A 103308-nucleotide genomic window follows, 5' to 3' on the forward strand; every position below is an offset into this window, starting at 1 on the left:
GTCTCTCTCCGCGCGCGAGCCTCTCGCAACAGGACTCGCGGATGCAACCCCTCATCCGGCGCTTCGCGCCACCTTCTCCCACAAGGGGAGAAGGGAAGTAAGCGCTAATTCTTCGCGCCCGGGGAATCGTCCATCGCCTTGAACGCCTCCTCCAACTGCAGCGAGATCGGCACGTTCAGGCGCTCGCCTGTGGGCAGTCGCGCGGTGAACCCATTTGTTTGTGGAAGGCGCGCTCGACGCAACACGCCTTGCGTGCGGCCGCGTTGTCGGGATGTTCCCGTTGTGAAATGGAAAGCGGCGATCTAGCCTTCAATCAGCGCACGACGCATGCGGCTTGCACGCTTTCCTTGCGGCGGCTGCATCAATGATCGTCAAGCAAATGAAGAGGGAAACGCCATGAGCGGCAACATCAATCGCCAGATCCTGCTGGTGGAGAAGCCCAGCGGCAAGCTCGGTCCCGAACATTTCAGGATGGTCGAGGGCGCGATGCCGGAGCCGAAGGACGGCGAGGCCTTGCTGCGCGTACGCTACATCTCGCTCGACGCGGCCAACCGCGCCTGGATGCACGGCGCGACCTATCGTTCCGCCGTCGAAGCCAACAGCGTCATGGCCGGCGGCGCCATCGCCGAGGTCGTCAACTCGAAGGCAGCGGGGCTTGCGCCCGGCGATATCGTATTCGGCGACACCGGCTGGCAGGAATTTGCCGCCGTGCCGGCGAAGCATCTGACCAAGATGCCGAAGCTCGAGCCGATGACGCACCTGCTCAGCGTGTTCGGCATCGCGGGCCTCACCGCTTATTTCGGCCTGCTTGAGATCGGCAAGCCGAGAGACGGCGAGACGGTCGTGGTCTCCGCAGCCGCAGGCTCGGTCGGCTCGATCGTCGGACAGATCGCCAAGATCAGGGGATGCCGCGTCGTCGGCATCGCCGGCGGCGCCGACAAGTGCAACTGGCTGACCTCCGAGCTCGGCTTCGATGCCGCCGTGGACTACAAGGACGGCGCGGTGTTCAAGGCGCTGCGCGCAGCGGCCCCGAAAGGCATCGACGTCTATTTCGACAATGTCGGCGGCGACATCCTCGAAGCCTGCCTGCCGCAGATGAACAATTACGGCCGCATCGCCTGTTGTGGCGCGATCTCGCAATATGACGGCGCGCCTGCCGCACATGGCCCGCGCGGCGTGCCCGGCCTGGTCGTGGTGAAGCGGCTGACCATGCAGGGCTTCATCGTGATGGACTACATGAAGGACAGCGAGCGCGCGCTCGCCGATCTCCAGGCTTGGGTGAAATCCGGCAAGCTCAAGGTGCAGGAGGACATTCTCGATGGACTTGAGAACACGCCGAAAGCGCTGATTGGATTGCTTGCAGGCGAGAACCGCGGCAAGCGCATGGTAAGACTGACGACGTAGTCGCGCGCCCCAATTGCGTCGGCATAATTGACTTGCGGTAGAGGCCGAAGCGGCCAAAGATGTCGCTCGCGAGCTGACCCTCGCGACGATTGCGCTTGCATATCTTTTTCAGAATGGTCGGCGTTCCCGATCGGGCAGGAATTCATTCAAATGTTCAAAACGTTGAAGCATGCATCGACGCGCACGGCATTGCTGGCGACAGCACTCTTCGCAACTGCAACAGGAGCGTTCGCGCAGACCGAGGCCCAGAAAAGCGCGATCCGGTCCGCATGCCGCTCGGACTTTATGGCGCATTGCTCGAGCGTGACGCCTGGCGGAGTGGAGGCGTATCAATGCCTCGCCAAGAACATGTCGAGCCTGTCGTCGGGCTGCCAGGCTGCGGTTCGCGCGGTCGAACCGGCCGCCGCGCCGAAGACCGAAGCAGCGCCCGCCAAATCTGAACCGGCCAAATCTGAACCGGCCAAGTCTGAACCGGCAAAAACGGAAGGGGCGCCGGCTGCCGCGCCAGCTTCCAAGCCGGGAGCGGCGGCGGCGCCGAAGGCAGCAGCAGCAAAGCAGCCGAGCCCCGCGCAGGTTTCCGCGATCAAGAGCGCCTGCCGCGGCGATTATTCCAAGGTCTGCGCCAGCGTGCCGCCCGGCGGCGCGCCCGCGCTCGAATGCCTGGAGAAGAACAAGGCGAAGGTGTCGGCCGGTTGCGCCAAGGCGGTGAATGCGGCTTTCGGTGGCGGAGCGGCCGCGCCTGCTTCCGCTGCTGCACCGGCCGCAGAGGCGGCGCCTGCCGCGGCTCCGGCCGCCATCGTGCTGCGGCCATTGCTGCCGCGCGAAGAGCTGTTCATCGTGCGGTCGGCTTGCGGCGCCGACATCCGCACCCTCTGCGCCGGCGTGGCGCCCGGCGGCGGCCGGATCATCCAATGCATTTCCAACCGGGCGGCATCGCTCTCGCCGGCCTGCAAGGAGGTGCTCGCGCCTTTCGCGGCGCGATGACACCGAGCGGGCTTAATTCGTCCGCGGCATGAATTGCGGTGCGTGACGCGAAGGTTTGCGCGTGCTGAGGCGTAAACTAACCGATCCTTGTTTGAAAGGCCGCTACGACCACGACAAGCCCCGGGAGGACAACATGCGTTCATTGCTGCTCGTTGCTTCCGCGCTTCTGGCCTTCGCCGCCACCATGACCTTCGATGCCACCGACGCCAATGCGGTGGTGTGCGCACGCGGCGTCGTTCGCGCCGGCTGCGCCGGCCCGAACGCGGCCGTGGTCGTCCGCAAGCCGGTGCCGGCGGTCCGCTGCACCCGGGTTCTGGTGAACGGGGTCTATGTGAAGCGCTGCGTCTGACCCCCCGGTGGCCAATCCGCCCCGGTTTGGCTATGATTCGCACCTGACAGTTTCGGACGCGCACGAGCGTGTCCGGACACGTGCTTTGGCGTGCCGCGCGCTGGCAATAATTCCGCTGGCGCAGGACACCGGAGCACATTAGTCTACCCCTAGATAGTAAGTATACTGTCAATTAGGGAGGCAGACGTTGCGGATCGCCGTGATTGGCGGGGGGCCCGGTGGGCTCTACTTCGCCTATCTCTGGAAGAAGCGTCACCCCGAGGATCAGGTCGACCTGTTCGAACAGAACCCGGCCGACGCGACCTGGGGCTTTGGCGTCGTGTTCTCCGACCAGGCGCTGGAATTCCTGCGCGCCGACGACCCCGAGACGGTCGATGCGATCGCCCCGCACATGGAGAGCTGGGAGAACATCACGCTGCACCTGCATGGCGACAGCGTCGCCATCGACGGCGTCGGCTTCTCCTCGATCGGCCGGCTGGAGCTGCTCAGATTCCTGCAGCAGCGCGCATTCGCTATCGGCGTCACGCCACGCTTCGACACGCAGATCCAGGCGATCGACCAGCTCAACGGCCACGATCTGATCGTTGCCGCCGACGGGCTGAACTCGCTGGTGCGCCGCGCCTATGAGGGCGATTTCGGCACCTCGCTGTCCTACTCATCCAACAAGTTCGTCTGGTACGGCACCTCGAAACGCTTCGACACGCTGTCGCAGACTTTCGTGAAGACTGAACGCGGCGCCTTCAACGCCCATCACTACCGCTATTCGCCGACCATGAGCACCTTCCTGGTCGAATGCGATTACGCCACCTGGCAGGCCTATGGGTTCGCCTACAAGGACGTCGAGCAGTCCAAGGGCGTCTGCGAGGAGGTGTTCGCCGACACGCTCGGCGGCCATTGCCTCGTCTCCAACAAATCGGTCTGGCGCAATTTTCCCTGGATCTGGAACGAGCACTGGTCGTTCAAGAACATGGTGCTGCTCGGCGACGCCCTGCATTCGGCGCATTTCTCGATCGGCTCGGGCACACGGCTCGCGATCGAGGACGCCATCGCCCTCGTCAAGGCGCTGGAGTCGGATGCGCATCTTGCGACCGCGCTGCATCGCTATCAGGCCGCGCGCAAGCCCATCGTGCAGAAGCTCGTCAACGCGGCGCGCACCAGTGCGTTCTGGTACGAACATTTCGCCGAGCACATGAAGCTTCCCCTGATGGACTTCGCCTACAGCTACATCACCCGCTCGGGCCGCATCGACGATTCCCGGCTGCGTGCGATGTCGCCGGCCTTCATGGCTCGCTACGAGGCGGCCAGGAACGCCGGAGACGGCGCCGAAGACAAGGGCGGAGATGCGGCATGAGCCATGACATCCGTGACCAGGTGCCAGCGGACAGCGATGGCGCGCGCGAGATCGGCTTTGCCGTTCCCGACATCTACAATGCCGGCCGCGTGCTGTTCGACAATCTCGGCAAGGGCCGCGGCGACAAGCTCGCTCTCCTGGGGCCGGCAGGCACGCGCACTTATGCCGAGCTCTGCGCGGAGGCCTGCCGCTGGGGCAACGGTTTCGCCTCGCTTGGCCTTGCGCGCGGCGATCGCGTGCTGTTGTTTCTCGACGACACGCCGGCCTACCCCGCCGCCTTCTTCGGCGCCGTGCGCGCCGGCTTCGTGCCGCTGCTGATCAACACGTTGACGCCGCCGGACTTGTTGCAATTCTACCTCGCCGATTCCGGCGCGACCGTCGCGGTGGCGGATGCGGAATTCGCAGCGCGCTTCAATGCCGAGGCTTGCAGGGAGACCAAGCTGCATACGCTGATCGTCGCCAACGGCGCGGCCGGCGAGCACGCGGCGCCGCGGGCGCTCGCGGCGGCGAGCTGGCTCGCGCAATTTTCTGCTGAGCTGGCGGAAGCGCCGACGCGGCGCGACGAAATGGCGTTCTGGATGTACTCCTCCGGCTCGACCGGACGGCCCAAAGGCATCGTGCACCTGCAGCACGACATGGCCTACACGGATGCCGCCTTTGCGCGGAACGTACTGAAGCTGACGCCTGACGACATCTGCTTCTCGGTGCCGAAGATTTTCTTCGCCTATGGCTTCGGCAATTCCGTCACCTTCCCGTTCTCGGCCGGCGCCGCAACATTGCTGCTGCCGGGCCAGCCGAAGCCGGCAGCGATCTTCGCGGCGATCGAGCAGTACAAGCCGACAATCTTCTTCGGCCTTCCGACGCTGTACACCGCGCTAACCAAGGCCGAGGGCGCGGACAAGACGGACTTCTCGTCGCTGCGCATGGCACTCTCCGCCGCCGAGGTGCTCTCGGCCGAGGTCTTCAACGGCTGGAAGACGCTCACGGGGCTCGAAATCGTCGAAGGCCTCGGCTCGACCGAGGTGCTGCACATCTATCTCTCCAACCGGCCCGAGCAGAAGAAGCTCGGTGCTGCGGGCCTGCGCGTTCCCGGCTACGAGGTCGCGCTGCGCGACAAGGACGGCCGCGACGTCGGCGACAACGAGGAAGGGATTCTGTGGGTCCGCGGTGATTCCAACACGCCGCTGTACTGGAACCGGCCGGACAAATCCGCCGAGACCATCCGCGAGGGCGGCTGGATCTACACCGGTGATCGCTTCGTGCGGGATGCCGACGGTTTCCACTTCTTCCGTGGCCGCGCCGACGATCTCATCAAGATCTCCGGCCAGTGGGTCTACCCGCTCGAGGTCGAGCTGTGCCTCGCCGATCACCCCGACATCCGCGAATGCGCGGTGTTCGCCGCCGAGCTGCCGGACCGTCGCATGACGCTGAAGGCGGTGGTGGTGATGAACAGCCGAGCGGTCGACCAGAGTGAGGCGACGCGCAGGCTGCAGGACTATGTCAAGGCCAGGCTGCTGCCCTACAAATATCCGCGCGAGGTGATCTTCATCGACGAGCTGCCGAAGACCGGCACGGGGAAGATCGATCGGCAGGCGTTGCTGCGGATGTGAGGCGTGCTGTCATCGCCCGGCTTGACCGGGCGATCCAGTACTCCGAGACGGTAGCGGTTGAATCGAGACGCCGCGGGGTACTGGATTCCCCGCCTGCGCGGGGAATGACAGTCGAGATTGAGGGCGACAGTGTCGCTCTACAACTGGAGCCCCTCACCCAGCCTTCCCAAGATGCTCCAGCGCGTCCTCCGCGCGCAGCGGCACGCGGGAGGCCTCGTTGTTGAGATCGACCAGCTGCGCCAGCAGGCCCATCAGCGCCTTGCGGTCGGCGGGCTTGAGCGGCTCCAGCATCCGCCCTTGCGCGCGCTCGACGGCGGGGATGATCTCGCGCAGGATCGCGGCGCCGGACTTCGTCAAGTACAGGAGCTTGATCCGCTTGTCCTCGGGTGCCGGCTTGCGCTCGATATAGGCCTTGGCCTGGAGACGTTCGATCACACTGCCGAGCGTCGAGCGGTCGAAGGCGATCACCGCCGACAGCCGCGTCGCGTCGATGCCGGGATGGGTGTGGATTGCGACCAGCGCGGCATATTGCACCGGCGTGAGGTCGAACGCCTTGCACTCCTCCATGAAGATCGAGACGGCGATCTGCTGCATGCGCCGGAACAGATAGCCCGGCGCGGCATAGACTGCGTCGATCGTGATCGGAGGGGGCGGCTTACTCGGCATCGGGCTGCTTCTCCGGCGCGGCATCGGCAAATGCCGGCAGCGCCTTGGCGGCGGCCTCGGCCTGGAGCAGGCGCGGATAGGCGGAGACGTCGACGCCGAAGCGGCGCGCATTGCCGAGCTGCGGCACGAGGCAGAGATCGGCCAGCGTCGGCGCATTGCCGAAGCAGAATGGGCCCTTCTCGTCCTTGATCAGCGTCTCGCAGGCCGACAGGCCCTCGCGGTTGACCCAGGCGGCCCAATCCTGGACCTTCTCCTCGGGCAGGCCGAGCTCACGCAGCCGCGCCAGCACTTTCAGGTTCTGCACCGGATGGGTGTCGCAGGCGATCGCCAGCGCAAACGCCCGCACCTTGGCGCGGCGCAGCGGATCCTTCGGCAACAGCGGCGGATTGGGATGGGTCTCGTCGAGCCATTCGATGATGGCGACCGATTGCGTCAGCACTCCGCCCGCATCGTCCTCCAGCGCCGGCACCAGGCCCTGCGGGTTGATGGCGAGATAGCTGGGGGCGCATTGCTCGCCCTTCCGCAAATGATGCGGCAGATGCTCGGCGCCGAGCCCCTTGAGGTTCAGCGCGATCCGCACGCGGTAGGCGGCGCTGGAGCGGAAATAGCCGTGCAGCTTCATTGAGACCTCCCTGCTTTTGTCATTCCGGGGCGACGCGCCAGCGTCGAGCCCGGAATCCATACTCCCGATCGTGGTTATGGATTCCGGGCTCGCCGGGCCACGCGTTGCGCGGCCCTTCGCCCCGGAATGACAACCTTGTATGTCATCCGTCACGTTGACGCTACCTAGATCCTCAGTATACTGTCAATCAACAAACGATCGGGAGCAGCAACCATGGAAGCCGTGACCAAGACGCCGGAACGCGAGGCGTTCTACCGGAAGATCGACGGCGAGAATCTCACCGCGCTGTGGACGGTGATGAGCGACCTGATCACGCCGGAGCCGAAGAGCGCCTGCCGGCCACACCTCTGGAAGTTCGACGTCATCCGAGACTACATGACGGAGGCCGGTAAGCTGATCACCGCCAAGGAGGCCGAGCGGCGCGTGCTGGTGCTGGAGAACCCGGGGCTGCGCGGGCAATCCAAGATCACGACCTCGCTCTATGCCGGCGTGCAGATGGTGGTGCCCGGCGACGTCGCGCCTGCGCACCGGCATAGCCAGTCGGCGCTGCGCTTTGTGCTCGAAGGCAGGGGCGCCCACACCACGGTGGACGGCGAGCGCACCGCGATGGAGCCCGGGGACTTCATCATCACGCCGTCGATGACCTGGCACGATCATTCCAACGAGACCGATCAGCCGATGTTCTGGCTCGACGGCCTCGACATTCCACTGGTGCAATTCTTCGACTGCTCCTTTGCCGAAGGCGCGAAGGAAGACCAGCAGAAGATCACCAAGCCCGCGGGCGACAGCTTTGCCCGCTACGGCCACAACCTCTTGCCCGTTGATGTGAAGCGGAGCTCGAAGACTTCGCCGATCTTCAGCTATCCCTATGCCTACACCCGCGAGGCGCTGGAGAAGGCCAGGACGAGCCAGGAATGGGACGCCTGCCACGGCCTCAAGCTGAAGTTCAGCAACCCCGAGACCGGCGATTTCGCGATGCCGACGATTGGCACCTTCATCCAGCTGCTGCCGAAGGGTTTCAACACCGCGCGCTATCGTTCGACCGATGCGACGGTGTTCTGCCCGATTGAGGGTAAGGGTCGGAGCCGCGTCGGCGATACAATGTTCGAATGGGGCCCGCGCGACCTGTTCGTGGTGCCGAGCTGGCATTGGGTGACGCACGAGGCGGATGAGGACGCCGTGCTGTTCAGCTTCTCGGATCGGCCGGTGCAGCAGAAGCTGGATCTGTTCAGGGAAGACCGCGGGAACGCGTGACGGTCGCCGGTCTCGTAGGGTGGGCAAAGGCGCCCTTGCGCCGTGCCCACGTCTTCGCGACTCATGAAGGAATGGTGGGCACGCTTCGCTTTGCCCACCCTACGGCGCCGGTGATCGTATCTAGCGCCAGTGCAACAGCCGCATCTCCAGCCAGCCGATCACCTTCCCGACCGCCAGCCCAAACGCCGACAGGATCACGACGCCGGCGAGCAGCTGATCGGTCTGCATCAGGTTGCCGGCCTGAAGCACGAAGGCGCCGATGCCGTATTGGGCGCCGATCATCTCGGCGCTGACGACCAGCAGCAGCGCGACGGAGGCGGTGATGCGGAAGCCGGCAAGGATCGCCGGCAGCGCGCCCGGCCAGATCACCTTGCGCACGATGGTGGCGAACGGAACGTTGAAGCTCTGCGCCATGCGGATCAGGTTGCGCGGCACGGCATCGACGCCGCTATAGACCGAGATCGCGGTCGAGAAGAATACCCCCAGCGCAATGGTCGCGATCTTCGGCTCTTCGCCGATACCAAGCCAGAGAATGAGCAGCGGCAGCAGCGCGATCTTCGGGATCGGAAACAGCGCCGAGATGAAGGTGATGCCGACGCTGCGCGCGAGACGCGACAGGCCGATGGCGAAACCGACGGCGATGCCGGCCGCCGTTCCCAACAGCCAGCCGACGCCGATCCGCAGCAGCGAGGCCGAAACATGCTGCCAGAGTGCGCCGGAAACGGCCAGCTGATAGATCGCGCGAACAATTGCGGAAGGAGTCGGCAGAAACAGCGCATTGACGAGGCCGGCGCTGCCCGCCGCCTGCCAGATCGCGATCACCAAAGCGAGCGCGATCCAGCCGCCGTACCGGCTCGAGGCAGGCACGAAACCGGCGCCGCGGAAGCGGACGGGCCGCGTAGCTTCGTTCTTGGCCGTGTCCGTTGCTGCGCGGTCAAGCATGCTGGACCTCGCGCTCGGCATCGATCGCCTCGTTGCGGATCAGCGACCAGATCTGGTTCTGCAGCACCAGCAGCTTTTCGCGCGCCGCCGCTTCGCCGCGCGTCGCCCGCGCCATCGGCACGGTGACGACCTCGCGGATGCGGCCGGGACGGCGCGACAGCACCACGATGCGATCGGCGAGCCGCACGGCCTCTTCGAGATTGTGGGTCACATAGACCGCGCCCATGCCGCCATCTGCGAGCAGGCGGATGAAATCCTCCATCAAGAGCTCGCGGGTCTGCGAATCCAGCGCCGAGAGCGGTTCGTCCATCAAGAGGATCGCGGGCCTCACCGCAAGCGCGCGCGAGATGCCGACGCGCTGGCGCATGCCGCCGGAGAGCTGCTTTGGATAGGTCTGGCGAAAATCGGTGAGGCCGGTGCGGCGCAGCGCATCCTCGACCAGCGCGCGGCGCTGCGCGGCCGAGAGCTGGGTGTGCAGCAGCGGGAATTCGACATTCTCCTCCACCGTCGCCCAGGGCAGCAGCGCAAAGTCCTGGAACACGAAGGTCAGCGGATTGAGACTGTCCGCCGGCGGCGCGCCGCGCAGCTCGGGCGCGCCGGAGGTCGGCTGCAGCAACCCGCCGAGGATCGACAGCAGAGTGCTCTTGCCGCAGCCGGAGGGCCCGACGATCGCCACCACCTCCCCGGCACCGACGGTGAAAGAGACATCGTCGAGCACGGCGAGATCGCCGAAGCGATGGGTGATGTGGCTGGCGATCAGGTCCATGAGGCGCACCGTTTCTGCTCGGGCTGGTGTGCGCGCTCTTCACCCTCCCCTGGAGGGGGAGGGCATAGGCCGCCCATGGCGGCCGTCCCTGAGAACGCCGAAGCCAAGCTTCGGCTATGTCGTATTGAACGAAGCGAAATGCGAACCGGGGCGGGGTGACAGTCCATCGGCGATGATACTGATGACAATCGCCGATAAAATGCGCCGCGGATACTAACGTGAACAAGGGACAGACCACCGCCGTGGCTCACCCCGCCCCGCTCGCTCCGGACGATGCTGCGCATCGCCGGTGCGATCGACCCTCCCCCTCCAGGGGAGGGTGGCAGATAGCTCGCGGCGAGAGACTGCATCTTCAACATCAATCCGCCTTCACGAATTCCTTGGCGATGATCGCTTCCGCATCAAAGCCCTTGTCGACGAAGCCCTGCTCCTGCAGCCATTTGATCTGGTTGTCGACGTTCTTCACGTCGAGCTTGCCGTCGGGATCGATGTAGGCGCAGTTGCCGACCACCTGCTCGACCGGCAGGTTGGTGTACTTCGCGATGATCTCCAGCAGCGGCCTAGTCTTGTCGTTGATCGGGGCGACACCGTCTTTCATCGCGGTGAGGATGACGTCGTGATATTCGCGGTCGGCCTTTGCAAGCACGCCGAGGAATTTCGTCACCAGCGCCTTGTTGGCCAGCGTCTTCGGCGCGGCGAATACCGCGCCCAGCTGCCACGGCGTCTCGTCACCGACCCAGCCCAGGAATTTCGCGCCGCCCTCGTCCATCAGCTTTCGCGCAGTCGAGATCGGCAGCAACGCGGCATCGACGGTCTCGCCCTTGAGCGCGGCGGCGGCATTCGACAGCGATTGCAGCGGCACGATCTTTACGTCCGCCAGCTTGAAGCCGTATTTGTCGGCGAGCAGGCCGAGCGAATAATGGAAGCTCGATCCGACCTGCGTCATCGCCACACGCTTGCCGGCGAGGTCCTTCGGCGTCTTCAGGCCGCTCGCATAGGCATTGTTGCTGGCGAAATAGCCGATCAGGGGGTAGCCGGGCTTCTCGCGGCTCATGCCGCCGATCACCTTCAGCGTGCCCTTGCCTCCGAGATTGTAGAGCCCGGCGGTGAAGGCGGTGACGCCGAAATCGACGTCGCCCGAGGTGGTGGCGACCGCAATCGGCTGCGCCGCGTCGAAGAATTTCAGCTCGACCTCCAAGCCGGCCTCACGGAAATAACCCTTGTCCTGCGCGATGAAGACCGGCGCCGACGAAGACAGGCGGAGCACGCCGATCCTGGCTTTCAGCGGATCCTCGGCCCGTGCCGTGCCCATAGCCATGATCGCCATCAGGCCCCCTACCGCGAGCCGCGCAATCCCGATCATCCCGTTTCCTCCGCTTTGTCTTGCAGTGCGTTTACAGGCCTTCGGGCACCGCCTGGTCCCGTCCGATGAAGGCGCCCTGTTGTTTCAACGTTTCCTGCAACTTTTCAATGGGGATTTCGCGTGGAATCCGGTTTCCGGACAGCGCCAGCGCGGCGGCGGAACCGGCGGCCTCACCCATCGCGAAGCAGGCACCGGAGACCCGGGCGGCCGACTGGCCCTCGTGGGTCATCGAGGCGCAGCGGCCGGCGACCAGGAGATTGTCGACGCCCTCAGGGACCAGCATCCGATAAGGCAGCTCGTTATAGCCGCGCGATTCCGGGATCGGCGGGAAGGTGAAGACGACGTCGCCGGGCACATGGGCCTCGATCGGCCAGCCGTTGACGCCGATGGAGTCCGCGAACGAGGCGCAGCCGAGCACGTCCTCGCCGCTGAGCTGGTAGCCACCCTTGATGCGGCGGGTCTCGCGGATGCCGAGCTGTGGCGGCAGGTCGACAATGTAGGACTTCTCAAATCCGGGCACCGCGCTGCGCAGGAATTCGTACGCAGCGAGCGCCTGCTTGCGGCCCTCGATCTCGCCGCGGGTGAGATCGTCGGGCTCGATGCCGTTGATGGCATGGCCGTCCTCGCGCGCCACCTGCGTAAAGTTCACCCGCCATTCGATGCCGGATTTCTGTGGCCGCACGATCGCGCTTCTGCGCGGAAACCTGTGCGTGCCGGCCGCGACGGCCTTTTCCATCAATTGCGGAATGGTGCGCCAGGCCTCGCCGGCCTTTGCGGGATCGATGCCGTTGAGACGGAGCATCATCGAGGGGTAGAGCGGATGGCCATGCTCGTCGCCGATCTCGAACGGCGCGCCGGCCCACACGGCGAGATCGCCGTCGCCGGAGCAGTCGATGAAGATCTCCGCGCGCACCGCCTGCCGGCCGGCCTTGGTTTCAACCAGCATCGCGTCGATGCGGCGCTCATCAGCCATGACGACGCCGGCGCCAAGCGCGTGGAACAGGATATTCACCCCGTGGCTGGCGAGCAGCGCGTCGGCCGCGATCTTGTAGGCGGCGGTGTCATAGGCCTGGGCAAACACCTTGCCGAGGATCAGATGCGGCGCGTTGAGGCCGTTCAAGCGATCGATCCGCGCCAGCAGCTCCGAGGCCAGACCCTGCACCAGCCGCCGGTGCTCGCCATGGACATTGCCGTGCAGGCCGCAGAAATTGGTGACGCCGGCCGCGGTGCCCATGCCGCCGAGAAAGCCGTAGCGCTCGATCAGCAGCGTCTTCCGGCCCGCGCGCGCCGCTGCGGCCGCCGACACGATGCCGGCCGGCCCGCCGCCGAGCACGACGACTTCATATTCGCCATAGAGCGGCACTTTGCGCGCCGGTTCGTCGATCGTCGTGGCCCACATGGCGCGTTCCTTCCCGGAATCTGGTTCGAACTGGATCACGGCTTAGCCGGCGGTCCTCATGCCCGCAAGATCGCGGTTGCTCGCTAACGGTGGACCTGAGACAAGTGCAGGCATGGATTCGATCATCGTCAGGTCCTGCTTCGCCGCTTCTATCGCCCTCGCGATCTCGGCCGTTCCCGCCTCGGCCGTGGAGCAAAACTGCCGCTTCATCCCCGCCAAGCCCGATCGCGAGGCCTGCTACAAGCGGCAGGAGGAAGACCTGTCGGCTAAGCGCAAGCCGGCCACGCCGGCGGCTGAGAGCACGACGCTCGACACGCTGCGCCAGTTGCGGCAGGACGATGACGCGGTCTATCGCAGCATCAACAACATCTGCCGCGGCTGCTGACGCCTAACCTTTGCCACTGCCCCAATTCGCCGCCCGCTTCTCGGCGAAGGAGGCCAGTCCCTCCGCCGCCTCGGCGCTCTGGCGCTTGAGCGAGTGCAATCGCACGAGCCGGGTGTAAGCGGCATCGTTCACGGCCATGCCGCCGAACGAGCTCTCCAGCGCAAGCCGCTTGGTCTCGGCCATGGCCTCCGGTCCGTTGGCGAGCAGCTGCTCGACCACCTTGGCGCCTGCGGCCTCGAGATCGGCGAGCGGCACCACCTCGTGGACGAGGCCGATGCGGCGGGCGTCTTCGGCGCCGAAGCGCTCGCCGGTCAGCGCGTAGCGGCGGACTTGCCGTACACTAATGGCATCGCAGAGCTGCGGGACGATGATCGCGGCGGTCAGGCCCCAGCGCACCTCGGTGATCGAGAACAGGGCGTTGTCGGCGGCAATCACGACATCGCAAGCCGCGATGACGCCGGTACCGCCCCCGAAACAGCCGCCCTGCACCAGCGCGACGGTGGGGATCGGCAACGTGTTGAGCCGCTGCACGGCTTCGAACGTCGCCCGCGAGGCCGCCTCGTTCGCCTCAGCCGATTGCGGACGCACACTGTTGATCCATTTGAGGTCGGCGCCGGCCTGGAAGTGCTTGCCGTTGCCCCGGAGCACGACGACGCGCAAATTGAGCTTGCTGCCGAGGTCGTCCATGGCCGCGAGCACGCCTGAGATCAGCGCGCCGTCATAGGCGTTGTTGACCTCCGGCCGGTTCAACGTGACGGTCGCAACCCCGCGTTCATCGAGGCTCCACAGGACGGGGCTGGTACTCATCGGCGGTCCTCCGGTTGTTTGCCGCACACTATGGCTGAGCGCGCCTGCCCTGATCCATATCTTTCCGGCGTAGGGTGGCCGCGTCCATCGCATGGCGGCTTGTGTCATGCTGGCGCCGGGCGACACCACGGGATGGACACGGGATATCAACATGCGCATCTGCATTTTCGGCGCAGGCGCCGTCGGCAGCCACATTGCGGTACGGCTGGCGCGCGCCGGCCATGAGGTCAGTTGCGTGATGCGGGGGGCGCATCTGGAGGCGGCCCGCGCCAACGGCCTCAAGCTGCGCGTCGGCGATTCCGAGGTCGGCGCCAAGGTGAACGCGTCAGGCGATCCGGCTCAGCTCGGCCCGCAGGACGTCGTGATCTCGACCTTGAAGGCGACGGCGCTTCAGGGGCTGGTTTCCAGCATCAAGCCGCTGCTCCAGGACGACACCGCGATCGTGTTCGCGCAGAACGGCATTCCCTGGTGGTACGGTATCGGCCTGCCGCCGCGGCACCCGACACCGCCCGACATTTCATTCCTCGATCCCGGCGGGCGCCTGCGCGCCTGCATCCCGAAGGAGCGGATCATCGGCGGCGTGATCTTCTCCTCCAACGAGGTGATCGCGCCCGGCGTGGTGCAGAACCTGACGCCGGACCGCAACCGCCTCCTGATCGGCGAATGCGACGACCGCAATTGCGAGCGGATCACGAAACTGCGCGGCGTCTTCAACGATGCGCGGCTGGAATCGCCGCCGGTCGCCGAGATCCGCGAGGCGATCTGGTCAAAGCTGCTGACCAACATGTCGCTGTCGGTGCTGTGCCTGCTCACCGGCCAGACCGCGCGCGGCGTGCGCGACGACCCCGCCTTCACGGAGGTGATTCCGCGCATGCTGAACGAGGCCAACGAGATCGCCCAATACTTCATTCCCGAGGTCAAGCGTGCCAGCCGCAGCGGCCCCGCGCCCAACCACAAGCCGTCGCTGCTGCAGGATTACGAGCTCGGCCGCGCCATGGAAATCGACGTGCTGGTGAAGGCGCCCCAGGCCTTCGCGCGCACCGCCGGCCTGTCCACGCCGACGCTCGACCTGATCGCCGCGCTCGCGATCCAGAAGGCGCGCGACAAGGGGCTTTATTCCGCGTGAGCCTCAGGCGAGCGCATCGATCCAGGCCGCGAGCGTGTCCAGCACCTCGTTGAGCGCCTCGTCATTGCTACGGCCGGATTTCTTGAGCACCGCAAAGGAATGGTCGCCGCCTGCAACCTCATGCAGCGTCGCCTTACGCCCGAGCCGCTCGATGACGGGCTCGAGATGGGCAAGATCGGCAAGCTCATCGCGTGTGCCTTGCAGGAACAGCATGGGAATCGCGATTGCAGCGAGGTGCTCGGCGCGCTCGCTCGACGGCTTCTTGGCAGCATGGAGGGGAAAGCCGAGGAAGGCCAGCCCTTTGACATCGGGGAGCGGCGACTTCGACTGCGCCTGCGAGGTCATGCGGCCGCCGAATGATTTTCCACCGGCAACGAGCTTCAGCCCGAGGCAGAGCCGCCCCGCCTCCGCGACCGCGGCGCGCACGCTCGCGTGTGCGATTGCGGGCGGGTCAGGACGTCCCTTCTTCGCTTCCATGTAGGGAAAATTGAAGCGGAACGTCGCAATGCCGCGTTCGGCAAGGCCGGCTGCAACCTTCTCCATGAAGGAATGCCGCATGTCTGCGCCGGCGCCGTGCGCCAGGACGTAGCAGGCGCGCGCGTGGGTCGGCTGCGTCAGGATCGCCGAGACCGTGCCGATGCGCTCGATGTCGAACTTGAGCTCTGTCGTCTTGCCCGTCATGACCGCCTCGATTTGCATCTAAAGCGCGATGAGATCTGGATGAACGTCATCGCGCTTCAGGTTGTTGTTCGCGCATGATCTTTCCGGAAAACCGCTTCGCACTTTTCCGGATCATGCTCTATTGGCGCGTGCCGCTCGCGGGCCAGAGATAGTTCAGGACCTGATCGAGCGTCATCATGATCTCGCGGCGTCCGGCCTCATTGTTCACAGAGCCAAATTTCTCCTCGAGCGCAAGCTTGGCAAAGCCGTGAACGGTGGACCAGGCCGCCGCAGCCGCCGTCTTCGCCTCCTTCGCGGTGCCGCCGGTCAGCTCGGCGACGACGACCTCGAACGCATGGCCGGCGGCCCTGCTCGCCTGCTTCAGGCGCGCATCGTCGGCAACCAGCCGCTTGTTGGCAAACATCATCTGGAAACGGCCGGGATGCCTCAACGCATAATCGACATAAGCAAGTCCCTGGGCGTGGAGCTTGTCGCGGACGCCCTGCTTGCCGGAGGCCGCCTCGCGCAAGGCGCCGGCAAGCGCGTCGTAGCCGCGGATCGCCACTTCGGTGAGAAGGCCCTGGGCGTTGCCGAAATGATGCGACGGCGCGGCCGGCGAAACGCCGGCGCGGCGTGCGGCTTCGCGCAGCGTGAAGGCTTCCGCACCCTGCTCGGCGAGAATGGCTTCGCTCGCGGCGATCAGCGCCTCCTGCAATTCGCCGTGATGGTATCCGACCTCCGGCTTTGCCTGGGTCGGAGCGGTGCTGCGCTTGGCGGCGGGGGGCCGTTTCTTCATGTAACTTGACACTGTTCAGATTGCAGCATATCTATCTTAACACTGTTCAGATTGAGCGGACCGGAGTTCGAAATGACCGAAATGCAGAATATCACCGCGAGCCATCCCGTAAAGCGGCGTCATCTGGTCGGGGGCGCGGCCCTCGGCATGCTCGCAGGTGCCGTCGGCGGCCTCGCCGGCGGCGTGGCGCTCGGCCAGGGCGCGGCGCTGCCGCAGCAAAAGCCGAGCGGCAAGCAAAGGTTCGCGGGCAAGGTCGTCATCGTCACGGGCGGCACCTCCGGAATCGGGCGGGCCGCAACGCTGATGTTCGCCGCCGAGGGCGGCCGCGTCGCCTTTTGCGGGCGTAACACCGACCGTGGCAAGCAGGTGGAGACCGAGGTGCGCGAGTCCGGCGGCGAGGCCGTCTTCGTTCGCGCCGACCTGCGCCACGAATCCGAGGTGAAGGCGCTGGTCGATACGACGATCGCGCGCTACGGGCGGCTCGACGTCGCCTTCAACAATGCCGGCATCTCAATCGAGAAGCCGCTGCATGAATTTAGCGCGGCCGAATTCGACGACGTGATCGGCACGGATCTGCGCGGCGTGTTCCTGTCGATGAAATATCAAATCCCGCACATGCTGGAGAAAGGCGGATCGATCGTCGTCACCTCCTCGTCCAACGCCATTGCGACGTCGGCCAAGCGCTCGGCCTATTCGGCTGCCAAGCGGGGACTGGTCGGCCTGGTGCAGGCCGCGGCACTCGACTACGCAAAGCATGGCATCCGCATCAACACCTTGATCCCCGGCACCACGGACACCCCGATGATCCGCCGGCTCGCCGGCATGGAGGGCCTGCCCGATGCGGCCTGGCATATCGGCATCGCGCAATGGGCCAAATCCAACGTCCCGGGGTTACAGCGCGTGGCAGCGCCTGAGGAGATCGCGGCTTTTGCGCTGGTGCTGGCCTCCGACGATCATCCCTACACGACCGGCGGCCAGTTCGTGATCGACGGCGGCAAGACGGCTCATGGCTAGATCGGACGCAGCCTGAAAACACAGTTCATGGCGATCCCGGTGGGCGTATCCGCGCGACCACGATCTGGAAAACATCAATCTTCGCGCGTCCTCGGCGCGCAGGCCGTAACGCGCGGGAGCCGTCAGCTGACCCGCCGTTCCCGCCCCTCCCAGAACGGCCTGCGCAGCTCGCGCTTCAGCACCTTGCCGGCACCGGACAACGGCAGCGGCGTCTCGGTGATCTCGATGCTGCGCGGACATTTGTAGCCGGCAATCAACGTCTTCGTGAACTCGATCAGCTCGCCGGTCGAAACCTCTACGCCGCTGCGTTTGACCACGACGGCATGGACCTGCTCTCCCCATTGCTCATTGGGAATTCCGATCACGGCGCATTGCAGCACCGACGGATGCTGCGCCAGCGCGTTCTCGACCTCGACCGAGTACACATTCTCCCCGCCCGAGATGATCATGTCTTTCACCCGGTCGACGACATAGATGAACCCGTCCTCGTCCATGTAGCCGCCATCGCCCGTGTGCATCCAGCCGTCGACGACGGCGCGCGCGGTCTCCTCCGGCCGCTCCCAATAGCCCATCATCACGGTGTCGCCGCGCACCACGATCTCGCCGACGGCGCCCGCCGGCAGCGGCTGGTCGTTCTCGTCGACGATCCGCACCTCGCAACCGAGCGCGGCACGGCCTGCGCCGCGATGGCGCCCCTTCTTGCGTCCCTCCCCGATGTGCTCGTCGGGATGCAGCAGCGTCGCGATCGGCGACAATTCGGTCATGCCATAGGCCTGCGTGAAACGGACATGCGGCAGTGCGCGCGCGGCACGATCGAGCACCGCCTCGCTGATCGGCGAGGCCCCGTAGATGATGTTCTTCAGGGACGACAGGTCGTATTTGCCGATCGCGGGGTGATCGACGAACATCTGGATCATCGTGGGCACCAGCAGCACGTCTGTGACGCGCTCGTTCTGCATCGCAGCCATCACGCCTTCGGGCGTGAAGCCCTGAACGATCACGTTCGAGCCGCCGGAGAGCAGCAGCGAATACATCGCCGCCCCGTTGGCAAGGTGAAACATCGGAGCCGCATGCAGATAGATCGCGCTTGCCGGAAACAGGCCTTCGCCGAGTGCGTTGAGCGCATTGGCCATCAGATTCTGGTGACTGAGCATTACGCCTTTGGAACGGCCGGTGGTGCCGCCGGTGTAAAAGATGCCGGCGAGATCGTCGCTTTTGCGCATGGCATCAGCAACGGGGGCACTTCCCGCGACAAGATTCTCGTAGCTCTCCATCCCCGCCGGCGCCTCGCCATCGTCGGCATAGATCAGCTTCAGCCCCGGAATGGCGCCGGCGAGCTGCGCGCCGACCTGCGCAAAGGCCTTGTCGACCAGCAGAACGGACGCGCGGCAGTCGCGCAGCGCATCCTCGTTTTCCAGCGCGCTCCAGCGGATGTTGAGCGGCACGATCACGCCTCCCGCCCAGCCGGTCGCCAGATAGAGCTCGAGATAGCGGTCCGAGTTGAAGGACAGCACCGCAACACGGTCGCCGTCCCTGACGCCGCGCGTGCGCAGGCCGCCGGCCAGCCTTGTAACGCGCTCGCCGAGCTCGCCCCAGCTGCGCCGCCGCTGGCCATAAACGGTCGCCAGCCCATTCGGATTGATCTGCAGCGCCCTGCGCAGGCCGTGCGTGATGTTCATCCCGTCTCTCCTCCCGTGCGTTTCTTCCCTGTTGCTTTGCGTCCTGAGTTGCGCCCTTGCGGCGCCCTCGGCGTCTTCTTTGTCATTTGCAGCCGAACCTCGGCCGCCAGGCCGTCCGTCAGCCGCACCGTGAACTCGTCGGCGATCGCGGTCGGCGACAGCTTGCCCTCCCGTCGATACCAATGGCCGATCCAATTGAGCGAACCCGCGATCGCGAAGGCTGCAAGCTTGGGATCGCAAGGCCTGATCGAACCGTCAGCAATGCCTGCAGTAATGTATCGCCGGAAGGTGGCGTCGATCCGCCTCTTGGCGGCGCGTGCGACACCGGCGTTCCGCTCGGCCAGATCGCGCAAATCGAAACGCACCAGGCTCGCGCCGAAATCGGTCGCCATCAGTTCGGCATAGGCGTGCACCAGCTTGCGCAGCTTGGCGAGACCCGAACCGCCGCCGGCGTTGATCTCCGTGATCACGCCGTCGACGAGTTCGGCGCCCATCGACCAGCATTCGAACAGGATCTCGTCCTTGCCCCGGAAGTAATTGTACAGCGCGGGCTTGGTGATGTTCAGCCGGTCCGCAACCTCGTTCAGCGTTGCGCGATGATAGCCCTGCTCCAGGAACAGCTGCACGGCGGCGCGCAGCACCGCCTCGCGCTTCTCGTCGCGGGCGCGGCGCCGGCTCTCGAACGGCAGCCAGGGCGAAGGCGATGACGGCGGAGCGGGCGGCGCTGAATCCATGGCCGATCGGTTGACTCTGGTGGAAATCGGACGATATGTTACCCACGGGTAAGAAAAAGTCCAACGGGTAATTTATTGGGAGGAAGCGATGTCTGACGTGGTCGTCGCCGGGGTCGGCATGATTCCGTTCGCCAAGCCGGGCGCCAGCGCCCCCTATCACGAGATGGGAACGGAAGCCGTCAAGCTCGCGCTCGCCGATGCCGGCCTCGGCTACGAGAAGATCGAGCAGGCCTATGTCGGATACGTCTATGGCGATTCCACCTGCGGGCAGCGCGCGCTCTACCCCGTCGGGATGACCGGCATCCCCATCGTCAACGTCAACAACAATTGCTCGACCGGATCGACCGCGCTATTCATGGCGCGGCAAATGATCGCAAGCGGGGCGCTGGATTGCGTGCTGGCGGTCGGCTTCGAGCAGATGAAGCCCGGCGCGCTCGGCAGCGTCTATGCCGATCGCCCGAGCGCGTTCGAGGAGTTCGACGCGGCTGCGGACCAGCTGATCGACGCCCCCGGCATTCCGCTGGCGTTGCGCTATTTCGGCGGCGCCGGGCTCAGCCACATGAAGAAATACGGCACGCCGCTCGACGCCTTCGCCAAGGTGCGCGCCAAGGCGAGCCGACATGCGAAGAACAATCCGCTCGCGCTTTTCCGCAAGGAAGTCACGGCGGACGACGTGATGAACGACCAGGTGATCTGGCCCGGCGTCATGACGCGCCTGATGGCCTGCCCGCCGACCTGCGGCGGCGCCGCCGCCGTGCTGGTCTCCGAGCGGTTTGCGGACAAGCATGGCATCGGCAAAGAAGTACGCATCGCGGCGCAGGCCATGACCACCGATACGCCCTCGACCTTCAAGGCCGGCGACATGATGCAGCTGGTCGGCTACGACATGGCAAAAGAGGCTGCCAGCCGGGTTTATGAGAGCGCCGGCATCGGCCCCGGCGATCTCGACGTGGTGGAGCTGCACGACTGCTTTGCTCATAACGAGCTCATCACCTACGAGGCGCTCGGCCTCTGCGGCGAGGGTGAAGCCGGCAAGTTCATCAATGACGGCGACAATACCTATGGCGGCCGGATCGTGACCAATCCGTCCGGCGGATTGCTGTCCAAGGGACATCCGCTCGGCGCCACCGGGCTTGCGCAGTGCTACGAGCTGACGCGGCAGCTGCGCGGCACCGCCGGCGCCACGCAGGTCGAGGGTGCCAAGGTCGCACTTCAGCACAATCTTGGCCTCGGCGGCGCCTGCGTCGTCACGCTCTACAAGCGGCACTGATATCGGCCATGGTCGACCAGTCCGCCGTAGGGCGCAGCTTCACGCCGGTCACCGCGCGCGTGGAGCCCGGCCGTCTCCGCTACTTCCTCAACACGCTGGGTGAACAGAATCCGGTCTACCGCAATGCGGATGCTGCCCGGGCGGCCGGGTTCACCGGCATGCCGGTGCCGCCGACCTATCTGTTCTGCCTGGAGATGATGGACATCGACGATCCCTTCGAAATGTTCAGCGCGCTCGGCATCAATCTGTCCCGCGTGCTGCATGGTGAGCAAAGCTTCGCCTATCACGCGCCGGTTCTGGTCGGCGACACCCTAACGTTTCGGCCGCGCGTAACCAGCGTAACGGACAAGAAGGGCGGCGCGATGACGCTGATCGGCATCCGATGCGAGGTGACCAATCAGGACGGCGTGCATGTCGCCGATACCGCGCGCACCATCGTCGTGCGCAACGAGGCGGCGTCATGACGGCATCCGGAGACATCAAGGCCGGCGAGCGCATCGTCCACAAGGTCTTTCCGCCGATCACCCGCCACACGCTCGCGCTCTATTGCGGCGCATCGGGCGATCATAATCCGATCCACGTCGACATCGACTTCGCCAAGGCCGCCGGATTTCCCGATGTGTTCGCCCACGGCATGCTGGTGATGGCCTGTCTTGGGCAGGCGCTGACGGATGTAGTGCCGCCGTCGAAGCTCCGCAGCTTTGCGACCCGGTTCGTCTCGATCACTCAGCTCGGCGCCAAGCTCACTTGCGAAGGCACCGTGACCGAGCTCTTCGTCAAGGACGGCGAGCGTCGCGCAAGGCTCGCGCTCACCACCAAGGACGATCGCGGCGAGGTCAAGCTCGAAGGCAGCGCCGTCGTCGCGCTGTGACAGCAAGAGGACTCATTCAAATGACAAAACTGCAGGGAAAGGTCGCGCTCGTCACCGGCTCAGGCCGGGGCATCGGACGCGCGATCGCGCTCAAGCTGGCGCGCGAAGGCGCCAGGGTGGTCGTCAACGACCTCGATGCCGAGCCCGGCAACGCCGTGGTCGCGGAGATCGAGGCACTCGGCGGCAATGCCACTGCCGTGAACGGCAGCGTCGCCGAGGCGGGCTTCGCCGATCGCTTCGTCGGCGCCGCGCTGGACAAGTTCGGCGGGCTCGACATCATCGTCAACAATGCCGGCTATACCTGGGACTCCACCATCCAGAAGATGACCGACGAGCAGTTCCAGGCCATGCTCGACGTCCACCTCGTCGCGCCGTTCCGGATCCTGCGCGCGGCCGCCGAGCCGATCCGCGTCTTCTCCAAGAAGGAGGCCGAAGAGGGACGCGAGGTGTTCCGCAAGGTCGTGAACATCTCCTCCATCGCAGGTCTCTACGGCAATGCCGGGCAGGCCAGCTATTCCTCGGCCAAGGCCTCGCTGATCGGCTTGACCCGAACCATGTGCAAGGAATGGGGCCGCTACAAGGTCAACGTCAATTGCGTCGCCTTCGGCCTCATCAACACCCGCCTGACCCAGCCGATCGAGGCGCAGCAGAAGACCATCGACGTCGCCGGCCGGGACATCAAGGTCGGCGTGCAGCCGCACATGCTGGAAGCCATGTCGCGCATGATCCCGCTCGGCCGCGGCGGTACGCCGGAAGAGGCGGCCGACGCCGTCTATCGGTTCTGCAGTCCGGAATCCAATTATATCAGTGGTCAGGTGGTCGTCGCCGGCGGCGGCCTGATTGTCTGAGAGCGAGGCGCTGATGCATTATCGATCGTCCTGGATGACCGAAGACCTCGACGTCTTCCGCGACCAGTTCCGCAAATATCTCGCCAAGGACCTGGCGCCGCATGCCGAGAAGTGGCGTGAGCAGAAGATGGTCGACCGCTTCGCCTGGCGCGGGCTCGGCGAGATGGGCGCGCTGCTGGCGAGCGTGCCGGAGGAATATGGCGGCCTGGGCGCGACCTTCGCCTATGACGCCGCCGTGCTCGACGATCTCGAAAGCACGGTGCCGGAGCTGACCACCGGCGTCTCCGTGCACAGCGCCATCGTCGCGCATTACATCCTCAACTACGGCTCGGAGGAGCAGAAGAAACGCTGGCTGCCGAAGATGGCGTCCGGCGAGATGGTCGGCGCCATCGCCATGACCGAGCCCGGCACCGGCTCCGATCTGCAAGCCGTGAAAACCACGGCGAAGAAGCAGGGCAATTCCTACGTCATCAACGGCCAGAAGACGTTCATCACCAACGGCCAGGCCGCCGACCTCGTCATCGTGGTCGCGCGCACCGGCGAGCTAGGCGCCAAAGGCATTTCGCTGATCGTGGTCGAGACCGCGGGCGCGGACGGCTACAAGCGCGGGCGCAACCTCGACAAGATCGGCCTGCACGCCTCCGACACCTCGGAGCTGTTTTTCGACAACGTGACCGTGCCGCCGGAAAACCTGCTCGGCAAGGAGGAGGGCCAGGGTTTTGTCCAGTTGATGCAGCAATTGCCGCAGGAACGCCTTGCGCTCGCGGTCGGCGCCGTCGCCTCGATGGAGCGCGCGGTCAAGCTCACCACCGACTACACCAAGGAGCGGAAGGCGTTCGGCAAGCCGCTGATGGATTTCCAAAACACCGCCTTCACGCTGGCCGAGCGCAAGACCGAGGCGATGATCGCACGCGTCTTCGTCGATTGGTGCATCGAGCGCCTGGTCGCCAAGGACCTCGATACCGTGACGGCATCGATGGCGAAATATTGGTGCTCGGAGAAGCAGGTCGAGACCGCCGACGAATGCCTGCAGCTATTCGGCGGCTACGGCTACATGCAGGAATACCCGATCTCGCGCATCTTCATCGATTCCCGCATCCAGAAGATCTATGGCGGCACCAACGAGATCATGAAGCTCCTGATCGCGCGGTCGCTGTGAGGCGCTCCACCTCGCCCCGCTTGCGGGGAGAGGTCGATCGCGTAGCGATCGGGTGAGGGGGACTCTCCACAGGTCCGTCTCTCACCGTATTCGCGGAAGCAGCCCCTCACCCCAACCCTCTCCCCGTAAGAACGGGGAGAGGGGGCTCATCGAGCGAGTCGCCGCGCAGTTTCTCTCACCGCGCGCGCCAGTCGCGCGGCCGGCAGCCGAAGCGCTGCTTGAAGCGGCGGGTGAAGTGGGAGAGGTCCGAAAAACCCCAATCGAACGCGATGGCGCCGATCGCGCGCTCCGCCATCGCGGGAGTCCTGAGATCCCTGGCCGCGCCGTCGAGACGATGGTCGATGACGTAGTCGGTGAAGCTGGAGCCCGATCGCGCCAGCAGCTTGTGCACGTAGCGCTCGCTGATGCCGACGGCGGCGGCGACGTCTGCGACCGCAAGTCCCGGCTGGCGGAGCCGCCGGTGGATGGCACGTTTCACCGCCAGCGTGGTTGCATCGGCGAGACTCTCGGCTTCAGCTGCGTGCAGGCGGCTGCTTCGCGACAGGCTCACGGCAACCAATTCGATCAGCGCCCGGAACAGCCGCACACCTTCGTCCTCGCCCATCTGCAGCGCGCCCTCGCTGAGCGTGCGCGCGGTCTCGACAATGAGGTGGCCGACGACGGGATCGTCCGAGAGGCGTGCCGCAACGACGTCGAACGAAGCCGGCAGCCGTTCACGCAAGGCTTCTGCCGGCACCCAGAACGAGGCGACGCGCAGCTGCGGACCACGATCGTGCAGGAGCGCGAACTGGCGGTCGCTGTCGAAGATGCCGACCTGTCCGGGCGACAGGCTGATCTCGCGACCGTCCTGCTGGATGCGGCAGCGGCCGGCCAGCTTCAGGTTGAGGTAGAAGCAGCTGCGATCGGACGCCGCAATGTCGGCCGCGGAACGGCGCACCAAATGCTCAGGGAAGCTGACGCGGTTGATCGCGGCATCACCGAGACGGACATGCTCGACGCTGGCGGGAAAGGCGGCGGCGGCCGCCGGCTCCGGCGTCAGATTCATGAAAGCCTGGCAGATTGCCTCGCGATAATAGGCGAATTGCTCGTGAGGCCGTACGCCCACCGTATTCCAGGCCGAGTGGCGTGACGGAACGGGACGCTCGATCTGCTGCATCGGTTCACTCCGAGACCAATACGGTTCACTTCCAGCCAAGCGGCAAATCGGTCGCCGGTCCACACTTGCCGTGCGGCGACGCTGCGCCGATCTAACCACACCCTCGGGAGGAGCCACAATATGTCGACCTACGTTCTCGTCCATGGCGCCTGGCATACAGGCGCCGAGCTCGAGCCGGTCGCCGCGCCGATCCGCGCCGCCGGCCATCAGGTCCATACCCCCACCATCAAGGGCAACCGTCCGGGCGATGCCAAGACGACCGGGTTGAAGGAAGCGATCCAATCGATCGCGGACTACCTGGCCGAGAATAATCTGAAGGACGTCATCCTGCTCGGCCATTCCTATGGCGGCATGGTCATCACTGGCGTTGCCGACCTCGCGCCGGAGCGCATCCGCCGCCTGGTCTACTGGAATGCCTTCGTGCCCAATGACGGCGAATGCCTCAACGACATGGTGCCGCCGCATTATGTCGGACTATTCGACGCCATCGCGGCCGAGCGCGGCGACGGCTCGGTGGTGCTGCCCTTCCCGATCTGGCGCGAGGCCTTCATCAACGATGCCGATCTGGAGACGGCGCAGCGCGCTTATGACGTGCTCAATCCGCATCCGCTGGCGACCTTCAGCGACAAGATCGCGCTCAAGAGCAATCCGGCCGAGATGCCGCTGGCCAAATCCTACATCAACTGCACCGAGGATACCGCGATGCCGCACAGCCATGGCTGGCATCCGCGCCTGTCGGAGAAGCTCGGCCTGTTCCGCTTGGTGCAGGTGCCGGGAAGCCACGAGCTGTGCTTCTCGGACCCGGCGCGGCTCGCCAAGGCCATCATGGAGGCGGGACGCGATTGACGATGCGTCTCTCGACGGCGCTCCCGGTCCATGAGCGCCGTCAATTCGGATGCCACCAGCGGCCGCCGATGACGACGCCTTCGGACACGATCTTGCGATCGCCGATCAGGTGCTCGCCGACGACGTCCTCGTAGTCGAACTGGCCTTGCCGCACCGAGATCAACGTGGCGTCGCCGACGCTGCCCGGCTTGAGGCTGCCGAGCTCAGGACGCCGCAGCGCCATCGCCGCATTCACCGTCGATGCCGCGATCACATCCGGCAGCTCCATGCCCATGCACAGGAACTTCGACATGGTCGTCACCTGGTCATAGGCCGGGCCGTCGATGCAGAGCTGATGGATGTCCGAGGAAATCGTGTCCGGATGGAAACCATTGGCCAACATGGCGCGCGCGGTCTTGAACGCGAACGAGCCCTTGCCGTGGCCGATATCGAACAGCACGCCGCGCTCGCGCGCTTCCAGCACCGCCTTCTTCACGGTGCCTTGCGCCGTCGCCGGCGTGTTCGGGAAGGGGCGGAACGCGTGGGTCAGCACGTCGCCGGGACGCAGCCGCGCCAACACGTCCTCATAGCTCGGCGGCGGATGGTCGATATGCGCCATCAGCGGCATGCCGACCTCGTTCGCGACCTCGAGCGCGATGTCGAGCGGCACCGCGGCCGACGTGCCCGACGAATGCAGGCCGACGCGCACCTTGATGCCGACGATGAGATCGCGGTTGGCATCGGCCACCTCGGCCGCCTCGATCGGATTCATCAGGCGCAGCTCCTCGCTCTCTCCGACCATGATCCGGTGCGAGAAGCCGAAGATGCCGGCATGCGAGACGTGCAAATAGGCGAGGATGCGGACCTGGCTCGGCTCGATCACATGCTTGCGGAAGCCGGCGAAATTGCCGGGGCCAGCGCTGCCGGTATCGACCGCCGTGGTGACGCCGGAGAGGCGGCAGAACTCCTCGGCATCGATGCCGAGCGAGGTGCCGCCCCAATAGACATGGGTGTGCAGATCGATCAGCCCAGGCGACACGATGAACTGCGAGACGTCGCGGACATCGGTGCCCGGATCCGCCTTGAGCCCTGTGCCAACAGCGGCAACCTTGCCGTTCGAAAATGCGACATCCGTCACGGCATCAAGCTTCTGCGAGGGGTCAATGACCCTTCCGCCGCGAAGGATCAAGTCAAAAGGCATCATGGTCTCCGGGTATGGCAACGGACAGGCATGGACCGGGCTGGAAGGTGCCCCTTCCGGCCCGGTCGCTTCTGTTAGCAATTTTTGCACCAGCCGAGCAAATCAGCGGGCATCCTGTCCGCCCGGCTTGCGGGCCGCCGGATGCATGACGGCTTACTCCGTGAACGTATGCGCGACTCTACGGGAGCGAAGGACGTAGGTTATCCAAATCGCGGCACTGATCGCACCGACGACCATTCGTGCGACTTGAAGAGGTTCGATAGTGAAAAAATCACCGAACGGACGGTTCAAGCCGATGGAAAAGATCGATGCAACCCAAACCAGATCGATCAACGGGATCAGTACCGCACAGATCATCTGCACAATGAAGAACGCTGGAAATCTACGGGAATGCATGAACAGGAGCACCGCCGTCCAGATTGCGAGACCGATCAGCGCGACGTTCATCGCAATCTCGCCCCAAAATACGATTGAGAATTGCACCCAGGTCTCGCTGGAGATCGACTGCACATATTGCGCGGTATTGACGACTAGGCGCACGATGCCGATCATTTGGCCGAACGCCAGAAGCCCGAGCCAGCCGCTGATGCCGGTCATCTCTGGCTGGACCTCCTTGAATGAAGCGCCGTCTTCTGCGGGAGCGGCCGCCTCGCGAATGACCTCAACCGGCGGCGATGCTGGGCTTGGCGGCGGCGATTGAAGGAGCTGCTGCGTGATCTCGTGCACCTCCCCGGCCGGCTTCCAATTCTCGAAGCCGTGCCGCCAGACCAGCACGCGCCGAGGATCGGCGATACCCGCGAGAAGCGTGAGGAGTTCAGAAATCGAGAACGGGCCGCGCCGCTGCCCGCCCTCAGCGTAGTACCATGAGTCCGCCATGCAAGGCCCCCTGCACCCGCCGTATTTTAGCCGGCTGTCGGCACACGTCACGATGGAATAACGCTTGGGGGGAATACCGGCGTTGCGTGCCCTAGGCGCGGCGTAAACGCGCGGAAAGTGGCGATCCCGGGAAGACTCGAACTTCCGACCTACGGTTTAGGAAACCGCCGCTCTATCCGGCTGAGCTACGGGACCGCGGAACCCGTGGGTGCGGGCTCGGCCCCCTCATAGCAGAGCAAAATGCGGTTCGCCAGCCATCAGGCGGGCGAGATCGATCGTCAGCCTGAACGGGGCGGCTATACTTCCAGGCCCCTCCCAACGGAGCAGCTCACATGATCGAAAGCATCAGCGCCATCACGCTCGGCACGCATGACATGGGGCGCGCCGTGCACTTCTACCGGTCGCTGGGGTTCGAGCTCTTGTATGGTGGCGAAGCCGCCGCATTCACGAGCTTTCGCGTCGGCCCCGGTTATCTCAACCTGACGGCACAGCCGGACGACAAGCGCTGGTCCTGGTGGGGCCGCGTCATCTTCCATGTCGCCGATGTCGACGCAACCTATGAGCAGGCGCGCGCCGCCGGATGGCAGCCGTCAACCACGCCGCGCGACGCCGAATGGGGCGAGCGCTACTTCCATCTCACCGACCCCGATGGCCATGAGCTCAGTTTCGCACGTCCCCTTCGTCGGGCATGACGGGGCCTCACGCCTTGATATTGTTGTCCTTCACGACCTTGCCCCAGGTGGCGACCTGCTTGTCGAAGAAGGTCTTGAAGGCGGCGCCGTCCTGGAGCAGCAGCGTCATGTGTTGCGTCTCCTTCAGCTGGGCGGCGGTCGCGGGCTCGCTCAGGATCTCCTTGGACGCCGCCGCGAAGGCCGCGACGACGTCCGGCGGCGTGCCCGTGGGCGCGAAGATGCCCCACCAGGCCAGCGTCTCGAAGTCCGGGAAGCCGGCCTCGATCGCGGTCTGAGTATCAGGCAGGGCCGGCAGCCGCTCGCGGCCGAGCTGCAGGATCGGTCGCAGCATATTGGTGCCGAGCTGGGCGGCGACCAGCGCCGCCGATCCCGCGATGAGATCGACGTGGCCGCCGAGCACGTCGTTCATGGCCGGCCCGCCGCCGCGATAAGGCACGTGCATGATCTCGACACCGGCCTTGCTGCCGAGCACGGTCATGGCGAGATGGCCGAGCGTGCCGATGCCGACCGAGGCGTATTTCACCGCGCCGGGGCTTGCCTTGCAGGCGGCGACCACGTCGGCAAAGCTCTTGTAGGGGCGGCCGGCGCCGGCCGCGATCACGTAAGGCGCGGTGCCGATCAGCAGCACCGGCATCAGCTCGCGCTCGACATCGACCGGCGGCTTGTCGAGAATCGACGGGATCACCGCGTGGGAATCGAAGGTGACCAGGAAGGTCGAGCCGTCGGCCGGACTCTTGGCGACCTGCGCAGCGCCGAGCGCACCGGCCGCGCCCGACTTGTTCTCGACCACCACGATGCGACCAAGCTTGGTCTGCAGGTTCGTCTGCAGCAGCCGCGCCATGGCGTCGGTCGATCCGCCCGGCGGGAACGGCACCACCAGCGTGATTTTGCCGGCCTGCGCCATCGCCGGCGTCAATGCGAGAATAGCCGGCGCGGCCAGCAGCGCCCGTCGTGTGATCGTCATGGTCCCCTCCCTTTATGTGTAGCGCTTTGCTTTTTTGCTTTTGAGCGCTAGGTCGTGCCGAAGCCTGATCCTGCTTTTCTGTATTCTGGCCGAGGCGGACTGAAGATGTCCAGCACGCGGGCGCCGTCCGGCCCGGCGCGCATGGTGTGCGGCACGTTCCCGGGCGTGCGCCAGAAATCGCCCTTCTTCACCGGGATTTCCTCCTCGCCCTGGACGCGGATGGCGGAGCCGTCGAGCAGCACGCCCCACTGCTCCTCGGGGTGATGATGCAGCGTGCCTTGCGCATGCGGGGCCAGCGTCACCACCGACAGCATCGCCTGCTCGCCGGAGAAGATGCGCGTGGTCACGCCGGCGGCAAGCTCGCGGAAGAGTCCGTCGCTGGCATCATCGAGATTGTGAAATTCTTCCTTCTGGCTCACGCCATCCTCCCTTCACGCTCCTCTGATCAGGACTTGCCGTAGGCGCCCTGGTAACGGCCCTCGCGGATCGCCTTCAGCGTCTCCTCCTCGCGCGCGACCTGGACACGCACCGCTTCCAACAGGGCGGCCGCGCCGGCAGCGGGAAACGACACCACGCCGTCCTCGTCGCCGACGACGATGTCGCCGGGCGCAATCACGCTGCCGCCGATCGTCACCGGCACGTTGATCTCGCCGGGGCCGTTCTTGTAGGGACCGCGATGGATCACTGCGCGGGCGTAGCAGGGGAAGTCGTCGGCCGCGAATGCTGCGACGTCGCGGATCGCGCCGTCGATTACGTAGCCTTCGGCTTTGCGCCATTGCGCGATGTTCTTCATGATCTCGCCGATCAGCGCGCGCGTCTCGTCGCCGCCGCCGTCGACCACGATGACGTCGCCGGGCCCGACCAGATCCAGCGCGCGGTGGATCGCGAGATTGTCGCCGGGACGGGTGCGCACGGTGAAGGCCGTGCCCACCAGCTTGCCGCCGCGGTGATAGGGCCTCAGCCCCACTGCGCCGGGCAGCCGGGCGAGATTGTCCGAGATCACCGAGGTCGGCGCGTCCCTGAAACCTTCGATGATATTTGCCGGCGGCTTCGGCACGCTGCTCGCTACGATGGTGATCGTCATGTCAGTCCTTCCTTGCTTGTCTCATTCGGCATGCGCCCGCGCCTTCGAAGGCAAGATCCGGAACGCGCGCCCCTCCTTCATCCACGTCGCACGCTCATCGCGCAACAGGGTGCGCCGAACTTTTCCGGAATCGTCGCGCGGCGGGGCGCTGACGAATTCGAAGCTTTCGGGATGCTTATAGCGGCTGAGCCGGTCCTTGAGGAAATCCGCCATGCCGTCGGCAATGGCCTGCCCGTCCGCATCGGGCTCCGGCTCGATGATGGCATGCACACGCTGGCCCAATTCCGGATCGGGCAGGCCCACCACGACGCAGGAGCGCACACCGGGAGCCTCGGACACCGCGGCCTCGACCTCGGCCGGATAGATGTTGGCGCCGCCGCGCAGCACCATGTCCGCGAGGCGGTCGCCGAGATAGAGATAACCTTCGGCGTCCAGCCGGCCGATATCGCCGAGCGATTCCCAGCCGTCGGCGCGGCGCTTCGGCTCGGCGCCAAGATAATGGTAGGTGGCGTCCTTGCCGTCATTGTTGAGGAAATAGATCTCGCCGGTCTCGCCGGGCGCAACGTCCTTGCCGTCCTCGCCGACGATGCGAAGCTTCGCCATGTCGCCGATCTTGCCAACCGAGCCCTTGTGCGTCAGCCATTCAGTGCCGGAGATGATGCAGGCGCCCTGCCGCTCGGTGCCGCCATAGAGCTCCCAAATCCGCTCGGGTCCGAGCCAGCCGATCCAGTTCTCCTTTAGCCACGGCGGCATCGGCGCAGCCATGTGGAAGACCGTCTGCAGGCTCGACAGATCGTAAGAGTTGCGCACGCTCGCAGGCAGCGCCCAGATCCGGTGCATCATGGTCGGCACGAAATTGACCCATTGCACGCGCTCGCGTTCGATCTGCCGCAGCGTCTCCTCGGCGTCGAACTTGGTCAGCCCCGTGAGCTTGCCGCCGACGAACAGCGCGTAATGCGACACGATGAACGGCGCGTTGTGGTAAAGCGGACCGGGATTGAGCAGCGATACGCCGAAGGGAATATTGAGCGGCGGCGCAGCCGCGGTATCGGTCACCGCCGGCTGATGATCGAGAATCACCTTGGGACGGCCGGTCGAGCCGCCTGAGGTCATCGCCTTCCAGTATCGCGCCACCGGCGGCGCCAGCGGCCCATCCGAGAATCCTTCCGGCACGAAGTCGGCGGCCAACCGGTTGGGCGCATTCCAGTCGGCCTCGCCGCCGACCACCAGCGCAGGCTTGAGAATGTCGAGCACGGCGGCGGCTTCGCCGCGCGGCAGCCGCCACGACAGCGAGGTCGGCGTCGCGCCGCATTTCCACACCGCAAAGGAGGTCTCGAAGAACGCGTTGCCGTTCGGCAATCCGATCGCGACGAAATCCCCGGGCTTGACGCCCTTGGCCATGAATGCCCGCGCGCGGCGGTTGGCGCCGCGCTCGAGCTCGTCCCAGGTCAGCGTGTCCTGCCCGTGACGGATCGCAATCGTGCCGTGTGGTTTGCGTTCCGCGTACCAGCGCGGCACATCTGAGAGCGGCAGCAACATCAGGCGTTTCCATTTCGTCTTCTTGGCGTCGCCGCAGGAGTGAGGCGCTCGCGGCACGAGTGTACCAGCCTGCGGTCAGGGCGCTGTGACTCTCGCGCCACGTCAAGCACAAAATGTCAGCATCGCAGCCCTGAATTTCCTGGGTTCCATGGGTGACAAGCCGGCAAGAAAGGGGCAAAAATCCGGCTCGACTCAGTTCGGGTTGAGTTGCGCAAGGAATGCTCTCGTAGAATGTCGTCGGTCGTTACATCGCGTCGTGCGGCGCTGCTCGCCGTAGGTACAGCAGGTTTGTTCCTGCTGACGCACGGGCATGCCGAGGCGCAATGGTGGAAGCGCGCTCCGGTTGATTTCGAGGAATGCGCCGACGCCGCCGAGAAGGCCGCAACCAAAGCGGAGAAGACGGCCGCCCTTGCCGATTGCAACGCCAAGTTCGCCGGCCGCCGCAAGCCGGGCGGCGGCTATTCCTATTACGATTTCCTCCAGGATCGCACCTTCGATATCGCCGGTCCCAATCCGACGCCGGAGGAGCAGAAGAAGATCGACGAAGCCTATACGGCCTATCTCGCCAACCAGCGCCGCAGCAACGAAGCGGCCCAGGCTATCGCCCGGCAGCAGCGCGAACAGCAGGAGCAGCAGTTGCAGCAGCTGCAGCAGGTCGCGCTGCGGACCGAAGTCGCGCGCGTGCCGGTGCCGGTCGAGCGGCCGAAGGTGCAGCAAGCCGCGGGCGCGAAGCCGAAGGCTGCACCTTGCGCCAAGGGCTCGTTCTCCTGCGAATGGCCGCGGCTGTCGGAGAGCTTGAACGACCTGAAGAAGCTGTTCAACCCGACCCCGAGCAAGCCCGCGAAGAAGGGGTGAGTTGCATCCATAACCGTCATTGAGAGGAGCCCTTGCGACGAAGCAATCCAGGGTCTTTCCGCGGTGGGATTCTGGATTGCTTCGCGGAGCCTGTCATCGGGCGGCGCTTTGCGCCGACCCGGTGGCTCGCAATGACGAGTTGGATGGAGATCAGCTCCCACCCTCAGTTCGTGCGCTTCTTCTTGCCCTGCTTCGGTTTCGCCAACGGCGCAGTCGCCGGCTCCGTCACCATCGGCGAAGCACCCAACTGCGACCGGCTCTCCTGCAATCGCCTGTCATATCCAGGTGAGTTCATCACCGTCGGCGGCCTCGCATAGGCGAGCGTCGATGTGCCGCAGAAGGCGGTCAGCGCGAGCCCGATCACAAGACCACGTTTCATCGCGCTCCTCCTTTCGGGCGCTACCCCCGAATCTGCTGCGGCGTCATACGGAGCGGACCGTTGCCGGCCGCCTCGGCTTCCTTGATCAGCGCAACAATGCGGCGCATCAGCGGCACGGCGACATGGTTCCGCTCGGCGAGCGCGATCACCGCGCCCTGCAGATAGTCGATCTCGGTCTTGCGGCCCTGCTTCAGATCCTGCCACATCGAGGAGCGCGCCTCGGGATCGATCTTCATGGTCCGTCCCAGGATTGCACCGAAGATCGCATCCGGCAGCCGCAGCAGGGTTGGAGACCAGCTCATCGGGATCGGCGTCGACGACACCGGCACGATGTGGGCGGCCTTCAGCACGGCCAGCCCTTCGGCCATCTGGTCGGCGAACAGCCTGCGCCAGTCGCGGCTGGCCAGTTGCGCGGCAAGCGGCATGTCCGACAGCGCGCTGAGCGCGTTGTTCAGTTTGATGATCAGCTTGCCCCATTGCACGCCCGTGATGTCGCTGCTCGCGCGCATCGTGAGGCCGGCGACCGAGAGCTTCCCGGCCGTGTTCTCCGCATCCTCGCCAACATGAATGTCGCCGGAGGTCGAGCGGTGGAAGCGGCCCTCGCCCATCGCGATCACGTTGAACGGCACCATGCCGGCCAGCACGCGGCGGCCGCCCAGCCGCTCGCGCAGCGCAGCGACATTGCCGACGCCGTTCTGAAGCGAGACGATGACGGCATCCTCAGGCGCATGCTGCGCGATCTGCTCGGCGACAGCAGCGGTATCGGCGCTTTTCACCGTCACCAGCACGATGCCGGCGTTGTGGAAGATCGAGGGATCCTCCGACAGCGCCAGTTGACCCGCGCCGAGCTTGTTCTCGGAGCCGTCCAAATCAGTCAGAAGCAAGCCGAACCGCTCGATCTCGGTCTTTACCCGCGGCCGCACCAGGAGCGCGACGCGGCGGCCGCTGGCGGCCAGCATGCCGCCGACGAAACAGCCGATGGCGCCGGCGCCGGCCACAACGATCGGTCGATCCGCAATCACCGAGCTCACTCCCTGAATGACCGGCCTTCGATAGCAGAGCCGAGCCCGACAACCAATCGCGGCGCATCCGACTTGTAACGGTCATGAGTGCCCCATATCTTCTCGCCCCGGGGGCAGTCAGCGGCGAGCGCTCGCCGAACGAGACGCCAAAGGAGAGCACCATGGGTCTACTCGACGTCCTCAACGGCATGCAGAACGGCCCGCGCGGCCAGAGCACACCGAGCTCCGAGAAATCCTCCGGCGGCATGTCGCCGATGACCATGGCGCTGCTCGGCCTGCTCGCCTGGAAGGCATTCAAGCATTTCACCGGCAACCAGTCCGGCTCAGCGCCCCAACCGTTGCCGACACCCGCGCCTCCGCCGGTGAACGTAGGTCGGGGCGGCGGTCTGAACGACATGCTCAAGGGCGGCCTCGGCGGCCTGCTCGCCGGCGGTGCGGCCGGCAGCATTCTGAGCGGCGGGCTTGGCGATCTCCTCAACCAGCTCCAGCAGAGCGGACACGGTGATGCCGCCAATTCCTGGGTCGGCAAGGGCGAGAACAAGCCAATCGCGCCGGGCGATCTCGCCAGCGCGCTCGGCGCCGACCAGATCGAGAGCCTGTCCGCCCAGAGCGGCCTGTCACGCGAAGAGCTGCTCTCCGGCCTCAGCCAGTATCTGCCCCAGGTGGTCGACCATTTGACGCCGGACGGACGGCTGCCGACCGAGAATGAACTCTCGGATCGGGTCTGATCGGTTCAAAGAGAGGGGAGCACAGTCATGAGCATGGGCGGCCTGTTTTGGATCATCCTGGTCGGCTTCATTGCCGGCCTCATCGCGCGCTGGCTGTCGCCGGGGCCGAACAATCCGAGCGGCTTCATCCTCACCACCATCCTCGGCATTGCCGGTGCGTTTCTGGCCACCTGGATCGGCCAGGCCATCGGCCATTACAGCCCCGACCAGGGCGCCGGCTTCATCACCGCGACCATCGGCGCGGTGGTGGTGCTGTTCATCTGGAATCGGCTGGTAGCGAGCGGCGTGATCAAGGGATAGCGCTTAGAAGCGGTAACGACGAGAGCACGCCACCTCCTCATCGTCATGCCCGGGCTTGACCCGGGCATCCACGTCCTTCGACCCGAGCGGCCTCACGTGGATGGCCGGGTCAAGCCCGGCCATGACGCGGAGAGGGCGTATCGGGTCTCACGTAATCAAATGCATCCCCGCATCCATGCGCACGACCTCGCCGGTCATGTTGCTGGAGGCCGGCGTCGCCAGGAAGCAGACGAGCTGGGCGATGTCCTCCGCGGATGATGCGACCTTCAGCGGCACTTTCGCCACGACGCTGTCGCGCACCTGCTTGGCCTGCGCCTCGCCGCGGCCCTTGGTGAACCAGGGCGTGTCGATATAGCCAGGGCAGACCGTGTTGACGCGGATCAGCGGCGCCAGCGCGCGCGACAGCGACAGCGTCATGGTGTTGAGCGCACCCTTGCTCGCGGCGTACGCAATCGACGAGCCGACGCCGCTGATGCCGGCGACCGAGGAGACGTTCACGACCGCAGATGGCCGCCCCGAAGCCTTGGCGGCGGCTTCGAGCAGGCTGCGCGCCGCGCGCACCATCTGGAACGGGCCGATGGTGTTGACGCCATAGACCCGCTGGAAATCTTCCGCCGACAGACCGTCGAGATCGGCGTGAGCCACATGCTTGGTGGTGCCGGCATTGTTGACGAGGATGTCGAGCCGGCCCCAGCCGCTGGCCGCCGCGACGATCTTGCGACAATCCTCATCCTTGGAGACGTCGCCCTGTGCGACCAAAACCTCCGCGGCGCCGGCCTTGCGGCAGGTCTCGGCCGTCGCCTCGGCTTCCTTCTGGCTCGACGAATAGTTGATGACGAGCCGCGCCCCGCTGCGGGCGAGAATCTCCGCAGTCGCTGCACCCAGCCCAGATGCGGACCCCGTCACGATTGCGCACAAGCCGTCTTTTGCCATCCGGATTTCCTTCCCCTGTATCTGGTGTGGCGTCCTGTTTAGCGAGTTTGCCGCGCCCTGCAAATCGAGCAAACTCCGCTAAGCGGAATTAGCATTTCCTGAAGCCTGGCCCCATGCCCACGCCGCAGATGGACCTGCGATCAACGCTTGTCAGGGCCATGGCTTTTTCCGATCATCGGGCGCAAGAAGAGACTGCGCACTGGCCGATCTGACCGGACGCGCCAATGGCAAGATACGGGGAACGCTGTGGCGGAGAGTGACAATATCGTCGTCGAGACCGCGGAGAAAATCTTCGCCGATCTCGCCGACCCGCAAACCATCAACAACGACAAGAACAATTCCTGGCAGGCGCCGCTGTGGCAGGCGCTGAGCGAAGCCGGCCTGCCGCTGTCCTGGGTGCCGGACGATCTCGGCGGCTCGGGCGCGAGCCTCGCCGACGGCTTTGCGCTGCTGAACGCCGCCGGCCGTTTCGCAGTCGCGGTGCCGCTGGCCGAGACCATGCTGGCGGGATGGCTGCTGGCACAGGCCAAGATCGCTTCCCCCGAAGGCGAGATGACGATCGTGCCGGCGTCCCCGAAGGACCGTATCACCCTCGATGCCGACGGTGCGCTCTCCGGTCGCGCGCGCGGCGTGCCCTTTGCAAAAGCAGCGAAGCATTTTGCGGTGCTGGCACACGGCAAGGACGGTGCTTCCATTGCGCTGATCGACGCGGCCAAGGCGCGGATCGAGGCCGGGCTCAATGTCGGCTACGACCACAGCGATACCGTCACGCTTGACAAGGTCCAGCCCGTCGCCATCAAGCCCGCGCCGAACGGCTTTGAGCAGACCCATCTGATGCTGATGGGCGGCGTCGCGCGCAGCCTCCAGATCGCCGGCGCGCTGGAATCCATGCTCGACATCTCCGTGCGCTATTCCAACGAGCGTGTCGCCTTCGAGAAGAAGATCTCGAAATTCCAGGCCGTGCAGCACAATCTCGCCCGCCTTGCCGGCGAATCCGCCGCGGCGCTCGCGGCGGCGACGTCCGCCGCCGACGCCATCGCCAATGCAAGATCGTTCAACGACGAGATCTATCTCGAAGCCGCCTCCGCAAAGATCCGCTGCGCGGAAGCTGCCGAGAAGGGCGGCGGCATCGCGCATCAGGTCCATGGCGCGATCGGCTTCACCATGGAGCACATCCTGCACCGCTATTCGCTGCGCGCGCTGGCCTGGCGCGACGATTTCGGCTCGGAAAGCTACTGGGCCGTCGAGCTCGGCAAGCTCGTCGCAAACCGCGGCGCCGACGAATTGTGGCCGCTCGTGGCATCGCGCTGATCCGGGAGAGAGACACAATGACTGCTGCCCTCCGTTTCGATCCGATCCGCCTGCCGGAGAAATGCGAGCAATTGCGCAAGGAAGTCCGCGCCTTTCTCGCCGAGGAGATCGCCGCCGGCACTTTCGATCCGCACAAGCCCAATCGCGAGGACACCGACGCGCCGGAATTTTCCCGCCGGGTCGGCGCCAAGGGCTGGCTCGGCATGACCTGGCCGAAAAAGTATGGCGGCCAGGAACGCTCCTTCCTCGAGCGCTACGTGGTGACCGAGGAGATGCGCGTCGCCAATGCGCCGACGCGGCGCTTCTTCGTCGCCGACCGCCAGAGCGGGCCGGTGCTTTTGAAATACGCGCCCGAGCACATCAAGATGGAGATCCTGCCGAGGATCTGCCGCGGCGAGATCTGCTTTGCCATCGGCATGAGCGAGCCGAACTCGGGCTCCGATTTGTTCGCGGCGAAGACGCGCGCGACCAAGACCGACGGCGGCTATCTCATCAACGGCACCAAGATCTGGACCTCGTCGGCGCATATCGCCGACTACATGATCGCGATCTTCCGGACCTCGCCGCCGACCAAGGAGAACCGCCGCCACGGCCTGACCCAGTTCCTGGTCAAGATGAAACAGCCGGGCATCAAGGTGAACCCAATCGGCCAGATCACCGGCCAGTATGAATTCAACGAGGTGGTCTTCACCGATCACTTCATTCCCGATGACCATGTGCTCGGCGAGGTCGACGGCGCCTGGAAACAGGCGACGAGCGAGCTCGCCTATGAACGCTCGGGCCCTGAGCGTTTCCTCGAGACCTATTACGTCCTCACCGAGCTGGTCCGCGCTGTCGGTCCCAATCCCGATACGCGCAGCGCCGAGGGCATCGGCCGCCTGGTCGCGCAGCTCCACACCATGCGGCGGATGTCGGTCTCGGTGGCCGGCATGCTCGAAGCCGGCAAGGAGCCGGTGGTGGAGGCATCCATCGTCAAGGACATCGGCACGGTCTGGGAGCAGCAGCTGCCGCATCGCGTGCGCGATCTCGCCGCCTTCGTCGAGGAGACCGCGAGCAACCGCGAGACCTTGGAGCGGCAGCTCGACTTCGCGATCAAGACCGCGCCGAAACTCACCATCCAGGGCGGCACCACCGAGGTGCTGCGCGGTATCATCGCCCGCGGATTGGGTTTGCGTTAAGTCAATCGAGGATCATCATGAGCACCTATCAAGATATCGGCGTCGAGAAGGTCGGGCATGTCGGCACCATCGAGATCCGCCGTCCGCCGCTCAACTTCTTCGATATCTCGCTGATCAACCAGATCGCGGACGCGCTCGACGAGTTCGACCGCGACATCGAGATCCGTGCCTCCGTGCTCTCCGCGCAGGGCAAGGCGTTCTGCGCCGGCGCCAATTTCGGCGATCCGGCGCGGCAGGCCCAGGAGGCGCGCGAGGCCGAGAAAAAGGGCGATCCGGCCGACAGTCTCGGCCCGATCAATCATCTCTACATCCAGGCCGTGCGCATCTTCCGCGCCAAGAAGCCGATCGTTGCCGCCGTGCAGGGCGCGGCCATCGGTGGCGGACTCGGGCTTGCCGTGTCGGCCGATTTCCGCGTCACCTGTCCCGAAGCGCGCTTCTCCGCAAACTTCACCAAGCTCGGCTTCCACCCCGGCTTCGGCCTGACCGTGACGCTGCCGGAGCTGATCGGCAAGAACAACGCCGAACTGATGTTCTATACCAGCCGCCGCGTCACGGGCGAGGAAGCCTACAAATGGGGCCTCGCCAACGAGCTGGTGCCGCAGGACCAGGTCAAGGTGGCCGCGATGAAGCTCGCCGGCGAGATCGCCGAATGCTCCCCGCTCGGCCTGCTCTCCACCCGCGCCACGATGCGCAATGGCCTTGCCGACCGCGTGATGGCCGCGACCAACCACGAGCTCGCCGAGCAGACGCGGCTGCGCGCGACGGACGATTTCAAGGAAGGCGTGAAGGCCACGGAAGAGCGGCGGGTGGCGAATTTCAAGGGAAGGTAGTTTATTACAAAGCGATCGCTTCTTTCTTCCTTCTCCCCTTGTGGGAGAAGGTGGCGCGAAGCGCCGGATAAGGGGCTGCTTCAGCGCATTCAAACGCAAGTGATTCGCTCGCGGAGAGAGACCCCTCACCCGTTTCGCCGCTCGCGGCGAGCCACCCTCTCCCACAGGGGGAGAGGGTTTGCCCGCTCAACTCACGCGGAACTTCACTCCGCCCAGCAGAAACTCGTTGCCCGCAACCGCGAGCCCTTTTGCCTTGGCTGTATGCAGCACCTGCGCCACGTCAGCCACCCGAAACTCCAGCGCACTCATGATCTCGCTGGCGCCCTTAACGAAGCGGAAGGTCGCGTTGGGCAGCCTCAGTTCGGTGCCTTCAGGCGGGACGCCGATGATCTTGCCCCAATGCTCGGCGAGCCCCGCGGGATCCGGGCTCTGCATCTCCACCGCCGTCAGCGCCTCGGTCACATCCTTGCGAATGAATTTCTGCCAGTCCGGTCCCGCCGGAGGATACGGCCCGAGGATGTCGTCGCTGCCTTCGGTGTGATTGAACTCGATGAAGGCGGCGCGGCAGTCGCGGGGGTGGAGCTGGACGCCGTGATACGGCGCGTGGTCGATGACATTGGCGGTGCGCACGCCGAGCGCATTGGCGTTGCGGCCGCGCTCGTCCGGGTCGTCGCAGCAGAAGATCGCCATGTAACCGCCGCGGCCGCCGGTCTTCTCGATGAAGCGACCGGCCGTGGTGCCGTCCTTGAACGGCGCGACCACCTCCAGCAGGATCGTGTCGACCGGGAGCAGCGCGTTCTCGAGGCCGTATTTGGCGACATTGCCGTCGCGATAGCAGACGGCGAGGCCCATGATCCGACCGATATCCGTGATGACGGGCTCGAGCTGCGGCGCGACCAGGCAGATCTGACGCAGCCGGATATAGGGCGCCATGGTCATGCGCCCCTAAAGGTCGGCTTGCGCTTCTCGACGAAGGCCTTGGCCGCCTCCTTGTGATCCTCGGTGTCGCCGCAACGGGTGTGATGGATCGCCTCACCGTCGAAGCAATCCTCCAGCGCCAGGTGCTCGGCGTTGTTGATGTTGCGCTTGATGAAGCCGAGCGCGATCGACGGCCCTTGCGCCAGCGACAGCGCGAGCTCGTGCGCGGCCGCGTCGATCTCGGCGTCGGGCACGACCTTCGTCACCATGCCGATCGCATGTGCCTCCTTCGCGGTGAGCACCGGCGACATCAGATAGAGCTCGCGCGCCCGCGCGCTGCCGAGCAGCTGAGTCAGGAAATAGGTGCCGCCGTAATCACCGGAGAATCCGACCTTGGCAAAAGCAGTGGTGATCTTGCAGGATTCGGAGGCGATGCGCAGGTCGCAGGACAGCGCCATGGACAGGCCGGCGCCGGCCGCCGCGCCATCGAGCTGGGCCACCACGGGCTTTGGCATCTGATGCAGGATGCGCGAGACCTCCATGCCGCGGCGCAGATTTGCGAGCTTCTGCTCGAACGGCAGCGGCGCGCGCCCCTGCGCCATCGACTTGACGTCGCCGCCGACGCAGAACGAGCCGCCGGCGCCCTTGAACAGCACCGCCCGCACCTCGGGATCATCAGCCGCGCGCCGCGCCGCCTCGACCAGCCCGGCGACCATCTCGGGATTGAGCGCGTTCTTCCGCTCCGGCCGGTTCATCGTGATGGTGAGCAGCCCGCCTTCGAGCTTTTGCAAGACCATGTCGTTCATGGATGTTGGCCTCATTCTGTGGTGCCACTCTCTCACTTTGTCATTCCGGGGCGCGACGAAGTCGCGAACCCGGAATCCATCTCTCAACCGTCAATGCCGCCCAATGGATCCCGGGCTCTCGCTTTCGCGAGCCCCGGGATGACGACCTATTGTTTGGCGCGCCCCGGAATGACGGCGTGACTTACGTCACACCGTCACTTCTTCACCAGCGGGCAGCGCGACTGCTCCAGCGGCTGGAACGCCTCGTTGCCCGGGACGGTGGCGAGCAGCTTGTAATCGTCCCAGCGGCCCTTGGATTCCGACGGCTTCTTCACCTCGAACAGGTACATGTCGTGGATCATGCGGCCGTCCTCGCGGATCTTGCCATTCTTGGCGAAGAAGTCGTTGATCGGCGTCTCCTTCATCACCTTGATCACCGCCGCGGCGTCGGTCGTGCCGGCGGCCTTCACGGCTTTCAGGTAATGCGTGATGGAGGAATAGACTCCGGCCTGGGCCGAGGTCGGCACCCGCTTGGTGCGCTCCATGAAGCGCTTCGAGAATGCACGCGTGTCGTCGTTGAGATCCCAGTAGAACGCTTCCGCGAGCAGCAGCCCCTGCGCGGTCTCGAGCCCGATCGAGTCGATATCGGTGACGAACGCGAGCAGCGGCGAGACCTTCTGGCCGCCCTTGGTGATGCCGAACTCCGCCGCCTGCTTGATGGCGTTGATGGTGTCGCCGCCGGCATTCGCAAGCCCGATAACCTTGGCCTTGGAAGCCTGGGCCTGGAGCAGGAAGGAGGAGAAATCCGAGGTGTTGAGCGGATGGCGGACGCTGCCGAGCACCTTGCCGCCGGTCTTGGTCACGACGGTGCTGGTGTCCTTTTCCAGATCCTGGCCGAAGGCGTAGTCGGCGGTGAGGAAGAACCAGCTGTCGAGACCAGACTTCACCGCCGCGAGACCGGTTACGTTGGCCTGGCCGTAGGTGTCGAACACGTAGTGGATGGTGTAGGGACCGCAGGCCTCGTTGCTGAGACGGATCGAGCCCGGCCCGTTGAACATGATGATCTTGTTGCGCGCTTTCGCGATCTCGCCGGCGGCAAGCGCGGTCGCGGAGGCCGCGACGTCGTAGATCATCTCGACACCCTGATTGTCGAGCATGTCGCGGGCAATGTTGGCGGAGAGATCGGCCTTGTTGAGATGGTCGGCCGCCAGCACCTGGATCTTGCGTCCCAGCACCTCGCCGCCGAAATCCTCGACCGCCATCTTCGCCGCAGTCTCGCTGCCGGAGCCGGTGATATCTGCATAAAGGCTCGACATGTCGAGGATGCCGCCGATCTTCAGCGGCGGCTTGTCCTGAGCCTGTGCGGCGCTCGCATTGAGGGCAAACGCGGCGGCAAAAATGCCGGACAAAATAGTCTTCATCGAAAACGACCTCCCTTATCGCGCCGTGCTCTGATGGCGGCTTGGTTATTGCTCTTGGCTATTCGCTGTTGCCGCAATCATGCCGCATGCGCAAGAGCGCAGCAAGCGCAGGTGCGATGCAGATGAATGATCAATGCGCGCTTTCCGCAAAGCGGAATGCCGAGAGGACGGAAGCTGTCCCCGCATTGTCATTGCGAGCCAACGGGTCCGCGCGAAGCGCGGCCCGATGACAGGCTCCGCGAAGCAATCCAGAAATGCGTCAGCGGAAACAGTCTGGATTGCTTCGTCGCGAAGAGCTCCTCGCAATGAAGGGTGTGAGAAAGCCCCTTCGCGTCTCACCACGCATGAGTTAAAGTCCGGCCGCAATGCAACCTCTCCGGATCACGTGACGCAACGGCTTCGCTTCATCGTCGCATGTCTTCTCGTCGCAAGTAGCTCGGCATTCGCGGGCCCCTGCCAGTTCGAGTCCCAAGGCGAAGGCCGCGTCGCTGCCATCGTCGATGCGCGCAGCGTGCGGCTCGATGACGGGCGCGAGATCCGCCTCAGCGGCATCGCGCCGACCGCGACCACGAAGCAGGCGCTGACCTCGCTGCTCGCCGGCCACGACGTGATGCTGCGGAGCGCTGACGACACGCCTGATCGCTACGGCCGCCAGAGTTCGCTTGTCTTCATCGGCGAAGGCGACATCTCGGTGCAGGCCATGCTGCTCGCTCGGGGCGATGCCATCGCCTCCGCCGAGATCCTGGACAAGGACTGCGCGGCCGCCCTGATGGCGTCCGAAGCTGCGGCGCGGCGCCAAAAAATGGGCAGCTGGGCTGACCCGTCGGCCATAAAAAACGCGGAAAGTCCGGACGATATTTTGGCGGAGATCGGGCGCTTTACGGTGGTCGAAGGCAAAGTCCTGTCGGTCCGGCAAGCTGGGGCAACGACCTACCTCAACTTCGGACGAAACTGGACACGCGGCTTTGCCGTGACTATTTCAAAGCGCACGCTAGCGGCGTTCGAAAGCGCTGGTATGGCCCTTAAGTCCCTGGAGAATCGGCGTATTCGCGTTCGGGGCTGGGTTGAGGGGAATACGGGGCCACGCATCGATGTACGCCTCGTGGGGCAGATCGAGTTGCTGGGCGCAAACGAGCCGACAGGGGTAAGGCCTTAAGACAGGCCGGGCACGGGTTAAACGACGTGAATGGGGTGCTAGAACGGCACGGACTGGGCGATTGCCGCCGCCTGCGGGCTGCGCCGGCCGCGCTTTGCCTTGCGCTGGGCGGACTTCTCGCTGGCTGCGGCGATATGGGCCGGTTCCAGACTGCGGCGACCCCGGCAGCCGTCGCGATGCCGAAGCCGAAGCCCGCCGTCGCCCAAACCCCGGCCACCGAGAAGGAGCACGAGCGTATCCTGGCGAGCTATGGCGGGACCTATGACGATCCCAAGCTCGAGGCGCTCGTCAGCAAGACCGTCGACCGGCTGGTCGCGGCCTCCGAGCGGCCCGACCAGGGCTACAAGGTCACCATCCTCAATTCCGGGGCGGTGAACGCCTTCGCGCTGCCCAACGGCCAGCTCTATGTCACGCGCGGCCTGCTCGCGCTCGCCAGCGACACCTCCGAATTGTCCTCCGTGCTCAGCCACGAGATGGCGCATGTGCTGTCCAAGCACGCGGCGATGCGCGAGGACCAGGCCCGCCAGGCCGCGATCGTCACCCGCGTCGTCACCGACATGAGCAACGATCCCGACCTCACCGCACTGGCGCTGGCCAAGACCAAGCTCACCATGGCGAGCTTCTCGCGCAAGCAGGAGTTCGAGGCCGACGGCATCGGCGTCGGCATCTCCGCCAAGGCGCATTTCGACCCGTACGGCGCGGCGCGCTTCCTGTCCGCGATGGAGCGAAATGCCGAGCTGAAGGCCGGCAAGAGCTCGCTCGATCCGCGCGCGCAGGATTTCACCTCGTCGCATCCGGCAACTCCGGAACGCGTCCAGAACGCGCAGAACATTGCCCGCCAATACACCGCGCCTGAAGGCGCCGAGCGCGATCGCGAAAGCTATCTCGCCGCGATCGACAACCTCGTCTATGGCGAAGACCCGAGCGAAGGTTTTGTCCGCGGCCGGCGCTTCCTGCATCCGAAGCTCGGCTTCACCTTCCAGGCGCCGGACAATTTCACGCTCGACAACACCGCGCAGGCCGTGATCGGCGTCCGCGAGGGCGGCGCGCAGGCGATGCGCTTCGACGTCGTGCGCGTGCCGGCCGAACAGTCGCTCGGCGACTACCTCAATTCCGGCTGGATGGAAGGCGTCGAGAAGGCTTCGACCGAGGATCTCACCGTCAACGGTTTTCCAGCGGCGTCCGCCACCGCCAAGGGCGACCAATGGCAGTTCAAGGTCTATGCGCTGCGCTTCGGCAGCGACGTCTATCGCTTCATCTTCGCGGCACGGCAGAAATCGACCGAGAGCGAGCGGAATGCGCGCGAGACCGTCAACTCGTTCCGCCGGCTGACGCTGGAGGAAATCCAGGCCGCGCGCCCGCTGCGCATCAAGGTCATCACTGTGCAGCCCGGCGATACCGTGGAGTCGCTCTCCCACCGCATGGCCGGCGTCGACCATCCCGCCGAGCGCTTCCGCGTGCTGAATGGCCTCGATCGCACCGCGCAGGTGAAGGTGCGCGACCGCGTCAAGATCGTGGCGGACTAAAGCGCGATGCGATTGGGATCGTCATCGCGCTTTAGGTTATTCTTTTGAGCATGATCTTTTCGGAAAACCGCTACACACTTTTCCGGACCATGCTCCGACGCCGCGCTAAGCGGATGTCATCCCAGAGAGACGCGGCCTCCCCCGCACCATGATCAGCGCCGCCGCCATCACCTCCAGCACGATGCAGAGATAGAAGGGCAGCGTATAGCCGCCGGAGAGATCGCGCAGGAAACCGACCACGCCGGGACCGAACGCGTAGGTCACCTGGTTGATCGCCGTGTTGAGGCTGATCAGCACGCCGAAGGCGGCGGAGTCGAACTCCTGCTGCACGATGAGCGAGGGCAGCGTGATGAGGTTGCCGACCGAAAAGCCGAACACGGCGCAGGCCGCGATCAGCACGTAATCGTTGTGCAGGTTGACGACGACGAGAAGCGCGGCGGCCTGGCTGAGGAACGACAGCGCGGACGCGAGGCGCTGATTGATGCGGTCGATCACCAGCGAGAACAGCACGCGACCGACCACCGCCATCGCGGTGAGCACCGCGACGGCCACGGCGGCGCGCTCGCGTCCGATCACGGGATCGAGGAACGAGATCAGATGCACGATGAAGCCGACCTGGGCGAACAGCACCAGGGCGAAGGCGATCGTCACCGTGAGGAAGCCGGCGTCCCGCAGCGCCCAGGCGCGGATCTCAGTCGATGATTGCGGCTTCGCCTTCGCCGCCGCCTGCCACCCGTGGCGATCGGGCGGGCGGCCGACGAGAAGGAGGATGACCGGCACGAGCAGGATCAGCATGGCGCCGGCGGCGGCGTACATCGCACCGGCGAAGCCGATATGGCCGATCAATGCTACCAGCAGCGGCACGCCGGCGATGCCGCCGAAGCTGGCGCCGTTGAGCGCGAGACTGATCGCCATGCCGCGCTTCTGGTCGAACCACAGGCTGATCGTGTTGGTGATCATGCCGAGACTGGTGCCGGCCCAGCCGAAGGCGAGCACGGCATCGGCGAGGTAGAGCTGCCAGGGCTCGCGCACCGCGCCGATCGCGACCGCAGCCGCGGCCATCGCCAGCGTCCCGGCGATCAAGCTGAGCCGCGGACCGAATTTCCGCACGGCCTCGCCGACGAAGACGACCAGCAGCGCGCCGAACAGATAGAAGAACGTGGTGCCGGAGGAGATCAGCGAGGCCGGCCAGCCCCGCGCGCGCTGCAGCTCGGCGACATAGACGCTCTGGCCGTAGAAGCCGAGCCCCCAGCCGAAGGTCGCGAGCAGGAAGCAGACCGCGACGATGCGCCAGCCTTCGTAGCGGAGCGAAGATTCGTCGATTGGCGCAGCGTGGCGGGGACTGTCGAGCATTTGCGCTTCTCCTTCGCATCCCCCGCAAGCGCCTGGCTCTGCGCTCGCCTCTTCATGACGAGCATCATGTAACAACGCGGCTCTCGAAAATCACTTCGTCCTGGATCGAAGTGTCAACGCTGCTGACAGCCTCTTGCCAAACTACACCGCGTCCGGGAATTCGCCCATCGCCGCCTCCAGGCGTGCCTTGCGGCGCTTCGCCCAGGAGACCAGCGAGAGCACGGCAAGCCCCAGCACCACCGGTGGGAACACCACGAGGTTCACCGCGGACCAGCCGTAATTGGCGAGCAGCTGGCCCGACGAGAACGAGCCGATCGCCATCATGCCGAACACCAGGAAATCGTTGAAGGCCTGCACCTTGTTGCGCTCCTGCGGGCGATGCGTCTCCAGCACCAGCGCGGAGGCGCCGATGAAGGCGAAATTCCAGCCCACTCCGAGCACGATCAGCGTCGCCCAGAAATGCATGGCCGTGAGGCCGGAGAGACCGATCATGGCGGCGCCCGCTTCCAGCAGCAAGCCCGCGGCGACGATCTTCGGGGCGCCGAAGCGCGCGATCAGCGGGCCCGTGAAGAAGCTCGGCCCGTACATCGCAACGATGTGCCATTGCAGGCCGAAATTGGAATCGGACACGGACAGGCCGCACAGCTTCATCGCGAGCGGCGCCGAGGTCATGACCAGGTTCATCATGGGATAGGCGATGACGCCGCACAGCGCCGCCGCGATGAAGCGCGGCTGCGTCACGATCGTGAGCAGCGGCCGGCCGCCGTGCAGATCGGCCGGCGCGGGCTTCGGCATATCGACGCCGGCGACGATGCCCATCGCGATCAGCGCGACGGCGGCCTGCACCAGGAAGCTGAAGGCGAACAGATAAGGCTGCCAGACATCCATGGTCCATTGCACGAGCTGCGGACCGAGCACGCCGGCGAACACGCCGCCCGCCATCACCCAGGACACGGCCTTCGGCCGGTAGGCCGCACTGGCGCCATCCGCGGCGGCGAAGCGATAGGATTGCGCCACCGCGCCGTAGAGGCCGCCGAGAAAGGTCGCGAGACAAAACAGCGCGAACGAGCCGTGCAGGATCGCGAACGAGCCGAGTAGACCGGTGAGCGCGCCGAGGCCCGTGCCGACGACGAAGGCGGCGCGGCGGCCGAAGCGGCGCGAGATCGCGCCGGTCGGTAGCGTGCCGGCGGCGAGCCCGACCACATACATCGAGATCGGCACGGTCGCGAACGACATGTCCGGCGCGAGCGTGGCGCCGACGATCGCGCCGGTGGCGAAGATCACCGCCGAGTTGGCGCCGGTCAGCGCCTGCGCGGCGGCAAGGCGCACCACGTTGGCGCGCACGCGGGCATCGTCGGCGATCTCATCGGCGGCAGTCACGTCCAGCATCGGCATTTCCGCCCGAAGGGCTCTTTTGATTCGCGGCACTATGGAGGGGTGAGTGAGGGCCGGCAACCGGCGCAAACGGGCGCGGGCCATGCCCCTGACGCAATCACTGGGATGATAGCGCTGCACGCCGTTGACGGCTTGCGCTCGATCAAATCCTATCCGCCGCGATCTTCCGGGAGTTACCTTCATGTCCGTCGACGACAGGCCCACGCTTCAAGCTCCCGACGACGATCCCTGGCTGTGGCTCGAGGAGATCGAGGGCCGGCAGGCGCTCGATTTCGTCGAGCGGCAGAACAGCCTGACGCTCAGCGCCTTCGGCGGAAAGGCCTTCGAGCACGACCGTGACATTCTCGCCGGCATCTACGACCGCCCCGACAACATTCCCTATGTCAGCCGGCGCGGCTCCGATCTGCACAATCTCTGGAAGGACGCCGCCAACCCGCGCGGCCAGTGGCGGCGAACCACGCTGGCCGAGTTTCGCAAAGCCAACCCAGCATGGGAGATCATGCTGGACATCGATCAGCTCGCGCAGGACGAAAACGAGGACTGGCTGCTTGGCGGGATCGCCAGCATGCCGGGGAGCTCACGCGTGATTCTGAGCCTGTCGCGCGGCGGCAGCGATGCCGTGACGCTGCGGGAATTCGACATGGAGGCGAAGCGCTTCGTTGTTGATGGCTTCACGCTGCCTGAAGCGAAAGGCGGCGTCGATTGGCTCGATGCCGACACGCTGTTGCTGTCGAGCGCCCATGGCGAGGACATGGCGACCGGCTCGGGCTATGCGCGGACGGTTCGGCTGTGGCGGCGCGGCCAGGCGGTCGATCACACCGAGATCATCGCCGAAACCACCGCCGATCACATGGTGATCTATGGCAGCACTGATGACACCGGGCCTGCGCCGCGGGCGTGGATCGTCGACCAGATCGACTTCTTCAATCACGTGATCTGGCTGCGCGATGCGACGGGCGCGATGATGAAGCTCGATCTGCCGACCGGCATCTGGCTGCAGGCCCATGGCGACTGGTTCGCGATGAAGCTGCGCAAGGACTGGACGGCCGGGGGGCGGACCTACGCCACCGACACCGTGCTCGGCATCTCATTGTCGGCGTTCCTGAACGGCAGTCGCGACTTTGCGGTGCTGTTCGAGCCGGCGCCGCGGCGCGCCTTGCAGGGCCTGTTCTGGGCGGCGGGCAAGCTTGTGCTTTCGATCCTCGACGAACTGCGCCCACGCTTCGAGATCTGCACGCCGTCCACGGCCGACTGGAGCCGCGAGATGCTTCCCGGCCTGCCGGGAATCGGCGTCGTCGATGTCTGGACGCTCGATCGTCATCCCTCCGAAAGCAATGGCGATCTGCTCGCCAATGTGCAGGATCCGCTGACACCGCCGGCGCTGCTGCTGATCGAGCGCGGCGTCGCAAGCCCGATCGTGCTGAAGCAGGCGCCGAAGACGTTCACCGCCGATGGCCTCGTGGTGACGCAGCACGAGGCGATCTCCGTTGACGGCGAGCGTATCCCCTATGTGCAGACGGGCCCTGCCGGCGAGACCGGCGATGCGCCGGTCTATCTGAGCGCCTATGGCGGCTTTGGTCACTCGGTGAAGCCGTACTACAATTCCTCGCTCGGCGAGTTGTGGCTGGAGCGCGGCGGCACGATTGTGCAGGCGAATCTGCGCGGCGGCGGCGAGTTCGGCACGCGCTGGCACGATGCCGGACGGCTTGCCGGCAAGAAGCTTTCACACGACGATTTCGCCGCGGTCGCGGCCGATCTCGTCCGCCGCGGTGTGACGAGCGCAAAACGCATCGCCGCGCAGGGCGGATCGAACGGCGGCATCCTCATCACCAACATGCTGGTACGCTACCCCGAGCGTTTCGGCGCATTGTTCTGTACCATCCCGCTGATCGACATGCGCCGCTACACCAAGCTGCTCGCCGGCGCGAGCTGGATCGCGGAATATGGCGATCCCGACAAGCCCGACGAATGGGAGTGGCTGAAGACCTACTCCGCCTATCACAACGTCAGGGACGGCCAGTCGTACCCGCCGATCCTGATTGCGACCACGCGGCGCGACGACCGCGTCCATCCCGGCCATGCCCGCAAGATGGCGGCAAAGCTGCAGGCCATGGGCTATGAGGCCTGGTTCTACGAGCCGCCCGCAGGCGGCCACGGCTACGGCAAGGACAACAAGGAGCGCGCCGGTTTCGAGGTGCTGGGCTATCGGTTCTTGAAGGAGAAGATCGGGTGGCGGGATGAAGGCTAGAGTTGGGTGCGCTGACGTCTCCACATCGTCATGGCCGGGCTTGGCCCCGCCATCCACGCCTTGCCTTACCGCCCGAAGAACGTGGATGCCCGGGACAAGCCCGGGCATGACGACCTCCTAGCCTCTTGCAAACACCAGCGTCAGATTGTTCGCGGGCATCTCGATCGTGTCGACGAGGCCGAGGCCTGCCGCCTTCGCCAGCTTCTCGACGTCGACGACGTCGCGCACGCCCCATTCGGGATTGCCCTCGCGCAAGGAGGTGTCGAACACCGCATTGCTGAGCGCGGTATGCTTGCCGTCGCGCTTGAAGGGGCCGTAGAGGAACAGCTTGCCGTCGCGGCGCAGATAACGGCCCGCGCCGGCGAACAGGCCTTCGGCCACGGCCCAGGGCGCGATGTGAATGACATTGGCGCAGAACACGGCCGCGAGGCTGGTCGGCCCCTGCCCGCTTTTCATTTCCGGGCACCAGTCGGGATCGGTGAGGTCGATGCGCAGGGGTGAACGGATGTTCGGCAGGCCGGCATGCACGCGCCAGGCTTCGATGCTCTTGAGGTGGCGCTGGTTGAGATCGCTCGGCCACCAGATCAGGCCCGGCGTGTGGCGGGCGAAATGCACCACGTGCTGCCCGGTTCCACTGCCGAGTTCCACGACGTTGCCGGTCGCATCCGCGAGATGCTTTTCCAGCGCTGCCCAGATCGGTTCGTGATTGCGATGGAAGGCAGGCGCATCGAGCCGGCCATCCGGCTCGACCCGTCCGCCATCCCTGCCAAATTCGACCACATATTCAGCCAAGTGACGTCCCCAAAAAATGCGAACCAGAAAAGGCGGCCAAACGTCCGAGAATAATCTGCTAGTTCACGCCCATCCGAATGAACGAACTATCTCGTCAGTTGCAATGCGCAGGATATTAACTCCATTTCACCGCGTGCATAGTCTTGATTGTCAGGCGATGGCCTTTGTGCTTTTGAACAATTCCGCAAACGAGATCATCGAGATAACGCCGGGACGATGCCTTGACCGCCTTTCCTCGCAAGCCCGCTCTGCTTGCTGCGCTGGCCCTCCTCGCCGGCGCGGCAATGGCCCCGGCGGGGGCGCAATCCACCGTGACGGAAGGCCAGAAGCTCGCCTTCGACCGCGGCAAGGGCAATTGCCTCACCTGCCACGTCATCAAAGGCGGCGACCTGCCGGGGACGATCGGGCCGGAGCTGAAGGACATCAAGGCCAAATACCCCGATCGCAACGAGCTCACCGCGATCATCTTCGACGAGACCAAGCGCAATCCGCAAACCATGATGCCGCCGTTCGGCCGGAACCGGATTTTGACCGAGCAGGAGATCAACGCGATTGTTGATTTCCTGCAGACCCTGTAACCGCCGGCGGCCCCTAGGAGACTTGAGATGACCACGACCCCCAAGCCTCATTGGAGGCCTCATCCGATGCGGCGCCTGATCCTTCAGGGCGCTGCCTCCGTGGCGCTGCTCGGACTCGGCAATCTGCCGTTCGCGCCCGCGCGCGCCGCGGCGAACGACAAATATCCGGAAGAGGCCTTCAGGCAGAAGAGCGAGGCGGATGCGATCAAGGCGCTCTACGGCAAGGCCGCCGAGCCGTCGGACAAGGTCAAGCTGGATGCGCCGGAGATCGCCGAGAACGGCGGCGTCGTGCCGATCTCGGTGACGACGACGCTGGACAAGGTCACCTCGATCTCGTTCTTCGTGGCGGAGAACCCGAGCGCGCTGGCGGCCAGCTACAGGATTCCCGATGGCACGATCCCTGCCGTCGCCAACCGGCTCAAGATGGCCAGGACCACCAAATTGACCGCGATCGTAGAGGCCGACGGCAAGCTCTACAGCGCGACCAAGGAGGTCAAGGTCACCGTCGGCGGTTGCGGCGGCTAAGCGAGGCAGTTCGACATGGCATCCAGCATTCGCGTGCGCGCAACATCGACCGGCGACATCACCGAGGTGCAGACGCTGATCCAGCACCCCATGGACACCGGCCTCGTCAAGGACTCCAAGGGCGAGTTGATCCCGGCGCATTTCATCCAGCAGCTGAAGTTCGAATGTAACGGCAAGGACGTGTTCGTCGCCGATTGGGGCACAGCGGTCTCCAAGGACCCCTACGTCAAGTTCAGCTTCAAGGGCGCCAAGAAGGGCGACGAGCTCAAGATCTCCTGGACCGACAACAAGGGCGGCTCGGATACGACCACCGCGAAGATCGCGTGATGAAGGCCCGCATCCACCTCCTGCTTGGCTCGCTCAGCGCTGCGCTCGTCGCGTTCGCGCTCGCCGCGCCGCGCGTGATTGCTGCCGACAAGGTCGATCCCGTCGCCGACGCCAAGGCGTTCCAGAACTTCTTCTTCCAGAAATTTCCGAACGTGAAGCACGAGGATTTCGTCAACGGTCCGTATTCCATGAACGAGGACATGAAGCGGCAGTGGCAGGAGAAGGAGGAATTCCCGCCTTACGAGTTCGCGCTCGAGGCCGGCAAGGAGATGTTCTCGACGCCGTTCAAGAACGGCAAGACCTATGCCGACTGCTTCCCGAACGGCGGCATCGGCATCCGCCAGAATTATCCGTACTTCGACAGCGGCGAAGGCAAGGTCATCACGCTGGAGCTCGCGCTCAACCGCTGCCGCGAGGCCAATGGCGAGGCGCCCTATTCCTACGTCAAGGACGAGATGGCCTCGCTCACCGCCTACATGGCCTACACCTCGCGCGGCAAGCTGATGGACATCAAGATCCCCGACGATCCCCGCGCGCTGGCGGCGTACGAGAACGGCAAGCGCTATTTCTACACGCGGCGCGGCCAGATGAATTTCTCCTGCGCGAGCTGCCACGTGCAGAGCCCGGGCGAGCGCATCCGCGCCGAGACCCTCGCCCCAGCGCTCGGCATCCTCAACGCGATGCCGATCTACCGCTCCGAATGGAGCGGCATGGGCACGACCAGCCGCCGCTTCGTTACCTGCAACAGCCAGACCCGCGCGGTTCCACTGGAGCCGCAGTCGGATGAATATCGCGACGTCGAATATTTCCTGTCCTACGTCGCCAACGGCCTGCCGATCTCGGGACCGGGAGCACGGCCATGAAGCTGTCACTTGGCTTGGCCATGCTGCTCGCCTTGAGCCTTGCGCCATCCGCGCGCGCGGCGAGTGAGGCGGACTACAAGGCGGCCTATGCGGCCGCCGAAGCCGCCTCCAAGGAGGCGGCGGGCATGCGCAACCAGTGGACGGTGACCGTATCTGCGCTGGCGGCCGCGAAAAGGGCTGCCGATGGCGGCGATTTCGGCCGTGCGGTGGCCGCGGCCAGGGAAGCCGAAGCGCTGGCGAGGGCGTCGATCTTCCAGGCTGTTTCCGAAAAAGAAGCCTGGAAGGCGATGGAAATCCGCTAGACTGCCCCGCGGTGAACGCAGTCCCCACGAGAGGCGCGGAGAATTCTTGAATGGCGATCCGCCGCCGCGATTTTCTGAAAGGTGCAGGCCTTGCCGCGGCAACGATTGGCCTGCCGCGGCTCGCCCGCGGCGCTGACGCCGCCAGCATCTACGACCTCGAACGGTTCGGCAATGCGCGCATCCTGCACATCACCGACACGCATGCGCAGCTCAATCCGGTCTATTTCCGCGAGCCCAGCGTCAATATCGGCATCGGCGAGATGGCGGGACGGCCGCCGCATCTGGTCGGCCGGGCCTTTCTCGAGCGCTTCGGCATCCGCTCCGACAGCGCCGATGCCTATGCCTTCACCTGCTTCGAGTTCGAGAAGTCCGCAGGCCGCTTCGGCAAGCTCGGGGGCTTTGCCCATCTGAAGACGCTGGTCGATCGCCTGCGCGCCGATTTCGGCGAGCGGCGTTCGCTGCTCGTCGACGGCGGCGATCTCTGGCAGGGCACGGGGCTGGCCAACCTGATGCAGGGCCGCGACATGGTCGAGGTCGCCAATCTGCTCGGCATCGAGGCGATGACGGGCCATTGGGAATTCACCTATGGCGAGCAGGCGCTGCGCGACAATCTCGAGCGTTTCAAGGGCGAGTTCCTGGCGCAGAACGTGTTCCTGACCGAAGAGGCCGCGTTCAACGACGCGCCCGCCTTCGACAAGGCCACTGGGCGCGTGTTCAAGCCTTCCGTCATCAAGGAGCTCGGCGGGCATCGCATCGCGATCGTCGGCCAGGCCTTCCCCTACACTCCGATCGCGCATCCCAGGAGGTTCACACCGGACTGGAGCTTCGGCATCCGCGAGGAGGAGTTGCAGAAGCATGTCGATGCCTTGCGCGGCACCGACAAGGTCGACGCCGTCGTGCTGCTGTCGCACAACGGCATGGACGTGGATCTCAAGCTCGCCAGCCGGGTCACCGGCATCGACGTCATTCTCGGCGGCCACTCCCATGATGCCGTGCCGCAGCCCATGCCGGTGAAGAACGCAGGTGGTACGACGCTCGTCACCAATGCCGGCTCCAACGGGAAATTTCTGGGTGTGCTCGATCTCGCGCTCGACAGCGGCAAAGTCAGCGATGCCAGATATCGTCTGCTGCCGGTCTATTCGGAGCTGCTGAAGCCCGATCCGGCGATGGCCGAGCTGATCGGCCGGGTCCGTGCACCGCACGTGGCCGACTGGTCGGAAAAGATCGCGACGCCCGACCGGCTGCTTTATCGCCGCGGCAATTTCTCCGGCCCCATGGACGAGCTGATCTGCACCGCGCTGCGCACCGAGCTCGATGCCGAAATCGCGCTGTCGCCGGGCTTCCGCTGGGGCGTCACCGCGCTGTCCGGCCAGGCCATGACCATGGAGGATCTGCTGGCGGAAACCGCGATCACCTATCCCGAGACCTATGTGCAGGAGATAACGGGGGCCCAGATCAAGGACCTGCTCGAGGACGTCTGCGACAACCTCTTCAACGCCGATCCCTACTACCAGCAGGGCGGCGACATGGTCCGTGCCGGCGGGCTCAGCTACACCTGCACGCCGGACGCTGCGATCGGCAGCCGCATCTCGGAGCTGAAGCTCGGCAGCGGCAAGGCGCTCAACGCCAGCCACCGCTACAAGGTCGCGGGCTGGGCCTCAGTCAACGGCCAGCAGGGCGCGCCGGTGTGGGACGTGGTCGGCAAGTATCTGCGCTCGGGCCGGATGATGCCCGAACGGCTCGGCTCCGGCGTGACGCTGAAAGGCGTCGAAGGCAATCCAGGCATTGCAGGACTGGGATGATGTGTTTTGTCCGCGATCATGCGACCATAATAATAATGTTCTAAATTTTTCTGCTCATGCAGTGAATTACTTCTCTTTCCGACCCGTATTGTAGTAGAATCTTGGAAGTCAGTTCCAAGCCGGGTCCTGCCATGATCTTCCGACAGCTCTTCGACAGCGTTTCGGGCACCTACAGCTACGTCCTCGCCAGCCGCCCCGGCGGCGAGGCGCTGATTCTCGACCCCGTGCTGGAGAAGGTCGACCGCTACTGCCAATTGCTGCGCGAGCTCGACCTCAAGCTGGTCAAGGCGGTGGACACGCATCTGCATGCCGACCACGTCACCGGCCTCGGCGAGCTGCGCGATCGCACCCATTGCATGACCGTGATGGGCGACCAGACCAAGGCCGACGTCGTCGCCATGCGGGTGGCCGACGGCGACAAGGTGACGATCGAGGGCCTGTCGCTCGACGTGATGTACACGCCGGGCCACACCGACGATTCCTATTCTTATTTGATGGGCGACCGCGTCTTCACCGGTGACACGCTGCTGATCCGCGGCACCGGCCGCACCGATTTCCAGAACGGCTCGGCGCGCGCGCAATACGATTCGATCTTCAACCGCCTCTTGAAGCTGCCGGACGAGACGATGGTGTTTCCGGCCCACGACTACAAGGGCGACACCGTCTCCACCATCGGCGAGGAAAAACGCTACAATCCACGGCTCCAGGTGCGCTCGGTCGACGAATATGTCGAGCTGATGGCCAATCTGAAGCTGCCCAATCCGAAGATGATGGACGTGGCGATTCCCGCCAACATGCATGTCGGCCTGCACCAGGAAGAGCTGGAGAAGGAAGGCCGCGCGCTCAGCGCGATCGAGGCGATCCGCAGCCTCGGCCGGCCCGACATCCTGCTGGTGGACTTGCGCGAGACCAATGAGCGGATGAAGCACGGCATGCTCGAAGGCGCGCTGCACACGCCGTATCCCTCCGTCGAGGAGAGCCTCAAGCCCGGCGGCATGCTGCGCGAGGTCGCGGCCGCAACCGGGCGGCGCGTGGTGTTCTTCTGCGCCTTCGGCGAACGCTCGGCGATGGCCGTTGCTGCTGCAAAGGAGGCGGGGCTTCCGAACACCGCGCATATCGCCGGCGGCCTCGATGCCTGGAAGAAGGCAGGCGGGCCGGTGGTGCACTGACGATCTCGTCGCCCCTTGAGATAAATCAGGCGCCGCATTCGGATGCAGCATCACCCATCCGGGACCAGCCATGGCCAAGACCGGCAAGTCGAGCGAGCCGCCCAAGATCACCGAGAAGAAGCCCGCGGACGACAAGGCGAAGAGGGCCCCGCGCCGGCGCGAGACCGATGACGACGACTACGAAGACGGCGACATCGCAACGCCGAAGCGCGACCGCTATGGCCCGGACGACGAGCCGTTCTGAGGATGCAGCTCCGCTGTCGTTCCTGCGCTCGCCGGGGACAACGGCGTGAAGCACACCTGACCCCGCACGGCCCCGCCCGCACTACCTGCCATGCGCCTGCGTTCATGGACAAATAACCGCCAGCCCCGATAGTTTGCCGGTCCATCGGGAGTGAAACGGAACTGCAATGGTCGACGTTCTCGCCGCACCGCAACAAGGCAAGACGGACAGTGCGCTGCGCACGCTGACGGGGATCTCGATCGCGCATTGGGTCAGCCATTTCCATCTGCTGGTCCTGCCGATGCTGTTTCCGTTCCTGAAGGAGAAGCTCGGCGTCGGCTATGTCGAGCTCGGCTTCGCCCTCACCGTGTTCGCGGTGGTATCGGGGTTAACCCAGGCGCCGACCGGCTACCTCGTCGACCATTTTGGCGCGCGGCGCATTCTCTTGGCCGGGCTCGCGCTCGGCGGCGCCGCGCTGATCCTGCTCGGTCTGCATCTCAGCTACGCCTCGCTGATCGCCTGCGCAGTGCTGCTGGGTCTTGCCAACAGCGTCTATCATCCCGCCGATTACGCGATTCTTGCGGAGCACATGGACGAGGGGCGGATGGGCCGCGCCTTCTCGATCCATACCTTTGCCGGCTTTCTCGGCGGCGCCGTCGCACCGGCGATCGTGGCCGCGCTCGTAACGCTGTCCGGCGGCACCGGCGCGCTGATCGCCTCGGGCGCGATCGGCATTGCGGTGGCGCTGCTGCTGATCATCATGAACATACCCGATGCCGGTGCGCACAAGAAGAAGCCCGGCAGCGAGAGCGCGCCAAAGCAGGCCATCATCACGCCGGCGCTGATCACGCTGACTGCGCTGTTCATGCTGCTGAGCCTGTCGGTTGCCGGCATCAACAATTTCGGCGTGGTGGCGCTGATGAGCGGCTACGGCACGTCCTATTCGATCGCCAATGTCGCGCTGACTGCGTTTCTCGCCGCAAGCGCCGCGGGCGTACTCGCCGGCGGCTTCCTCGCCGACCGCACCGAGCGCCACGGCTATGTCGCGGCGGCCTGCTTCGCCGCGAATGCGGCCATCGTGCTGCTGATCGCGCTGGTGACGCTGCCGGGCTGGGCCTTGACGGCGACGATGGCGACCGCAGGTTTCCTCTCCGGCGTGATCGCGCCTTCGCGCGACATGCTGGTGCGCAATGCCGCGCCTCCGGGTGCCGCGGGGCGCGCTTTCGGCATCGCCTCTACCGGCTTCAACCTCGGTGGCATCGTCTCACCGCTGCTGTTCGGCTGGATCATGGATCAAAGCGCGCCGCACTGGGTGTTCGGCGCGTCCGTGATCTTCATGGTGGCGACGGTGGTGCTGTCGCCGTTCACGGAGCGCCGGCCGGCGAAAGCAAATTGAGCCGTCGGCATCGACACAAATCCAACTGTCGTTCCTGCGAAGGCTAACGAGGCAGCCGCTTACCCTCCCCTGGAGGGGTCCGGGACGAGCGAAGCTCGCCCGTGGTCGATCGCGCGCAGCGCGAGCGGGGTGGGGTGATCTCTCCTCTCGGGCACTGCCGGATGGGAAACACCGTCACCCCACCCCGCTACGCATTCCGCTTCGCTACATGCGCAGCGAGCCTCCCCCTCCAGGGGAGGGTAAGAGAGAGCCGCGACTTACGTCGGCGACACTGCGCCCTTCAGCGCCGTGCCCTGCGCCGCCGCACCACGTGTCAGCCTGGCTTTCTCCGTGTTCGGCCACAACAGCAGCAGGCCAATGACGCCGGAGCCGATCATGACCACCGCGTTGATAGTGAAGCCCGTCAGGTAGCCGTCGAGCATGCTGCTGGCGCGCTGGATCACGGTGCCCATCACGCTCGGCGCGATGATGCCTGAAAGCGTGTAGAGCGCGCCGTAGATCGCGAGCACTGCACCGCGCTGCGAGGCCGGCGTGAACTCGCCGAGCATCGGCGGGCAGACCACGTAGATCGCGCCGCAGAGTCCGGAGCCGAGGACGAGCAGCGCGATCTGCAGGCCGGCGCCCTCGACATGCGCCATCGCGGTGAGGATCAGGCCGCCGACGATGAGCGGCACCGAGCCGAGCACGCCGCGCGAGACGCGCGTGGTGTAGCCGCGGGCCATCATCACCTGCGAGATCCAGCCGGTGAGGAGAACGATGGTGGCGCCGAACACCCAGGGCAGGATCGAGATGAAGCCGGCCTGGCTCTGCGAGAAGCCGAGCCCCTTGACGATGAACGGCGTGAACCAGGTGAGGCCGAGCGACAGCGCCCAATAAGCGCCGAAGGTCGCGATCACGCAGCCGAGGAAGGTGCGTGAGGTCAGCAGCTGCACGTACGCAATCTTCGGCTCGGTGACGGCCAGGACCTCGGTATCCTCCAGCGGGCCTTCCTTGCCGAGCGCGAGCCAGGCTGCGACCCAGATCAGGCCGACGACGCCGAGCGCGCCGAAGGCGTAGTGCCAGGAATGGTTGACGATGATCCAGTTCAGCGCCGGCACCGCCAGGATGACGCCGAAGGCCGAGCCCTGTGACAGGATTGCAGTCGGCAGCGTGCGCTTCTCGTCGGGGAACCATTTGTAGATGGCGTGCGCGGCGACCGAGAAGGCCGGCCCTTCGCCCGCCCCCAGCACGATGCGGCAGATCAAGAGCGTGGTGAAGGAGACTGTGCCGACCATCGGGAACTGCGACACCGCCCAGATTACCGCCAGCGTCAACAACACCCAGCGCGTCGGCACCTTGTTGACGATGAAGCCGACCACGATGGCCGAGATCGAGAACAGGAAGAAGAACGAGGACCCGAGCAGGCCGAACTGCTCGGCGCTGAGCTTCATGTCGGTCATGATCGGCACGCCGGCGAGACCGACCACGATCTTGTCGGCGAAGTTCACCACCATGAAAAGAAAGAGGAGAAATGTAACAGTCCAGGCGCCCTTTGGCGTTTTGGTCGTCCCAGCCGCCACATTCGGCATTTCCTGAGCGCTCATCATTCTCCCCGTATGTCTTTTCGGTACCTATTTGATTTGGCCGTCTTGGAAGCTAACAGCGGCTTCAGGGCCAACGCAACCCCGGCATTTCCGCATCAGGTGTGCTAGGCAGCAATTCCGTTGATTCCGTCCGGCGCCGTCATCGTGCTGAGCATCCGAAACCTCTCAAAGACCTTCTCTTCGGCCGGCGAGCCCGTCCATGTTCTGCGCGGCGTCGACCTCGACCTCGGGGCTGGCGAGCGCGTCGCGCTGACCGGTGAATCCGGCAGCGGCAAGAGCACCCTGCTGCACCTGATCGCTGGCCTCGACGCCGCCGATGGCGGCTCGATCCGGCTGGGTGACGCCGAGCTCACCACGCTATCGGATGCCGGACGCGCCAGCTTGCGGCGGAATCGCGTTGGCCTGGTCTTTCAGCAGTTCAACCTGATCCCGAGCCTCTCCGTCGCGGACAATCTCGCCTTCCAGGCGCGGATCGCCGGCCGGCATGATGCGGCCTGGACGAAAGAGCTTGTCGAGCGCCTCGGACTCGGCAGCCTGCTCAAACGGTATCCAGAGCAGATATCAGGCGGCCAGCAGCAGCGGGTCGCGATCGGCCGGGCGCTGGCGACAAAGCCCGCGCTGCTGCTGGCGGACGAGCCGACCGGCAATCTCGACGAAGCTACCGCCGAGGAGGTGCTGGCGCTGGCGCGCGACCTCGTCGCGCGCACCGGCTGCGGCTTCCTGATGGTGACGCACAGCCTGCATCTCGCCGCCACGCTCGACCGTCATCTCACGTTGCATGCGGGGCGCATTTCATGAAGCGCGCGCTCTGGGTTCTCGCCGTGCTGCTCAGCCATTGGCGGCGCCACAAGATGCAGTTCGCGACGCTGCTGATTGGCCTGATTGCGGCGACCGCGCTGTGGAGCGGGGTGCAGGCCATCAATCAGCAGGCCCGCAATGCCTATGACCGCGCTGCAGCGACATTCGGCGGCGTGCGCACCGCGATGCTGGTCGCTCCCAATGCGGCGACTTTCCCGCAGGAGCTGTTCATAAAGCTCCGCCGCGCCGGCTGGCCGGTGTCGCCGGTGCTGGAGGGGCGCGTCCAGATCAACGGGCATTCGGTGCGGCTGCTCGGCATCGAGCCGGTCACGCTGCCGGTCGATGTCGGCAACGCGCCACGCCTGGGTGCCACGGATCTCAGCAGCTTCGTTGCTCCGCCCGGCCAGACATTGGTGGCCCGGGAGACGTTGAGGGGCTTGGAGCAAGCAGAAGGCGCGGCCCCGGCGATCAGCAGCGGCGCAAGGCTGCCGCCGCTGCGGGTCCAGCCGCAGCTCGCACCCGATGTGCTCGTGGTCGATATCGGCGTGGCACAGCGGCTGCTGAGCAAGCCCGACCAGGTCTCGCGGCTGCTGATCGGCAAGCCGAGGGGCAAGCCCGCACCGCTCGCGAGCGTGGTCGGCGAGCAGCTAGAGCGAGTCGAGCCCAATGCGGAGACGGAGCTCGAGCGTCTCACCGACAGTTTTCATCTCAACCTCACCGCCTTCGGCCTGCTGTCGTTCTTCGTCGGCCTGTTCATCGTCAATTCGGCCGTCGGCCTTGCGTTCGAGCAGCGGCTGCCAATGCTGCGCACTTTGCGGGCCTGTGGCGCCTCGGCGCGGCTAGTCAATACGGTGCTGGTGGTCGAGCTGGTGGCGCTGGCGCTGGTCGCAGGCCTGATCGGGCTCGCGTGCGGCTATTTCATCGCAGCCGCCCTGCTGCCCGATGTCGCGGCCTCGCTGCGCGGACTCTATGGCGCGCAGATCCCTGGGCAGCTCAGCCTGCGGCCCGAATGGTGGCTCGCCGGCATCGGGATCAGCGTGGCGGGTGCGCTTGTGGCGGCGGCGACCAGCCTGATCAAGGCGATCAGGATGCCGGTGCTGGCGACGGCGCAGCCGGGCGCCTGGCAGCAGCGGCAACGCCGCTGGCTGATCCTGCAGAGCTGTGCGGCCTGCGGCGCGTTCGCCGTCGCGCTGCTGCTGCTCCACTACGGGCAATCACTGATCGCAGGGTTCGGCGTGCTGGCCGCGCTGATGTTCGGTGCGGCACTGATCCTGCCGGCCTTCCTCGACATCATCCTGCTCGTAGGCCAGCGCTTCGCGCGAGGCCCGCTCGTGCTGTGGTTCTGGGCGGACAGCCGGCAGCAGCTCTCCGGATTGTCGCTGGCGCTGATGGCGCTTTTGCTCGCGCTTGCCGTCAACGTCGGGGTCTCCACCATGGTGGAGACCTTCAGCCGCACCTTCATCGGCTGGCTCGACGGGCGCCTTGCGGCCGACGTCTACATCAGCGCCTCCGACAATGCGCAAGGTACGGCGATCCGCAACTGGCTGAAGGATCGCAGCGATGTTCAGGCGATCCTCCCCGGCGGGCGCGCGGAGGCGCAGGTTCAGGGCCAGCCGGTCGAGTTGCTCGGTCTGCCCGATCACGCGCTCTATCGCGAACGCTGGCCGCTGCTGGACACGGCGCCGCGGGCCTGGACGCGGCTGGTGCCGGGCAATGCCGCTTTCATCAGCGAGCAATTGAGCCGGCGGCTGAACGTGCAGATCGGCGACGTCGTCGAGGTGCCGGCGCCGGGCGGGACCTGGGAGCTCGACATCGTCGGCATCTATGCCGATTACGGCAACCCCAAGGGGCAGCTCACTGTGAACGTCGCCGCATTGATCCGGCAGTTTCCGCAGACGCCGCAGACGCGGATCGGCCTGATCGTCGCGAGAGAGAATATCCCCGGCCTGATCGCGGCTTTGCAGAAGCAGTTCGGGCTCGACGACCGCAGAATCGCCGACCAGGCGACGGTGAAGGCGGAATCGATCCGCATCTTCAACCGCACCTTCGCGGTGACGTCGGCGCTGAACGCCTTCACGCTCGGCGTCGCCGGAATCGCATTGCTCACGAGCCTGCTGACCCTGGCGAACTCCCGACTGCCGCAGCTTGCGCCGCTGTGGGCGATCGGCCTGACCCGGCCACGCCTTGCCACAATCGAGCTGACCAAGACGCTCTCGGTCGCGCTGTTCACGGCACTGCTGGCCGTGCCGCTCGGACTGCTGGTCGCGTGGTGCCTGATTGCAATCGTGAACGTGAAAGCTTTCGGCTGGCGGCTGCCGTTCCACGTCTTTCCGTTGCATCTGGTGGAGCTGGTCGCGGTGGCGCTCTTCGCCTCGCTGCTTGCGGCGCTGCTCCCGATGGTGCGGCTGGCGCGGATGCAGCCGGCGAATCTCGTCAAGGTGTTTGCCAATGAGCGCTAAAGCCATCACGCGGCGCGCCTTCGCCGGTGGCATCGTCGCCCTCGCCCTCCCGCGCCGCGCCGGCGCGCAGGGCTATGCCGGACTCGCCGAGACCGCCGATGGGTTTACAAAGGTAACGCCGGGAAAGACATTCACCTTCCCCGAAGATCACGGACCGCATCCGCAGTTTCGTATCGAGTGGTGGTATCTCACGGCAAACCTCGTCGACGCGCGCGGCGCGGCGTGCGGCCTGCAATGGACGCTGTTCCGCCAGGCGGCGCAGCCAGGTCCGCAAGGCGAGGGCTGGGCCAATCAACAGGTATGGATGGCGCATGCCGCGGTGACGCGCGCCGACACTCACCGCTTCTCTGAAACGTTTTCACGGGGTGGCGTCGGGCAAGCCGGCGTGACGGCAAAACCGTTCGATGCCTGGATTGACGATTGGGAGATGAAGAGTTTTGACCGCACCGATGACCGCGCTTTGGCGCCGCTGTCGCTGAAGGCAGCTGGCGCCGATTTCAGCTACGCACTGACGCTCGAGGCCGACCGGCCGGTCGTGCTGCAGGGCGATCGCGGCTTCAGCCGCAAGTCGGAGCGTGGGCAGGCCTCGTACTACTACAGTCAGCCGTTCTACCGCGCGCGCGGCACGCTCAGCATCGAGGACAAGCCGGTCGATGTCTCGGGCCAGGCCTGGATGGACCGGGAATGGAGCAGCCAGCCGCTCGACGCCGACCAGACCGGCTGGGACTGGCTGTCGCTGCATCTGTCATCCGGAGACAAGCTGATGCTGTACCGGCTGCGGCAGAAGGACGGCAGAAATTATCCGTTCGGCAATTGGATCAGCGCGGCCGGCGAGACGCAGATGATTGCAGGCAGCGACATCCAGATGATGCCGAAGGCGACGGCTGAGATTGCGGGACGCAAGTTGCCGGTGCAATGGCAGATCGCGATCCCCGCGCGATCATTCTCGATCCTCTGCAAGCCGCTCAATCCGAACGCCTGGATGGGGACCGGCTTCTCGTACTGGGAAGGGCCGATCAGCTTTGCCGGCACACATGACGGCATTGGCTATCTCGAGCTGACCGGCTATTGAGGCGCGATTTCTATGAAGGAACCGACGATGTATCATCTCACCGCCCTCGTCACGCTGCTGGCGATCGCGTTTTATTTCTTCACCTCCATTAACGTCTCCCGCTCGCGCACCAAGACCGGCGTCAAGGTACCTGCGATGTCGGGGCATCCGGATTTCGAACGGGCCTTCCGCATCCAGATGAACACGTTGGAATGGATGCCGATCGTCCTGCCAGCCCTTTGGCTGTTCGCGATCTATATCAGCGACGCCATCGCGGCGGCGATTGGCGTGATCTGGATCATCGGCCGGATCGTCTATTTCATCGGCTATTCGCAAGCCGTGGCCAAGCGCGGCACCGGCTTTGCGATCCAGGCGCTCGCAGCAATGGCGCTGTGGGTCGGGGCGCTCGGGGCGGTGGTGCTGCGGTTGGTGTGAGGCAATCCGCCGCCACACATTCCGCTGCCGTCCCGGACAAGCGTAAGCGCCGATCCGGGACCCATAACCGCAGGAAGATGTCGTGATGCGAGCTGATCACTCCGAGTCCCCGTAACCACGCGTGCCTGTGGTTATGGGTCCATGATCGGCGCGCGCTTGAGGCGCGCTTGTCCGGGACGACAGCGCGGGTGTGGCGCTCGCTGTGCCACTTCCCTACTTCGTCAGCGGACAGCCGCTCTCCTTGGCCGTGAAGAAGGCCTTGTCGCCGGGGACGGTGGCGAGCAGCTTGTAATAATCCCAGGGCTTCTTCGATTCCGAGGGCTTCTTGACCTCGAACAGATACATGTCGTGGATCATGCGGCCATTCTCGAGCACCTTGCCGCCTTGCGCGAAGTCGTCGTCGACCGGCAGCTCCTTCAGCTTCTTGGCGACGGCATCCGGATCCTTGGTGCCGGCAGCCTTGACGGCCTTGAGATAGCTCAGCGTCGCCGAATAGGTACCGGCGTGGATCATGCTCGGCATCCGCCCGGTGCGCTTGAGGAAGCGCTCGCCGAGATTGCGCGTCCTGTCGTTGAGATCCCAGTAATAACCTTCGGTCAGCACCAGGCCTTGCGCGGCCTGCAAGCCGAGGCCGTTCACCTCGGCAAGCGTCATCAGGAGGCCCGCGAGCTTCTGGCCACTCGCGACGATGCCGAACTCGGACGCCTGCTTGATCGAATTGGTGGTGTCGAGGCCGGCGTTGGCGAGGCCGACGATCTTCGCCTTCGAGCTCTGCGCCTGCAGCAGGAAGGAGGAGAAGTCCGACGAATTGAGCGGAACGCGCACCGAGCCGAGCACCTTGCCGCCATTGGCGGTGACGATCTCGCTGGTGTCCTTCTCCAGCGCGTAGCCGAAGGCGTAGTCCGCGGTGAGGAAGAACCAGGTGTCGCCGCCGGCTTTGGTCAGCGCGCCGCCGGTGCCGACGCCGAGCGCGCGGGTGTCGTAGGCCCAGTGGAAGCCGTAGGGCTGGCAGGCATCGCCGGTGAGGCGCGATGTCGCGGCGCCGACGACGATGTCGATCTTCTTCTTTTCCTTGGAGAGCTCGTGGATCGCGAGCGCGACCGAGGAGGTCGTCAGCTCCGTGATCATGTCGACGTTCTCGACGTCATACCAGCGCCGCGCGATCGAGCTTGCGAGGTCAGGCTTGTTCTGGTGGTCTGCAGTGACGAGCTCGATCTTCTGGCCGAGTACTTCGCCGCCGAAATCCTCGATCGCCATCCTGGCCGCTTCGACCGACCATTTGCCGCCGTAATCGGCATAGACGCCGGACTGGTCGTTGAGGATGCCGATCTTGACGCCTTGCGCGGAGGCGGGAACCGCAATCAAGAGGGCCGAGGCCGCTGCGGCCCAAAGTGCTGATTTCATATGTTTAACTCCCGGCATTCTTCTGTGAAATCGCGCGGATAGTAGTGAAGAACCGCGCTTCCGCCCATCCATTTCATGTTGGTCGTTAGTATGGGATTCTGCGTGCCACATTCTCCACCGTCGTCCCGGGGCGTGCGCAGCGCGAGCCCGGGACCCATAACCACAGGATGGTGTTTGGCGAAGACTCGCCGCTGTCGCGCTAAACTCCTCCCTGTGGTTATGGATCCCCGCGTTCGCGAGGATGACAGCGGAGGATGTGGCGGAGTCTTTGGCCATCGAGACAGACGTCAGGCCATCGCCTCCGGCTTCTTGTCGCGCCGCCCTTCCGCCAGGTTCCGCACCACGACGTAGAAGATCGGCGTGAACAGAAGGCCGAACAGGGTGACGCCGATCATGCCGAAGAACACGGCGACGCCGACGGCCTGGCGCATCTCCGAGCCAGAGCCGGTCGAGATCACCAGCGGCAAGACGCCGAGGATGAACGCGAACGAGGTCATCAGGATCGGCCGCAAGCGCAGGCGGCAGGCATCGATGACGGCCTCCAGCCGCGGCTTGCCTTCGTTCTCGATATCGCGCGCGAATTCGACGATTAGGATCGCGTTCTTCGCCGCCAGTCCCACCAGCACGACGAAGCCAATCTGGGTCAGAATGTTGACGTCCTGGCCCATGACGCGAACGCCGATGGTGGCGGCGAGCAGGCACATCGGCACGATCAGAATCACCGCGAACGGCAGCGTCCAGCTGCCATATTGCGCGGCGAGGACGAGATAGACGAACAGCACGCAGATCGGAAATACGTAGAGACCGGCATTGCCGCCGGTGACCTGCTGATAGGACAGGTCGGTCCATTCGAAGGTGAAGCCGCTCGGTAAAGTATCGTTCGCGAGCTGCTTGATGGCGTTGAGCGCGGTGGTCGAGCTCGTGCCCGGCGCCGGCTCGCCCTGGAGTTCGGACGCCGCATAGAGATTGTAACGCGCGACGCGGTCGGGTCCCGAGACGTCCTTGAACTCGACCACGCTGCCGAGCATCACCATGTCGCCGGAAGCGTTGCGCGTGCGCAGGCGCGCAAGGTCGCTCGGTTCTTTCCGGAACGGGAAGTCGGCCTGCGCGGTGACGTGGTAGGTGCGGCCGAACAGGTTGAAGTCGTTGACATAGGTCGACCCGAAATAGGTCTGGATCGTCTCGTTGATGTTGGAGATGGGCACGCCCAGCTTCTGCGCCTTGGTGCGGTCGATGTCGACGAAGAGCTGCGGCGTGTTGGCCGTGAACGGCGAGAACACCGAGGGGGCGAGCAGCGACGTCGATTTGCGCGCGGCGGCGACAAGCTCGTCGGTGGCGGCTGCGAGCATTTCAGGCCCGCGGCCCTGGCGGTCCTGGATGCGGATGGCAAAGCCGCCGCCGGTGCCGATGCCGGGCACGGCCGGCGGCGGAATCACGATGATGAAAGCGCCCTGGATCGCGGACAGGCGCTTGCGCAGCTCGGCGGTGATGGCATTCGCGGACAGGCCCTTCTTCAGCCGCGCCTCGGGCTCGTCGAACACCGGGAACAGCGCCGCCGCATTGCCGGCCTGCGTCCGGGTGGCGCCGGAGAAACCGGCAAAGGCGGCGACTCGAACGATGCCCGGCGTTTCCAGCGAGATCCGCTCGATCTCGCGAACGACCTCGGTGGTACGCGCCAGCGACGCCGCGCCCGGCAATTGCACGGATATGATGACGTAGCCGCGATCCTGCGCCGGGATGAAGCCCTGCGGCGTGGTCACGATCAACCAGCCGGCGCCGCCGATCAGCACGACGTAGATCAGCAGCATCACCACCGAATGGCGAATCGCGAAATTGGCGAGGCCGGCATAGCCATGCGCCAGCCGGTCGAACACGCGATTGAACACGCCGGTGAACGCATTCCAGCCGCGCGCGATGATGTTCCAGGCGGCCGGCGGCCGCTTTTCTTCGTGTGGCGTGAGGATCTGCGAGGCCAGCGCGGGCGAGAGCGTCAGCGAGCAGAAGCAGGAGATCGCCGTCGCAACGGCGATGGTGACGGCGAATTGCTGGAAGAACTGCCCGGAGATGCCGCCGAGGAACGCGGTCGGGACGAACACCGCGCATAGCACCAGGGCGATCGAGACCAGTGCGCCGCCGACCTCCTCCATCGTCTTCAGCGCGGCATCGCGACGACTGAGGCCGTGTTCGAGATGGCGTTCGACATTCTCGACCACGACGATGGCGTCGTCGACCACGATGCCGACCGCGAGGACGAGCCCGAACAGGGTGAGATTGTTGATGGAGAAGCCGAGCGCCGCCATCACCGCGAACGTGCCGACCAGCGAGACCGGAATCGCGATGATCGGAATGATCGCGGGCCGCCATCCCTGCAGGAACACCAGCACGACGACGACCACGAGCAGCATGGCCTCGTAAATGGTCTTGATCAGCTCGTGGACCGACTGGGCGATGAACTCGGTCGGGTTGTAGCCGATATTGAAGTCGAGCCCCCTGGGAAAGCTCTCCTTGAGCCTCGTCATGGTGTCGGAGATGTTCTTTGCGGTCGCGAGCGCGTTCGAGCCCGGCCGCTGCGTCACCAGCATCGCGACCGCCGACTTGCGCAGCAGGAAGCTGTTGGTGCTGTAGGCCAGCGCCCCGAGCTCGATGCGGGCGACGTCGCGCAGCCGCACCGTGCGGCCGTCAGGGCCGGCCTTGATCAGGATATCCTCGAACTGCTTCTGGTCCTTCAAACGTCCGGTGAAGGTGAGATTGGGCTGGAAGGCCCGATCGGTGATCGGCGGCTCGGCGATCTGGCCGCCGGCGATCTGCACGTTCTGGGCGCGGATGGCCGCGAGCACCTCGGCCGAGGTCAGGCCGAGATTGGCGATTCTGTCAGGATCGAGCCACAGCCGCATCGAATAGTCGCGGGCGCCGAAGATCTGGATGTCGCCGACGCCGTCGATGCGCAAGAGCTGGTCGCGGACCTGGAGCAGCGCATAATTGGAGATGTAGAGCTGGTCGAACGTGTCGTCCGGCGACAGCATGAACACGACCATTAGGATGTCGGGCGAGTTCTTGCGGGTGGTGACGCCGTTGCGCTGCACTTCCTCTGGAAGGCGCGGCTGCGCGATGGCGACGCGATTCTGCACCAGCACCTGGGCCTTGTCGAGATCGGTGCCGAGCTTGAAGGTGACGGTGATGGTGAGCTGGCCGTTCGAGGTCGCCTGGCTGTAGAGATACAGCATGTCCTCGACACCGTTGATCTCCTGCTCGATGGGAGCTGCGACCGTGTCGGACACGGTCTGGGCGGAGGCGCCGGGATATTGCGTCGTGACGACGACGGTCGGCGGCACCACTTGCGGATATTCGGAGACCGGCAGCGTGGTGTAGGCGAGTGCACCGACGATCAGGAGCACGATCGACAGCACCATCGCCAAAATGGGCTGGTTGATGGAGAGGCGGCCAAGATTCATGACTTGCCACCGGCCGGCGCTTGCGCGGTCTGGGGAGCGACCTTGGCGCCGACGCGGGCGCGCTGGATGCCGTTGACGATGACGCGATCGTCCGGCTTCAGCCCTTCACGGATCACGCGCAGGCCGTCGTCGAGCGGACCGAGCACGACGGGGCGTGCCTCGACCGTATCATCAGGCTTGACCACGAACACGATCTTGCGGGACTGGTCGGTTGCGATCGCAGCGTCCGGAATCAGCAGCGCCTCGTAAGGCGCGCTGCCGATCAGGCGGACGCGGCCGAACTGGCCGGGCAGGATCGAAAGATCCGTGTTCTTCACCACCGCGCGGCTGCGCAGCGTGCCGGTCGACACGTCCAGCCGATTGTCGAGGAAATTGACGGTGCCCTCGCGCGAGGGCTTGGTCTCGCCGGCCAGCGTCACTTGCACCGGGTTCGCGGTATCGCGCGAACTTGGCCGCCGTCCTTCGAACCACAATTTGCTGTATTTGATGAACGTCGCCTCATCCATGTCGAAATAGATGTAGATCGGATCGAGCGCGACGATCGAAGTCAGCAGCGTCGAGGTGCCGGTGTCGCTGCCCTGCACGAGATTGCCGGGGCTGACGAGATGGCGGCTGACGCGGCCGGTCAAGGGCGCTGCCACATGCGTGAACTCGATGTTGAGCTTGGCGGCCTTCAGCGCGCCCTCGGCCTGCATCTCGGCGGCGTGCGCAGCCTGCAAGGCCTGGCGGCGCTGATCGACGACCTGTTCGGAGACCGCGCTGGTCTGCACGAGGCTGAGACCACGGTCGAGCTCGCGCTTGGCGAGCTCCACTCGCGCCCGTGCGTCTGACAGCTGGCCCTCCGCCTGAGTGGCCACCGCCTCGAACGGGCGCGGATCGATCACGTAGAGCAGGTCACCCTGACGCACGATGGCGCCGTCCTGGAATTCGACCGAGTTGACGAAGCCGCCGACCCGCGGCCGCACCTGGACCTCCTCCACCGCCTCGAAGCGGCCGGTGAACTCGTCCCAATCGGTGACTGTGCGCTTGACCGGCTGGGCGACCGTCACCGCCGGCGCCGGCGGAGCCGCAGCCTGCGATGCCGGCTTGTCGCAGCCGGACAGGGCGAACGCGGCGGCGAGAAGCCCGGCAATTGCGCTGACCTGAACGAAATCGTGCTTTTTGATCAACTGCCTGCTTCCGTCCGGTCCGCTCATCCCCAGGTCCTCGCATCAAAGCCGCAGAAGATGCAGGGTACGCCTCTACCTGCGGGCGCCACAAGATGTGTTGCAAAGATGAACTCTTCAAGACCAATGCGCGCGCAATGCTCCGAACGGCGCCCTGACCGGATGACGGGTTGACAGAGAGAGAGACGGTGCCGGGCAAGGCAGTTGCGGCAAGCCGAACCCTGCCGTGAACGACGGGCACTCGGAATTGCGAGCTTTTCCCGGCGGCTGTCCTTCGAGACGCCCGCTTCAGGCGGGCCCATCCTGACAAAGAGAGCTACTTACGCAGCCTGGCCTTGGCGCCGGCGACGATCTGCATGGTGACGCCGGCCATCCAGCCGACCAAGACGAGCCAGGTCCAGGCCATGTGCGGATCGAGCCGGAGCACGATCACGGCGACCGAGGCGAAGGCGGTGAGCGTGGCGGAGAGCGTGCCGGCGGCGCTCATGAGCTCGGCGGCGTCAATTTGGCTGTGCGCATCGTCGAAAGGCATCTGCGGCGTGTCGATGCCGAGATAGAAGCCGATGCCGCCGAGCAGCATCATCAGCAGCAGGAAGCCCTGCGTGGTGAGGGTGGGGATCGCCGAGCCGACATAGGCGCCGACGAACAATCCGCACGCGGCCCCCGCCATGGCAAGGCCAACGCGCTCGAACACATGGGCAGTTTTACGAAAACGAAAGCGCATGGCCAGCCTCCGCGAGGCGTTGAGTATGGAGAGGTTAGGCCAGTTTTGGGGGGCATGGAAGGTGAGGAGGTTTACGGATGCGTGAGGGGTGGCAGCGCGCGCACCCCACTCGCTCTCACCTCGCCCCGAACGTGGTCTTGCCGAACAGCGCCTTTTGCGTGGACGGCTGCGAGCGCCAATATTGCGGCGGCGCCTCGACCACGCCGCCGAGCTCGGCGGCGGCGTGCCAGCCCCAGCGCGGATCGTAGAGCAGGCCGCGGGCGAGCGCGACCATGTCGGCCTTGCCCGACGCGACGATCTCCTCCGCGTGCTTCGACTCGGTGATCAGGCCGACGGCAATCGTGGGCAGGCCGGTTTCGCGCTTGATCGCCTCTGCAAACTGCACCTGATAGCCGGGGCCGAGCGGAATCTTCTGCAGCGGCGAGACGCCGCCGGACGATGCATCGATCCAGTCGACGCCGCGCGCCTTCAGCGCGTTCGCGAATTCGATGGTCTGTGCCAGATCCCAGCCGCCCTCGACCCAATCGGTCGACGACACCCGCATGCCGACCGGCTTGTCGGCGGGGAACGCGGCGCGCACCACGTCGAACACCTCCAGCGGAAAGCGCATGCGGTTCGCGAGGCTACCGCCATATTCGTCGGTGCGCTTGTTGGAGATCGGCGACAGGAATTGATGCAAGAGATAACCATGCGCGCCATGGACCTCGATGGCGTCGATACCGAGCCGCGCGGCGCGCTCGGTCGAATGGACGAAGGCCTCGCGGATGCGCTTCAGGCCTGCCGCATCCAGCGCCAGCGGGGCGGCCTCGCCCTCCTTGTGCGGCACCGCCGACGGCCCGACCGTCTGCCAGCCGCCCTGCCCTTCCGGAATCAATTGGCCGCCGTCCCAGGGGCGCGCGCTCGAGGCCTTGCGGCCGGCATGGGCGAGTTGCATCGCGATCGCGGTGGAGGAATGCTTGCGCACCGAATGCAGGATCGGCTTCAGCGCGGCCTCGCAGGCGTCGCTGTAGAGCCCGAGGCAGCCCGGCGTGATACGGCCGATCGCCTCGACATGCGTCGCCTCGATGCAGAACATCGCCGCGCCCGACAGGCTGAGATTGTTGATGTGGGTGAAGTGCCAGTCGGTGGCGACGCCGTCATCGGCCGAATATTGGCACATCGGCGACACCACGAGGCGGTTCTTCAACGTCAGGCCGCGCAGCTTGATCGGGGAAAACAGGACGGACATGCGGGGAGTTCCGGGGGATGGAGGGAGATGGGATCAGTGTAGTGGGCGCGCGGCGGATTGCTAGCGGGGCGCGGGAATGGCGGGTCGCCTGTTCGTGCATTCCGGCAATGACTTGATGGTCAGCTGCGCCACAGACTCTGCCGTCATCCCGGGGCGCGCCTCGCGCGAGCCCGGGATGACGGCGGAGTTTGCCGCAGGGCAGTGCCGGCTACTCCGCCAGCGTGAATTGCAGCAGCAGGGTTCGCTGCAGCATCGAGAAATTGTCGTCGGAGATCAGGGTCAGCACCGTCTCGCCGTCGGCGGTGACGTGGGCGTCGATGCCTTCCATGTTGTCGATCTCGTGGCCGAGATCGGCGGCGAACAGCGTCAGGCCGTCGACGACGGCGCCCGGCGCGATTCCCTTCAGCGGGATCGCGCGGATGCGGATGTTGACGCCGGTGAACCAGGAAAATTTACGTTCGAGGATGAGCAGATCGCCCGAGGGCAGCAGCACCGCGTCGCTGATGTCGAAATTCTCCGAGCGCCGCACGCTGAATTGGCCGGGCGTCGAGCCGCCGATCAGGAAAGCGAGGAGGTTGCCGTCGGCATCGAGCCCGCGCTCGGAAAAGGCGATCAGCGTGCCCGCGAGCGGCTGGGCCTGGCTCTTGCCCGGTCCCTGCGCTTTGGGCACGACGACCATCGCCTCCAGCCCCTTGTTGTAGGGCAGCTTGCGCAAGGCCGGCGGGACGGCGATCACTTCGCCGCGGGCGCCGGTAGCACCCTTGGCGAAATCATAGCGCAGGATCTGGTTGACGCGTTCGAGCCCGACATAGACGAGGTTGCCGTCGCGCGCGAGCGACTCGGTATCGTACCAGAGCCGCTTCTCGGTGATCGGCCGCCCGTCGGCGCCCAGCACCGGCGCGGCCTCGACGTCGGCGAGCCCAATCATCTCGCGGCCGGAATAGCGGATGCTGCCGGTGAACCAGCCGCCCTGATCGGAGATCGCGAGAAAGCGCTCGCCCTTGCCGTCGAGGAAGCGGAGGCCCGACAGCCCGCCGAAGCCGCGATAGGGCGAGGTCAGCACCAGGCCGCTGCGAAAATCCAGCGAGCCGAAGCGCGTGCGCGAGCGGTCGCGCGGCTCGAAATTGGCAATGCTACGCGCGTTGACCTCGACGCTGACCGGCGCGGTGACGGCATGCTCGAGCTGGAGGGCGCGCGGCGGCGGCTCGGTCTTGGGCTGCAGCTGCGCCTGCGCCAAGCGCGGCAACGCGAGAGTGGAAAATCCCGCCGCCGCGAGGCTGACGAAGCTGCGGCGGGATGGATGCGTGCTCACGAATGCAATTTGCGTCGCGGGCGACCGGCCGCTTGCGTTGGCGCCGTGTTGGTCTCGCTGAAGAGCTCGGCAAGCTTTTCGGTGATCGCGCCGCCGAGTTCTTCCGCGTCCACGATCGTTACCGCGCGGCGATAATAGCGCGTCACGTCATGGCCGATGCCGATCGCGATCAGCTCGACCGGCGAGCGGGTCTCGATCTCCTCGATGATGTGGCGCAGATGCCGCTCGAGATAATTGCCCGGATTGACCGACAACGTGGAATCGTCGACCGGCGCGCCGTCCGAGATCATCATCAAGATCTTGCGCTGCTCGGGCCGGCCGAGCAGGCGCTTGTGCGCCCAGTCCAGCGCCTCGCCGTCGATGTTCTCCTTCAAGAGGCCCTCGCGCATCATCAGGCCCAGGTTTTTCCGCGCACGACGCCACGGGGCGTCCGCGGACTTGTAGATGATGTGGCGGAGATCGTTGAGGCGGCCAGGATTGGCCGGCTTGCCGGCGGCAAGCCATGCCTCGCGCGATTGCCCGCCCTTCCAGGCCCGCGTGGTGAAGCCGAGAATCTCGACCTTGACGCCGCAACGCTCCAGCGTGCGCGCGAGGATGTCGGCACAGGTCGCGGCGACCGTGATCGGGCGGCCGCGCATCGAGCCGGAATTGTCGAGCAGCAGCGTCACTACGGTGTCGCGGAACGTCGCCTCCTTCTCGTGCATGAAGGACAGCGGGTGATAGGGATCGGTGACGACGCGCGACAGCCGCGCAGGGTCGAGGATGCCCTCCTCGAGATCGAACTCCCAGGCGCGATTCTGCTGCGCCATCAGGCGGCGCTGCAGCCGGTTGGCGAGACGGGCGACGATGCCCTGCAGATGTGCGAGCTGCTTGTCGAGATAGGCGCGCAGCCGCTCCAGCTCGTCATGGTCGCAGAGATCCTCGGCGGCGATGACCTCATCGAACTTGGGCGCGAAGGCGTGATACTCCGGCCCACGCGGCTCGTTCCTGCCGTGCTGGTTCGGGCGCGTCGCCTCGCCCGGCGTCTCGTCATCACCGAGCTCGCCATCGTCGAAGGTGTCGGAGGTGGAGGCCTGCGCGCTTTCCATCGCGCTCTCGCTCATCTCCTCGCTGGTTGCCTGCGCCTGGTCGGCGCTCATTTCCTGCGCGGCGTCGGAATCGGGCGAGCCTTCGGCGCCGGACTGGTCGTTGTCGCCGTCCTGGTTCTCCTCGTTCTCGTCATTGTCTTCGCTGTCGGCGTTGCGCTCGTCGCCGAGCTCGAGTGCCGACAGCAGGTCATGCACGGCATCGCCGAACTTGGTCTGATCCTCGAGCACGCCGTCGAGCCGATCGAGCCGCTTGCCGATCTTGTCTTCGAGGATCGGTCGCCAGAGATCGACCATCTTCTTGGCCGCCGTCGGCGGCGCCATGCCGGTGAGGCGCTCGCGCACCAGCATCGCCAGCGCGTCCGCCAGCGGCGCGTCGGCGCGGTCGGTGATCTCGTCGAACTTGCCGCGGTGGAAATGGTCGTCGAGCATCGCGGTGAGGTTCTTGGCAACGCCCGCCATGCGGCGCGCGCCGATCGCCTCGACGCGGGCCTGCTCCACCGCCTCGAACACGCCGCGCGCCTGCGGATTGCCGGGCATCAGCTTGCGGTGAACCTTGGGATCGTGACAGGCGAGCTTGAGCGCGATGGAATCGGCATGGCCGCGCACGATCGCGGCGTCACGCTTCGTCATCTTGCGCGCGGGCTCAGGCAGCCGCGCCTTGCCGGGCGCAAGGCCCGGGCGCTCGGCTGCGAAGGAGACGTCGAGCTCGGGCGCCTTTGCGATCGCCTTCAGACAGGAGGCGACCGAGCGCTTGAACGGCTCAGTCGGTGCTTCCTTGTTGCTGCGGAATTTGGAGTTGGAGGCGGTCATCTGACCCTATCTGTCGTCCCGGCGAAGGCCGGGACCATAACCACCGGCCGCTCTTGTGTCAGGAAACTATCAGCGTCGCTTCAATCGAGACATCACGCGGTATGGGTCCCGGCCTTCGCCGGGACGACACACCGTGAGAGATCAGCTCAGCGCGACGTTGATTGCCGATTCCGGCAGCTCCGCATTGAAGCAGCGCTGGTAGAACTCGGCGACCAGGGGCCGTTCGAGCTCGTCGCATTTGTTGAGGAAGGTGACGCGGAAGGCGAAGCCGATATCGCCGAAGATGTCGGAGTTTTCCGCCCAGGTGATCACCGTGCGCGGGCTCATCACCGTCGACAGATCGCCATTGGCGAAGGCGTTGCGGGTGAGATCGGCGAGGCGCACCATCTTGTTGACGATGTCGCGGCCCTCCTGCGTGCGATAGTGCTTGGCCTTGGCCAGCACGATCTCGACTTCCTCGTCGTGGCTGAGATAGTTCAGCGTGGTGACGATCGACCAGCGGTCCATCTGGCCCTGGTTGATCTGCTGGGTGCCGTGATAGAGGCCCGAGGTGTCGCCGAGGCCGACGGTGTTGGCGGTGGCGAACAGCCGGAACGCCGGATGCGGCTTGATCACCTTGTTCTGGTCCAAGAGCGTCAGGCGGCCCGAAACCTCCAGCACGCGCTGGATCACGAACATCACGTCCGGGCGGCCGGCATCGTATTCGTCGAACACCAGCGCGACGTTGTTCTGCAGCGCCCAAGGCAGGATGCCGTCGCGAAATTCAGTGACCTGCTTGCCGTCGCGGACCACGATGGAGTCCTTGCCGACGAGGTCGATACGGCTGATGTGGCTGTCGAGGTTGACGCGCACGCAGGGCCAGTTCAGGCGTGCCGCGACCTGCTCGATATGGGTGGATTTGCCGGTGCCGTGATAGCCGGTCACCATCACGCGGCGGTTCCTGGCAAAGCCCGCGAGAATGGCCAGCGTGGTGGCGCGGTCGAAGCGGTAATCGGAATCCACTTCGGGCACATGAGGATCGACTTCGGAATAGGCCGGGACTTCGAGATCGCTGTCGATCCCGAACACCTGGCGCACCGACACCTTCATGTCGGGCAGGCCGGAAACTTCCTCAACTTTGGACAGGGCGGCGGTCGTCATCAATCCTCCGAGGTCCCGGGCGGTCCCGAAACCGGTTATTCGCACGTTGGCTGCGGCTGGGTGCTGAAAATCAACCTATCAGAGACAACGAGCCGGCAGAAGCCCGCCCACCAATCAAAGTTCCGTTGTCTTTTCATTTAGATAGGCAAGGAACGCAGTTTTTGGAGGGCTGCCTTGCGAATCACGCCGAAATTCGGGCGGGTCGCGCCCAATCCCTGCGAATGGTACTTTGGCCGTATGCAGTTACTTATGTAGGGTCCGAAGCCCTCATGCTCCAGCCCTTCAAGAGACGACGTGACGTCCTTTCTCGATCCCCTCATCGCCTTCGTTTCCGCCCATGCGTGGCTGGCCTATCTGACCCTGTTCCTGGCGGCGCTGCTCGAAGCCGTTCCGGTTGTGGGATCGGTGATCCCCGGCTCGACCATCATCCTGGCGCTGAGCGCCCTGGTCCCCGGCGGCGAATTGCAGCTGCCATGGGTGCTCTTGGCGGCCGCAACTGGTGCCGTACTCGGCGACGGGTCGGCCTATTGGATCGGGCACAGGCGGCAGCGCGAGATCCTCAACACCTGGCCGCTGACCAATTATCCGCGCGTCGTCGCCGAGAGCGAGAATTTCTTTCACCGCTTCGGCACCTGGGCCGTGTTCTTCGCCCGCTTCGTGCCGCCGATCCGCGCCTTCGTCCCGGTGACCGCCGGCGCGCTGGGCATGGCGCCCGCGACATTCTATGCCGTGAACATCCCGGCGATCCTGGCCTGGGCGCCGGCTCATGTGCTGCCGGGTGTGCTGGCTGTGTCGGCCCTGCATGAATATGCCGGGCTGCATCATCATGCGCATGTCGGCAAGCACATCTGGATGCTGACCGTTGCAGGGGTTGCGATCGTGCTGGGCGTGGGGATGTGGATCTATCGCCGACGGTATGGCGGCGCGACGGCCAAGCCGCAGGTTTAGGCAGACGCCACATCACAACCGTCGTCCCTGCGTTCGCAGGCACCGAGTTTGTGCGAGAGCATCGCACCCATGACATCCGTGTGATTGACCTGCTCGACCGCTAGCGGCACGTTGGCCCGGATCCTCGCGCCCGCCACCCCATGTTCACCATCGCCAGCCTCTGGATTCCCTTCACCATCGTTGCCGCGCTCGGGCAGGTCGCGCGCAATGCGATGCAGCGGTCGTTGACGAAGCCGCTGGGGACCTGGGGCGCGACCAATATCCGCTTCCTGTTCGGCTTTCCGTTCTCGCTGCTGTTCCTGGGGCTGGTGCTGCTCGCGACCGGCGATCATCTGAGCCCGCCGCCAGCCGTGTTCTGGCCATGGCTGCTGTTGGGCGCGCTCAGCCAGATCGTCGCCACCGGGCTGATGCTGCTCGCGATGAACGACCGCTCGTTTGTCGTGACGACGGCCTACCTGAAGACCGAGGCGATCCAGACCGCGATATTCGGCTTCGTCTTCCTCGGCGATCACCTGACCTGGCTGAAGGTGCTCGCGATCATGATCGCCACCGTCGGCGTCGTCATCACCGCGCTCCGCCCCGGCGGCGACAAGAGCTTTGCCGAGCTGAAGCCGACCATCACCGGCCTCGTTGCCGCGGCGGCCTTCGCGCTGTCAGCGGTCGGCTTTCGCGGCGCCATCATCAATGTGCCCGACGTGTCCTTCGTGACCGCGGCGTCAATCACGCTGGTGCTCGGCCTGTTCGTGCAGACGCTGGTGCTGACGATCTACCTGCTCTGGCGCGCGCCGGACGTGCTCCGAGGAATCCTCAGGTTATGGCGACCGTCGATGCTCGCGGGCTTCATCGGCGCCTTCGCCTCGCAATTCTGGTTCCTCGCCTTTGCGCTGACGGCGGCCGCCAACGTCCGCACGCTCGCGCTGATCGAGGTGCTGTTCGCGCAAGCCGTGGCGTATTACTCGTTCAAGCAGCCGATCGCACCGCGCGAGCTTGCGGGCATTGCGCTGATCGTCGTCGGAGTCGCTGTGCTGGTGGGAGCTTAATTCCGGTCTTCCGGCAGGGTCGGCAGCGGTGAGACCTCGATGCCTTCGTCAATCAGCGACTTCGCCTCTTCGGGCGAGGCTTCGCCATAGATCGGACGATGCTCCTTGTCGCCGTAATGCATGGCGCGGGCTTCGTTGGCGAAGCGCTCGCCGACATTGTCGGCATTCTTAACGATGTGGTCGCGCAGCTCTTTCAGCTTGGCGCGCAGCTCGCGCTCTTGCGCCATCAGCAGCGAGGTCGGCCCTGACGGCGCAGCCTCGGGTGTGGTCACGGCCACGGGCTCCGGCGGCGGCGTGGCGCGGCCGCGCCCCTTCTTGCCGACGATGCGCGGCGCCATGATCGCCTTATCGACCTTGGCTGAGCCGCAGATCGGGCAGGTCACGAGCTTGCGCTTCACCTGCGAATCATAGGCCGACGAGCTCTGGAACCAACTTTCGAAGGCGTGATTGCGGTCGCAGTGGAGCGCGTAGCGGATCATGCCGAGCCCCGCACGAGGTGCAAATGGTCAGGCCCGGCCTTGGGATCGGAGACGCCGAAGCGGCGGCCGTGCTGGAGCGACGGTATCGCGCGGCGCGCGGTCTCGACCTTGGCCGGATCGATCCTGGCCATGATGATGCCCGGCTCGACATCGCCTTCGGCGAGGATCTCGCCCCAGGGATCGACGATCAGCGAATGCCCGTAGGTCTCGCGCTTGTTCTCATGGGTGCCGGCCTGCGCCGCCGCGAAGACGAAGCAGCCGGTCTCGATCGCACGGGCGCGCAGCAGCACATGCCAATGCGCTTCACCGGTCTTGCGGGTGAAGGCGGACGGCACGGTGATGAAATAGGCGCCGCTTTCTGCGAGCGCGCGGTACAGCGCGGGGAAGCGCACATCGTAGCAGATCGTCAAGCCGATGCGGCCCCAAGGCAAATCCGAGATCACGGCGGTCTCGCCCGGCTGGTAATTGGCGGATTCGCGATAGCTCTCGCCGTCCGGCAGCTCGATGTCGAACATGTGGATCTTGTCGTAGCTCGCGAGCACATTGCCCTCGGGCCCGATCAGGAAGGAACGGTTGACCGCCTTCTCCGGCGAGAAGCGCAGCGCCAGCGAGCCGACATGGAGGTGAATCTTCAGCTCCGCCGCGAGCGCGCGGTAGGCCTTCAGCGAGGCGTCGTCCTCTTCGCTCTGGAGATGCTCGAACAGCGCCTTGCGGTTCAGCTGCATCATGTTGCTGACTTCGGGTGTCTGCACGTAATCGGCGCCATCGGCCGCAGCCTGCCGGATCAGCTTCGTAGCCTGCTCGAGGCTCGGCCCGGGCATCAGGCCGGTGCGCATCTGCACCATGGCGGCCGTGAACGTGCGGTTCTCGCTCATGATACCGCCTTCACGCTTTCGAGCATGCCATCGAGCTTGCCTTCGCGATCGAGCGCATAGAGGTCGTCACAGCCGCCGACATGGGTGCCGCCGATCCAGATCTGCGGGAAGGTCGAGCCCTGGCCGGCGCGGCCGTACATTTCCTGGCGCCAGGACGGGTTCTTGGCGACGTCGAATTCGGTGAAGGTCGCCTTCTTGCGGGTCAGCAGTGACTTGGCGGCGGAACAATAGCCGCAGCCCGGCCGGGTGTAGATCTCGACAGCAGCAGTCATTCGTCTGGCGCTCTCATGTCATGAATTCATTGAATTATATGGGACGGGGCCCGCTCTCGACAACCCGGGCAAAGACCAGCACGTCGACCTGGGCCGCCTTGGCGCGGAGCAGGGCCCGCGCGCAGGTGTCGAGCGTAGCCCCTGACGTCAGGACATCGTCGATCAGGACAACGCGGCGGCCCTGGACCTCGGCCTGACGGTCGGGAGATACCTGAAATGCGCCCTGCACATTGGTGGCGCGCTGGGCCCGCGACAGGCCGATCTGCTGCTCGGTGGCGCGCACCCGCCGCAGCACGTCGCCCCGCACCTTGATCCCGCTCTGCCGCTCGATGACACGCGCGAGCGCGCCCGACTGGTTGTAACGGCGCCGCCAGGCCCGCCGCCAATGCAGGGGCACGGGCACCAGCATGTCGGCGCCGGTCAGCAACTCGCGGCCCGCGCGCGCCATCCAACGGCCCATGGCCGGTGCCAGATCGGTACGGTCCTGATACTTCAGCGCATGCACCAGCGTGCGCGCGACGTCGTCGTAGCGCACCGCCGCGCGGGCGCGCTGGTAGGCCGGCGGGCTCGCGATCGCCTCCATCGACAGCATCTCGGGGCCGGGGTCGTAAACGAAGGGAATGCCGAGCCGCGGGCAATAGGGCCGCTCGATGAACGACAGCCGCGCCCAGCAGGAAGCGCAAACGCCCTCGCCATCAACCGGCTCCCGGCACGATACGCACTGTGTCGGCAGGGCGATGTCGAGCGCGAGCCGCGCCGCCCGCGCCAGCACGTGGCGGCCGGCCGTCCACGCGCTCCGCAGCGGTGCGGCGATGGAACGGATGGGGGGAGCGTCGGCTTCCATGTGGGGAGGCTAACGCTGCACGCAGCGGATTGCCAGAACTGTGGAGATTGGCGTAACCAGCGGCATGGTCCGGACCGCTCAAATCCCGCCCGCCTTGTTTGATCGTGCCTTGCTGCAGAGGCGGCAGCAGCGCGCCCAGGCCCAAGGCGCGGTCACATTCCTGCTCGAGCGGGTCGCCGAGGACATGTCCGACCGCTTGGCAGCGGTGATGCGGGAGTTTCACGCTCCCGCCGACCTCTGGACGCCCGGCGCGGGACTGGCGGCGTTGCGCACGCGGCTTCCCTCCATCGAACACATCGCGCTCGACGCGGCCGGCGCGGAGAAGTTGCCCCTCGCGCCTGAGAGCCTCGATCTCGTCGTCTCGGCGCTGGCGCTGCAATACGTCAACGACCTGCCGGGTGTGCTCGCGCAAATCCGCCGGGCACTCAAGCCGGACGGGCTGCTGCTTGCTGCCATGATCGGCGGCGACAGCCTCACCGAGCTGCGGCAGGCGTTTGCCGCGGCGGAAGCCGAATGCGAGGGCGGTGTGTCGCCGCGCGTGGCGCCGTTCGCTGACCTTCGCGACATCGGTGCGCTATTGCAGCGGGCAGGCTTTGCGCTGCCGGTGACCGACGTCGACCGTGTCGTGGTGCGCTATGCCAATGCGTTCGCCTTGATGCAGGATCTCCGCCGCATGGGTGCGGCCAACGTGCTGATCGAGCGGCGGCGGACACCGACGCGCCGCGCGACGCTGCTGCGCATGGCCGAGATCTACGCCGAGCGTTTTGCCGATGCCGACGGCCGCATCCGTGCGACCTTCGACATCGTCTGGCTCTCGGGCTGGGCCCCGCATGCGAGCCAGCAGCAGCCGCTGAAGCCGGGGTCGGCGAAAGCGAGCCTGGCGGAGGCGGTGAAGAAGGCGGGGAAGGAGTGATCTTTCTCTTCCGTCATGGCCGGGCTTGTCCCGGCCATCCACGTCTTTCAGGCTGGCACGAAGGCCGTGGATGCCCGGGACAAGCCCGGGCATGACGCCAGAGAGCGGTACCCTTCGACCTCACATCAACAAATCGATCAGATGCGGGATCAGCGGAATGTCCGCGGGCGGCATCGGGTAATCGCGCAGCTTGTTGGCGCGGACCCAGGCAAGGTTCTGGCCCTCGCGTGCGGTGACCAACCCCTCCCAGCGCCGGCAGATATAGAGCGGCATCAGCAGATGGAAGGTCTCGTAACCGTAGCTGGCGAAGGTCAGCGGCGCGAGGCACGGCTCGGCGACGTTGATGCCGAGCTCCTCATGAAGCTCCCGGATCAGGCTCTGCTCCGGCCGCTCGCCCGGCTCGAGCTTGCCGCCGGGGAATTCCCACAGGCCGGCCAGGGCCTTTCCTTCCGGGCGCTGCGCGATCAGGACGCGTTTGTCGGCGTCGACGAGCGCGCAGGCCACCACCAGTGTCAGTTTGAGATCGGCCATGCGCGTCTGTCGCTCGCTGAGATCGTTTGCAACGTTTTTTAACCTCGTTGCAGTCTACGTTTCCAAGGTCACCATAAGTCATATTTAATCCGCAGTTCCTAGAGTGGGAACTCTTTAAACCACTCCAGGCCACCTCATGCGCGCTGCGCCTTCGGTTCTCGTCCGCCGGTTCGTCCACGACCGGAGCGGCAATATCGCGGTGATTTTCGCGCTCGCCTGCGTTCCCCTGATCAGTGCGGTCGGCTGCGCCATCGACTATTCGCGCGCGACGCTGATCCGATCCAAGCTTCAGGCCGCGGCGGATGCCGCCAGCGTCGGCTCGATCGCCAAGGCCTCGCCCGCCTTCAAGGCCGCCGGCAACATGACTGCGGACGGCTCGATTTCGGTCGGCGTCACGGACGCCACGAACATCTTCAATGCCAATCGCGCCAGTCAGTCCGGCTACACGCTGACCGGCCTCACGCCGACCGTGGTCAAATCCGGCTCGACCGTCACCGCGACGGTTTCGTTCACCGCAACTTTGAACACCATGTTCCTCGGCGTGATCGGCAAGTCGGTGCTGACGTTGAGCGGCACGTCGAAGGCGACGGCCAGCATGCCGCTCTACATCGATTTCTACCTGCTGCTGGACAATTCGCCGTCGATGGGCGTCGGTGCGACCCCGGCCGACGTGCAGAAGATGGTCAACAACACGTCGGACAAGTGCGCTTTCGCCTGCCACGATCTCAAGGACAAGAACAACTATTACGACCTTGCCAAGAAGCTTGGCGTGACCACCCGGATCGACGTGCTTCGGAGCGCCACCGAGTCCTTGATGGATACGGCAAACGCCACCGAGACCTATTCAAACCAGTTCAGAATGGCGATCTATGATTTCGGCGGCTCTGCAAGTTCGCTCGGCCTGCGCAGTCTGTTTTCGTTGTCGGCCTCTCTCTCCAGCGCCAAGGCGGCGGCCGGCAAGATCGACTTGATGTCGGTGAACGGCCAGAACGAGAATCACGATCAAGATACCCCATTCACCGCGGTCTTTCCCGCGATCAACGGCGAGATCAGCTCCCCCGGAAGCGGCACGTCGGCCAGTCCGCTCAAGTATCTGTTCTTCGTGTCCGACGGCGTGGCCGATGAGAGCAACACCGGATGCCTGAAACCGCTCTCGGGCAGCACGCGGTGCCAGTCGCCGCTCAACCCTGCGCTTTGCAAGACGATGAAGGATCGCGGCGTCAAGGTCGCGGTGTTGTACACGACGTATCTCGCGCTGCCGACCAACCCCTGGTACATGAAGTGGATCGATCCATTCAATGCCGGCCCCTATGGCCCGTCGCCGAACAGCCAGATCGCACAGAACATGCAGAGCTGCGCTTCGCCCGGCCTGTATTTCGAGGTCAGCCCGACGCAAGGCATCGCGGACGCCATGAACGCGCTGTTCAAGAAGGCGGTCGCGGACGCGCGGATCTCCGGATGAGGGCGCTCACCTCTCCCCGTAAGAACGGAGAGAGGGAGAAGGCCTACGACCTGTAGTCCCCGTTGATCGCCACATATTCCTTGGTGAGGTCGCAGGTCATGACGCGGTCGCGGCCTTTGCCGAGGCCGAGCGAGACCAGAATCGCGATCTCCGGCGCCTTCATCGCTTCCGACACCTGCGCTTCGTCATAATCGGGATCGCGCGCGCCGCGCTTGGCGACGCGGATGCCGTTGAACGAGATCGACAGCTTGTCGCGATCGGCCGGCTCGCCGGCCTTGCCGACTGCCATCACCACGCGGCCCCAATTTGCGTCTTCGCCCGCGATCGCGGTCTTCACCAGCGGTGAGTTCGCGATCGACATCGCGATCTTGCGGGCGGAGGCCTTGGTCTTGGCGCCCTCGACGGTGATCTCGACCAGCTTGCGCGCGCCTTCGCCGTCGCGGGCGACCTGCTCGGCGAGATTGGCGAGCACCTGGTTGAACGCCTTGACGAAGGCCTTCAGGCGCGGGTCGCTGGCGCGGCTGATCTTCGGCGCGCCGTGCTCGGCGGCGGCGCCGGTCGCAAACGCCAGCAGCGTGTCGGAGGTCGAGGTGTCGCCGTCGATGGTCACGGCGTTGAACGTGTCCTCGACGCCGCTCTTGAGCAGCGCCTGCAGCGCGGCGGGCGCGATCGGCGCGTCAGTGAAGATGAAGGACAGCATCGTCGCCATGTCGGGCGCGATCATGCCGGCGCCCTTGGCCATGCCGTTGATGGTGACCTTGGCCTTACCGAGCTTGACTGTCGCGGTCGCCACTTTCGGGAAGGTGTCGGTGGTCATGATCGCCTTGGCCGCGGCGAGGTAATCGCCGGGCTCGGCGGCTTCGGCGAGGCGGCCGAGCACGCCGTCGAACTTGGTGGCATCCAGCGGCTCGCCGATCACCCCGGTCGAGGCCAGGAAGATCTCGCTCTCGCTGCAGCCGACCGCCTTGGCCGCGATCTTCGCCGTCAGCGCGGTGGAGGCGCGGCCGGTCTTGCCGGTGAAGGCGTTGGCATTGCCGGAATTGACCACCAGCGCGCGCGCCTTGCCGCCCTTCAGCTTGGCGCGGCACCATTCCACCGGGGCCGAGGGACACTTCGACCTGGTGAAGACGCCGGCGACGGCAGTGCCCTTGTCCATCACCGCGAGCAGCACGTCGGTACGGTTCTTGTAGCGGATGCCGGCTTCAGCCGTCGCCAGACGAATGCCCGCGATCACGGGCATATCAGGGACGGTTTTGGGGGCGAGCGGAGAGACGGAGGAGGACATCGCGGGCGCCTTGGTAGGGTCTGGACATGCAGATGGCCGGGGGAGCCCCGGCCATTGCGACGTTAGATATACTTGGCGTCCGCGAAGTGACAGCGAATTCTTACTTCTTCGCCGGCGGCGCCATCTTGCTGTCGGACGGCTTCGCATCCGGCTTGGCGTCCTTCGACGCATCCGCCGCCGGCTGGTCCAGCCGCTCGACCTTGGCTTCGGTACGCAGCTTGGCGACATACTCGGCCTGGGCCTTGCGGGTCACGTACTGCTCGATCTGGGCCTTGACCTGCTCGAAATCGGGCGCCTTGCGGTTGCGCTTTTCCTCGACCTTGATGATGTGCCAGCCGAACTGCGACTTCACGGGGTCGGAGATCTTGCCGGGCTCCAGCGAGAAGGCCACGGCCGAGAATTCCGGCACCATCTGCTCCTTGGTGAAGAAGCCGAGGTCGCCGCCATCGGCGGAGCCGGGGTCCTTGGACTTCTTCTTGGCGAGCTCGGCGAAATCGGCCCCCTTCCCGAGCTCGGCCTTCACCGCCTTGGCCTCGTCCTCGGTTTCGACCAGGATGTGGCGGGCGCGCACCTCCTGCTCGCCGGTGATCTGCTTGGCGGCCTCCTCATAGACCTTCTTCATGGCGTCCGGCGTGGTGGCGGCCTTGCCCTCGCTGGCGAGCAGGCTGTCCATCAGAAGCCGGTTGCGGGCGAAGGCCAGGCGCTTCTTGAACTCCTCGCCGTCGGCGATTTTCCTGTCTTCGGCAGCCTTGCTGACGATCTTCATGTCGATCAGGAACGACAGGACGTTCTCGTCCTTGGTCGCTGGATCCATCTGGGCGAGGCTCGGCCCGAGTTCCTCCTCGGCCATGGTGACGTCGCTCTTCTTGATTTCCGCGCCATTGACCTTCGCCAGCACCGGATCATCGGCGGCCCGGAGCGGGCCCGCAAACGCCAGGGACAGCGCCAGAGCGAGGCTGCCAGCCAGGGCGGACGCGGAGCGGAAGCGCTGGGTTGCCGGGAACGAGGTGGTCATGGAAAATCCTTATGTTGAAGCAGGGGGCTGCTCGAGCGGGGCGGACACTCGCCCAATCAGGGGGGCTTGGCAACGCGAAAAGTCTGTCAAAATGATGAATTAGCCGCACTGCGCCCGCCGTTGACAAGGCCCCGACCGGGCCATATCTCTGCGCGGTCGCGACCATGGCGATGGCGTTTATTTTGCTGCGTTTTTGGCCGTTGAACCCAGACTTGCCCAATTCCCACCCATATGGCGGATGTCCCCCGCAGTCCGGGCTCTGACGCCGCGAAGCGTCACGGTGAGTTGATAGGCGGGCGGGTGACAACTTCTTAGGCCCAACGCGGTTGAATCGCGAACACAGGAACCAGGCATGATCGGCGCGCTCGCCCGCAAGTTTTTCGGCTCCGCCAACGACCGGCGGGTGAAGGGATATCAGTCCCGCGTCAACGCGATCAATGCGCTGGAGCCCGAGGTCTCGAAGCTCTCCGACGAGGCGCTCAAGGCCCGCACCGCGGAATTCAAGCAGCAGCTCGCGAACGGCAAGACGCTGGACGATCTCCTCGTCCCGGCCTTCGCCACCGTGCGCGAGGCCGCCAAGCGCACGCTCGGCCAGCGCCATTTCGACGTCCAGCTGATCGGCGGCATGGTGCTGCACGAGGGCGACATCGCCGAGATGAAGACCGGCGAAGGCAAGACGCTGGTCGCGACGCTTGCGGTGTATCTGAACGCGCTCGCCGGCAAAGGCGTCCACGTCGTCACGGTCAACGACTACCTCGCCCGCCGCGACTCCGGCTGGATGGGCCAGATCTACGGCTTCCTCGGCATGACCACCGGCGTGATCGTGCACGGCCTCGACGATGCCGAGCGCAAGGCGGCCTATGCCTGCGACATCACCTACGGCACCAACAACGAATACGGCTTCGACTATCTCCGCGACAACATGAAGTACCGGCTCGAGGACATGGTCCAGCGGCCGCACTTCTTCGCCATCGTCGACGAGGTCGACTCCATTCTGATCGACGAAGCGCGCACGCCGCTGATCATCTCCGGCCCGCTCGACGACCGCTCCGACTTCTACAACACCATCGACGGCTTCCTGCCGAGGCTCGACAAGACCGACTACGAGGTCGACGAGAAGCAGCGCACGGTGACGCTGACCGAAGGCGGCATGGAGAAGATCGAGACGCTGCTGCGCGATGCCGGCCAGCTCAAGGGCGAGTCGCTCTACGACGTCGAGAACGTCTCCGTCGTGCACCACATCAACCAGGCCCTGCGCGCTCACACGCTGTTCACGCGCGACAAGGACTACATCGTCCGCGACGGCGAAGTCGTCATCATCGACGAGTTCACCGGCCGCATGATGCCGGGCCGCCGCTATTCGGAAGGCCTGCATCAGGCGCTGGAAGCCAAGGAGCACGTCCAGGTCCAGCCCGAGAACCAGACGCTGGCCTCGATCACCTTCCAGAACTACTTCCGCATGTACGAGAAGCTGGCGGGCATGACCGGCACCGCCGCGACCGAAGCGGACGAATTGTTCGACATCTACAAGCTCGAGGTCGTGGAGATCCCGACCAATCTGTCGATCGCGCGCCTCGACGAGGACGACGAGGTCTATCGGACCCAGAAGGAAAAATATCAGGCCATCCTCGCCGAGATCGAGCGCGCCAATGCGCGCCTGCAGCCGGTGCTGGTCGGTACCGCCTCGATCGAGAAGTCGGAGGTGCTCGCCGAATTCCTCAAGAAGAACGGCTACAAGCAGATCGATTTCGGCAAGGAGGGCGCGCTCGACAAGCTCTATGCCGCCGCCCGCGCCGGCAAGCCGGCGAAACTGTTCGCGGTGCTGAACGCGCGCTTCCACGAGCAGGAAGCCTACATCGTCGCCGAAGCCGGCGTGCCGGGCGCGATCACGATCGCCACTAACATGGCCGGCCGCGGCACCGACATCAAGCTCGGCGGCTCGCTGGAGATGCGCATCCAGCAGGAGACTGCTGATATCACCGACGAGGCCGAGAAGGCCAAGAAGATCGAGCAGATCAAGGCCGATATCGAGCACTTCCGCGACATCGTGCTGAAGGCCGAGGAGACCGTCGAGGTCGAGCCGGCCAAGGGAAGCAAGCCTGCCAAGACCGTGAAGAAGCCCGGCGGCCTCTACATCATCGGCTCCGAGCGCCACGAGTCCCGCCGCATCGACAACCAGCTGCGCGGCCGTTCCGGCCGTCAGGGCGATCCCGGCCGCTCGAAGTTCTTCCTGTCGCTGGAAGACGACCTGATGCGCATCTTCGGCTCGGACCGTCTCGACAGCATGCTGCAGCGTCTCGGCCTGCAAGAGGGCGAGGCCATCATCCATCCCTGGATCAACAAGGCGCTGGAGAAGGCGCAGCAGAAGGTCGAGGCGCGCAACTTCGACATCCGCAAGAACCTGCTCAAGTTCGACAACGTCCAGAACGACCAGCGCAAGGTGATCTTCGACCAGCGCGTCGAGCTGATGAAGGACGAGAGCGTCGCCGAGACCGTCGCCGACATGCGCCACGCCTTCATCGACGACCTCGTCGCCAAGCACGTGCCCGAGCATGCCTATGCCGAGCAGTGGGACGTCGCCGGGCTCAAGGACGAATTGAAGCGCGTGCTCGATCTCGACCTGCCGGTCGACGAATGGGCCAAGGAAGAGGGCATCGCCGACGAGGAGTTGCTGACTCGCATCGAGACCAAGGCCGACGAACACATGGCGGCCAAGGTCGCGCAATGGGGTCCCGACGTGATGCGTTACGTCGAGAAGACCATCCTCTTGCAGACGCTCGACCATCTCTGGCGCGAGCATCTGATCATGCTCGACCATCTGCGCCAGGTCATCGGTCTGCGCGGCTACGGCCAGCGCGATCCGTTGCAGGAGTACAAGACCGAAGCCTTCAATCTCTTCCAGGAGATGAGCGCTCACTTGCGCGAGGCCGTCACGGCGCAGCTGATGCGCGTCGAGATCGTCCCGCCGGAGCAGGAGGCCCCCGTCCTGCCGCCGATGGAGGCGCACAAGTTCGATCCGAACACCGGCGAGGACGAGATGGCTCTCGCCAGCGTCACCCTCGGCGCCCAATCCACCGACGCGGCGTTGCGCGACCCGAAGAACCCGACGAGCTGGGGCAAGGTCGGCCGCAACGAGGACTGCCCGTGCGGTAGTGGCAAGAAGTACAAGCACTGCCACGGGCGGTATGCTTGATCGATGACCTCAAAACCCAGCGAACTCGCGGTGTTGTCTTGGCCCACGAGTTCGCCAGGCGTCGAATGCTTTCGATCCATATGATGCCTGCTGGTCTTCCGTTGCATCACGAATGGTAGGCGCACGCCATTGAGGATGGCTGGCGCACAATTGTCAGACAGTCCTTTATCCGTCACGCGCGGCTGAGCACGCTTCAGTCATCTGGCAACCCGCCTCAGCGCCTGTTCCTGTGATCAGTCCGGAGTGCTGCTGCTTCTGCAGATGGCCGGCGGCCACTCGCTCGCGCGGCTGCGTCGCTGAAGAACTCTTCACCCGGAGAGCCAATGGTCAAAGCGCGGCATCGCGTCTCGGCGAACGCCCTCGGGTAGACCATCCAATTTTTTACCACTGCTCATTGTGATCTGGATCACCGCTACAGAGCTCAATCCGTGGTTTGATTGAATCACGAGACGTGGCCTGAAAATTGGGAGCCAGACAATGTCCAAACGCGCGCTGCCAACCGCCTTTTGTGTCCTTGCCCTGAGTTTTTACGCCTGCGGTTCCGCCCCTGCGAGCCAAGTGGGCGGATGGTGGGGCGGAACATGGTCGTGCAACATCGACGGCCGCCCGGCCCGGATGAAATGGGCCGCCGTCGATGACAGTCAGACAACCTGCAACGGCAACACTTGCACCAGCACTTCGGGAGCACGCTGGTCAGGCCGCTTCTCAGATAATGGCTCGCGATGGGTGAAGTTGACAAATCCACGCACCGGAACCCAGGGCGGCGTGTACTTCAACCATGCCGACGGCAACAAATGGTATCTAGCCAAGCCGGTCAGCAACAAGGCCGTGGGCTGGACGACATGGAATGGCCAACGCTATCGCCTCTCGTGCTGGCGATGATGCGCGAGTGCTTTCCTCTGGCTATGCATTGAAACGGCAGATGTGTGTGTGCGCTTCGCAAGGCGCCACGCTCCACTTCACGAGGTCTAATTCGAGCTGTCGATCAAGCTCTCCAGCAGCCGCTTGAGCTCGCTCGTCGACTTGTCGCCGTAGCTCTCCAGGATGTGCTCCTCCTGGTCGACCGCGAGCGAGTTGAGCTTCTTGCACAGCACCTTGCCGCGGTCGGAGATGAACATCAGCACCTTGCGGCGGTCGTTCGGGTCCTGCACGCGGTAGACCAGCGTGTCGGAGACCATGCGGTCGATCATCTTCGTGAGCGTCGGATGGTTGAGCAGCACGGCGTCCGCGAGCTCGCCCATCGAATGGCCCTCGCCGTCCGACAGCACTTTCAGGATGCGCCATTGCTCGACCGGCACGCCCTCCTTGCTCAACCTCAGTTCGAGCTGCCGGTTGATTTCCCGGTTGGCTTGCGCGAGCAGGTAAGCGAGGTGTTCGGTGATTGGGGAATTTTGTTTCGGCGGTTTTGCCACGGCTGAGACTTCGCCTTGACCCAAATGAGTGAATGTCTTGCAATCGATGCTGCATCTATATGCACTTCAATTCTTGAATATTCAATATTTTCAAAATAAGATCATTGCCCAACAAAAGGGCGGAAGCCGCGGCCGCCTGCTCAATGTGCTTTCAGGTCTGGCCTCAGACAGGAGTTGGCGTGCGCGCGACGGTGAACTTCCCGGCTCACGGCGGCTCGGCGTTACCGCCGTCCTTGCTGTTCAGGAATCTGTCGTCTTCGGCAGCTGGCGGTGCCTTGTCGCCGCACGGTGACGCCTTGTTCAAGCGCCGCGGCGTCAACAAGCTGCGCGTCGGCGGCTTCATCTGCTGCACCGGCTCGCCTGGCGTGTGGGGCCCGTGTGCCACGAACAGCGCGCAGCTTGCCGTCGCCGAGATCAACAAGCGCGGCGGCATTCTCGGCCGCGAGCTCGAGCTGTCGATCTACGATGCCGGCGGGCCGCTGGATGAGGTTCTGGACCGCGCCGAGCAGGCAATCGCATTCGACGAGGTCGATCTGATCGTCGGATTGCACACCAGCGCGGTTCGCGTGGGCCTCCGCGACGTCACCACACGCCACCGCATTCCCTATATCTACACGCCGGTCTACGAGGGCGGCGAGCGCACGCCCGGCGTGATGGCGATCGGCGAGACGCCGCGCTGGCAGAGCCGCCCCGCCATCCATTGGCTCGCGGACGTCAAGAAGGCCAAACGCTGGTACCTGATCGGCAGCGACTACGTTTGGCCCTGGCAATCGCATCGCGCGGTGAAGAACTACATCAAGGAAACCGGCGGCCGCGTCGTCGGCGAAGAGTTCGTCCCGCTCGGCGAAGACAATCACGGGCCGCATCTGGCGCGGATCCGCGCCGCCAAGCCCGATGTCGTGTTGATCTCGCTGATCGGTACCGACAGCATCACCTTCAACCGGGCCTTCGGCGAATGTGGGCTAGGCGCCACGACGCTGCGGCTCGCGGGCGCGATGGACGATACCGTGCTACTCGGCATCGGCGCCGACAACAGCGAGAACATGTTCTGCGCTTCCGGCTACTTCACCGGCACCGGCGCGCGCGCCAATGACGACTTCCAGAGCCGTTATCACGCGATGTTCGGGCCGAATGCGCCGCCGATCGGCTCGGTGGGGCAATCGAGTTACGAAGGCCTGCGCTTCCTCGAAGCCGTTGCGAACAAGGCTGGTTCGCTGGCGATGCGGCCGCTGCTCGCGGCCGGCCGCAACATCGTCTACAGCGGCGCCCGCGGTCGGGTTACCGTTTGCAACGGGCACGTGCGGATGCCGATGCATCTCGCCGAGGCCGACGGTCTCGATTTCAAGCTGATCAAGCCGCTCTGACCGCCTCGCGACTAGACCGGCCGGCGCATTTGCAAAATAATACTTGAAAAGGAAAATATTTCCGTTTTGAATGTTTCGGCGAGGCCGCGGGTGCGTGCGTCGCGCCGGGGCGGCCACGCCCAACGTTGCAAAGAACTTCAAGGAGAGCGCCGTGACCGTTGCCCTTCCCACGCCAGCCCAACTTCGCAGTGTCGCCGAGCAGTGCGGCCTTTCGCTCACCGACGAGGACGTCGCCTCGTTCCGCGGTCTCATGCAGGGCTCGATCGAAGCCTACAATCTCGTTGCCGCGATGCCGGACGAATTGCCCGAAGTGAAATATCCGCGCACGCCGGGCTATCGGCCCTCGGCGGAGGAGAACCCGCGCAATGCCTGGTATCGCAAGTCGACAGTGAAGGGCGCCGCCAGCGGCAAGCTCAAGGGCAAGACCATCGCGCTGAAGGACAACATCATGCTGGCCGGCGTGCCCATGACCAACGGCTCGTCGACCTTGGAAGGCTATGTGCCCGATTTCGACGCCACCATCGTCACGCGCATGCTGGATGCCGGCGCCGAGATCAAGGGCAAGGTGCATTGCGAGCATTTCTGCCTGTCCGGCGGCAGCCACACCGGCTCCTACGGGCCGGTGCATAATCCGCACAAGATGGGCTACTCGGCCGGCGGCTCGTCGTCGGGATCGGGCGTCGTGGTCGCGCTCGGCGAGGTCGACATGGCCATTGGCGGCGACCAGGGCGGCTCGATCCGCATGCCGTCGTCGTTCTGCGGCATCTACGGCATGAAGCCGACCTGGGGCCTCGTCCCCTACACCGGCATCATGCCGATCGAGATCTATGTCGATCACACCGGCCCGATGACGGCAACGGTTGAAGACAATGCGCTGCTGCTCGAGGTGCTCGCCGGGGACGACGGCTACGATCCGCGCATCAAGGCCCCGAAGGTCGAGGAATACACCAAGGCGCTCGGCCAGGGCGTCAAGGGCATGAAGATCGGCATCGTCAAGGAGGGTTTCGAACAGCCGACCGCCGAGTCTGCGGTGAATGAAAGCGTGCGCGAGGCCGCAAAGCGCTTTAGGGATCTCGGCGCCACGGTCGAGACCGTCTCGATCCCGATGCACCTGATGGGCGGGGCGATCTGGACGCCGATCGGCACGGAAGGCCTGACCCAGACCATGATGTTCGGCGACGGCTACGGCCTCAGCCGCGGCGATCTCTATTCGACCTCGCTGATGGATTTCCATCGCGGCTGGCGTCGGCAGGCCGATTCGCTGTCCGAGACCACGAAGCTGTTCATGATGCTCGGCACCTACATCAACAACAATTTCGGCCCTCGCTTCTACGGCAAGGCCCTCAACATCTCGCGCCGGCTGACCGCGGCCTACGACAAGGCGTTTGGGGATTACGACCTGCTCCTGATGCCGACGACGCCGATGAAGGCGACCAAGCTGCCGGAGCCCAATGCCAGCCGCGAGGAATATGTCGCCCGCGCGCTCGAGATGATCTCCAACACCGCGCCGTTCGACATCACCCATCATCCGGCGATGTCGCTGCCCTGCGGCATGGTCGAGGGCTTGCCCGTCGGCCTGATGCTGGTCGGCCGCATGTTCGAGGAATCCACCATCTACCGCGCCGCCCATGCCTTCGAGCAGATCGGCGACTGGAAGAAGATGTGAGGAAACCTTTGCTTCAACTCGGCGGAAACGCAACGCATGGCTAACGCGTTCGTCGCGGCGTTCGAGATCCTGAGCTTCGGCGCGATCATCGTCCTGATTGTGCTGGGGCTCGGGATCATCGCCAGCATGATGGGCATCTTCAACTTCGCGCAGGGCGAGTTCGTCCTGCTCGGCGCCTACATCACCTATCTCGCTTATGCCAAGGGCCTGCCGATCTGGGCGGGCATGCTTGCAGCGCCTTTCGTCGTCGGTGCGCTCGGCTTCGTGCTGGAGGCGCTGATCATCCGGCGATTCTACGCCGCGCCGATCGTTGCCATGCTCGGCACCTATGCGCTCGGCCTGATCATCCGCGAAGCCGTTCGCGGGCTGATCGGCGGCTTCTATCTCACCGTGCCGGAGCCGATCGGCGGATCGATCGACATCGGCGCCATGCATATCTCGGCGTGGCGCTTCACCATCATCGTCATCACGCTGCTGGTGATGGGCCTCTGCTATCTCTTGCTGTCGCGCACCAGCTTCGGCCTGCGCGTGCGGGCGACGTTGGAGAACCCGTCACTGGCGCGTGCGTCAGGCATCTCGACGCCGCTGATCTACGGCGCCACCTTTGCCTTTGGCGCTGCACTCGCCGGCCTTGCCGGCGCGCTGATCGTGCCGGTGTTCAGCCTGTTTGCCGATCTCGGCCTGCGCTTCCTGATCCAGGGTTTTGTCGCGGTCATGGTCGGCGGGGTCGGCTCCTTCATCGGCCCGGTCGCGGGCGCCGGCGTCATCGGCACGCTGAGCGCGGCGCTGCCCTGGGTAATGGCACCCGTCGTCGCCGACGTGCTCGTCTTCGTGCTCGCCATCGTCTTCATCAAATTCCGTCCGCAAGGTCTCATCGCTGGAAAAGGGGTTTAATCACATGCTCGATCGTACTCAGCTCACGCGACGTCGTTTCCTGTCCAATTTCGCCTTTGCATCCGGCGCGGTCGCAACCGGCGTCGGCAGCTATGTGATTCCGGCGCCCTGGGCCAATGCGGCCGAGGCGCCGATCAAGGTCGGCATCGCCACCGACCTCACCGGCCCGATCGCCTATGCCGGCAACGCCGACGCCAACGTCGCGAAAATGGTGATCAAGGAGATCAACGCGGCCGGCGGCCTGCTCGGCCGTCCGCTCGAGCTCTATATCGAGGACACCGCGTCCAACGAATCCGTCGCCGTCGGAAACGTTCGCAAGCTGATCCAGCGCGACAAGGTCGATATGGTGCTCGGCGGCATCACCTCCTCGATGCGCAACGCGATCAAGGACCCGATCGTTTCGCGCGGCAAGACGCTCTACATCTATCCGCAGCTCTACGAGGGCAAGGAGTGCACGCCGTACCTGTTCTGCACCGGCCCGACGCCGGCGCAGCAATGCGACGAGTTCATTCCCTGGCTGATCAAGAACGGCGGCAAGAAGTTCGCGCTGCCCAGCGCCAACTACGTCTGGCCGCACACGCTCAACGTCTACGCCCGCAAGGTGATCGAATCGAATGGTGGCGAGGTCGTGTTCGAGGAGTACTACCCGCTCGACCAGGTCGACTTCTCCGCAACCGTCAACCGCATCATCTCCAACAAGGTCGACGTCGTCTTCAACACCGTCATCCCGCCCGGCGTCGGCCCGTTCTTCAAGCAGCTCTATGAAGCAGGCTTCCTCAAGAACGGCGGGCGCCTGGCCTGCGTCTACTACGACGAGAACACGCTCAACATCAACCAGGCCGCCGAGATCGAAGGCCTCGCCAGCTGCCTCGACTATTTCAAGGTGCTGACCAAGGAGAACCCGTTCGACGCCAAGATCCAGGCGGCCTATGAAAAGGATTTCCCGGGCAACTTCCTGTTCGCCGCCGGCAGCGCTGCCACCGGCACCTATCGCGGCCTCAAGCTGTGGGAAGCCGCGGTCAAGGAAGCCGGCAAGATCGACCGCGAGTCCGTGGCCGCCGCGCTCGACCATGCCAAGATCGCCGAAGGTCCGGGCGGACCCGCCGAGATGGTGCCGGGCAAGCGGCACTGCAAGATGAAGATGTACACCGCCGTCGCCAAGAGCGGAAACTACGAGATCGTCGGGCGCAGCAACGGCCTCGTCGATCCCAAGGAATGCTGATTCTTCGCCTCTCCCCTCTTGGGGAGAGGTGAACCCCGCCGTGATTGACACGGCTGCCTCTGACGATGTTGAACTCGGAATGCTGAAGTCGATGAGTGTGGTAAGAGAGGCCATCGTCGCCGACGCGGACGACGAAGTGGACGGTGCGATGGCTGAGGGCGCAGCGGCGAAACGGGCCAATGACGAGGTCAAGGCAAGACGAAAAATCCTGCCTGTCATCGAGGGCCTCGTGCTCCTCGCGGCGCTACTCGCGCCGCTGGTGCTGCAGGACTATCTCACGGTCTTCGCGACGCGCGTGATCATCCTCGCGCTGTTTGCGCTGTCCTTCGACCTGGTCTGGGGCTATGCCGGCATCATGAGCTTCGGCCAGGCGCTGTTCTTCGGCTCGGCCGGTTACGGCGTCGCCCTGCTCGCGCGCGACCTCGACATCACCAACATCTTCCTGGTGTTGCCGGCAGGCACGCTGATCGGCCTCACCTTCGCGCTGCTGCTCGGCGGCTTCCTGCTGCTGGGACGGCATCCCTCCAGCGTGATCTTCGTCTCGCTCGGCACGCTGACCGGCTCCTACGCCGCCGATCGGCTCGCGCGCGGCTGGTACTATCTCGGCGGCCAGAACGGCATCCCCTCGATCGCGCCGATGTCGCTTGGGTCATACGACTTCACGGAAGGCCCAGCGTTCTATTATCTCGTGCTCGGCATCCTCGTCGTGGTCTATCTGCTCTGCCGCTTCCTGGTGCGCTCGCAATTCGGCCTTGCGCTCGCAGGCCTGCGCGAGAACGAGCAGCGCATCGCCTTCTTCGGCTACAAGGCGCAGCATCTCAAAGCCATCATCTTCACCATCGGCGGCGCCGTCGCAGGCCTCGCCGGCAGCCTCTATGCCTTCCACGAAGGCTTCGTCTGGCCCAACATGGTGGGCGTCGTGGTTTCGACCCAGGTCGTGCTCTATGTGCTGTTCGGCGGCTCCGGCACGCTGATCGGTGCCGTCGTCGGCGCTGTCATCGTCGAGGGCGTCAGCTTCTGGCTCTCGGACAATTACCGCGAGATCTGGCCGATCATCCTCGGCCTGCTGCTCCTGCTCGTGATCTTGTTCCGGCCGCTCGGCCTGATCAGTTTTGTGCTCGGCGAGCGCGAACGCGTCGGCAGCTTTGGTGCCAAGCAAAAGGAGAGGCGCAATGCTCCTTGAAGCGGCCGGCATCAAGAAGGTCTTCGGCAAGCTCACCGCGCTCGACGGCGCAGCCCTCACGGTCGGCGAGAATGAGTTTCACGGCCTGATTGGCCCGAACGGCTCGGGCAAGAGCACGCTGATGAAGTGCATCGCCGGCGCCGAAGTGCCGACCCAAGGCAAGGTCTCCTTCGTCAACACCGACATCACCGCGTTCACGCCGACCGAACGTGCGCGCGCCGGCATGAGCCTGAAATTCCAGATCACATCCGTGCTGCCGTCGCTCACGCTCTACGACAACATCCTGCTCGCGCTGCAGGCGCAGTCCTCGCTGTTCGACCTCGTGTTCTCGCGCACGCGCGGTGCGTTGCACGACCAGGTCATGTCCATGCTGACGCAGTTCCGTCTCGCCGACCGCGCCTTCGATGCGGCCGCTGCGCTGTCGCACGGCCAGCAGCAATGGCTGGAGATCGCGATGGCGCTCGCCGGCAAGCCGAAGCTCCTATTGCTCGACGAGCCCACCGGCGGCATGAGCCTGGAAGAGCGCCGCGTCACCGGCGAGCTGCTGCAGCCGATCAAAAAACATTGCTCGCTGGTCATCGTCGAGCACGACCTCGATTTCATTCGCGACATCTGCGATCGCCTCACCGTGCTCGACCAGGGCAAGGTGCTGGCAACAGGCACGGTGTCCGAGATCCAGGCCAACACATCCGTCCAGGAGATCTATCTGCGCCGTGCCTGAATTTTTGGACATCAAGCATCTCGATGCCGGCTACGGCCGCAGCCAGGTCCTGTTCGACGTCAGCCTCGGCATTCCCTGGCGCGGCGGTGTTGCCGTGCTCGGCCGCAACGGCGCCGGCAAGACCACGCTGATGAAGACCATCGTCGGCGAGCTGCCGGCATGGAAGGGCGAGGTCGCCTTCGACGGCCGCGACATCAGTCGCCGCGCCACCCAGGAGCGCGTCCGCGCCGGCATCGGCTATGTGCCACAGGAGCATTCGGTGTTCGCGCGCCTGTCGGTGCGCGACAATCTCGCCGTCGGCTCGCTGGCTAAGAAGGATTCCTCCGCCATCGACCGCGTGCTGGCGATCTTCCCAAAGCTCGGCCAGCGCCTCGACCAGCCCGCCGGCACGCTTTCCGGCGGCGAGCGCAAGATGCTCGCGATCGGCCGCGCCATGCTCGGGGATCCAAAACTGCTGCTGCTGGATGAGCCCACCGAGGGCGTCTGGATCGGCGTCATCGAGGAGATCACCGAGCGCCTGATCGAGCTTGCCAAGAGCATCGCCGTCATCATCGTCGAGCAGCACCTCGACCTCGCTTTGCGAGTCGCCGACTACGCCTATGTGCTCGACCGCGGCCGCGTCGCGCTGCAGGGCGACGCCGGCGAGGTGAAAGGCAGTCCGGAGCTGATGCGGTATCTGGCGCCTTAGCGCGCGGCGCCCCTCGCACTGCGAAATATTCGGGTTGTTCAAGAGCTTCGCGGCATTCCATCGATTTTATTCAGATCGGAACGAATCTGTCGGGCCGCGTTGAATCCCGCATGTGTGCCGTTGCGTTGCGTCAGTCGGGACTATCGCGCCTAGCCGGCGCGCGGAAGATTCCGATTCCATCATACATCGTGCCATGCGATCCCACGCTACGCGAGAACCCGCCGCAAGGCAGCGGCTGGGTGTTCGAGATAAAAGCCGACGGCTATCGCGCGCAACTTCACCTGCAGGCGGGCGCGGCGACGGTCTATTCGCGCGCCGGATACGATTGGACCGAGCAGTTCTCGTCGATTGCAGCCGGCGCGCGAAAGCTCAGAGCCGGGAGTGCGATCATTGATGGCGAGGCCGTCGTCTACGGCAGTAATGGCCTGCCGGATTTCCAGCAGCTGCGGCGCGAGCTCGGCGCCAGGCAGAGCCGCCGCATTCGCTATCACGCGTTCGATCTGTTGTACCTTGACGGATACGATTTGCGCGCCGTCGCCTTTGTCGAGCGCAAGCAGCTGCTGCGGCGGCTCCTGAAAGAAGCGCCCGAGACTTTCATCTACGTCGAGCACGTCGAAGCCGACGGCGAGCAGATCCTTCGCCATGCTTGCAAGCTTGGCCTCGAAGGGCTGCTGGCCAAGCGCGCCGACGCACCTTATCGCTCCGGACGGCAGGAAACCTGGCTCAAGCTGAAATGCAAGAAGAGCGAGACGTTTCCGATCGTGGCATTCGTCGAAAAGCTGGGCGCGCGCCCGCGCAAGGTGGCTTCACTTTATGTCGGGCGTCACGAGGATGAGCGCCTGCTTTATGCCGGCAAGGTCCGCACCGGATACACCGAGGCGACCGCGCGTGAATTGCGTGAACGGCTTGACCCACTGATCCGGCGCGATTCTCCGCTCGATCTGCCGGTCAAGAAGCCCAAGGCCACGTGGGTTGAGCCGCTGGTGAATGCCGAGGTGGAATATGGCGCCCTGACCGACGATGGCCTGCTGCGTGAAGCCGTATTCAAGGGCCTGCGCGACGATCTTGCGCCGCGGAAGGTCAGGGCGCCCCGGTTGGTGCCTTCATCGGTCGGGCGGCCGAAGCTCGGCGTTCCCAAAGAGAATATCCTGCAGCTGCTGCCCGATGCGATCGTGCCGTCCAAGGAAGAGCTCGCGCATTACTGGGCGCGTGTCTGGAAGAAGGCGCTGCTGCATCTAGGACATCGCCCGCTCAAGCTGGTGCGGCACGTGCACGGCACGACGTTCTATCACAAGGGGCCGCTGCCGAAGGACATTCCGCAAGCGGTGCACCAACTACGCATCCGAAAGCGCGAAGGCGGCGAAGGCACGCGGCTTTGGGTGGACAGCCTTGACGGTTTCCTCGGACTCGTCGAGATCGGCGCAGTCGAATTGCATCCCTGGAATTCGACTGTTGAGGATTTCGAGCACGCCGATCGCATCGTGATCGACCTTGATCCCGGCGAGGGCGTCGAATGGGATGCTGTGATCGAGACCGCCCTGGAGCTTCGCGCGCGAATGAGCCGTGAGGGGTTTGCGACCTGGCCCAAGCTGACCGGCGGCAAGGGCATTCATCTGACGGCGCCGCTTGACCGCCCAATGCTGCACGATCAGGCGCACCGGGCGGCCCGCAACCTCATGGCCGATTTCGCATTGCGTCGGCCGGACCGCTACGTCCTCTCCGCCCAGGCCAGGCGCAGCGGCCGCATTTTTCTCGACTATTTGCGCAACGGCCGCGGTACCACCGCGATCGGCACCTTCTCACCACGGGCACGCGAGAACTTTCCCATTGCTGCGCAGGTGACATGGAAGCGGATCGAAAGCGGGATCGTGCCGGACGCGTTCACGATTCACAGTCCCTACCGTGCGGTGCGGAGGAAAGAGCGATAACTGCGCGCTCGGGCGCTAGCCTACTTCACCGCCGAGAAGCGGCTGTCGAACGAGTTCGACTGCACCACCGGCGCGGCGCCTGACATCATCGGGGTGCTATCGCCCGCGCCGTCGCTCACCGATGGCTTCAGCGCCGGACGCGTTGCGGCAAGGCGGGTATCGGGCTTCGGCGGCTCGGCCGGCTTGGCGGCTGCTACGGCCGGCTTCGGCGTATCCTTCGCCGCCTCCTTGACTGAATCCTTGGACTTGTCATGTCCCGGCACGAAGCGGGTCACGGCGGCCTTGAGTCGCGAGGCGGCCGTGGCCGGCGTCGTGGACGTCTGGGCGGCCGGGGCCACGGACGCGGTGGCTTGCGGCGCAGGCGTCGCGGTCGCGGTCGCGGTGGTGTCGGCGGTGCCGAGCCCCATCTTGCGGCCGAGATTGGAGAAGAAGCCGCCGCTTTCAGATTTCGCAGCGGGCGCCGCCGCGGCAACGCGGGTGCTCGCGGCAGGCGCGCTGACGGCGACCACCGGCTCTTCCCGCGGCGCCGGCGCACTTGCCACCGCGTCGAGGTTCGGCTTGGGCGGGTTGACGTGGCCGGGGATCGTGCCCGGCGCCTTCGCCATGGCCAGCATCTGCAGCGTGGTGCCTTCGGCACTCTCGGACAGGCCGGTCGAGCCTTCCGGAATTTTGGCGGCGAACACCTTGTGCATGCCGCCGTCAATGCCGGTGTTCATCCGCGCCACCGGCGTGCCCTTGGCGACGAGCCTTGCATATTCCGTCTCGTCCTTGGCCTGCTTCTCGCGGACCGCGCTGGCGATCTCTTCGGGGATCACATAGGCCGGACATCTGGCGGAGGCGTCGAACACCAGATCGCGCTTGGCGTCCGCCGGCTTGGCGGCGTCGAACACGTATCTCTTCTCGCAGAAATCGACCTTCGGCTCCTGCCGCGTCACCTCGAAATGATCATAGCCTTCCTTTATCATCTTCCAGAACGGCATGTTCGGATTGTTCCGGTGCCTGGCCATGTTCACCGGCGTCATCTTGAACGGATAGGCCTGCAGCTGGAACGCCTTCTGGCCGCCGAAGAAGGACTCGCGGCCGAGCGAATAGATCTCCGCGATCTGCTCGTCCGTCATCGCGTAGCAGCCGCGCGACGAACAGTCGCCGTGCACCATCAGCTGCGAGCCGGTGCGGCCCAGCGCCTTGTCGAACGCGTTCGGGTAGCCGGTGTTGAACGAGAGGTAATAGGACGATTGCGGATTCATCTGGCTCGGATTGATCGAGTAGAATCCCTCCGGCGCCTGGCGGTCGCCTTCGCGCACCTTGGGGCCGAGATCGCCCGACCAGCGGCAGATCGGATAGGTCTTGAGCAGCGCGAACTGGCCCGAGCGGGTCTGCTTCCAGACCTCGAGCTCGGCCTCCTGCTTGAACAGGCGGACCAGGATCGGCGATTGCAGGTCCATGTCCTTCTCGGCCATCGCGGCGATCAGCTTCGGCGGCACCGGCTGATTGGCCTTGGCGTTGGTCGCAAGCGAGACCTGATCGGTGTTGCAGCCGGCGAGCAGACCGCCGGCCGTCATCAGCGCAACCGAAACCAAGAGCGCGCGAGCAAGCGAACGAGAAATCAAGATGGACCCCACACCGTGCCGGGCATTGAAGCGCGAACCCCAATTATTCCGAAGCGCAATCCGACCGGTAAACCGACCCGCCGAGACGGGCCCGGTCAGACCCCGCTCCAGCGCTTATGCCCTGAAGCCATTGATTAAAATTCTAACCTCTGGGTCATGTGGTCGCAACCCGAGCGGGGATCACGAGGGCGTTGGCCCAGTGGCATGGTCAACGAAGACTAAATGGACGCGACTTGGGACGGAACTTGGGCTTTCGGGCCGAGGGGACTCAGATCGCCGATTTGGGCAAAAAAAGGGTTAAGGCGGGGTTACCGGGGGCTGCTCGAAAGGCCTGGTAGGGTGGGCAAAGGCGCGCCCTTCGCGCGCCGTGCCCACCATCGATGTTTGCACCCGGAGAAACGT

98 protein-coding genes, 1 tRNA gene and 1 pseudogene are annotated in these 103308 nt (G+C 65.1%); 53 read left to right on the forward strand and 47 right to left on the reverse strand.

What is annotated here, in order from left to right; all coding sequences use genetic code 11:
* Nucleotides 1-104: 104 nt before the first annotated feature.
* A pseudogene (locus tag XF30_RS39045) lies at nucleotides 105-228 on the reverse strand (amino acid ABC transporter substrate-binding protein); the annotation flags it as partial.
* A gap of 168 nt (nucleotides 229-396) precedes the next feature.
* On the opposite strand from XF30_RS39045, the gene XF30_RS01035 reads away from it, so the two are divergent.
* From XF30_RS01035 to XF30_RS01055, 5 genes are all read left to right on the forward strand, one after another.
* A complete protein-coding gene (locus XF30_RS01035; protein WP_109145510.1) occupies nucleotides 397-1404 on the forward strand; it encodes an NADP-dependent oxidoreductase in 1008 nt (335 codons plus the stop codon).
* A 150-nt stretch (nucleotides 1405-1554) separates the two neighbouring features.
* Nucleotides 1555-2388, forward strand: a complete 834-nt coding sequence (locus tag XF30_RS01040; protein WP_109141695.1) for a cysteine rich repeat-containing protein — start codon at nucleotides 1555-1557, stop codon at nucleotides 2386-2388.
* A gap of 133 nt (nucleotides 2389-2521) precedes the next feature.
* Entirely contained in the window at nucleotides 2522-2737 is a 216-nt protein-coding gene (locus XF30_RS01045; protein WP_109145511.1) for a hypothetical protein, read from the forward strand.
* A gap of 187 nt (nucleotides 2738-2924) precedes the next feature.
* Complete coding sequence (locus tag XF30_RS01050) at nucleotides 2925-4088, forward strand: FAD-dependent monooxygenase (protein ID WP_192893001.1); 1164 nt, start codon at nucleotides 2925-2927, stop codon at nucleotides 4086-4088.
* Nucleotides 4085-5698: a benzoate-CoA ligase family protein gene (locus XF30_RS01055; protein ID WP_109141696.1), complete on the forward strand. Its 1614-nt coding sequence runs from the start codon at nucleotides 4085-4087 to the stop codon at nucleotides 5696-5698. Before XF30_RS01050 ends, XF30_RS01055 begins: the two co-directional genes overlap by 4 nt.
* A gap of 153 nt (nucleotides 5699-5851) precedes the next feature.
* Here the strand turns inward: XF30_RS01055 and XF30_RS01060 are convergent, their stop codons facing one another.
* Both XF30_RS01060 and maiA read right to left on the reverse strand, forming a co-directional pair.
* Complete coding sequence (locus XF30_RS01060) at nucleotides 5852-6364, reverse strand: MarR family winged helix-turn-helix transcriptional regulator (protein ID WP_192893002.1); 513 nt, start codon at nucleotides 6362-6364, stop codon at nucleotides 5852-5854.
* The gene (maiA, locus tag XF30_RS01065) at nucleotides 6354-6986 is read right to left on the reverse strand and encodes a maleylacetoacetate isomerase (protein ID WP_109145513.1); all 633 of its coding nucleotides are present in this window, start codon (nucleotides 6984-6986) and stop codon (nucleotides 6354-6356) included. The genes XF30_RS01060 and maiA overlap by 11 nt, the downstream gene beginning before the upstream one ends.
* A 213-nt stretch (nucleotides 6987-7199) precedes the next feature.
* On the opposite strand from maiA, the gene gtdA reads away from it, so the two are divergent.
* The gene (gene gtdA / locus XF30_RS01070; RefSeq protein WP_109141698.1) at nucleotides 7200-8240 is read left to right on the forward strand and encodes a gentisate 1,2-dioxygenase; all 1041 of its coding nucleotides are present in this window, start codon (nucleotides 7200-7202) and stop codon (nucleotides 8238-8240) included.
* 120 nt (nucleotides 8241-8360) lie between these two features.
* On the opposite strand, the gene XF30_RS01075 is transcribed toward gtdA, so the two are convergent.
* The 4 genes from XF30_RS01075 to XF30_RS01090 all read right to left on the reverse strand — a co-directional run bounded on the left by XF30_RS01075 (nucleotide 8361) and on the right by XF30_RS01090 (nucleotide 12710).
* Complete coding sequence (locus XF30_RS01075; RefSeq protein WP_192893003.1) at nucleotides 8361-9182, reverse strand: ABC transporter permease; 822 nt, start codon at nucleotides 9180-9182, stop codon at nucleotides 8361-8363.
* Nucleotides 9175-9948: an ABC transporter ATP-binding protein gene (locus XF30_RS01080; RefSeq protein ID WP_109141700.1), complete on the reverse strand. Its 774-nt coding sequence runs from the start codon at nucleotides 9946-9948 to the stop codon at nucleotides 9175-9177. The genes XF30_RS01075 and XF30_RS01080 overlap by 8 nt, the downstream gene beginning before the upstream one ends.
* Nucleotides 9949-10306: 358 nt before the next feature.
* Nucleotides 10307-11311, reverse strand: coding sequence for an ABC transporter substrate-binding protein (locus tag XF30_RS01085; protein ID WP_109141701.1), 1005 nt, complete (start codon nucleotides 11309-11311; stop codon nucleotides 10307-10309).
* 31 nt (nucleotides 11312-11342) lie between these two features.
* Nucleotides 11343-12710, reverse strand: a complete 1368-nt coding sequence (locus XF30_RS01090; RefSeq protein ID WP_109141702.1) for an FAD-dependent oxidoreductase — start codon at nucleotides 12708-12710, stop codon at nucleotides 11343-11345.
* A gap of 112 nt (nucleotides 12711-12822) precedes the next feature.
* Here XF30_RS01090 and XF30_RS01095 point away from each other — a divergent pair, with 112 nt between their 5' ends.
* Nucleotides 12823-13095, forward strand: coding sequence for a hypothetical protein (locus XF30_RS01095; RefSeq protein WP_109141703.1), 273 nt, complete (start codon nucleotides 12823-12825; stop codon nucleotides 13093-13095).
* A gap of 3 nt (nucleotides 13096-13098) precedes the next feature.
* Here XF30_RS01095 and XF30_RS01100 read toward each other — a convergent pair whose 3' ends face one another.
* Nucleotides 13099-13902 (reverse strand): enoyl-CoA hydratase-related protein, encoded by an 804-nt coding sequence (locus XF30_RS01100; protein ID WP_109141704.1) that lies wholly within the window; start codon nucleotides 13900-13902, stop codon nucleotides 13099-13101.
* A 151-nt stretch (nucleotides 13903-14053) separates the two neighbouring features.
* Between XF30_RS01100 and XF30_RS01105 the strand changes: the two genes are divergently transcribed.
* Nucleotides 14054-15028 carry a ketopantoate reductase family protein gene (locus XF30_RS01105; protein WP_036014531.1) on the forward strand — a complete coding sequence of 325 codons (975 nt, stop codon included), beginning with the start codon at nucleotides 14054-14056 and terminating at the stop codon, nucleotides 15026-15028.
* Between the two features lie 3 nt (nucleotides 15029-15031).
* Here the strand turns inward: XF30_RS01105 and XF30_RS01110 are convergent, their stop codons facing one another.
* Entirely contained in the window at nucleotides 15032-15709 is a 678-nt protein-coding gene (locus XF30_RS01110) for an alpha/beta hydrolase family protein (protein WP_036014532.1), read from the reverse strand.
* Between the two features lie 118 nt (nucleotides 15710-15827).
* Nucleotides 15828-16484, reverse strand: coding sequence for a TetR/AcrR family transcriptional regulator (locus XF30_RS01115; RefSeq protein WP_109141705.1), 657 nt, complete (start codon nucleotides 16482-16484; stop codon nucleotides 15828-15830).
* Nucleotides 16485-16556: 72 nt separating this feature from the next.
* On the opposite strand from XF30_RS01115, the gene XF30_RS01120 reads away from it, so the two are divergent.
* On the forward strand, nucleotides 16557-17498 hold the full coding sequence (locus tag XF30_RS01120; protein ID WP_225141042.1) for an SDR family NAD(P)-dependent oxidoreductase: 942 nt from the start codon (nucleotides 16557-16559) through the stop codon (nucleotides 17496-17498).
* Nucleotides 17499-17620: 122 nt separating this feature from the next.
* Here XF30_RS01120 and XF30_RS01125 read toward each other — a convergent pair whose 3' ends face one another.
* Together XF30_RS01125 and XF30_RS01130 are read right to left on the reverse strand one after the other, a co-directional pair.
* On the reverse strand, nucleotides 17621-19177 hold the full coding sequence (locus XF30_RS01125) for an acyl-CoA synthetase (protein WP_109141706.1): 1557 nt from the start codon (nucleotides 19175-19177) through the stop codon (nucleotides 17621-17623).
* Nucleotides 19174-19911, reverse strand: a complete 738-nt coding sequence (locus tag XF30_RS01130; RefSeq protein ID WP_109141707.1) for a TetR/AcrR family transcriptional regulator — start codon at nucleotides 19909-19911, stop codon at nucleotides 19174-19176. The genes XF30_RS01125 and XF30_RS01130 overlap by 4 nt, the downstream gene beginning before the upstream one ends.
* An 88-nt stretch (nucleotides 19912-19999) precedes the next feature.
* Here XF30_RS01130 and XF30_RS01135 point away from each other — a divergent pair, with 88 nt between their 5' ends.
* Genes XF30_RS01135 through XF30_RS01155 form a run of 5 tightly spaced genes read left to right on the forward strand, consistent with a single transcriptional unit; the run spans nucleotide 20000 to nucleotide 24059 of the window.
* Entirely contained in the window at nucleotides 20000-21181 is a 1182-nt protein-coding gene (locus XF30_RS01135; RefSeq protein ID WP_109141708.1) for a lipid-transfer protein, read from the forward strand.
* 8 nt (nucleotides 21182-21189) lie between these two features.
* Nucleotides 21190-21645: a MaoC family dehydratase N-terminal domain-containing protein gene (locus tag XF30_RS01140; protein ID WP_109141709.1), complete on the forward strand. Its 456-nt coding sequence runs from the start codon at nucleotides 21190-21192 to the stop codon at nucleotides 21643-21645.
* Nucleotides 21642-22052: a MaoC family dehydratase gene (locus XF30_RS01145; protein ID WP_109141710.1), complete on the forward strand. Its 411-nt coding sequence runs from the start codon at nucleotides 21642-21644 to the stop codon at nucleotides 22050-22052. The genes XF30_RS01140 and XF30_RS01145 overlap by 4 nt, the downstream gene beginning before the upstream one ends.
* Nucleotides 22053-22072: 20 nt before the next feature.
* Nucleotides 22073-22900, forward strand: coding sequence for an SDR family NAD(P)-dependent oxidoreductase (locus XF30_RS01150; protein ID WP_109141711.1), 828 nt, complete (start codon nucleotides 22073-22075; stop codon nucleotides 22898-22900).
* A 13-nt stretch (nucleotides 22901-22913) separates the two neighbouring features.
* On the forward strand, nucleotides 22914-24059 hold the full coding sequence (locus tag XF30_RS01155; RefSeq protein ID WP_109141712.1) for an acyl-CoA dehydrogenase family protein: 1146 nt from the start codon (nucleotides 22914-22916) through the stop codon (nucleotides 24057-24059).
* A 175-nt stretch (nucleotides 24060-24234) separates the two neighbouring features.
* Here XF30_RS01155 and XF30_RS01160 read toward each other — a convergent pair whose 3' ends face one another.
* Nucleotides 24235-25215 (reverse strand): helix-turn-helix domain-containing protein, encoded by a 981-nt coding sequence (locus XF30_RS01160; protein WP_074448066.1) that lies wholly within the window; start codon nucleotides 25213-25215, stop codon nucleotides 24235-24237.
* Nucleotides 25216-25335: 120 nt separating this feature from the next.
* On the opposite strand from XF30_RS01160, the gene XF30_RS01165 reads away from it, so the two are divergent.
* On the forward strand, nucleotides 25336-26061 hold the full coding sequence (locus XF30_RS01165) for an alpha/beta fold hydrolase (protein ID WP_109141713.1): 726 nt from the start codon (nucleotides 25336-25338) through the stop codon (nucleotides 26059-26061).
* Nucleotides 26062-26101: 40 nt separating this feature from the next.
* Here the strand turns inward: XF30_RS01165 and XF30_RS01170 are convergent, their stop codons facing one another.
* The 3 genes from XF30_RS01170 to XF30_RS01180 form a co-directional block, all read right to left on the reverse strand.
* Nucleotides 26102-27241, reverse strand: coding sequence for an amidohydrolase/deacetylase family metallohydrolase (locus tag XF30_RS01170; protein WP_109145515.1), 1140 nt, complete (start codon nucleotides 27239-27241; stop codon nucleotides 26102-26104).
* Between the two features lie 153 nt (nucleotides 27242-27394).
* Nucleotides 27395-28117: a DUF2569 family protein gene (locus XF30_RS01175; RefSeq protein ID WP_109141714.1), complete on the reverse strand. Its 723-nt coding sequence runs from the start codon at nucleotides 28115-28117 to the stop codon at nucleotides 27395-27397.
* A gap of 118 nt (nucleotides 28118-28235) precedes the next feature.
* Nucleotides 28236-28312: transfer RNA gene (locus XF30_RS01180), tRNA-Arg, on the reverse strand.
* 137 nt (nucleotides 28313-28449) lie between these two features.
* Between XF30_RS01180 and XF30_RS01185 the strand changes: the two genes are divergently transcribed.
* Nucleotides 28450-28809: a VOC family protein gene (locus XF30_RS01185; RefSeq protein ID WP_036014526.1), complete on the forward strand. Its 360-nt coding sequence runs from the start codon at nucleotides 28450-28452 to the stop codon at nucleotides 28807-28809.
* 7 nt (nucleotides 28810-28816) lie between these two features.
* Here the strand turns inward: XF30_RS01185 and XF30_RS01190 are convergent, their stop codons facing one another.
* From XF30_RS01190 to XF30_RS01205, 4 genes are read right to left on the reverse strand one after another with little or no spacing between them, the layout of a single operon-like run.
* Nucleotides 28817-29773, reverse strand: coding sequence for a tripartite tricarboxylate transporter substrate-binding protein (locus XF30_RS01190; protein ID WP_074448067.1), 957 nt, complete (start codon nucleotides 29771-29773; stop codon nucleotides 28817-28819).
* A 47-nt stretch (nucleotides 29774-29820) separates the two neighbouring features.
* A complete protein-coding gene (locus XF30_RS01195; protein ID WP_036014542.1) occupies nucleotides 29821-30192 on the reverse strand; it encodes a dimethylsulfonioproprionate lyase family protein in 372 nt (123 codons plus the stop codon).
* Nucleotides 30193-30218: 26 nt separating this feature from the next.
* On the reverse strand, nucleotides 30219-30857 hold the full coding sequence (locus tag XF30_RS01200) for an RraA family protein (protein WP_036026331.1): 639 nt from the start codon (nucleotides 30855-30857) through the stop codon (nucleotides 30219-30221).
* Nucleotides 30858-30878: 21 nt separating this feature from the next.
* Entirely contained in the window at nucleotides 30879-32396 is a 1518-nt protein-coding gene (locus tag XF30_RS01205; protein ID WP_109141715.1) for an AMP-binding protein, read from the reverse strand.
* 231 nt (nucleotides 32397-32627) lie between these two features.
* On the opposite strand from XF30_RS01205, the gene XF30_RS01210 reads away from it, so the two are divergent.
* Nucleotides 32628-33251 (forward strand): hypothetical protein, encoded by a 624-nt coding sequence (locus XF30_RS01210; RefSeq protein WP_057027447.1) that lies wholly within the window; start codon nucleotides 32628-32630, stop codon nucleotides 33249-33251.
* 163 nt (nucleotides 33252-33414) lie between these two features.
* Here the strand turns inward: XF30_RS01210 and XF30_RS01215 are convergent, their stop codons facing one another.
* Nucleotides 33415-33630, reverse strand: a complete 216-nt coding sequence (locus XF30_RS01215; protein WP_074448068.1) for a hypothetical protein — start codon at nucleotides 33628-33630, stop codon at nucleotides 33415-33417.
* A 20-nt stretch (nucleotides 33631-33650) separates the two neighbouring features.
* A complete protein-coding gene (locus XF30_RS01220) occupies nucleotides 33651-34652 on the reverse strand; it encodes a 2-dehydropantoate 2-reductase (protein WP_109145516.1) in 1002 nt (333 codons plus the stop codon).
* A 161-nt stretch (nucleotides 34653-34813) separates the two neighbouring features.
* Between XF30_RS01220 and XF30_RS01225 the strand changes: the two genes are divergently transcribed.
* Together XF30_RS01225 and XF30_RS01230 are read left to right on the forward strand one after the other, a co-directional pair.
* Complete coding sequence (locus XF30_RS01225) at nucleotides 34814-35380, forward strand: YidB family protein (RefSeq protein ID WP_036014559.1); 567 nt, start codon at nucleotides 34814-34816, stop codon at nucleotides 35378-35380.
* Between the two features lie 27 nt (nucleotides 35381-35407).
* A complete protein-coding gene (locus tag XF30_RS01230) occupies nucleotides 35408-35680 on the forward strand; it encodes a GlsB/YeaQ/YmgE family stress response membrane protein (protein ID WP_370103030.1) in 273 nt (90 codons plus the stop codon).
* 147 nt (nucleotides 35681-35827) lie between these two features.
* Here the strand turns inward: XF30_RS01230 and XF30_RS01235 are convergent, their stop codons facing one another.
* A complete protein-coding gene (locus XF30_RS01235) occupies nucleotides 35828-36613 on the reverse strand; it encodes an SDR family NAD(P)-dependent oxidoreductase (protein ID WP_109141716.1) in 786 nt (261 codons plus the stop codon).
* Nucleotides 36614-36859: 246 nt separating this feature from the next.
* On the opposite strand from XF30_RS01235, the gene XF30_RS01240 reads away from it, so the two are divergent.
* The 3 genes from XF30_RS01240 to XF30_RS01250 are packed head-to-tail and all read left to right on the forward strand — an operon-like array spanning nucleotide 36860 to nucleotide 39932.
* Nucleotides 36860-37924 (forward strand): acyl-CoA dehydrogenase family protein, encoded by a 1065-nt coding sequence (locus XF30_RS01240; protein WP_109141717.1) that lies wholly within the window; start codon nucleotides 36860-36862, stop codon nucleotides 37922-37924.
* A 17-nt stretch (nucleotides 37925-37941) separates the two neighbouring features.
* Nucleotides 37942-39102 carry an acyl-CoA dehydrogenase family protein gene (locus tag XF30_RS01245; RefSeq protein ID WP_057027444.1) on the forward strand — a complete coding sequence of 387 codons (1161 nt, stop codon included), beginning with the start codon at nucleotides 37942-37944 and terminating at the stop codon, nucleotides 39100-39102.
* A gap of 17 nt (nucleotides 39103-39119) precedes the next feature.
* Nucleotides 39120-39932 (forward strand): enoyl-CoA hydratase/isomerase family protein, encoded by an 813-nt coding sequence (locus XF30_RS01250; RefSeq protein ID WP_109141718.1) that lies wholly within the window; start codon nucleotides 39120-39122, stop codon nucleotides 39930-39932.
* Between the two features lie 186 nt (nucleotides 39933-40118).
* Here the strand turns inward: XF30_RS01250 and XF30_RS01255 are convergent, their stop codons facing one another.
* From XF30_RS01255 to XF30_RS01265, 3 genes are all read right to left on the reverse strand, one after another.
* Nucleotides 40119-40865 (reverse strand): VOC family protein, encoded by a 747-nt coding sequence (locus tag XF30_RS01255; RefSeq protein WP_192893004.1) that lies wholly within the window; start codon nucleotides 40863-40865, stop codon nucleotides 40119-40121.
* Between the two features lie 2 nt (nucleotides 40866-40867).
* Nucleotides 40868-41656: an enoyl-CoA hydratase gene (locus XF30_RS01260; RefSeq protein ID WP_109141720.1), complete on the reverse strand. Its 789-nt coding sequence runs from the start codon at nucleotides 41654-41656 to the stop codon at nucleotides 40868-40870.
* A gap of 194 nt (nucleotides 41657-41850) precedes the next feature.
* Nucleotides 41851-43056 carry an ABC transporter substrate-binding protein gene (locus XF30_RS01265; protein WP_109141721.1) on the reverse strand — a complete coding sequence of 402 codons (1206 nt, stop codon included), beginning with the start codon at nucleotides 43054-43056 and terminating at the stop codon, nucleotides 41851-41853.
* A 385-nt stretch (nucleotides 43057-43441) separates the two neighbouring features.
* Between XF30_RS01265 and XF30_RS01270 the strand changes: the two genes are divergently transcribed.
* Both XF30_RS01270 and XF30_RS01275 read left to right on the forward strand, forming a co-directional pair.
* On the forward strand, nucleotides 43442-44212 hold the full coding sequence (locus XF30_RS01270) for a thermonuclease family protein (protein ID WP_244608850.1): 771 nt from the start codon (nucleotides 43442-43444) through the stop codon (nucleotides 44210-44212).
* Between the two features lie 35 nt (nucleotides 44213-44247).
* Complete coding sequence (locus XF30_RS01275) at nucleotides 44248-45738, forward strand: M48 family metalloprotease (protein ID WP_036014583.1); 1491 nt, start codon at nucleotides 44248-44250, stop codon at nucleotides 45736-45738.
* Nucleotides 45739-45843: 105 nt separating this feature from the next.
* On the opposite strand, the gene XF30_RS01280 is transcribed toward XF30_RS01275, so the two are convergent.
* Complete coding sequence (locus tag XF30_RS01280) at nucleotides 45844-47091, reverse strand: MFS transporter (RefSeq protein ID WP_109141723.1); 1248 nt, start codon at nucleotides 47089-47091, stop codon at nucleotides 45844-45846.
* Between the two features lie 141 nt (nucleotides 47092-47232).
* Nucleotides 47233-48480, reverse strand: coding sequence for an MFS transporter (locus XF30_RS01285; protein WP_192893005.1), 1248 nt, complete (start codon nucleotides 48478-48480; stop codon nucleotides 47233-47235).
* A gap of 187 nt (nucleotides 48481-48667) precedes the next feature.
* Here XF30_RS01285 and XF30_RS01290 point away from each other — a divergent pair, with 187 nt between their 5' ends.
* Nucleotides 48668-50734: a prolyl oligopeptidase family serine peptidase gene (locus XF30_RS01290; protein ID WP_109141725.1), complete on the forward strand. Its 2067-nt coding sequence runs from the start codon at nucleotides 48668-48670 to the stop codon at nucleotides 50732-50734.
* Nucleotides 50735-50851: 117 nt separating this feature from the next.
* On the opposite strand, the gene XF30_RS01295 is transcribed toward XF30_RS01290, so the two are convergent.
* The gene (locus tag XF30_RS01295) at nucleotides 50852-51526 is read right to left on the reverse strand and encodes a DUF938 domain-containing protein (RefSeq protein WP_036014591.1); all 675 of its coding nucleotides are present in this window, start codon (nucleotides 51524-51526) and stop codon (nucleotides 50852-50854) included.
* Between the two features lie 221 nt (nucleotides 51527-51747).
* On the opposite strand from XF30_RS01295, the gene soxX reads away from it, so the two are divergent.
* From soxX to XF30_RS01340, 9 genes are all read left to right on the forward strand, one after another.
* Entirely contained in the window at nucleotides 51748-52104 is a 357-nt protein-coding gene (gene soxX, locus XF30_RS01300) for a sulfur oxidation c-type cytochrome SoxX (protein WP_036014593.1), read from the forward strand.
* A 27-nt stretch (nucleotides 52105-52131) separates the two neighbouring features.
* The gene (soxY, locus tag XF30_RS01305) at nucleotides 52132-52629 is read left to right on the forward strand and encodes a thiosulfate oxidation carrier protein SoxY (RefSeq protein ID WP_244608851.1); all 498 of its coding nucleotides are present in this window, start codon (nucleotides 52132-52134) and stop codon (nucleotides 52627-52629) included.
* Nucleotides 52630-52644: 15 nt separating this feature from the next.
* Entirely contained in the window at nucleotides 52645-52956 is a 312-nt protein-coding gene (soxZ, locus tag XF30_RS01310) for a thiosulfate oxidation carrier complex protein SoxZ (RefSeq protein ID WP_036014600.1), read from the forward strand.
* Nucleotides 52956-53819, forward strand: coding sequence for a sulfur oxidation c-type cytochrome SoxA (gene soxA / locus XF30_RS01315; protein ID WP_036014603.1), 864 nt, complete (start codon nucleotides 52956-52958; stop codon nucleotides 53817-53819). Before soxZ ends, soxA begins: the two co-directional genes overlap by 1 nt.
* The gene (locus XF30_RS01320) at nucleotides 53816-54121 is read left to right on the forward strand and encodes a hypothetical protein (protein ID WP_036014604.1); all 306 of its coding nucleotides are present in this window, start codon (nucleotides 53816-53818) and stop codon (nucleotides 54119-54121) included. Before soxA ends, XF30_RS01320 begins: the two co-directional genes overlap by 4 nt.
* Before the next feature lie 50 nt (nucleotides 54122-54171).
* On the forward strand, nucleotides 54172-55923 hold the full coding sequence (gene soxB / locus XF30_RS01325) for a thiosulfohydrolase SoxB (RefSeq protein ID WP_109141727.1): 1752 nt from the start codon (nucleotides 54172-54174) through the stop codon (nucleotides 55921-55923).
* A 131-nt stretch (nucleotides 55924-56054) separates the two neighbouring features.
* Nucleotides 56055-57092, forward strand: a complete 1038-nt coding sequence (locus XF30_RS01330) for an MBL fold metallo-hydrolase (protein ID WP_036042512.1) — start codon at nucleotides 56055-56057, stop codon at nucleotides 57090-57092.
* Between the two features lie 70 nt (nucleotides 57093-57162).
* Nucleotides 57163-57336 (forward strand): hypothetical protein, encoded by a 174-nt coding sequence (locus XF30_RS01335; protein ID WP_036014608.1) that lies wholly within the window; start codon nucleotides 57163-57165, stop codon nucleotides 57334-57336.
* 166 nt (nucleotides 57337-57502) lie between these two features.
* Nucleotides 57503-58711: an MFS transporter gene (locus XF30_RS01340; RefSeq protein WP_036026276.1), complete on the forward strand. Its 1209-nt coding sequence runs from the start codon at nucleotides 57503-57505 to the stop codon at nucleotides 58709-58711.
* 257 nt (nucleotides 58712-58968) lie between these two features.
* On the opposite strand, the gene XF30_RS01345 is transcribed toward XF30_RS01340, so the two are convergent.
* Nucleotides 58969-60294, reverse strand: coding sequence for an MFS transporter (locus XF30_RS01345; protein ID WP_109145517.1), 1326 nt, complete (start codon nucleotides 60292-60294; stop codon nucleotides 58969-58971).
* A gap of 144 nt (nucleotides 60295-60438) precedes the next feature.
* Here XF30_RS01345 and XF30_RS01350 point away from each other — a divergent pair, with 144 nt between their 5' ends.
* The 4 genes from XF30_RS01350 to XF30_RS01365 are packed head-to-tail and all read left to right on the forward strand — an operon-like array spanning nucleotide 60439 to nucleotide 65037.
* Complete coding sequence (locus tag XF30_RS01350) at nucleotides 60439-61092, forward strand: ABC transporter ATP-binding protein (protein WP_109145518.1); 654 nt, start codon at nucleotides 60439-60441, stop codon at nucleotides 61090-61092.
* Entirely contained in the window at nucleotides 61089-63551 is a 2463-nt protein-coding gene (locus XF30_RS01355) for an FtsX-like permease family protein (protein WP_109141728.1), read from the forward strand. The genes XF30_RS01350 and XF30_RS01355 overlap by 4 nt, the downstream gene beginning before the upstream one ends.
* Nucleotides 63541-64623 carry a lipocalin-like domain-containing protein gene (locus tag XF30_RS01360; RefSeq protein ID WP_109141729.1) on the forward strand — a complete coding sequence of 361 codons (1083 nt, stop codon included), beginning with the start codon at nucleotides 63541-63543 and terminating at the stop codon, nucleotides 64621-64623. The genes XF30_RS01355 and XF30_RS01360 overlap by 11 nt, the downstream gene beginning before the upstream one ends.
* Before the next feature lie 27 nt (nucleotides 64624-64650).
* A complete protein-coding gene (locus XF30_RS01365; RefSeq protein ID WP_057027794.1) occupies nucleotides 64651-65037 on the forward strand; it encodes an MAPEG family protein in 387 nt (128 codons plus the stop codon).
* A 213-nt stretch (nucleotides 65038-65250) separates the two neighbouring features.
* Here XF30_RS01365 and XF30_RS01370 read toward each other — a convergent pair whose 3' ends face one another.
* From XF30_RS01370 to cobS, 8 genes are all read right to left on the reverse strand, one after another.
* A complete protein-coding gene (locus XF30_RS01370; protein ID WP_036014626.1) occupies nucleotides 65251-66441 on the reverse strand; it encodes an ABC transporter substrate-binding protein in 1191 nt (396 codons plus the stop codon).
* Nucleotides 66442-66728: 287 nt separating this feature from the next.
* Nucleotides 66729-69893 carry an efflux RND transporter permease subunit gene (locus XF30_RS01375; RefSeq protein WP_109141730.1) on the reverse strand — a complete coding sequence of 1055 codons (3165 nt, stop codon included), beginning with the start codon at nucleotides 69891-69893 and terminating at the stop codon, nucleotides 66729-66731.
* Nucleotides 69890-71089: an efflux RND transporter periplasmic adaptor subunit gene (locus XF30_RS01380; RefSeq protein ID WP_036026265.1), complete on the reverse strand. Its 1200-nt coding sequence runs from the start codon at nucleotides 71087-71089 to the stop codon at nucleotides 69890-69892. Before XF30_RS01380 ends, XF30_RS01375 begins: the two co-directional genes overlap by 4 nt.
* Before the next feature lie 286 nt (nucleotides 71090-71375).
* Nucleotides 71376-71783, reverse strand: a complete 408-nt coding sequence (locus XF30_RS01385; RefSeq protein WP_109141731.1) for a hypothetical protein — start codon at nucleotides 71781-71783, stop codon at nucleotides 71376-71378.
* Between the two features lie 115 nt (nucleotides 71784-71898).
* Nucleotides 71899-73011, reverse strand: a complete 1113-nt coding sequence (locus XF30_RS01390) for an NADH:flavin oxidoreductase/NADH oxidase (protein WP_109141732.1) — start codon at nucleotides 73009-73011, stop codon at nucleotides 71899-71901.
* 208 nt (nucleotides 73012-73219) lie between these two features.
* Complete coding sequence (locus tag XF30_RS01395) at nucleotides 73220-74323, reverse strand: esterase-like activity of phytase family protein (RefSeq protein ID WP_036014638.1); 1104 nt, start codon at nucleotides 74321-74323, stop codon at nucleotides 73220-73222.
* Nucleotides 74320-76221: a cobaltochelatase subunit CobT gene (gene cobT, locus XF30_RS01400; protein WP_036014640.1), complete on the reverse strand. Its 1902-nt coding sequence runs from the start codon at nucleotides 76219-76221 to the stop codon at nucleotides 74320-74322. The genes XF30_RS01395 and cobT overlap by 4 nt, the downstream gene beginning before the upstream one ends.
* Nucleotides 76222-76362: 141 nt before the next feature.
* On the reverse strand, nucleotides 76363-77361 hold the full coding sequence (gene cobS, locus XF30_RS01405) for a cobaltochelatase subunit CobS (protein ID WP_036014642.1): 999 nt from the start codon (nucleotides 77359-77361) through the stop codon (nucleotides 76363-76365).
* Between the two features lie 294 nt (nucleotides 77362-77655).
* Between cobS and XF30_RS01410 the strand changes: the two genes are divergently transcribed.
* Together XF30_RS01410 and XF30_RS01415 are read left to right on the forward strand one after the other, a co-directional pair.
* The gene (locus XF30_RS01410; RefSeq protein WP_036042549.1) at nucleotides 77656-78309 is read left to right on the forward strand and encodes a DedA family protein; all 654 of its coding nucleotides are present in this window, start codon (nucleotides 77656-77658) and stop codon (nucleotides 78307-78309) included.
* Nucleotides 78310-78449: 140 nt separating this feature from the next.
* Nucleotides 78450-79349: an EamA family transporter gene (locus XF30_RS01415; RefSeq protein ID WP_109141733.1), complete on the forward strand. Its 900-nt coding sequence runs from the start codon at nucleotides 78450-78452 to the stop codon at nucleotides 79347-79349.
* Here the strand turns inward: XF30_RS01415 and XF30_RS01420 are convergent.
* Genes XF30_RS01420 through XF30_RS01435 form a run of 4 tightly spaced genes read right to left on the reverse strand, consistent with a single transcriptional unit; the run spans nucleotide 79346 to nucleotide 81819 of the window.
* Nucleotides 79346-79828, reverse strand: coding sequence for a DUF1178 family protein (locus tag XF30_RS01420; protein ID WP_057027423.1), 483 nt, complete (start codon nucleotides 79826-79828; stop codon nucleotides 79346-79348). The two genes, XF30_RS01415 and XF30_RS01420, sit on opposite strands and share 4 nt — an antisense overlap.
* On the reverse strand, nucleotides 79825-80703 hold the full coding sequence (locus XF30_RS01425) for a carbon-nitrogen hydrolase family protein (protein ID WP_036014649.1): 879 nt from the start codon (nucleotides 80701-80703) through the stop codon (nucleotides 79825-79827). Before XF30_RS01425 ends, XF30_RS01420 begins: the two co-directional genes overlap by 4 nt.
* On the reverse strand, nucleotides 80700-80975 hold the full coding sequence (gene grxC / locus XF30_RS01430) for a glutaredoxin 3 (protein WP_036026245.1): 276 nt from the start codon (nucleotides 80973-80975) through the stop codon (nucleotides 80700-80702). The genes XF30_RS01425 and grxC overlap by 4 nt, the downstream gene beginning before the upstream one ends.
* A gap of 34 nt (nucleotides 80976-81009) precedes the next feature.
* Nucleotides 81010-81819: a ComF family protein gene (locus tag XF30_RS01435; protein ID WP_109141734.1), complete on the reverse strand. Its 810-nt coding sequence runs from the start codon at nucleotides 81817-81819 to the stop codon at nucleotides 81010-81012.
* 64 nt (nucleotides 81820-81883) lie between these two features.
* On the opposite strand from XF30_RS01435, the gene XF30_RS01440 reads away from it, so the two are divergent.
* A complete protein-coding gene (locus XF30_RS01440; protein ID WP_109141735.1) occupies nucleotides 81884-82732 on the forward strand; it encodes a methyltransferase domain-containing protein in 849 nt (282 codons plus the stop codon).
* Nucleotides 82733-82852: 120 nt separating this feature from the next.
* On the opposite strand, the gene XF30_RS01445 is transcribed toward XF30_RS01440, so the two are convergent.
* Nucleotides 82853-83263, reverse strand: coding sequence for a (deoxy)nucleoside triphosphate pyrophosphohydrolase (locus XF30_RS01445; RefSeq protein ID WP_036014656.1), 411 nt, complete (start codon nucleotides 83261-83263; stop codon nucleotides 82853-82855).
* 136 nt (nucleotides 83264-83399) lie between these two features.
* On the opposite strand from XF30_RS01445, the gene XF30_RS01450 reads away from it, so the two are divergent.
* Nucleotides 83400-84725 carry a TadE/TadG family type IV pilus assembly protein gene (locus tag XF30_RS01450; protein WP_109141736.1) on the forward strand — a complete coding sequence of 442 codons (1326 nt, stop codon included), beginning with the start codon at nucleotides 83400-83402 and terminating at the stop codon, nucleotides 84723-84725.
* 43 nt (nucleotides 84726-84768) lie between these two features.
* Here the strand turns inward: XF30_RS01450 and argJ are convergent, their stop codons facing one another.
* Entirely contained in the window at nucleotides 84769-86010 is a 1242-nt protein-coding gene (argJ, locus tag XF30_RS01455) for a bifunctional glutamate N-acetyltransferase/amino-acid acetyltransferase ArgJ (protein ID WP_036014660.1), read from the reverse strand.
* A 100-nt stretch (nucleotides 86011-86110) separates the two neighbouring features.
* On the reverse strand, nucleotides 86111-87025 hold the full coding sequence (locus XF30_RS01460; RefSeq protein WP_109141737.1) for a peptidylprolyl isomerase: 915 nt from the start codon (nucleotides 87023-87025) through the stop codon (nucleotides 86111-86113).
* 352 nt (nucleotides 87026-87377) lie between these two features.
* On the opposite strand from XF30_RS01460, the gene secA reads away from it, so the two are divergent.
* Both secA and XF30_RS37625 read left to right on the forward strand, forming a co-directional pair.
* Nucleotides 87378-90218, forward strand: a complete 2841-nt coding sequence (gene secA / locus XF30_RS01465; RefSeq protein ID WP_109141738.1) for a preprotein translocase subunit SecA — start codon at nucleotides 87378-87380, stop codon at nucleotides 90216-90218.
* A gap of 477 nt (nucleotides 90219-90695) precedes the next feature.
* Entirely contained in the window at nucleotides 90696-91100 is a 405-nt protein-coding gene (locus XF30_RS37625; RefSeq protein ID WP_074448072.1) for a DUF6006 family protein, read from the forward strand.
* An 86-nt stretch (nucleotides 91101-91186) separates the two neighbouring features.
* On the opposite strand, the gene XF30_RS01470 is transcribed toward XF30_RS37625, so the two are convergent.
* A complete protein-coding gene (locus XF30_RS01470; protein ID WP_025032676.1) occupies nucleotides 91187-91630 on the reverse strand; it encodes a MarR family winged helix-turn-helix transcriptional regulator in 444 nt (147 codons plus the stop codon).
* Nucleotides 91631-91667: 37 nt separating this feature from the next.
* Between XF30_RS01470 and XF30_RS39050 the strand changes: the two genes are divergently transcribed.
* The 9 genes from XF30_RS39050 (at nucleotide 91668) to ligD (ending at nucleotide 101296) form a co-directional block, all read left to right on the forward strand.
* Nucleotides 91668-91922, forward strand: a complete 255-nt coding sequence (locus XF30_RS39050; RefSeq protein WP_162131185.1) for a hypothetical protein — start codon at nucleotides 91668-91670, stop codon at nucleotides 91920-91922.
* Entirely contained in the window at nucleotides 91810-92994 is a 1185-nt protein-coding gene (locus XF30_RS01475) for a substrate-binding domain-containing protein (RefSeq protein WP_036026234.1), read from the forward strand. The genes XF30_RS39050 and XF30_RS01475 overlap by 113 nt, the downstream gene beginning before the upstream one ends.
* A 151-nt stretch (nucleotides 92995-93145) precedes the next feature.
* Complete coding sequence (locus tag XF30_RS01480; RefSeq protein WP_109145520.1) at nucleotides 93146-94660, forward strand: amidase; 1515 nt, start codon at nucleotides 93146-93148, stop codon at nucleotides 94658-94660.
* A 36-nt stretch (nucleotides 94661-94696) separates the two neighbouring features.
* A complete protein-coding gene (locus tag XF30_RS01485; protein ID WP_109141739.1) occupies nucleotides 94697-95554 on the forward strand; it encodes a branched-chain amino acid ABC transporter permease in 858 nt (285 codons plus the stop codon).
* 4 nt (nucleotides 95555-95558) lie between these two features.
* Nucleotides 95559-96776, forward strand: a complete 1218-nt coding sequence (locus XF30_RS01490; RefSeq protein ID WP_109141740.1) for a substrate-binding protein — start codon at nucleotides 95559-95561, stop codon at nucleotides 96774-96776.
* Between the two features lie 79 nt (nucleotides 96777-96855).
* Nucleotides 96856-97959 carry a branched-chain amino acid ABC transporter permease gene (locus XF30_RS01495; protein ID WP_036026230.1) on the forward strand — a complete coding sequence of 368 codons (1104 nt, stop codon included), beginning with the start codon at nucleotides 96856-96858 and terminating at the stop codon, nucleotides 97957-97959.
* Nucleotides 97949-98680, forward strand: coding sequence for an ABC transporter ATP-binding protein (locus XF30_RS01500; protein ID WP_036014683.1), 732 nt, complete (start codon nucleotides 97949-97951; stop codon nucleotides 98678-98680). The genes XF30_RS01495 and XF30_RS01500 overlap by 11 nt, the downstream gene beginning before the upstream one ends.
* Complete coding sequence (locus XF30_RS01505) at nucleotides 98673-99368, forward strand: branched-chain amino acid ABC transporter ATP-binding protein (RefSeq protein ID WP_036014686.1); 696 nt, start codon at nucleotides 98673-98675, stop codon at nucleotides 99366-99368. Before XF30_RS01500 ends, XF30_RS01505 begins: the two co-directional genes overlap by 8 nt.
* A 110-nt stretch (nucleotides 99369-99478) precedes the next feature.
* The gene (gene ligD, locus XF30_RS01510; protein ID WP_109141741.1) at nucleotides 99479-101296 is read left to right on the forward strand and encodes a DNA ligase D; all 1818 of its coding nucleotides are present in this window, start codon (nucleotides 99479-99481) and stop codon (nucleotides 101294-101296) included.
* A 20-nt stretch (nucleotides 101297-101316) separates the two neighbouring features.
* On the opposite strand, the gene XF30_RS01515 is transcribed toward ligD, so the two are convergent.
* Complete coding sequence (locus XF30_RS01515) at nucleotides 101317-102858, reverse strand: L,D-transpeptidase family protein (RefSeq protein ID WP_244608852.1); 1542 nt, start codon at nucleotides 102856-102858, stop codon at nucleotides 101317-101319.
* Nucleotides 102859-103308: the final 450 nt, after the last annotated feature.

The organism is Bradyrhizobium sp. SUTN9-2, assembly GCF_003122645.1.
GTDB lineage: Bacteria > Pseudomonadota > Alphaproteobacteria > Rhizobiales > Xanthobacteraceae > Bradyrhizobium > Bradyrhizobium yuanmingense.

Bases quoted from the DNA above. Each gene is read 5' to 3' on its own strand.
- XF30_RS01035 (WP_109145510.1), top strand. From the start codon at position 397: ATGAGCGGCAACATCAATCGCCAGATCCTGCTGGTGGAGAAGCCCAGC.
- XF30_RS01040 (WP_109141695.1), top strand. From the start codon at position 1,555: ATGTTCAAAACGTTGAAGCATGCATCGACGCGCACGGCATTGCTGGCG.
- XF30_RS01045 (WP_109145511.1), top strand. From the start codon at position 2,522: ATGCGTTCATTGCTGCTCGTTGCTTCCGCGCTTCTGGCCTTCGCCGCC.
- XF30_RS01055 (WP_109141696.1), top strand. From the start codon at position 4,085: ATGAGCCATGACATCCGTGACCAGGTGCCAGCGGACAGCGATGGCGCG.
- XF30_RS01060 (WP_192893002.1), bottom strand. From the start codon at position 6,364: ATGCCGAGTAAGCCGCCCCCTCCGATCACGATCGACGCAGTCTATGCC.
- maiA (WP_109145513.1), bottom strand. From the start codon at position 6,986: ATGAAGCTGCACGGCTATTTCCGCTCCAGCGCCGCCTACCGCGTGCGG.
- gtdA (WP_109141698.1), top strand. From the start codon at position 7,200: ATGGAAGCCGTGACCAAGACGCCGGAACGCGAGGCGTTCTACCGGAAG.
- XF30_RS01075 (WP_192893003.1), bottom strand. From the start codon at position 9,182: ATGCTTGACCGCGCAGCAACGGACACGGCCAAGAACGAAGCTACGCGG.
- XF30_RS01080 (WP_109141700.1), bottom strand. From the start codon at position 9,948: ATGGACCTGATCGCCAGCCACATCACCCATCGCTTCGGCGATCTCGCC.
- XF30_RS01085 (WP_109141701.1), bottom strand. From the start codon at position 11,311: ATGATCGGGATTGCGCGGCTCGCGGTAGGGGGCCTGATGGCGATCATG.
- XF30_RS01090 (WP_109141702.1), bottom strand. From the start codon at position 12,710: ATGTGGGCCACGACGATCGACGAACCGGCGCGCAAAGTGCCGCTCTAT.
- XF30_RS01095 (WP_109141703.1), top strand. From the start codon at position 12,823: ATGGATTCGATCATCGTCAGGTCCTGCTTCGCCGCTTCTATCGCCCTC.
- XF30_RS01100 (WP_109141704.1), bottom strand. From the start codon at position 13,902: ATGAGTACCAGCCCCGTCCTGTGGAGCCTCGATGAACGCGGGGTTGCG.
- XF30_RS01105 (WP_036014531.1), top strand. From the start codon at position 14,054: ATGCGCATCTGCATTTTCGGCGCAGGCGCCGTCGGCAGCCACATTGCG.
- XF30_RS01110 (WP_036014532.1), bottom strand. From the start codon at position 15,709: ATGACGGGCAAGACGACAGAGCTCAAGTTCGACATCGAGCGCATCGGC.
- XF30_RS01115 (WP_109141705.1), bottom strand. From the start codon at position 16,484: ATGAAGAAACGGCCCCCCGCCGCCAAGCGCAGCACCGCTCCGACCCAG.
- XF30_RS01120 (WP_225141042.1), top strand. From the start codon at position 16,557: ATGACCGAAATGCAGAATATCACCGCGAGCCATCCCGTAAAGCGGCGT.
- XF30_RS01125 (WP_109141706.1), bottom strand. From the start codon at position 19,177: ATGAACATCACGCACGGCCTGCGCAGGGCGCTGCAGATCAATCCGAAT.
- XF30_RS01130 (WP_109141707.1), bottom strand. From the start codon at position 19,911: ATGGATTCAGCGCCGCCCGCTCCGCCGTCATCGCCTTCGCCCTGGCTG.
- XF30_RS01135 (WP_109141708.1), top strand. From the start codon at position 20,000: ATGTCTGACGTGGTCGTCGCCGGGGTCGGCATGATTCCGTTCGCCAAG.
- XF30_RS01140 (WP_109141709.1), top strand. From the start codon at position 21,190: ATGGTCGACCAGTCCGCCGTAGGGCGCAGCTTCACGCCGGTCACCGCG.
- XF30_RS01145 (WP_109141710.1), top strand. From the start codon at position 21,642: ATGACGGCATCCGGAGACATCAAGGCCGGCGAGCGCATCGTCCACAAG.
- XF30_RS01150 (WP_109141711.1), top strand. From the start codon at position 22,073: ATGACAAAACTGCAGGGAAAGGTCGCGCTCGTCACCGGCTCAGGCCGG.
- XF30_RS01155 (WP_109141712.1), top strand. From the start codon at position 22,914: ATGCATTATCGATCGTCCTGGATGACCGAAGACCTCGACGTCTTCCGC.
- XF30_RS01160 (WP_074448066.1), bottom strand. From the start codon at position 25,215: ATGCAGCAGATCGAGCGTCCCGTTCCGTCACGCCACTCGGCCTGGAAT.
- XF30_RS01165 (WP_109141713.1), top strand. From the start codon at position 25,336: ATGTCGACCTACGTTCTCGTCCATGGCGCCTGGCATACAGGCGCCGAG.
- XF30_RS01170 (WP_109145515.1), bottom strand. From the start codon at position 27,241: ATGCCTTTTGACTTGATCCTTCGCGGCGGAAGGGTCATTGACCCCTCG.
- XF30_RS01175 (WP_109141714.1), bottom strand. From the start codon at position 28,117: ATGGCGGACTCATGGTACTACGCTGAGGGCGGGCAGCGGCGCGGCCCG.
- XF30_RS01185 (WP_036014526.1), top strand. From the start codon at position 28,450: ATGATCGAAAGCATCAGCGCCATCACGCTCGGCACGCATGACATGGGG.
- XF30_RS01190 (WP_074448067.1), bottom strand. From the start codon at position 29,773: ATGACGATCACACGACGGGCGCTGCTGGCCGCGCCGGCTATTCTCGCA.
- XF30_RS01200 (WP_036026331.1), bottom strand. From the start codon at position 30,857: ATGACGATCACCATCGTAGCGAGCAGCGTGCCGAAGCCGCCGGCAAAT.
- XF30_RS01205 (WP_109141715.1), bottom strand. From the start codon at position 32,396: ATGTTGCTGCCGCTCTCAGATGTGCCGCGCTGGTACGCGGAACGCAAA.
- XF30_RS01210 (WP_057027447.1), top strand. From the start codon at position 32,628: ATGTCGTCGGTCGTTACATCGCGTCGTGCGGCGCTGCTCGCCGTAGGT.
- XF30_RS01215 (WP_074448068.1), bottom strand. From the start codon at position 33,630: ATGAAACGTGGTCTTGTGATCGGGCTCGCGCTGACCGCCTTCTGCGGC.
- XF30_RS01225 (WP_036014559.1), top strand. From the start codon at position 34,814: ATGGGTCTACTCGACGTCCTCAACGGCATGCAGAACGGCCCGCGCGGC.
- XF30_RS01230 (WP_370103030.1), top strand. From the start codon at position 35,408: ATGAGCATGGGCGGCCTGTTTTGGATCATCCTGGTCGGCTTCATTGCC.
- XF30_RS01235 (WP_109141716.1), bottom strand. From the start codon at position 36,613: ATGGCAAAAGACGGCTTGTGCGCAATCGTGACGGGGTCCGCATCTGGG.
- XF30_RS01245 (WP_057027444.1), top strand. From the start codon at position 37,942: ATGACTGCTGCCCTCCGTTTCGATCCGATCCGCCTGCCGGAGAAATGC.
- XF30_RS01250 (WP_109141718.1), top strand. From the start codon at position 39,120: ATGAGCACCTATCAAGATATCGGCGTCGAGAAGGTCGGGCATGTCGGC.
- XF30_RS01255 (WP_192893004.1), bottom strand. From the start codon at position 40,865: ATGGCGCCCTATATCCGGCTGCGTCAGATCTGCCTGGTCGCGCCGCAG.
- XF30_RS01260 (WP_109141720.1), bottom strand. From the start codon at position 41,656: ATGAACGACATGGTCTTGCAAAAGCTCGAAGGCGGGCTGCTCACCATC.
- XF30_RS01265 (WP_109141721.1), bottom strand. From the start codon at position 43,056: ATGAAGACTATTTTGTCCGGCATTTTTGCCGCCGCGTTTGCCCTCAAT.
- XF30_RS01280 (WP_109141723.1), bottom strand. From the start codon at position 47,091: ATGCTCGACAGTCCCCGCCACGCTGCGCCAATCGACGAATCTTCGCTC.
- XF30_RS01285 (WP_192893005.1), bottom strand. From the start codon at position 48,480: ATGCTGGACGTGACTGCCGCCGATGAGATCGCCGACGATGCCCGCGTG.
- XF30_RS01290 (WP_109141725.1), top strand. From the start codon at position 48,668: ATGTCCGTCGACGACAGGCCCACGCTTCAAGCTCCCGACGACGATCCC.
- soxY (WP_244608851.1), top strand. From the start codon at position 52,132: ATGACCACGACCCCCAAGCCTCATTGGAGGCCTCATCCGATGCGGCGC.
- soxZ (WP_036014600.1), top strand. From the start codon at position 52,645: ATGGCATCCAGCATTCGCGTGCGCGCAACATCGACCGGCGACATCACC.
- soxA (WP_036014603.1), top strand. From the start codon at position 52,956: ATGAAGGCCCGCATCCACCTCCTGCTTGGCTCGCTCAGCGCTGCGCTC.
- XF30_RS01320 (WP_036014604.1), top strand. From the start codon at position 53,816: ATGAAGCTGTCACTTGGCTTGGCCATGCTGCTCGCCTTGAGCCTTGCG.
- soxB (WP_109141727.1), top strand. From the start codon at position 54,172: ATGGCGATCCGCCGCCGCGATTTTCTGAAAGGTGCAGGCCTTGCCGCG.
- XF30_RS01330 (WP_036042512.1), top strand. From the start codon at position 56,055: ATGATCTTCCGACAGCTCTTCGACAGCGTTTCGGGCACCTACAGCTAC.
- XF30_RS01335 (WP_036014608.1), top strand. From the start codon at position 57,163: ATGGCCAAGACCGGCAAGTCGAGCGAGCCGCCCAAGATCACCGAGAAG.
- XF30_RS01340 (WP_036026276.1), top strand. From the start codon at position 57,503: ATGGTCGACGTTCTCGCCGCACCGCAACAAGGCAAGACGGACAGTGCG.
- XF30_RS01345 (WP_109145517.1), bottom strand. From the start codon at position 60,294: ATGAGCGCTCAGGAAATGCCGAATGTGGCGGCTGGGACGACCAAAACG.
- XF30_RS01355 (WP_109141728.1), top strand. From the start codon at position 61,089: ATGAAGCGCGCGCTCTGGGTTCTCGCCGTGCTGCTCAGCCATTGGCGG.
- XF30_RS01360 (WP_109141729.1), top strand. From the start codon at position 63,541: ATGAGCGCTAAAGCCATCACGCGGCGCGCCTTCGCCGGTGGCATCGTC.
- XF30_RS01365 (WP_057027794.1), top strand. From the start codon at position 64,651: ATGTATCATCTCACCGCCCTCGTCACGCTGCTGGCGATCGCGTTTTAT.
- XF30_RS01370 (WP_036014626.1), bottom strand. From the start codon at position 66,441: ATGAAATCAGCACTTTGGGCCGCAGCGGCCTCGGCCCTCTTGATTGCG.
- XF30_RS01375 (WP_109141730.1), bottom strand. From the start codon at position 69,893: ATGAATCTTGGCCGCCTCTCCATCAACCAGCCCATTTTGGCGATGGTG.
- XF30_RS01380 (WP_036026265.1), bottom strand. From the start codon at position 71,089: ATGAGCGGACCGGACGGAAGCAGGCAGTTGATCAAAAAGCACGATTTC.
- XF30_RS01385 (WP_109141731.1), bottom strand. From the start codon at position 71,783: ATGCGCTTTCGTTTTCGTAAAACTGCCCATGTGTTCGAGCGCGTTGGC.
- XF30_RS01390 (WP_109141732.1), bottom strand. From the start codon at position 73,011: ATGTCCGTCCTGTTTTCCCCGATCAAGCTGCGCGGCCTGACGTTGAAG.
- cobT (WP_036014640.1), bottom strand. From the start codon at position 76,221: ATGACCGCCTCCAACTCCAAATTCCGCAGCAACAAGGAAGCACCGACT.
- cobS (WP_036014642.1), bottom strand. From the start codon at position 77,361: ATGACGACCGCCGCCCTGTCCAAAGTTGAGGAAGTTTCCGGCCTGCCC.
- XF30_RS01415 (WP_109141733.1), top strand. From the start codon at position 78,450: ATGTTCACCATCGCCAGCCTCTGGATTCCCTTCACCATCGTTGCCGCG.
- XF30_RS01420 (WP_057027423.1), bottom strand. From the start codon at position 79,828: ATGATCCGCTACGCGCTCCACTGCGACCGCAATCACGCCTTCGAAAGT.
- XF30_RS01425 (WP_036014649.1), bottom strand. From the start codon at position 80,703: ATGAGCGAGAACCGCACGTTCACGGCCGCCATGGTGCAGATGCGCACC.
- grxC (WP_036026245.1), bottom strand. From the start codon at position 80,975: ATGACTGCTGCTGTCGAGATCTACACCCGGCCGGGCTGCGGCTATTGT.
- XF30_RS01435 (WP_109141734.1), bottom strand. From the start codon at position 81,819: ATGGAAGCCGACGCTCCCCCCATCCGTTCCATCGCCGCACCGCTGCGG.
- XF30_RS01440 (WP_109141735.1), top strand. From the start codon at position 81,884: ATGGTCCGGACCGCTCAAATCCCGCCCGCCTTGTTTGATCGTGCCTTG.
- XF30_RS01445 (WP_036014656.1), bottom strand. From the start codon at position 83,263: ATGGCCGATCTCAAACTGACACTGGTGGTGGCCTGCGCGCTCGTCGAC.
- XF30_RS01450 (WP_109141736.1), top strand. From the start codon at position 83,400: ATGCGCGCTGCGCCTTCGGTTCTCGTCCGCCGGTTCGTCCACGACCGG.
- argJ (WP_036014660.1), bottom strand. From the start codon at position 86,010: ATGTCCTCCTCCGTCTCTCCGCTCGCCCCCAAAACCGTCCCTGATATG.
- XF30_RS01460 (WP_109141737.1), bottom strand. From the start codon at position 87,025: ATGACCACCTCGTTCCCGGCAACCCAGCGCTTCCGCTCCGCGTCCGCC.
- secA (WP_109141738.1), top strand. From the start codon at position 87,378: ATGATCGGCGCGCTCGCCCGCAAGTTTTTCGGCTCCGCCAACGACCGG.
- XF30_RS37625 (WP_074448072.1), top strand. From the start codon at position 90,696: ATGTCCAAACGCGCGCTGCCAACCGCCTTTTGTGTCCTTGCCCTGAGT.
- XF30_RS01485 (WP_109141739.1), top strand. From the start codon at position 94,697: ATGGCTAACGCGTTCGTCGCGGCGTTCGAGATCCTGAGCTTCGGCGCG.
- XF30_RS01490 (WP_109141740.1), top strand. From the start codon at position 95,559: ATGCTCGATCGTACTCAGCTCACGCGACGTCGTTTCCTGTCCAATTTC.
- XF30_RS01495 (WP_036026230.1), top strand. From the start codon at position 96,856: ATGCTGAAGTCGATGAGTGTGGTAAGAGAGGCCATCGTCGCCGACGCG.
- XF30_RS01500 (WP_036014683.1), top strand. From the start codon at position 97,949: ATGCTCCTTGAAGCGGCCGGCATCAAGAAGGTCTTCGGCAAGCTCACC.
- ligD (WP_109141741.1), top strand. From the start codon at position 99,479: ATGTGTGCCGTTGCGTTGCGTCAGTCGGGACTATCGCGCCTAGCCGGC.
- XF30_RS01515 (WP_244608852.1), bottom strand. From the start codon at position 102,858: ATGACGGCCGGCGGTCTGCTCGCCGGCTGCAACACCGATCAGGTCTCG.